Origin of the sequence: Pseudomonas sp. NBRC 111133 (genome assembly GCF_001320605.1) — a bacterium.
GTDB lineage: Bacteria > Pseudomonadota > Gammaproteobacteria > Pseudomonadales > Pseudomonadaceae > Aquipseudomonas > Aquipseudomonas monteilii.
In genome coordinates, this window is the sequence record NZ_BCBJ01000058.1 from 1 (window position 1) to 87468 (window position 87468).

Here is an 87468-nt window from a genome sequence, read left to right on the forward strand (position 1 = left end):
ATGAAGCTTCCATGCTCACCGGTTCCATCGGCATGCTGCCTTCGGCGTCGCTGGATGCCGACAACAAGGGTATGTACGAGCCGTGCCACGGCTCGGCGCCGGACATCGCAGGCCAGGGCATTGCCAACCCGCTGGCGACCATTCTGTCGGTGTCGATGATGCTGCGTTACAGCTTCAATCAGTCGGCTGCCGCCGAAGCGATCGAGAAGGCCGTGAGCCTGGTGCTGGACCAGGGCCTGCGCACCGGCGACATCTATTCGCAAGGTTGCCGCAAAGTTGGTACGCAGGAAATGGGCGACGCAGTAGTCGCAGCGCTGCGGAATCTGTAATCTCTCTGGCCCGCCACCCCAAATTTCCGGTGGCGGCCCACTTTTAGCAAAGGTGTAGTTGCGATGAAACGTGTAGGTCTGATCGGTTGGCGCGGTATGGTCGGTTCCGTGCTCATGCAGCGGATGCTGGAGGAGCAGGACTTCGACCTTATCGAGCCGGTGTTCTTCACTACCTCCAATGTTGGCGGCCAGGGCCCGAACGTGGGCAAGGATACAGCGCCGCTCAAGGACGCTTATTCGATTGAAGAACTCAAGACCCTCGACGTGATCCTGACCTGCCAGGGCGGCGACTACACCAACGAGGTCTTCCCCAAGCTGCGTGAAGCCGGCTGGCAGGGTTACTGGATCGACGCCGCATCGTCCCTGCGCATGCAGGATGACGCGGTCATCATCCTCGACCCGGTCAACCGCAAGGTCATTGACCAGCAGCTGGACGCGGGCACCAAGAACTACATCGGCGGCAACTGCACCGTCAGTCTGATGCTGATGGGCCTGGGCGGCCTGTTCGAAGCCGGCCTGGTGGAATGGATGAGCGCCATGACCTACCAGGCAGCCTCGGGTGCCGGCGCGCAGAACATGCGCGAGCTGATCAAGCAGATGGGTGCCACCCACGCCGCCGTGGCCGATGACCTGGCCAACCCGGCCAGCGCCATCCTCGATATCGACCGCAAGGTTGCCGAGACCATGCGCGGTGATGCATTCCCGACCGAGAACTTCGGTGTGCCACTGGCGGGCAGCCTGATCCCGTGGATCGACAAGGAACTGCCGAACGGCCAGAGCCGCGAAGAGTGGAAGGCCCAGGCCGAAACCAACAAGATCCTCGGTCGCTTCAAGAGCCCGATCCCGGTCGACGGCATCTGCGTGCGCATCGGCGCCATGCGCTGCCACAGCCAGGCGCTGACCATCAAGCTGAACAAAGACGTACCGATCGCCGACATCGAAGGCATGATCAGCCAGCACAACCCTTGGGTGAAGCTGGTGCCGAACCAGCGTGAAATCAGCATGCAGGAACTGACCCCGACCAAGGTCACCGGCACTTTGAACATCCCGGTTGGCCGCCTGCGCAAGCTGAACATGGGTTCGCAGTACCTGGGCGCGTTCACCGTGGGTGACCAGCTGCTGTGGGGTGCGGCAGAACCGCTGCGCCGCATGCTGCGGATCCTGCTGGAGCGTTGATCGTTCTGGTTTGAGCAGAAAACCGCGCTCGCAACAGCGCGGTTTTTTTTGCCTGAAGGTTTTGTGCTTTTGCCATTGGCCGTTCGCCGTCAAGCCGGCCCCTCAGGTACTGTGCAGGGATGCAGGCGATATTGGCCTCGCCCGGGCAATGCGAGTAAAGTGCCGCTCCCGTTTCGCCAGAGGCAGCCTGCAACAATGAACCCTACATTCGATATCGCCGTCGTCGGCGCCACCGGCAGCGTCGGTGAAACCCTGGTACAGGTGCTCGAAGAACTGGCGTTCCCGGTCGGCACCTTGCACCTGCTGGCCAGCATGGAGTCGGCGGGCAGCAGCGTGATGTTCGCCGGCAAGAAGCTCAAGGTGCGCGAGGTGGACAGCTTCGACTTCGCCCAGGTCAAGCTGGCCTTCTTCGCCACAGGTGCCGCAGTCAGCCGCAGCTTTGCCGGCAAGGCACTGCAAGCAGGTTGCACCGTCATTGACCTGTCCGGCGGCCTGGACGACGCCCTGGCCCTGGTACCCGAAGCCAACGCCGAACGGCTGGCTGGCCTGGCGCTGCCGGCACGCATTGTCAGTCCGTGCTCGGCCGCCGTTGCCGTGGCTGTCGCGCTGGCACCGCTCAAGGGCCTGCTGGACATAGACCGGGTGCAGGTAATGGCATCGCTGGCGGTGTCTGCACAAGGCCGTGAGGCGGTCAGCGAGCTGGCCCGTCAAACGGCAGAGCTGCTCAATGCCCGGCCGCTGGAGCCGCGCTTCTTCGACCGCCAGGTGGCTTTCAACCTGCTGGCCCAGGTTGGCGCGGCCGACGAACAAGGCCACACGGCGCTGGAACGCCGGCTGGTCAACGAGTTGCGCGTGCTGCTTGGCATGCCTGAGCTGAAGATTTCCGTGAGCTGCGTTCAAGTCCCGGTGTTTTTCGGCGATAGCTTCAGTGTGGCCGTGCAGAGCCGTCGCCCGGTCGACCTTGAAGCGGTCAACCAGGCCCTGGACGCAGCCGACAGCGTAGAGCGGGTGGAACGTGATGATTATCCGACCCCGGTTGGTGACGCAGTAGGCCAAGACGTGGTCTATGTTGGTCGTGTACGTCACGGTGTTGATGAAGACCAGCAGCTCAATCTCTGGCTGACCACCGACAACGTGCGCAAAGGCGCCGCGCTCAATGCCGTGCAAGTGGCGCAATTGTTGATTAAACACATGCCGTAAAAGATACTGGCGAGCACTTTTGTCCTGCTCCGCATGCAGGTTTCGGGACGATTCATACAAGGGAAGAGGTCATGCTTCGAATTCGCAAACTGGTTCTGGCCATGGCTGCAGCATCGGCGCTGTCGTCTGGCATGGCGAATGCGCTGGGCCTGGGGGAGCTGACCCTGAAGTCGGCACAGAATCAGCCGCTGGACGCCGAGATCGAATTGCTCGATGTGCGCGACCTCAAAGCCGCCGAAGTGGCGCCTAGCCTGGCGCCACCGGAAGAGTTCAGCAAGGCCGGGGTGGCGTTTCCGACCTACCTCGAAGACCTGACCTTCACACCGGTGATCAACCCCAACGGTAAAAGTGTGCTGCGGGTTACCTCCAGCCAGCCGCTGCCGGGGCCGGTGGTCAAGTTCCTGGTTCAGGTGATGTGGCCGCAAGGCCGCCTGCTGCGCGACTACAGCGTGCTGCTTGACCAGGCCAAGGCCCAGGGCGACAAGCCGGCTGCAGGCAATGTGACACCGGCCACAACCGGTGCCAGCAGCTACACCACCCAGCGCCGCGACACCTTGTGGCAGATTGCCGCGCGCAACACGCAAGGTGGCTCGATCCAGCAGACCATGATCGCAATCCAGGCGCTGAACCCGGATGCCTTCATCGGCAACAACATCAACCAGCTGAAGGTGGGCCAGGTACTGCGCCTGCCCGACCAGCAGCAGATCCAGAACATTCCGAAGGGCGAGGCCAACAGCGAAGTGGCCGAGCAGTATGCCGCCTGGCGTGAAGGCCGGCGCCTGGGGCCGCGTGCCCGCCAGCTCGACGCTACCCGCCGTGGTGCCGCCGAGGCTGCGCCGGCGCGCATCGCCCAGGGCGACAACTTGCGCCTGGTCAGCCCGGGCAACCAGGCCGGTCAGACCAAGGCGTTGAATGACAAGCTGGCGGTGGCCCAGGAAAGCCTGGATACCAGCCGGCGCGACAACGAAGAACTGAAAAGCCGCATGTCCGACCTGCAGAGCCAGCTGGACAAGCTGCAGCGTCTGATCGACCTGAAGAATGACCAGTTGGCCCGCCTTCAGGCCCAGGGTGTGGCAGCGCCGGCTACGGCTGCCGCTGCCGCCAAGCCGGCTCAGCCGGCGGCAACTGCCCAGCCGGCGGCTAAGCCCGCACCGGCTGCCGTCGATACCGCGCCCAAGCCGGTGCCGGCAGCCAAGCCTGCGCCTGTCGGGCAGCCGAATGGCGCGCTCGACCAGATCCTGGGCAACCCATGGCTGATCGGGATAATTGCCGGTTCCAGCCTGCTGGTGCTGGCACTGCTGCTGTGGCTGCTGGCGCGCAAGCGTAAAGCCCAGCAAGAAGCTGAAAAGCACCTGCGTATGGCACGGGCGCTGGAGGAAGAGCAGGGCACAGGCTTCGACACCGATACCGAGAGCCTCGATGGTGTCGAAGTTTCGGAGCCGAGCGTTATCCTGTCGCCAGCCGTGGTCGCCGCTTCAGCCGCCGCTGCCGTTGCTGCGGAAAAAGTGGCTGAGCCTTCTGCCGAGTCGGCGCCGGAAGCTGAGCCGCAAGCCGACCCGCATGCCGCGCTGTTGGCGGAGGTTGACCAATGCCTGGCCGAAGGCCGCCTGAACCGCGCTACTGACCTGCTTGAGCCCGCCGTGGCTGGTGCGCCGGAACGTGACGACCTGCGCCTGAAGCTGATGGACGTGTACGCCCGCCAGGGTGACCAGAGCGCGTTCGCCGAGCAGGAGCGCAAGCTGCCGGCCAGCGAGCAGAACATTGCCGAAGTCGCCGGGTTGAAAGAACGTTACCCCGCCATGCTTGGCCTGGCCGCTGCCGGGCTGGGCGCGGCGGCACTGGCTGCCGAGATGGATGAGCAGTACGTGCAGGAGTTGCTGCACGATGAGGCCGAGGCACCAGTGGTTGCCGACGTGGTGCCTGAAGAGGTGCCTGAATTCGAGCCGCAAGTGGAGGCTGAGCCAGAGGTCGTCGCGCAAGCGGAGCCTGAAGCCGTGTTCGAGCCAGAAACCGAGCTGGATGCCTTCGATGATGTGCCGACCCTTGATGTGTCGGGCCTGGAAGCGCATGGCCTCGATGAGCAGGATCTGGACAGTGCCTTCGACTTGAGCCTGGGTGAAGACCTGCCCGAAGAAGACCCGCTGGCCGCGCCGCTGCTGGACGAGTCCGTGCAGCAGGAGCCAGTACCTGACGAGTTGGTCATTGCCGAGCCTGTGCTGGATGAGCCTGCGTTTGAAGAGGCTCAGCCAGAAGAACCGCCGTTTGCCGTAGATGCCGAACTGCAAGCCGACGCTGACGCCGATTTCGAGGCCATGCTGGACCAGGCCGAGCCGCAGCCAGCCGTGGACCTGTCTGACTTCGACCTTGATGTCAGTGAGCCGGTTGCCCCGGCCGCGCCAGATGCCGTTGAAGCGGCCCCGGTGGATGTTGCCGCCGAACTGGCTGCCTTCGACAGTGAGCCGGCATTCGAACCAGTCTCCGATTTCGACCTACCGTCGGACTTTGACCTGTCGTTGTCGCTGGAAGATGATTCGCCGGCGGCCAAGCGCTTTGCCTCGGAGCTCGACGACGTCAACGCCGAGTTGGACAAGCTGTCGCAGAGCCTGGAATCGCCCTCTCTGGAGCCGCATTTCACTGCAGAAGACGCGGTTGCGCAGCCGGATCCCGAGCCGCCACTGGACGACCTGGACTTCGACTTCTTCTCCGGCAGTGACGAAGTGGCCACCAAGCTCGACCTGGCCCGCGCCTATATCGACATGGGCGACAGCCAGGGTGCGCGCGACATCCTTGATGAAGTGGTCAAGGACGGCGACGACGGTCAGCGCCAGGAAGCCGAGGACATGCTCTCTCGCCTGGTTTGATATCGTCCTCAAATGAAGTGCACATCAACGGCAGCCCTACACGGCTGCCGTTGTCGTTATACTCCCCGCCATTCCGTACACCCCACAGGTTTCAAACGCTTGGACATTATCGACACCGCCACCACCGAATCCGCGGCCGAAGGCTACTCCCGCATCGCCCTGGGCGTCGAATACAAAGGCGCGCGCTACCGCGGCTGGCAGCGCCAGGCCAGCGGCGTGCCAAGTGTCCAGCAGGCCCTGGAGCAAGCATTGTCCAAAGTCGCGAACGAGCCGATTTCGGTGATCTGCGCCGGGCGTACCGACGCCGGTGTCCACGGCTGCGGGCAGATCGTGCACTTCGACACCCGCGCTGTGCGCGACGAGCGCGCCTGGACCATGGGCACCAACTTCAACTTGCCGCACGACATCAGTGTGGTCTGGTCGCGGCCGATGCCGGCCGATTTCCATGCACGCTTCAAGGCTTGTGCCCGGCGTTATCGCTACGTCATCTACAACGACCCGATCCGCCCGGCGCACCTGGCCGAGGAAGTCACCTGGAACCACCGCCCGCTGGATGTCGAGCGCATGGCCGAGGCTGCGCAGTTCCTGCTCGGCACTCACGACTTCAGTGCCTTCCGCGCCAGCCAGTGCCAGGCCAAGTCGCCGGTCAAGCACATCTACCACCTGCGCGTTACCCGCCATGGCCAGATGATTGTGCTGGACGTGCGCGCCACCGCGTTCCTGCACCACATGGTGCGCAACATTGCCGGTGTGTTGATGGCCATCGGTGCCGGCGAGCGCCCCGTTACCTGGGCGCGTGAAGTGCTGGAAGGGCGCGACCGCCGTGAAGCCGGGGTCACGGCCCATCCATACGGGCTGTACCTGGTGCAGGTCGAGTACCCCGAGGAATATGCACTGCCCCAGCGTTACATCGGTCCACACTTTTTGACCGGCTATGAGGCGTTGGCAGACTGACGGGCGAAAAGTCATTTGCTAACATCCGGCCTTTCACCGGAATAACCAGGGTTCGCTGTCCATGAGCAATGTTCGCAGCAAGATCTGTGGGATCACCCGTATCGAAGACGCACTGGCCGCTGCCGAAGCGGGGGCCGATGCCATCGGTTTCGTCTTCTATGCCAAGAGCCCTCGCGCCGTGGACGTGCGCCAGGCGCGTGCGATCATTGCAGAACTGCCACCGTTCGTGACCACGGTCGGGTTGTTCGTCAACGCCTCGCGTTGCGAGCTGAACGAGATCCTCGAAGTGGTTCCGCTGGACCTGCTACAGTTCCACGGCGACGAAACGCCACAGGACTGCGAAGGCTACCACCGCCCCTGGATCAAGGCCCTGCGTGTTCGTCCGGGGGACGACCTGGAGGCGGCCTGCCAGCAGTACGCGGGCGCGCGCGGCATTTTGCTGGATACCTACGTGGCGGGAGTGCCGGGGGGAACCGGAGAGGCGTTCGACTGGTCTCTGGTGCCGGAGCGCCTGAGCAAACCGATCATCCTGGCGGGCGGGCTGTCGGCCGATAACGTCGGCCAGGCCATTGCCCAGGTGCGGCCTTACGCGGTGGATGTCAGCGGTGGCGTCGAGCAGGCCAAGGGCATCAAGGATGCCGCGAAGATCGAGGCGTTCATGCGGGCCGTTAAACAGGCGTGATGGCAGATGTGACGGCTGGCTGCGCGCCATCGTCCATAACTTTCGCAGCCCTGCTGGGCAGCTGCCTGCACAGGTGGCAGAACAACACATTAGCGGTGGAGCGGTGCGCTGGAAGCCCCGGCGGTCGGTCCATCATCGTTTGATAAAAGATTTTGAGCTCAAGGGCAGGGCAGGGCCGGCGACACCGGCCCCCGCCTGCCAATACTGGAGAAAGAAAGCATGAGCAACTGGTTAGTCGACAAACTGATCCCTTCGATCATGCGTTCCGAGGTGAAGAAGAGCTCGGTGCCTGAAGGCCTGTGGCACAAGTGCCCGGCTTGCGAGGCCGTGCTGTATCGTCCGGAGCTGGAAAAGACCCTGGATGTCTGCCCCAAGTGCAACCACCACATGCGCATCGGCGCACGTGCGCGCATCGACATCTTCCTCGACGCCGAAGGCCGTGCCGAGCTGGGTGCCGACCTGGAGCCGGTCGACCGCCTGAAGTTCCGTGACGGCAAGAAGTACAAGGACCGCCTGGCCGGCGCCCAGAAGCAAACCGGCGAAAAAGACGCCCTGATCTCCATGAGCGGCACCCTGATGGGTATGCCGATCGTGGTCAGCGCCTTCGAGTTCTCGTTCATGGGCGGCTCCATGGGTGCCATCGTCGGCGAACGCTTCGTGCGTGCGGCCAACTACGCCCTGGAGCACCGCTGCCCGATGGTCTGCTTCTCCGCTTCGGGCGGTGCACGTATGCAGGAAGCGCTGATCTCGCTGATGCAGATGGCCAAGACCTCGGCCGTGCTGGCGCGCCTGCGCGAAGAAGGCATCCCGTTCATCTCGGTACTGACCGACCCGGTGTACGGCGGCGTTTCCGCCAGCCTGGCGATGCTCGGCGACGTCATTGTCGGTGAGCCAAAAGCCCTGATCGGCTTCGCCGGCCCACGCGTGATCGAGCAGACCGTACGCGAGAAGCTGCCAGAAGGCTTCCAGCGCAGCGAGTTCCTGCTGGAACACGGTGCCATCGACCTGATCATCTCCCGTGGCGAACTGCGCCCGCGTCTGGCCCGCCTGCTGGCGCAGATGACCGGCCAGGACACCCCGGAGCAAGCGCGTGAGGCGGCAGCCGTCGCGTGATGAAACAGCGATCCCTGGGCGAGTGGCTCGCCTACCTCGAGCAGTTGCACCCCTCGGCCATCGACATGGGCCTGGAGCGGTCGCAGAAGGTGCTTGCCCGGCTGGCGCTGGGCAAGCTGGCGCCACGCGTGGTGACGGTAACCGGCACCAACGGCAAGGGTTCCACCTGCGCCTTCGTGGCCTCGCTGCTGCGCGCCCAGGGGCTCAAGGTCGGCGTGTACAGCTCGCCGCACCTGTTGCGTTACAACGAGCGGGTGCTGATCGACGGCCAAGAGGCCAGCGATGAGCGCCTGTGCGACGCCTTCGCCTCCGTCGAGGCGGCGCGGGGCGACATTTCCCTGACCTACTTCGAGATGGGCACGCTGGCTGCGTTCTGGTTGTTCTACCAGTCGCAACTGGATGCCGTGGTGCTGGAAGTGGGCCTTGGTGGCCGCCTGGACACCGTGAACGTGGTAGATGCCGACCTGGCCCTGGTGACCAGCATCGGTGTCGACCATGTCGACTACCTGGGTGATACCCGTGAGTTGGTGGCTTTCGAAAAGGCCGGCATCTTCCGCCCGGGCAAGCCGGCTCTGTGCGGCGACGTGGATCCGCCACAGCCATTGCTGGACAAGGCCGCCGAATTGGCTGCGCCTCTGTTCCTGCGCGGTCGTGATTTCGACCTGACCACTACCGATAGCGCGTGGAACTGGCGGGGTACCGCAGCAGATGGCGCGCAGGTAGAGTTGCGTGACTTGCCATTGCTCGACCTGCCCATGGAGAACGCCACGCTGGCCCTGCAGGCCTACCTGCTGATGGGCCTGCCCTGGGATGCAGGGCAGGTGCGCCAGGCGTTGCTGGCGACCCGCATCACTGGCCGTCTCGACCGCCGTGTGCTGCAGTGGCAGGGTAAGTCGGTAGAACTGCTGCTGGATGTCGGTCATAACCCCCATGCAGCAGAGTATCTGGCCCGTCGGCTGGCGGCTCGCCCGCTCAAGGGGCGCCGTCTGGCAGTGTTCGGCCTGCTCGCCGACAAGGACCTAGACGGCGTTGTCGCGCCGCTGAAGGGCTTGGTCGATGACTGGGCCGTGGCGCCGTTGGATACGCCACGTAGCCGCCCGGCTGCAGAACTGGCCACGGCCTTGACGAACCTCGGCGCTGCGGTGAAGTCTTATGCCAGCGTCGACGCGGCCCTTGAGGGGCAATGCGCGCAGGCGACGGCGGATGACCAGATCCTGCTGTTCGGTTCGTTTTTCTGTGTCGCCCAGGCGCTGGAATGGCTGCAGCGGCACACCCAGGAGGGTGAAGTAGATGGCAGTGCTGGATAAAGGGATTAAACAGCGCATGGTGGGTGCGCTGGTGCTGGTGGCGTTGGCGGTGATTTTCCTGCCGATGCTGTTCACCCGCGAGGACGAGATGCGCCAGGTGCATGTAGAAGCCCCGCAGGCACCGGTCATGCCAAGCCTGCCGGAAGTGAAAGTGGAGCCTGTCGCCGTGCCGGAGCCGCAGGCCATCCCGGAAGACCCGCAGCAACCACCGGTGGTGGTTGACGAGTCCACGGCGCCAGCCAGCACGCCAAGCCAGCCGATCACGCCATCGCCGCAGACCCAGGCGCAGGTTCAGCCTGTCAAGCCACAGGCGCCCAAGGTCGAACCGAAGCCTGCCGCTACCCCTGAGCCGGCCGCACCGGTGGCCAAGCCTGCTGCGCCATCGAAAATCGACGTCAATGGCCTGCCAGTTAGCTGGTCGATCCAGTTGGCCAGCCTGTCCAACCGCGCGGGTGCCGAGAAGTTGCAGCAAACCCTGCGTAGCCAGGGCTATAACGCCTATATCCGTTCGGCGGGTGGGATGAACCGGGTGTACGTGGGGCCGCTGATCGAGCGGGCCGAAGCCGAGCGCACGCGTGATGCTATCAATCGTCAGAACAGCCTCAAGGGCTTTGTGGTGCGTTTCCAGCCAGAACGCAGCTGAACAAGCCATTCGCGGGCAAGCCCGCTCCCACAGTGAAGCGTGACCCATGCCGTGGCGCAGTCCCTGTGGGAGCGGGCTTGCCCGCGAATGGCTTAACGCTAATCCACCTGACATTCCGCTTACTCCCAGCCCGCCGCTCTGGTAAAATGCGCCGCCTCAAACGTCTGCAGGCAGCACCGTGGCATTTACCTTGGTTGATTGGGCGATCATCGCGATCATCGCCGTCTCCACTCTGATCAGTCTCAAGCGCGGCTTCGTCAAGGAAGCCTTGTCCTTGCTCATCTGGATCATTGCCGGTGCGGTTGCCTGGATGTTCGGCGGTTCGCTCTCGGTGTATCTTGAAAGCTATATCCAGACGCCATCGATGCGCGTCATTGCGGGCTGCGCCATTCTTTTCGTCGCCACCTTGCTGGTGGGGGCCATGGTCAACTTCCTGGTCGGCGAGCTGATCCGTGTCACCGGGCTGTCCGGCACCGATCGTTTCCTGGGCATGGCCTTCGGGGCCGCGCGCGGGGCCTTGCTGGTAGTGGTGGCCATAGGCCTGATCAGCCTGGGGCCGGTTCAACAAGACACCTGGTGGCAGGAATCACGCCTGATACCACAATTTCTCTTGGTCGCCGACTGGTCGAAAAACCTGATTCTGGGTTTCACCGGCCAGTGGACGCCCAGTGGGCTGATCAGCGCTCCGGCTGATCTTCCGTTCAAGGAACAGTTGCTCAGGCCGTCCAAGCCCTGAGCGCTATTCACTCAAGTTTCGTCAAAGTAGGGGTTGCGTCGCATGTGTGGCATCGTCGGTATCGTCGGTAAGTCGAACGTCAATCAGGCGCTGTATGACGCGCTTACGGTCCTCCAGCACCGCGGCCAGGACGCTGCCGGTATCGTGACCAGCCATGACGGCCGGTTGTTCCTGCGCAAGGATAATGGCCTGGTGCGCGATGTGTTCCAGCAGCGCCACATGCAGCGCCTGGTGGGCAGCATCGGCATTGGCCACGTGCGTTACCCGACAGCGGGCAGCTCGACCTCGGCCGAGGCCCAGCCGTTCTACGTCAACTCGCCGTATGGCATCACCCTGGCACACAACGGCAACCTGACCAACGTCGAGCAGCTGGCCAAGGAGATCTACGAGTCTGACCTGCGCCACGTCAACACCAACTCCGACTCGGAAGTGCTGCTGAACGTCTTCGCCCATGAGCTGGCGGTACGCGGCAAGCTGCAACCGACCGAAGAAGACGTGTTCGCTGCGGTTTCCCACGTGCACAGTCGCTGTGTCGGCGGTTATGCCGTGGTGGCGATGATCACCGGCTACGGTATCGTCGGCTTCCGCGACCCCCATGGCATCCGCCCGGTGGTATTCGGCCAGCGTCACACCGACGAAGGCGTGGAATACATGATCGCCTCGGAAAGCGTGGCCCTGGACGTGCTAGGCTTTACCCTGATCCGCGACCTGGCGCCGGGTGAAGCGGTATACATCACCGAAGAAGGCCAGCTGTACACAAAGCAGTGCGCCGAAGCACCGAAGTTGCAACCGTGCATCTTCGAGCATGTCTACCTGGCCCGCCCGGACTCGATCATGGATGGCGTGTCGGTGTACAAGGCCCGTCTGCGCATGGGTGAAAAACTGGCCGACAAGATCATGCGCGAGCGCCCCGAGCACGACATCGACGTGGTCATCCCGATCCCGGACACCAGCCGCACCGCGGCCCTGGAACTGGCCAACCGCCTGGGCGTCAAGTTCCGCGAAGGTTTCGTCAAGAACCGCTACATCGGCCGTACCTTCATCATGCCCGGCCAGGCCGCGCGCAAGAAATCGGTACGCCAAAAGCTCAATGCCATCGAGCTGGAGTTCCGCGGCAAGAACGTGATGCTGGTGGACGACTCGATCGTGCGCGGCACCACCTGCAAGCAGATCATCCAGATGGCCCGCGAAGCCGGCGCCAAGAACGTCTACTTCTGCTCCGCAGCCCCTGCGGTGCGCTACCCCAACGTCTACGGCATCGACATGCCGAGTGTTCACGAACTGATCGCCCACAACCGTACCACCGAACAAGTGGCCGAGTTGATTGGCGCCGACTGGCTGGTCTACCAGGACCTGCCGGACCTGATCGACTCGGTCGGTGGCGGCAAGATCAAGATCGACCACTTCGATTGCGCGGTATTCAACGGTGAGTACGTCACCGGGGATATCGACGAAGCCTACCTCGACCGCATCGAGCAGGCCCGTAACGACCTGGCCAAGGTCAAGAACCAGGCCGTCAGCGCGATCATCGACCTCTACAACAACTGATTTCGGGAGCGACGGCATGACGGATCAATGGGATGCCGGACGACTGGACAGTGACCTCGAGGGTGTCGGTTTCGACACCCTGGCGGTGCGCGCCGGTCAACACCGTACACCCGAGGGCGAGCACAGCGAAGCGCTGTTCCTGACCTCCAGCTACGTGTTCCGCACGGCGGCCGATGCTGCTGCGCGCTTTGCCGGTGAAACGCCGGGTAACGTTTACTCGCGCTACACCAACCCGTCGGTACGTGCCTTCGAGGAGCGCCTGGCGGCGATGGAAGGTGCCGAGCAGGCCGTGGGCACGTCCACCGGCATGGCGGCGATCCTGGCCGTGGTGATGTCGCTGTGCAGCGCCGGTGACCATGTGCTGGTGTCGCAGAGCGTATTCGGCTCGACCATCAGCTTGTTCGAGAAGTACTTCAAACGCTTTGGCGTGCAGGTGGACTACGTGCCACTGGTCGACCTTGCTGGCTGGGAAAAGGCCATCAAGGCCAACACCAAGCTGCTGATCGTCGAGTCGCCGTCCAACCCGCTGGCCGAGCTGGTCGACATCACTGCGCTCAGTGAAATCGCCCATGCCCACGGTGCCATGCTGGTGGTGGACAACTGCTTCAGCACACCCGCGCTGCAGCAGCCGCTGAAGCTGGGTGCCGACATCGTGTTCCACTCGGCCACCAAGTTCATCGACGGCCAGGGCCGCTGCATGGGCGGCGTGGTTGCCGGCCGTGCCGAGCAGATGAAGGAAGTGGTGGGCTTCCTGCGGACCGCAGGCCCGACCCTCAGCCCGTTCAACGCCTGGATCTTCACCAAGGGCCTGGAAACGCTGCGCCTGCGTATGCGTGCGCACTGTGAAAGCGCCCAGGCCCTGGCCGAGTGGCTGGAGCAGCAGGATGGCGTGGAGAAGGTGCATTACGCCGGTCTGCCTAGCCACCCGCAGCACGCACTGGCCAAGCGTCAGATGAGCGGCTTTGGTGCGGTGGTCAGCTTCGAGGTCAAGGGCGGCAAAGAGGGCGCTTGGCGCTTCATCGATGCGACCCGGGTGATTTCCATCACCACCAACCTGGGGGACAGCAAGACCACCATCGCCCATCCGGCCACCACCTCCCACGGCCGCCTGTCGCCGCAGGAGCGTGAAGCTGCAGGCATCCGCGACAGCCTGATCCGCGTTGCCGTGGGCCTGGAAGACGTGGCCGACCTGCAGGCAGACCTGGCACGCGGGCTGGCGGCACTGTGATCGAAATCGGCGGCAGTGTGCCAGGCCACAACGGCCGGGTAGCCCTGGTAACCGGTGCCGCGCGCGGCATCGGCCTGGGCATTGCCGCCTGGCTGATCTGCGAAGGTTGGCAGGTGGTACTCAGCGACCTTGACCGCCAGCGCGGTGCAAAGGTGGCCAAGGCCCTGGGTGACAACGCCTGGTTCATCACCATGGACGTTGCCGACGAGGCTCAGGTCAGTGCCGGGGTGTCCGAGGTGTTGGGGCAGTTTGGTCGGCTGGACGCGTTGGTGTGCAATGCGGCGATTGCCAATCCGCACAACCAGACGCTGGAAAGCCTGAGCCTGGCGCAGTGGAATCGGGTACTGGCGGTCAACCTCAACGGGCCGATGCTGCTGGCCAAGCATTGCGCGCCGTACTTGCGTGCGCACAATGGGGCGATCGTCAACCTCACCTCTACCCGGGCGCGGCAGTCCGAGCCCGATACCGAGGCCTACGCCGCGAGCAAGGGTGGCCTGGTGGCCTTGACCCATGCCCTGGCGATGAGCCTGGGCCCGGAGATTCGCGTCAATGCGGTGAGCCCGGGCTGGATCGATGCCCGTGACCCGTCGCAGCGCCGTGCCGAACCGCTGACCGAAGCCGACCATACCCAGCACCCGACGGGCAGGGTAGGGACGGTGGAGGATGTGGCGGCGATGGTGGCTTGGCTGCTGTCGCGTCAGGCTGCCTTCGTCACCGGCCAGGAGTTTGTGGTCGATGGCGGCATGACTCGCAAGATGATCTACACCTGAGCGGCAAGCTTCTAGCTGCAAGCTGCAAGAAGGGACCGCGAGGCCCCTTTGTCATTTTGAAGGTTCCAAAATCGAACAGACCACAGCTGACTTTTTCTTGCGGCTTGAAGCTTGAGGCTTGCAGCTGCTTTGAAAAAAAATTCAATGGGGCTATTGACTTAGCTTCGCCATCTGCGTAAATTTCGCGGCCTCAGCGAAGCAAACGCAACAAGCAACATCGCGAGGGTGATTAGCTCAGCCGGGAGAGCATCTGCCTTACAAGCAGAGGGTCGGCGGTTCGATCCCGTCATCACCCACCACTTCCTGAGATGTTCCTGACGCTTCAGGTTTCGCAAGAAGCCGAAAGCCAGAGAGGAGCGCACTGCGCAGCGGTAGTTCAGTCGGTTAGAATACCGGCCTGTCACGCCGGGGGTCGCGGGTTCGAGTCCCGTCCGCTGCGCCATTTTTCAGTAACAGATGGGTGCCTGGCACCGGTCTGAAGCCACAAGGTAAAAACCTTTGGCTGATCCCAGTTTCAATCGGGCGCAAGCCTGAACGATACGCAGCGGTAGTTCAGTCGGTTAGAATACCGGCCTGTCACGCCGGGGGTCGCGGGTTCGAGTCCCGTCCGCTGCGCCATCTTCGCTTCAAGGTCCCTAGAACACCTTGCAGCAACACAAGAGAAGCGATCATGTTATCGCTTTTTTTGTGCCTGCCCTGAGGCCAATGCGCCGGAAGGGTAGACCCAGGTTTCAATCGGGCGCAAGCCTGAACGATACGCAGCGGTAGTTCAGTCGGTTAGAATACCGGCCTGTCACGCCGGGGGTCGCGGGTTCGAGTCCCGTCCGCTGCGCCATCTTCGCCTCAAGGCCCCTTGAACGCCTTGAAGCACAAAAAAGCGACCTTTGGGTCGCTTTTTTCGTTTCTACGGGCAAGCATTCCCGGCCTTTACTCACATTTACACCAACCTGACAGGTTCTTCACCGACCAGTGGTTCCTGTGCCTGCCTGCTGTGTTGCACAATAGGCACCTTCTCGACATACCCGGAATTCGCAATGACCAGATCTTCCGTCTTTGGTGCGCTCGGGCTGGCCCTGGTGCTGGCGGGCGTGACCGGTTGTTCCTCGAAAAAGGCCGCCATCTACGAGCACGAGAACTTCGACGACTCGGGTACCTTCTCGCGCAGCTTCCCTGTAAGCGATGCCGGCTCTTGCGAGGCCGCGCGGCGTGCCTTGCTCAGCCAGGGGTATATCATCACCAGCAGTGGCGCCAACCAGGTGGTGGGCAACAAAAGCTTCCAGCAGAACAGCGAGAACCACCTGCAAATCAGCTTCAACGTTACCTGTGCACCGGATGTGAGCGACGAGCAGCGCTCGACCATGTTCGCCAACGCGCTGCAGGACCGTTATGCGCTGAAAAAATCCAACACCTCTGCCAGCCTGGGGGTGGGCGTGCTGGGTTCGGTGTCGATGCCGATTGGCTCGAGTGACGATTCAATGGTCAAAGTGGCCAGCGAGACGGTAACGGCCGCGCAGTTCTATGACCGCTACTTCGCCCTGGTGGAGAGTTACCTGCCCAAGCCGAAGAAGGTGAGCAAGGCCAAGGCCGAAGCGCCCAAGGTTGAAAAGCCGGCGGTTGACCTGGGGTTGCCAGAGCAGGCAGCGGCTAACCCTGTTGCCCCGACACCCGTACCGGCGGCTGAGGCTGTGCCCACGCCTGCGGCCGTTGCCCCGGCCAGTGAAGCGGTGGCAGCGCCAGCGGTGAATGACAGCCAGGGCTCGCAGCCGGTGGCACCGCCGGTAGAGGCTGCGCCGATTCAGGTGCAGCAGGATGCGCAGCCTGCCGAAGCGGCGTCACCCTCTCTTTAATGGGCACTTGTACCGGCGATAGGCCCGGTACAGGTTAGACACATCCCCTGTTACAGAAGCGCTGCGATAACTTCCTGAACACCTGCTACGTTTACCACTCATACGCTTGTCATCATTCCTTCATCCCACCTGCTTAGGTTGAAGGTGACAACGACGAAGACAAATGAGTGAAGAGGACGCAGGGCTATGGATGAATACCAGGAAGAACTACTCGAAACCCAGGCTTACGAACTGGACACCCCGGAACCGGCTGACGACGCCACCGAGCTTTAGCTCACCCGCCGCTGGCTGCGGCGGAACTCTCCCGGTGTAAGGCCCGTCCAGCGCTTGAACGCGCGCTGGAAGGCCTCGGCCGATGCAAACCCCAACAGATAGGCAATCTCGCCAAAGGCCAGCGCTGTATCGCGGATATAGGTCTCGGCCAGGTCGCGCCGTGTTTCATTGAGCAAGTCGCGAAAGCGTGTGCCTTCCTCGGCCAGCTTGCGGCGCAGTGTCCAGGTTGGCAACTGCAGGTGCAGCGCCACTTCTTCCAGGTCGGGCTCTCGGCCGCCATTGAGCAGTGGGCCCAGCAGGTGGGTGATGCGCTCACCCAGGCTGCGCACCCGCGTGCGCTGCAGCATTTCGGCCTCACACAGCTGCAACAGGTGCTGCCAAGTGCTCGGGCAATGCCTGGGGTTGGCCAGTTGCAGTGTGGCGCGGCTCAGGCGCAGGCGGTTGCCGTCGGCGGCGAACTGCACGGGTGTGCTGCAAAGCGGTTGGTAGCGCGCGGCATACGCGGGTGCGGCAAATTCGATGTCCAGGCGTTCGGCCTGCACCGGAGTGCCTGCAAGGTCGGCTAGCTGGGCTAGCCAACCCGCGAGCAGCGAGTCGACCACGAAGCGGTTGTAGGCGTTATAGGGGCTGATGGAGTAGAAGCGCAGCCAGGCGCCCTGGGCGTCTTCGTGAAAGCTGGAGTGGCCACGGTAGTTGGCCGCGTACAGCGGTTCGAAGTGCAGCAGGGTGCGCGCCGCCTCGCCAAGGGTAGGGGCCTGGGCGGCGGTGACCCCGGCCAGGCCGGCATGAGCCAGGCGGCTCAGGCGCCCCATGTGCAGGCCCAGGGCGGGCTCGCCGCACAGTTCGATGGCGGCGTGGCCAAGGTGCATGTAGCGGGGGATCGACAAGCGCGCGCCGGCTTCAGCCAGGCGCGGCCCATCCAGGCCATAGCGCAGCAGCAGCGGTTCGGGGGCGTGGCCAAGTTCGCGCAGGGCCTCGCTCAGCGGTTGAACAAAGCCAACCGACAGGTCGCCCAGGCGCACGCGGGGGCGGGCCATGGTGTTACAGCCACAGGTTCAGCAGGCGGGCACCCGGGCTTGGGGTGCCCACCAGCAACGCACCCGCCTGGTGGGCGAAGCCTTGGCCATCACTGCCTTGCTCCCAGAACTGCCCACGCATGAACACGCTCATGCTGCTGACACTGGCCCCGGCCGCCTCGGTCAGGCGTTGCCAGGCGGTCTGTTCGCTAACTTCGCCGCGCTGCAGGGGCAGTCCGGCGGTGGCGTGCTGGTGGCGGTTGCCACGCCATGGCGCTTCCCAGCTGCTCTTGCCGCTGAGAAACACCGGGTTGGCGACCAGTTGTACCGCTTGTTGTGCCAGTTGCCGATGGTTTTCCGGGTACCAGCTGTCACTGCCTATCAGGACACCCAGTCGCCCGGCAGGCGTTTGCACGACCTGCAACGGGTGCTTGCGCCCATTGTGGACGTAGCGGCGCATTTCGCTGTCAGGGAACTGCTGGTGTTGTGGCTCGCCCAGTAGCGAGCCATCGCCAGCAAACACCATGCTGCTATTGAACAGCGGGCCACTACCGGCGTGCAGCACGCCCTGTTTCACGTAAGGCGCAGGCAGCACGATGGAGCCGGCCACCAGGGTAACGCCGAATTCCTTGGCCAGGCCGCCGAACAACTGCTGATAGTCTGCGGCCATTTGCTCGGCCTTCATGCGCAGGTGCGCATCGGCGCGCCGGTCATCGCCGTCGGCGCCGAGCATGGCCAGGCCGTAGCGCAGCGGGTTGCTCAGCTCCAGCCATTGCAGGGCCTCGCGGCTCTGGGTCACCTGATACAGTTCGTTTTTCTCACCGCGCGCCCATAGCCAGGTGCCGATGTGCTCTGGCAGCACCACCACCGTGCGCGGGCTTATCAGTCCTTGTGCGCGAGCCTGCTCAAGGTAAGCCGCGAGCTTGCGGTGCAGGCGCTGCAGGTTCTGGTAGTCACCCGGGTACAGCAGCGGCTCGACGCCCAGCAGGTTGCCGTGTTCGCCTGGCACGCCGTGGTTCAGTGCCAGCTCGATGCGCAGGTCGGACAGGTAGTGGCCTTCCGGACGCTGTTGGGTCCAGAAGCCATAACCAAAGAGGGCGGCGATCATCACCAGCGCCAAGGCGCTTGCCAGGAGTTTTCGCATGAAGCAGGGCTGCGCCTTGGTTGCGAGGGTTCTCTAGGGTAGTCCCGCTGTATGCCAGGATCAATAACTTGTCAGTTTCGATCATTGAGCCAATTCAAACGGCTGTTTAATGTCGCTGACAGACAAACGACAGGCCCCGCTGACCGGTGAGGTGCCTGCATACCGTGATCACGCCACCAGGGGACCTTTTCATGGCCGCCGACCGCTACCCGCACCTGCTTGCCCCGCTGGACCTGGGCTTCACCACCTTGCGCAACCGCACCCTGATGGGCTCGATGCACACCGGCCTCGAAGAGCGCCCCGGCGGTTTCGAGCGAATGGCGGCGTACTTTGCTGAGCGCGCCCGTGGTGGCGTTGGCCTGATGGTAACGGGCGGCATCGCGCCCAACGATGAAGGCGGGGTGTATTCCGGTGCGGCCAAGCTCAGCACCGAGGAGGAGGCCGACAAGCACCGTATCGTCACCGAAGCCGTACATGCCGCGGGTGGCAAGATCTGCCTGCAGATCCTGCATGCCGGGCGCTATGCCTACAGCCCACGGCAAGTGGCACCCAGTGCGATCCAGGCGCCGATCAACCCGTTCAAGCCCAAAGCGCTGGATGAGGCGGGCATCGAGAAGCAGATCGCTGACTTCGTCAACTGCGCGGTGCTGGCCCAGCGTGCCGGTTACGACGGCGTCGAGATCATGGGCTCGGAAGGCTACTTCATCAACCAGTTCCTTGCTGCCCATACCAACCACCGTACCGACCGTTGGGGCGGTAGTTATGAAAACCGTATGCGCCTGGCGGTGGACATCGTCAGCCGGGTGCGTGGCGCGGTAGGGCCAAACTTCATCATCATCTTCCGCCTGTCGATGCTCGACCTGGTGGAAGGTGGCAGCACCTGGGACGAGATCGAGCTATTGGCCAAGGCCATCGAGCAGGCTGGCGCGACCTTGATCAACACCGGCATCGGCTGGCACGAAGCGCGTATCCCGACCATCGCCACCAAAGTGCCGCGTGCAGCCTTCAGCAAGGTCACCGCCAAGCTGCGTGGCGCGGTGAGCATTCCGCTGATCACCACCAACCGTATCAATACCCCGGAGGTGGCCGAGGCCGTATTGGCCGAGGGCGATGCCGACATGGTCTCGATGGCCCGGCCATTCCTGGCCGACCCGGATTTCGTCAACAAGGCGGCAGCCGGGCGTGCCGACGAGATCAACACCTGCATCGGCTGCAACCAGGCCTGCCTGGACCACACCTTCGGTGGCAAGCTGACCAGTTGCCTGGTCAACCCCCGTGCTTGCCACGAAACCGAGCTCAATTACCTGCCTGTACGGGACGTGAAGCGCATTGCCGTGGTGGGGGCTGGCCCGGCGGGCCTGGCAGCGGCCACCGTGGCGGCTGAGCGTGGCCATTCGGTCACCCTGTTCGACGCTGCCAGCGAGATTGGCGGGCAGTTCAACGTCGCCAAGCGGGTGCCGGGCAAGGAGGAGTTCTTTGAAACCCTGCGCTACTTCCGCAACAAGGTGAAAACCACGGGCGTGGACTTGCGCCTGAATACCCGTGTCGATGTGCAGGCATTGGTGGACGGTGGCTACGATGACATCATCCTGGCCACCGGTATTGCCCCACGCACGCCCGCCATTCCTGGGGTAGAGCATGCCAAGGTGCTCAGTTACCTGGACGTACTGCTTGATCGCAAGCCTGTGGGCAAGGCGGTGGCGGTGATTGGCGCGGGTGGTATCGGGTTCGACGTTTCCGAGTATCTGGTGCATCAGGGCGTGGCCACCAGCCAGGACCGTGAGGCGTTCTGGAAAGAATGGGGCATCGATACCCACCTGGAAGCACGCGGTGGCGTGGCGGGAGTCAAGGCCGAGCCGCATGCCCCGGCGCGGCAGGTGTACCTGTTGCAGCGCAAGAAGTCCAAGGTGGGTGATGGCCTGGGCAAGACCACCGGCTGGATTCACCGCACCGGGCTGAAGAACAAGCAGGTGCAGATGCTGAACAGTGTCGAGTACCTGGGTATCGACGATGCCGGCCTGCACATTCGTGTGGCGGATGGCGAGCCGCAGGTGTTGCCGGTGGACAACGTGGTGATCTGTGCCGGGCAGGATCCGCTTCGCGAGTTGCAGGACGGGCTGGTGGCGGCGGGGCAGTCGGTGCACCTGATTGGTGGTGCGGATGTAGCGGCTGAGTTGGATGCCAAGCGGGCAATCAACCAGGGGTCGAGATTAGCGGCTGAACTCTGAAATTGCCGGGGCCGCACAGCGGCCCCAGGATTTCACTGATAAACTCGCACGATGCTTTTAGACCTCCCCCAAGCCCCCCTACATCCTCTGAGCCTGCCTTGGCTGCAACAAGCGAATGTCGAAGCCGCCATCCTGCGCCTGGACCTGATCGACCCACTGATCAGCGGCAACAAGTGGTTCAAGCTGCGCCATCACCTGCAGCAAGCGCGAACCAGCAAAGCCCCGGGTCTTATCAGCCTGGGTGGCAACCATTCCAATCACCTGCACGCCCTGGCCGCCGCCGGCAAGCGCTTCGGCTTCGCCACCGCCGGCCTGCTACGGGGGCACGCCCAGGACACACCCACTGTGCGTGACCTTCAGGCATTGGGCATGGAACTGCACTGGCTGGGCTATGGTGGCTACCGCGCGCGCAACGAACCAGACTTCTGGACCCCGTGGCAGGCCCGCTATCCCGGCTGGCACTGCATCTCGGAAGGCGGCGGCGGGCTGGCCGGCGCACAAGGATGTGCCCTGATCATGGAGCAGGCGCGCTCACAAATCGCGCTACTTGGCTGGTCGGATTACGACGCCTGGTGGCTGGCCGCTGGCACCGGTACCACGTTGGCCGGCCTGGTACTGGCCGAGGCGGGCGCACATGCCGTACATGGCGCATTGGCCGTACCCCGGGACCACGGTGTACCCGAGACGATGGCAGCCTTGGCCGGCGGCCACGGCTACCAGCTTCACGACGCCTGCCGTGGCGGCTTCGGCACGTTCGACGATGACCTGCTGGCCTTTATCGCCGAGTGCGAGCAATGCAGCGGCGTACCGTTCGAAGCCCTGTACACCGGCAAGGCCCTGCTGGCCTTGCGTGAGCAGGTCGGGGCCGGGCTGTTCGCGCCCGGCACCCGCCTGATCGTCGTGCACACCGGTGGCCTGCAGGGCCGGCGCGGTTACTTGTAAGGCAGCATGCGCAGCAGTGTGTTGTCCCGCTGCACATAGTGGTGGTACAGCCCGGCCAGCGCGTGCAGGCCGATCAGCCAGTAACCCCAGCTGCCAACCCGTTCATGCCAGCCCTTGATGAACTTGGCCTGGTCCGGGTCCGGGCCGATCAGGTGTGGCAGTTCCAGGCCGAAGAACGGTACCGGTTTGTCGGCGGCGCTCAGGATCAGCCAGCCGGCCAGCGGCAGGCCGATCATCAGCAAGTACAGCGCCAGGTGCATCAGGTGCGCAAGCCCGGTTTGCCAGGCCGGCGGCTTGGGTACGATCGGCGGGGTCGGGCGGCTCAGGCGCACGGCCAGGCGCAGCCAGACCAGCACGAACACGCTGAGCCCGAGCATGAAGTGCAGGTCTTTCATCAGGTTGCGTTCAACGCTGTCTTTAGGGAACAGGCCGCGCAGTTCGATAAGGGCGTAGACAGCGGCCAGCAGCACCAGCATCAGCCAATGCAGGGCGATGGACAGGCGAGCGTAGTGGGTCGCGGGGGTGGATGAAACCATGATCGGTCCTCGTCATCAGGTCGGAATGGCGCTCTTGCTGGCGCTCAGGTATCACTTTAATGGCTACCGGGAACAAATCTTTGCGCTAGGTCTGTGAAAATTGTGTTGCCTGTGCCGGCCCTTCACAGGTACTGCGCAGATTTCAAAGGCTGTGCAGTACCTGTGGGCGCGGGCTTGCCCGCGAAGAGGCCGGAACAGGCGACTTTAATCTTCGGGTGAAAATGGCCAACTTTCAGCCACCAGAAACACCCGCTCCATTTCCTGCCAGGCGCCATCTGCATCAGGCTCCAACCTCACCAGCAACTGCGCCGGAGCCTGGCGCTCCAGCACATGCAACCACGCGGCAAACTGCTCCACCGCCCAGCACTCACCTACCTCGACCCGCGCCGGTGCCAACCAGGCATGCCGCTGCAATGGTTGCCAATGCTCACCCTCAGCCATGACCCAGTCCCGCCTCCGTACCCAGCGCCCACGCAAGTGTTGCGGGTTGGCGCCCGTCGGTGGCTCGGCATGCCCCGGCCATGGGTAGAACAGATAGCCTCCCAGCCAAATATGGGCCTGCACCTGGCCAACCCCCAACCCGGTCAACAGCTCGCGGCTGTGCGCTCCGTTCGACATGGGCAGCTGATGCCCCGCCAGGTGCGCAAGCTTGCTCCCCAGCCGGTCATGGCACCCAGGCCCCAGCCAGGCATGCGGGTCGTGCCCGGCGCCTTCCGGCCCCAGGTACAGCTTGATCGCCAGTTCCAGGTGGTGCACGCCGTCACGGTCGCGCAACACCATATCCAGTTCACCCAGCGTGCGCCCGGCATCTCGGACCGCCAGGTTGGCTGCCAGCAGCTCGATGCCCGGCGCCTGGGCCAGGGCGAATTGCCACAGGCGTTCGTAGTAATGCCCCAGCCGCCGGCTGCTCAGCTTCGCCAGCCAGTCTTGCAATGGCCGGTCATCTTCATCCAGCGCGCGCAACCACTGTTCAAGGTGCTGCGGCTGCTGCGCCCACAGGCTGCCCGCCAGCGGGTGGCGCTGGGGGCAGGGCGGGGCGCTGAGCAGGGGCGGCGACAGCATGGCCCAGGCCAGGTCGCGCACGGCAGGGCGGCGCAATTGCCGGGGCAGGTCGTGGAGCAGGGCGAATGGCATCATCCAGCGAGCATAGCCGGTTTGCCGCTACCCGGTGGTTTCGCCCATAATCGGCCCATCGTCACCCGCCGCAGAGCCTCGCAGGAGCCCCATGGAGCAATTTCGCAATATCGGTATCATCGGTCGCCTTGGCAGCTCGCAGGTGCTCGACACCATTCGCCGACTGAAAAAATTCCTCCTCGAGCGCCACCTGCACGTGATCCTCGAGGACACCATCGCCGAAGTGCTGCCCGGCCATGGCCTGCAAACCTCCACCCGCAAGCTGCTGGGCGAAGTCTGCGATCTGGTCATCGTGGTCGGCGGCGACGGCAGCCTGCTGGGCGCTGCCCGCGCCCTGGCCCGTCACAACATTCCGGTGCTGGGCATCAACCGTGGCAACCTGGGCTTTCTCACCGACATCCGCCCCGACGAACTGGAAGACAAAGTCGCCGAGGTGCTCGACGGCCACTACCTGGTGGAAAACCGCTTCCTGCTGCAGGCCGAAGTGCGCCGCCACCACGAAGCCATTGGCCAGGGCGATGCGCTGAACGACGTGGTGCTGCACCCGGGCAAGTCCACGCGCATGATCGAGTTCGAGATCTACATCGACGGTCAGTTCGTCTGCAGCCAGAAGGCCGACGGCCTGATCGTCGCCACCCCCACCGGCTCCACCGCCTATGCGCTGTCGGCCGGCGGCCCGATTATGCACCCCAAGCTCGATGCCATCGTCATCGTGCCGATGTACCCGCACACCCTATCGGGCCGGCCGATCGTGGTCGATGGCAACAGCGAGCTGAAGATCGTGGTGTCGAAGGACCTGCAGATCTACCCACAAGTGTCCTGTGACGGCCAGAACCACTTCACCTGCGCCCCCGGCGACACCATCACGGTCAGCAAGAAGCCGCAGAAGCTGCGCCTGATCCACCCGCTGGACCACAACTACTACGAGGTCTGCCGCACCAAGCTCGGTTGGGGCAGCCGCCTGGGGAGCAGGGACGACTGATGTTCGATCCGGCGCGAAGTTTCGACATCATCGGTGACGTGCACGGTTGTGCGCTGACCCTTGAACGCCTGCTCGACGCCCTCGGTTACAAGCGCGTGGCCGGCGTGTGGCGCCACCCGCGGCGCATGGCGCTGTTCCTGGGCGATATCGTCGACCGTGGGCCACGCATCCGCGAGGCGCTGCATATCGTCCACGACATGGTCGAGGCCGGCCAGGCGTTGTGCATCATGGGCAACCACGAGTACAACGCCCTGGGCTGGGTGACCCCGGCGCTGCCCGGCAGCGGCAAGGCTTATGTACGCGAGCACACGCCACGCCACGCACGGCTGATCGACGAAACCCTCACCCAGTTCGCCCACCACCCCGGCGACTGGCACGACTTCGTCAACTGGTTCTACGCGCTTCCACTGTTCGTCGATGCCGGGCGCTTCCGCCTGGTGCATGCCTGCTGGGACCCGCGACTGATCGAGCCGTTGCACCAGCAGTACCCCGACGGGCGCATCGATGAACACTTCATCCAGGCCTCGGCGGTGAGCAACAGCTTTGCCGCTACCGTGTGCAACCGCCTGCTGCGCGGCACCGACATGCGCCTGCCGGACGGCCTGACCCTGACGGGCGGCGATGGCCTGACCCGCGCCTTCTTCCGCACCAAGTTCTGGGAGGAAGACCCGCAAACCTACGGTGACATCGTGTTCCAGCCCGATGCCCTGCCCGAAGAGGTGGCCAGCACCCCGCTCAGCCACAGTCAGAAGAACGCCTTGTTGCGCTACGACGAAGACGAGCCCCTGCTGTTCGTCGGCCACTACTGGCGCAGCGGCCGCCCGGCGCCAATCCGCGCCAACCTGGCCTGCCTGGACTACAGCGCTGTGCTCTACGGCAAGCTGGTCGCCTACCGGCTGGATGATGAAACCCGCATCGACCCGCACAAGTTCGTCTGGGTCGACGTCGACCGCCCACAGGCCAACCAATGAACATTATCGAAGTGATGCGCCTGCCGCTGTCGGTCGACCTCAGCGGCTTCGTCCACCTGTTGCAGCGCCTGCAGGTGCCGCATCGGGTGAGCGAGGAGGGTGATGCCCAGGTGCTCTGGGCCCCCGACACCCTCGCCGAAGACGTGCTGCAACTCTACCAGCGCTACCCGGATGGCAACGCCGACATCCAGGCAGCAGAGGAACCTGTGGGAGCGGGCTTGTCGGGGCGCCGAACCGCCGCGAATGCCCCACCACAGCCCTCCCTGACGGAACAGGCCAAAGCTTGCAAAGTCACGACGATCACCTTGCTGCTGTGCTTCATCGTCGCCGGCCTGACCAGCCTGGGCGACAACTTCACGACCATCAGCTGGTTCACCTTCCTCGACTTCCGCGTCCAGGGCGATTACCTGTACTTCAGCCCGCTGGCGCAAACCCTGGACGCAGGCCAGTGGTGGCGCCTGGTCTCGCCCATGCTGCTGCACTTCGGCGTGCTGCACCTGGCCATGAACAGCCTGTGGTACTGGGAGCTGGGCAAACGCATCGAATTGCGCCAGGGCCCGTGGATGTTGCTGGGCCTGACCCTGCTGTTCAGCCTGGTGTCCAACCTGGCCCAGCACTACACCAGCGGGCCGAGCCTGTTCGGCGGCCTGTCCGGCGTGCTGTATGGCCTGCTCGGGCATGTGTGGCTGTTCCAGTGGCTGGCGCCCAACCGTTACTTCAACCTGCCCAAGGGCGTGCTGGTGATGATGCTGATCTGGCTGGTGGTATGCCTTACCGGCGTGGTCGGCACCCTTGGCCTTGGCCAGATCGCCAACGCCGCCCACGTGGGCGGGCTGCTCATCGGATGCCTGACCGGGCTCTTGGGTGGGGCGCTGGCCCGGCGTAAACTGTCGGCTTGAATCAGGAGACACTATGTCCACTTTCGCGCAAATGATCGAAAACATTACCCCGGAAATCTACGAAAGCCTGAAACTGGCCGTGGAAATCGGCAAATGGTCGGATGGCCGCAAGCTCACTGCCGAGCAGAAAGAGCTGTCGCTGCAGGCCGTTATCGCCTGGGAGATCAAGAACCTGCCTGAAGACCAGCGCACCGGCTACATGGGCCCGCAGGAGTGTGCGTCCAAGTCCGCGCCGATCCCCAACATTCTGTTCAAGTCGGACTCGGTACATTGATCGAACTCGCTCGTGGCTCGTTGAGCAAAATGGCGGTAAGCCTGCAGGCACCGGTGGTGCAATACAGCTTCCGCCTGGATGACACGCAGGTGGCGGTCAACCCGTTGATCGGCCAGCGCCTGCGCCTGGAATACCTCGGCACCATTCATTGCAGCCATTGCGGCAAGCGCACCAAGACCAGCTTCAGCCAGGGTTACTGCTACCCGTGCATGACCAAGCTGGCCCAGTGTGACGTGTGCATCATGGCCCCGGAAAAATGCCACTACGACGCCGGCACCTGCCGCGAACCGTCCTGGGGCGAACAGTTCTGCATGACCGACCACGTGGTCTACCTGGCCAACTCGTCGGGGATCAAGGTCGGCATCACCCGTGCCACCCAGTTGCCCACCCGCTGGCTCGACCAGGGTGCCAGCCAGGCCCTGCCGATCATGCGCGTGGCCACCCGCCAGCAATCCGGCCTGGTCGAAGACGTGCTGCGCAGCCAGGTGCCGGACCGCACCAACTGGCGTGCGCTGCTCAAGGGCGATGCCGAAGTGCTCGACCTGCCGGCCATTCGGGACCAGATTTTCGATGCCTGTGCCGACGGTTTGAGTGAGCTGCAAGCGCGTTTCGGCTTGCAGGCGATTCAGTCGCTACCCGACGCCGAAGTGGTGCAGATGAACTACCCGGTCGAGGCCTACCCGAAAAAGATCGTCAGCTTCAACCTCGACAAAGACCCGGTGGCCGAAGGCACGCTGCTGGGCATCAAGGGCCAGTACCTGATCTTCGATACCGGTGTGATCAATATTCGCAAGTACACGGCCTACCAGCTGGCCGTGCTCCAGTAAAAGGACCTCTACATGCGTACCGAACAACCGCAAGTGATCTACCTGAAGGATTACCAGGCGCCCGAGTACCTGATCGACGAGACGCACCTGACCTTCGAGCTGTTCGAGGACCACACCCTGGTTCACGCGCAACTGGTGATGCGCCGCAACCCGGCGCGTGGTGCCGGGCTGCCGCCACTGGTGCTTGATGGCCAGCAACTGGAGTTGCTGCGCGCTTCGCTGGATGACCAGGAACTGCACGCGGCTGACTATCAGCTGGACGTCGACAGCCTGACCGTGCACCCCAAGGCCGAGCGCTTCACCCTCGACACCACGGTGAAGATCCACCCCGAAAGCAACACCGCGCTGGAAGGCCTGTACAAGTCGGGCAAGATGTTCTGCACCCAGTGCGAGGCCGAGGGCTTCCGCAAGATCACCTACTACCTCGACCGCCCGGACGTCATGAGCACCTTCACCACCACGGTGATCGCCGAGCAGCATCGTTACCCGGTGCTGTTGTCCAACGGTAACCCGATCGGCAGCGGGCCGGCAGAAGATGGCCGCCACTGGGCGACCTGGGAAGACCCGTTCATGAAGCCTGCCTACCTGTTCGCGCTGGTAGCCGGTGACCTGTGGTGCGTCGAGGACACCTTCACCCGCCAGTCTGGCCGGGACGTGACCCTGCGCATCTACGTCGAGCCCGAGAACATCGACAAGTGCGACCACGCCATGGTCAGCCTGAAAAAGTCCATGCGCTGGGACGAAGAAGTCTATGGCCGCGAGTACGACCTGGACATCTTCATGATTGTTGCGGTCAACGACTTCAACATGGGCGCCATGGAAAACAAGGGCCTGAACATCTTCAACTCCAGCTGTGTGCTGGCCCGTGCCGAAACCGCCACCGATGCCGCGCACCAGCGCGTCGAAGGCGTGGTCGCCCACGAGTACTTCCACAACTGGTCGGGCAACCGCGTCACCTGCCGTGACTGGTTCCAGCTGTCGCTCAAAGAAGGCTTCACGGTGTTCCGCGATGCCGAGTTCAGTGCCGACATGAACTCGCGCACGGTCAAGCGTATCGAAGACGTCGCCTACCTGCGTACCCACCAGTTCGCCGAAGACGCCGGTCCCATGGCCCACCCGGTGCGCCCGGACAGCTTCATCGAAATCTCCAACTTCTACACCCTGACCGTGTACGAGAAGGGCGCCGAAGTCGTGCGCATGGTCCGCACCCTGCTGGGCGCCGAAGGTTTCCGCAAGGGCAGCGACCTGTACTTCGAACGCCATGATGGCCAGGCGGTGACCACCGACGACTTCATCAAGGCCATGGAAGACGCCAATGGTGTCGACTTCACCCAGTTCAAGCGTTGGTACAGCCAGGCCGGCACTCCTCGCCTGGAGGTCAGTGAAGCCTATGACGCTGCTGCGCAGACCTACAGCCTGACCTTCCGCCAGAGCTGCCCGCAAACCCCGGACAAGGCCGAAAAACTGCCGTTCGTGATCCCGGTGGAGCTGGGCCTGTTGGACGCCGAAGGCAATGACCTGCCGCTGCGCCTTGTCGGTGAAGCGGCTGCTGGCGGTACCAGCCGTGTGCTGTCGGTGATCGAGGCCGAGCAAACCTTCACCTTCCAGGGCATTCCGGCCAAGCCGCTGCCCTCGCTCCTGCGTGGCTTCAGCGCCCCGGTGAAGCTGAGCTTCCCGTATGACCGCGACCAGCTGATGTTCCTGATGCAGCACGACAGCGACGGCTTCAACCGCTGGGAGGCGGGCCAGCAGCTGTCGGTGCAGGTGCTGCAAGAGCTGATTGGCCAGCACCAGCGTGGTGAAGCGCTCAAGCTCGACCAGCGACTGATCACCGCCCTGGGCACCGTGTTGGGCAACGAAGCGCTGGACCCGGCCATGGTGGCCGAAATGCTTTCGCTGCCGGGTGAGGCGTACCTTACCGAGATCAGCCAGGTCGCCGACGTGGACGCCATCCACGCTGCCCGCGAGTTCGCCCGCCAGCAGATCGCCGATCAGCTGTTCGACGCCCTGTGGGCGCGTTACCAGGCCAACCGTGAAGTATCGCGCAGCACCGCTTACGTGGCCTCTGCCGAACACTTTGCACGCCGCAGCCTGCAGAACATCGCCCTGTCGTACCTGATGCAGAGTGGCAAGCCGCAAGTGCTGGAAGCGACCCTGGAGCAGTTCGACCAGTGCGACAACATGACCGAGCGCCTGACGGCGTTGGCGGTGCTGGTCAACTCACCGTTCGAGGCCGAACGCGCCAAGGCGCTGGACACCTTCGCCGAGCACTTCAAGGACAACCCGCTGGTCATGGACCAGTGGTTCAGCGTGCAGGCGGCCAGCGCGCTGCCGGGCGGGCTGGCGCGGGTCAAGGCGCTGATGCAGCACCCGGCGTTCACCCTGAAGAACCCAAATAAGGTCCGTGCGCTGGTGGGTGCCTTTGCCGGGCAGAACCTGGTCAACTTCCATGCGGCGGATGGCTCGGGGTATCGCTTCCTGGCGGACCTGGTGATCGAGCTGAATGCACTGAACCCGCAGATTGCTTCGCGGCAACTGGCACCGCTGACCCGCTGGCGCAAGTATGACGCTGCGCGTCAGGCCCTGATGAAGGGCGAGCTAGAGCGGATTCTGGCTTCCGGTGAGCTGTCCAGTGATGTGTATGAAGTGGTGAGCAAGAGCCTGGCGTAAGCCTGGTTGATCCTGGGGCCGCACAGCGGCCCCAGCTGTTCAAAGCCGACAACAAAACATAACACCCCGCCCGTTGTAATCCCGCAAACATCCCCGCTACGATCCCCTCAAGCTATTGCAGGCCTCTAGATCAGGCTTTTCGCAGTGCCTGCAGTGCATTGACCCACCAAGAAGAACACAACAGGGGGCAGTCATGAGGGAACAGCTACAGGCGCCAGCCAGGCGCGGTGCCTGGCCATGGGCAGCCAGCGCAGTGCTGGCACTGGCATTGGGGGTGTGGGCCGACAGCGTCCAGGCCGCCGCCGCCGACGAATACTCCACCGAATCTGCCAAGGCTAGCCAAAGCCTGTTGATCGGCGCCACCCATGCCGGCAAACGCCTGGTGGTGGTGGGCGATCGGGGTCACATCCTGTTCTCCGACGACCAGGGCAGCACCTGGACCCAGGCCCGCGTGCCCACCCGGCAACTGCTCACCGCCGTGTTCTTCCTCGACGACAAACGCGGCTGGGCCGTCGGCCACGATTCGCAAATCCTCGCCAGCAGCGACGGCGGGGCCACCTGGAACAAGCAGTTTGAAGACCTCGCCCGCGAAGCGCCCTTGCTCGATATCGCTTTCCTCGACGCCCGGCACGGCTTTGCCGTGGGGGCCTACGGCGCCTTGCTGGAAACCACCGACGGCGGACAGCACTGGCAGGACGTGGCCGAGCGCCTGGACAACCCCGACCAGCTTCACCTGAACGGCATTACCCGAGTGCGTGATGCCGGCCTGTTCATCGTGGGCGAGCAGGGCGGCATGTTCCGCTCCGCTGACTACGGCCAGACCTGGGCCAAGGTCGAAGGCCCGTACGAGGGCTCGCTGTTCGGCGTGATTGGCACCGCCCAGCCGCACACCCTGCTGGCCTACGGCCTGCGCGGCAACCTGTTCCGTTCCACCGATTTTGGTGACAGCTGGCAGCCGATCGAACTCAAGGCCGCGCGCGGCAACCTCGAATTCGGCCTGGCAAGCGCTACGCTTCTCGATGATGGCACCTTGGTGCTGGTCGGCAACGGCGGCAGCGTGCTGCGCAGCACCGATGGCGGCCAGACCTTCAGCGTGTACAACCGTGCCGACCGTATCGCCCTGGCCGGCGTCAGCGGCCTGGCCAACGGTGGCCTGCTGCTGGTAGGGCAGGGCGGTGTACACCTGGCGGATGCCCAAGGGGCCGAGGGGGCAAGCCGATGACCAGCAGGGAGAGCATTACCATGCACCCGCACCACCAGGACAAGGCCACGCTGCTTGAACGCTTGATCTTCAACCACCGCCCCGTGGTCATCGCCCTGTGCGTACTGGTGAGCATTTTCCTGTTCTGGCAGGCCACGCAGATTCGCCCCTCCACCAGCTTCGAGAAGATGATCCCGCTGCAGCACCCGTTCATCGAGCAGATGATGGAGCACCGCAACGACCTGGCCAACCTCGGCAACACCGTGCGCATCTCGGTCGAGGCAGTGAACGGCGACATCTTCGACAAGGACTACATGGAGACCCTGCGCCAGGTCCATGACGAGGTGTTCTACATCCCGGGTGTTGACCGTGCCGGGCTCAAATCGCTGTGGAGCCCCAGCGTGCGCTGGAGCGAGGTTACCGAAGAGGGCTTTTCCGGTGGCGAGGTGATCCCCAACACCTACAACGGTTCGCAGGACAGCCTCGACACCCTGCGCGACAACGTGCTCAAGTCCGGCCAGGTGGGGCGGCTGGTGGGCAACAACTTCAAGTCCAGCATCGTCGACGTGCCACTGCTGGAGAGCTACCCCGACCCGCAAGACCCGGGCAAGCAGGTGAAGCTGGACTACCAGCAGTTCTCGCACCTGCTGGAAGAAAAGATCCGTGACAAGTTCCAGGCCCAGAACCCCAACGTGAAGGTGCACATCGTCGGCTTCGCCAAGAAAGTTGGCGACCTGATCGACGGCCTGGTGATGGTGGCAATGTTCTTCGGCGTTGCTCTGGCGATCACTTGGGTACTGTTGTACTGGTTCACCTGGTGCATCCGCAGCACCATCGCCGTGCTCATCACCACCCTGGTGGCAGTGGTGTGGCAGCTGGGGCTGATGCATGCGGTGGGCTTTGGCCTGGACCCGTACTCGATGCTGGTGCCGTTCCTGATTTTCGCCATCGGCATTTCCCACGGGGTGCAGAAGATCAATGGCATTGCCTTGCAGTCGAGCGACGCGGATAACGCCCTCACGGCGGCGCGTCGCACCTTCCGCCAGCTGTTCCTGCCGGGGATGATCGCCATCCTCGCCGACGCCGTAGGCTTCATCACCCTGCTGATCATCGACATTGGCGTGATCCGCGAGCTGGCCATCGGCGCCTCCATCGGCGTGGCGGTGATCGTGTTCACCAACCTGATCCTGCTGCCGGTGGCCATTTCCTACGTTGGCATCAGCAAGAAGGCCATCGAACGCAGCAAGAAGGACGCCACCCGCGAACACCCGTTCTGGCGTCTGCTGTCGAACTTTGCCAGTGCCAAGGTGGCGCCGGTGTCGGTGGTGCTGGCGCTGGTCGCCTTCGCCGGTGGCCTGTGGTACAGCCAGAACCTGAAAATCGGTGACCTCGACCAGGGCGCGCCAGAGCTTCGCCCCGATTCGCGCTACAACCAGGACAACAGCTTCATCATCAGCAACTATTCCACCAGCTCCGACGTGCTGGTGATCATGGTCAAGACCCCGCCGGAGCAGTGCTCGATCCACTCGACCATGGCACCGATCGACGAGCTGATGTGGACCATGCAGAACACCCCGGGCGTGCAGTCGGCGATTTCCCTGGTGACCGTGTCCAAGCAGGTGATCAAGGGCATGAACGAGGGCAGCCTGAAATGGGAGACCCTGTCGCGCAACCCGGACATCCTCAACAACTCCATTGCCCGTGCCGATGGCCTGTACAACGGCGACTGCTCGCTGGCGCCGGTGCTGGTGTTCCTCAACGACCACAAGGCCGAGACCCTGGAGCGGGTCACTGCCGTAGCAAAGGCGTTTGCCGACAGCCACAACAAGGAAGGCCTTCAGTTCCTGCTGGCGGCGGGTAACGCCGGGATTGAAGCGGCGACCAACGAAGTGATAAAGTCGGCCGAGCTGACCATCCTGATCCTGGTTTACATCTGTGTGGCGGTGATGTGCCTGATCACCTTCCGCTCGTTTGCCGCCACCCTGTGCATTGTGTTGCCCTTGGTGTTGACCTCGGTGCTGGGCAACGCGCTGATGGCCTACATGGGCATCGGGGTGAAAGTGGCGACCCTGCCGGTGGTGGCGCTGGGTGTGGGTATTGGCGTGGACTACGGCATCTACATCTACAGCCGCCTGGAAAGCTTCCTGCGTGCCGGGCTGCCGTTGCAGGAGGCCTATTACCAGACCCTGCGTTCGACCGGTAAAGCCGTGTTGTTCACCGGCTTGTGCCTGGCCATTGGCGTGTGCACCTGGATCTTCTCGGCGATCAAGTTCCAGGCGGACATGGGGCTGATGCTGACCTTCATGTTGCTGTGGAACATGTTTGGCGCGTTGTGGCTGCTGCCGGCGCTGGCGCGGTTCCTGATCAAACCGGAGAAAATGGTGGGCAAGGAGGGTGGCTCGATTTTCGCCCATTGATTGAACGGGGCCGCTTTGCGGCCCATCGCAGGCAAGCCAGCTCCCACAGGGACTGCACAGGCCTTGAGGTCGATGCGATCCCTGTGGGAGCTGGCTTGCCTGCTATGGGCTGCAAAGCAGCCCCGGGGTTATAATGGCGCCACATCTCTCACAGGTACCCCCATGTCCCCCCTCGCCACCGCCCTGCAAACCTGCGACATGCTCCTGATCGATGGCCTGCACGCCTTCGACTTCACCGCCGACGAATCCGGCCTCACCGTCGAATGCATGGACGGCCGTCAGCTGCGCCGCTGGTCCTTCACTCCCGAGCAAGTCGCCGCCGCCATCGCGACGGGTGATGAATGGCAACTCAACGATGCCGATGGCGAGCATCGGCTAGTCTGTATGAGTGCCTTTCGTGCCCCGGACGACGACCAAGATGAACCGGATCTGGACGAGCCTGCTGACCGCTAGCCTGATGAGCCTGACTATTCACGCCCACGCCGCTACCTTGCTGGTGGGCAGTTACACCGATGGCGCCAGCCAGGGTATCTACCGCTACCAGTTCGACGACAAGCGCGGCCACATCGACCCCACGCCGCAGCAGGTGGTGAAAAGCGTCAGCCCCTCATGGCTGGTGCTGTCCGCCGATCAGCGCCTGCTGTTCGCGGTCAATGAAACCCCGGGTGGCCACGCTAGCAGTTTCACTGTCAGTGCCAAGGGCGAGATCAAACCGCTCAATCAGGTGGCCAGCAAAGGCGACGAGCCGACGCACGCCAGTATCAGCCGTGACCAGCGTTTCCTGTTTGTGGCCAACTATGCGGTCAACCCCGACCCGGGTGGCAGCCTGGTGGTAATCTCGGTGGCCAAGGACGGTAAGCTCAAGCAGGTTGTGCAGCAACTACGGCACAAGCCAAGTGGCGTCAACCCCGAACGCCAGGTAGGGGCCCATGTGCATTCGCTGGTGTTGTCGCCCAACGGCCAGCATCTGTATGCCAGCGACCTGGGCGCAGACAAGGTGTTCATCTACCGCTACGACGGTGCCAGCCCGGACCAGCCGTTGAGCCCAGCCATTCCGGCCTCGGTAGACCTGCCACCCGGCAGCGGGCCACGCCACCTGCTGTTCGACGCCAAGGGCCGGCATGTCTACCTGACGCTGGAAATGAGCGGTGAAGTGGTGATGTTCGACGTCAAGGACGATGCCCTACTCGAACGCCAGCGCCTGCCGCTGACCGAACAGCAAGAAGCTGCGGCCAAGGCGGCGGGCGGCCTGCACCTTTCGGCGGACGGTCGTTTCCTGTACGTCAGCAACCGCGGCACCGCCAACGAGATCGTGGTGTTCAGCGTAGGCAAGCAGGACGGTCAGCTGACCTTCCTGCAACGTCGTTCTGTGGAAGGCGATCACCCCAGGGAATTTGCCCTCGCTCCGAGTGACAACTTCCTGCTGGTGGCCAACCAGAAGAGCAACCAGATCGTGGTGATACGTCGCGATCCGCGCAGTGGCAAGCTGCTGGAGACGGTGCAGACGTTGAAACAGGATGCCCCATCGGACCTCAAGTTCATCGAGTGATATCGATCGGCGTGATAATCGATACTGCCGCAATGAATTTTTGCGTTCGGCCTCGGCGGCGTAAGTTTGACCCAAGGCCCAAACGGGCCACCGTCAAACCACCGCCGTCGAGGTCAGCCCAGATGAACTTCAATCTCTTCCCGGTCATTGCCGCATCCGCCATTTCCGCTTCGGTCGTACTGCCGGCCCATGCCCATGCCGACAGCAGCGGCAAGGCTGCTGTCACTCACAGCTACACCGAGCAGTACCTGCGCCAGAGCGCGAACTTCCATGCGGCCCTCAGCAGCAAGCAGCATCACTGATTCGGCCTATGTGAGGTCTCTGTGGGAGCGGGCTTGCCCGTGAATACCGGCAAAGCCGGTGCCATCCACCGCGGTGCCTGCTTCGCGGGCAAGCCCGCTCCCACAGCAACCCCATTTTCAGCCGATTGGTTGTTCAGCGAACCATGATTGCCTTGAACAACTCCGAAGCCAGCCACCCCTCCAGCCAGCTCCGCACCCGCGGATAAGCCGCCTCGGCGAACCACTGCGGTTCGACCCCGGCAAACTGGCGCATCAGGGGCAGCAACGCGGCATCGGCAAGGCTCGGGTGATCAGCCAACAGGTAAGGCCGGCGTTCAAGCAAGCCTTCAAGCTCCGCCAGCCAGGCTTCGGCCTGCTGACGGTAATGCTCGCGGGAATGCTCCGGGTAACGTTCGGCATACTTGTACAGGTTTACCTGCGCCTTGAACGTGCTGTCGTTCCGCGCAATCAGCCCGTCAGCCACCTGCGCCGCCGCAGGGGCTGCCTGCAAGCGCCAGTCCTGCGGGTCGTTTTGTGCCAGCGCCCAGCGCATGATGTCCAGGCTCTCTTCGAGCACCCCGGCACCGGTATCCAGCACCGGCACCGTGCCCTTGGGCGACAAGGCCAGCAGCTCTGCCGGCTTGTTCTTCATCGCCACCTCGCAGATTTCTAACTCGCAGCCGGCATAGCGCAGGGCCAGGCGCGCACGCATGGCCCAAGGGCAGCGGCGGAACGAGTAGAGGATCACCCGCACACCTCCACGTCACTCAGGCCATTGCCCTGGCGACGCACCTGGATCTGTACCGGAATGCGCTCGTGCATTTCCTGCACATGGGAGATCACTGCCACCTTGCGGCCTTGGGCCTGCAGGCCGTCGAGCGCGTCCATCGCCAGTTGCAGCGACTCGGGGTCCAGGCTGCCGAAGCCTTCGTCGATGAACAGCGATTCGATGCGCAGGGTACTGGAGGCCATCGATGCCAGGCCCAAGGCCAGGGCCAGCGACACCAGGAAGGTTTCCCCGCCCGACAGCGAGTGTACCGAGCGCAGCTCATCGCCCATCTCGGTGTCCAGCACCAGCAGGCCGAGGGCGCTGCCGCCACGCTTGAGGCGGTAACGGCGGGCTAGCTGACGCAGCTGGGCGTTGGCGTGGTGCAGCAGCAAGTCGAGGTTGTAGCCTTGGGCAATCTTGCGGAACACATCGCCCGAGGCCGAACCGATCAACGCGTTCAGGCGAGCCCAGCGTTGCCACTGCTGATGAGCCTGTTCGATTTCGGCCGCCAGTGCCTGATGGGCCTGCTGGCGACGCTGGTCGTCGGCCTGCTGGGCGCGCAGTTCGGCGCACTGCTGTTCGTGGTTGGCCAGGCGTTCGCGCAGCGCGGTCAGGGCTTGCTCCAGAGCTTCGGCCGAAGTGTCCACGGTCATGTGCGCGGCGTGCTGTTGCAGGCGTTGCGCACGTTCCTGCAGCAGTACGCGGCCTTGTTCGATGGCCTTTTCCGCGCCTTGCAGGCGTTGGCGCAATTCATGGACGTGCGTGTCATCCATGGCCAGCAGGCGATCCAGCCCGTCGTCATCCAGCTCCGGGTGCTCGCTGCGCCACTGGCTGATCTGGCCCTGCAACTGCTGGCACTCGGTGTCCAGTGCCTGTTGCTGCTGGATGTTGGCTTTGAGTTCGCTGGCCAGCTGCACGCCCTGGGTGCGCAACGCTTGCAGGCGTTGGGCGGTGTCGGCGTCGAGGGCGCGGGCCTGTTCCAGCGTGGTGTCCATGTGCTGCTGCCAGGCTTCGGCACTGGTGTGTTCGCCAAGCAGTTCGCCGAGGCAGGCCTGGGCCTGCTGGCGTTGCTCGTCGAGGGCGGTCAGTGTCTGCAGCAACTGCTGCTGGCCTTGTATACGTGCCTGTTGCTGGTCGCGCAGCTTGTCCAGTTGGGCCTGACGGGCTTGCTGTTCCTCCAGTTCGTCCTTGCGTTGCTCCAGTTGTTGCAGGCGCTGGGCGATCTTTTGGTCCAGGGCAAGGAAGGCATTGGCCGGGTCGTCGCTCAAGGCCTTGACGGCTTCTTCGGGCAATACGCCGGCCAGGTCGTCGAGGCCTTGCTGCAGTTGCTGCTCGTCGTTGGCCAGAGCCTGGTGCTGTTGCTCCAGGTGGCGCTGGGCCTGCTGTTGCGCTTCGTGGGCGGCCTGCAGTTGCTGATTGAGGCGGGCTGCCTCTTTTTGCAGGGCGAGCAGGGCGCTCTGACGCTTCTCGTCCTGGCCGATTTCTTCGTCCAGGCGTCGCAACTGGCTGTCGAGCCAGGTGCTGCGGGCCTTGTCGTCCTGCGGGGCGAGAGCAGGCCACAGGCTATGTGCCTGCACCTCGGCTACTTGAGTCTGCAGTTGCTCGCCCAGTTGCAGTTGTTGCTGCTGATAGTCTTTGAGCTGGGCGTTGACCACACCCAACTGGGTGCGCAGCTCCACCAGTTTGCTGTTGAGGGTTTCCACCTGCTTCTGCGCGGCGCCCACCTCGGCCTGGTCGTGACGTCCCAGGCTTTGCAGCAGTGCTTCGGGTTGATGGAACGGGTGCTCGGCGCTGCCGCATACCGGGCAGGGTTCGCCATCGCGCAACTGGCCACGCAGTTCTTCAACGCTGGTATTGCGCGCCAGACGCTGGCGCTCCAGCAGCTGACGGGTAAGGTCAAGTGCCTGTCCGGCGGCTTCCAGCTCGGCCTTGGCGGCGGTGCCCTCGGTAATCAGCTGCTGGCGCTGCTGCATGGCTTGCTGTTGCCGCTCGCGCACGGCGTCCAGGTGCTGGCGCAGCTCCATTTCGCGGCCATGCAGGCGCGACAGCTGTTCAACGGCGCGATGCTGCTTGCGGTTGTCCTGCAGCATGCCGCCCAGCAGGTCGATCTGTTCCGCCAGGGCGTGCGGTTCGGCCTTGGCTTCGCGGAACAGCAGGTCGTAGGTGTCGCGTTCGGCCTGCAAGTGCGCATTGGCCTGGCTGGCCAAAGCTTGCAGGCCAGGCAGTTCCTCACGGCCCTTGGCCAGACGGCCGCCGATCAGCATCACCTGCTTCAGTTGCGGCAGGTAGGCATGCCAGGCATCGGCCAGGCCCGCCAGGTGCTGGCTGTCGGCGAGCGCGGTGTCGATCTGGGCCAGTTGCTGCACGCTGCGTTGCTGGTTGTGCTCCAGCTGCTGTAACTGTTGCTGGCCGTCGGCAACGTGCTGTGCGGCCTGTTCGCTGCTGCTGCGCTGCGCGGCCAGTTCCTGGTCCAGGCGGGCCAGGTTGTCCTGGGCGGCAAAGGCCTGGCGCAGGCGCGGGGCGTTTTCACCGTGCCGGGCCTGGTTGTCGGCCAGCGCTTGGCGGGCATTGTCCAGTGCCTGTTCAAGTTCACGGGTACGCCGTAGCAACTCAGTTTGTTGCTGTTGCTGTTCAGCGATCGTCGCTGCGACTGGCGCCAGTTGAGCGGTCAGCGTTTGCTGGCGATGGAACTGGTGACGCTGCGGCGCCAAACGCTCCAGGCGAACGAGGTCCAGGCGAGGTTCGGCCAGTTGCTGCCAGTCCTGCTCGGCGGCCTGCAGCGCGGTGCCGGCTTCGGTGTACTGGGCCTGCAGTTGGCGTTGTTCATTCAACCAGTTGCGCTGCTGCTCCAGCTGACGCTCGTCGGCCTGGTCGGCCTTGAACTGCTGCTGCGCTTGCACCAGGCGCTGGTCTAGCTCGGCGCGGGCTTCAGCGGCCATTGGCAGCAGGTGGCTGGCACGGTCCTTCAGGGCGTTGTGGGCTTCACCGGCTTCACGGGCCTTGCTGAAGGCGCGTTGGCCCAAGCGGGTGTAGATGGCGGTGTTGGTGAGCTTTTCCAGCAGTTCGCTGCGCTCTTTGTCGTCAGCCTTGAGGAAGGCCCCGAACTCGCTCTGGGCCAGCATCACGGCGCGGGTGAACTGCTCGAAGTTCAGTCCGAGGCGGGCTTCGATGAGTTGCTTGTACTCGTTCTTGGCGCTAGCCAGCACTTGCTCGCTGTCCAGGTCATAGAAACTCTGACGGCTCAGCTGAAGTTTGCCGTTGGCTTTGTCGCGGGCGCGGTTGGCTTCCCAGCGGGCGCGGTAGCGGCGGCCATCGATGCCGACGAAATCAACTTCGGCAAAGCCGCTGCCGGTGCCGCGGCGCAGCAGGTTGCGTGGGTCGGACGTGGGTATTTCGCCCTCGGCGTCCGGCACCTTGGCCTCGCGGCCGATGTCATTGAGCCGGGGCACGGTGCCGAACAGCGCCAGGCACAGGGCGTCGAGTAGGGTGCTTTTGCCGGCCCCGGTCGGCCCGGTGATGGCGAACAGGCCGGCACTGGCCAAGGGTTCTGCGGTGAAATCGATGTCTATCGGGCCGGCCAGCGATGCCAGGTTTTTCAGGCGGATGGCGAGAATCTTCATGGCTGCTCTTCTTCCTGCTGCACGTCCTGCAACAGCAGGGCAAAGTCGGCCAGGGCCTGTTCGTCGGCGGGGTTGCCGTAGGCCTGTTCCCAGGCGCGGCTGAACAGGTCTTGCGGGGTCATCTGGGCCAGTTCGACAAAGGCCAGGTCATCGTCTTCGGCGTGGGTACGGCCGGCGTATTCGGCGCTGATGCGGATCAGTCGCACGGCTTTGCCTTCCAGGGCGGTTTCGATCTGCTGGCGCAGGTCGGGTTGCGGCTCGTCCAGTATCACCCGCACTTCTAGCCAGGGCTGGCGGTTGGGGTCTTCGAGCAGGTCGACTACCGGCAGGTCAGCCAGTTGCTGCAGCAGTTCGCCCAACGGTGCCGGGCCAACCCGTTGCAGGGCCACGGCGCGCGGTACCGGGCGCGGCTCGACGCTGACCAGGCCGCTGCCGTCCAGCTCCACTTCCAGCACCTGGTGCGGGTAGTTGATTTCGGCAAACGACAGCGGGATCGGCGAGCCGCTGTAGCGGATACGTTCTTCGCGGTTGACCTTCTGCGGCTTGTGCAGGTGGCCCAGGGCAACGTAGCTGATGGCCTTGTCGAACAGCTTGGCCGGCAGCGCCTCGGCGTTGCCGATGATCAGGCTGCGCTCGGAGTCCTCCGACACCGCCCCACCGGCCATGTGCGCATGGCTGATGGCTATCAGCGCCTGGTCTTTCTTGCGTTTTTTTTGCGCGGCGGCGATCAGTTGCTGGTGTACCTGAGTAATGCCTTGCAGGTAGTCGTCACCCAGGTGCGGGCCAGTCACTTCGGCCGGGCGCAGGAAGGGCAGGGCCAGGCACCAGGCCGCGACCTTGCCACGGCCATTGGTCAGCGGAATCAACAGGCGCTCGGCATCCAGCTGGCCTTCGTCCAGCCAATGCACACGGCCCAGCGCATGGGTACGCAGGCGGCGCATCAAGGCGGCGGGCAACTCGATGCGCGAGCCCGAGTCGTGGTTGCCGGCGATCATCACGATATCCAGCTTGGGCTGCTGTTCGTGGGCTCGGACGATGAAGTCGTAGAGGCGTTCCTGGGCTTTGACCGGCGGGTTGACCGTGTCGAAGATATCGCCCGCGATCAGCAGCGCATCCGGCTGGCGCAGGCGCAGCTGGCCGAGCAACCAGTCGAGGAAGCAGGCGTGTTCGAAGTCGCGTTCCTGGCCGTGCAGGCTTTGGCCCAGGTGCCAGTCGGAGGTATGAAACAGACGCATGGATGACCTGTGGGTGTCGAGTCGGGCAAGCGGGGAAAGGGCGGTATGGTAACCCAAGCGTGGGGCTGCTGCGCAGCCCATCGCTGGCAAGCCAGCTCGCACATGCATCGCGCTTGGCTGGCATTTTTGTCAGTTGCGTTGCAGTTGCTTGTGGCTGAAAAATTGTGTTTGAGGAACCTGCAACTGGCTCACCTACCTGAAGCGAGGCGATGATTTTGGTACAGGTCTATATGGCATACGGATATTCCGAACGGTCATCGAGAAGGACAGTGCTTGGTTTCAATGGCGAGCGGCTTGCCGTTGAGTTGGCGAGTTATCTGCTGGGCAATGGGTATCGTGCGTTCAGCCCTGTGCTCATGCGCTTTCTGTCACCGGACAACTTCAGCCCGTTTGGAGAGGGTGGGAGTAATAGCTATGTGTACTGTCTGAATGATCCTGTTAATCAGCGCGACCCTGATGGACATGCAGGGGAGGCATTCATACGAAACGCCCCTACACGGATTGCATTTAGAAAACCATCAAAAAATCCGCCTTCCCCACAGAGGCTCATGAAACAGTACAACAAGCTGGGTAACCAAATAGTCGCAAACACGATTGCCAACAATAGCGGGGCTAACCAGACGCTGCACCAGCAGCAATTAGCCATAGCTAGATCCTTGGCAAGCTCTGCATTTCAGCACCTACCTAAAAGACAAAAGATAGCGTTGGGAAATCTGCGTGTACCTGAGACGCCAATGATCGATGCACTCCAGAATCCTGCTGATCCCTTCCCGCCAATGTTGCAATCTGTTGATAACGTTGATGGAGTACGGAATCCGGCCCCGCCTGTTCAAACGACTGCACGACTGAGAGGTGCTGGAGACGTTGTTCAAGATAGGCGCGCATTTGTAGGCGCGGGTTTACCTGCGAAGAGGCCGGCTCAGGTCGCCAATTACTTGGGATAAAGCGGCGGCAGCCCGCCATTCTCCCCGGCCGGCAGCAACACCTGCTCAGCCGGCGGAATGGTACCAATCGCCCGCCACAATTCCTCACCCTGCCAATACTGGCCACTCTCGCTGTACAGCGCCCCGTTCAACCCATCCAGCGCATTCGACAATGGCACGAACCGCGCCGCCATCTCGGCCAGGGTTTCCGGCTGTTGCCGGGCCCAGGCGTCCAGCGCCTGGCGGGTGGCCTGAGGGTCGTTGGCCTGGCAGGCGCGCTTGAGGTCGTCCAGCAGGGTGCGTGGGCTTGGCCCGTTCTGCGCGGCGCGCAGCACCGCCGGTTGTGAGCGGGCGCGCCACCACAGGGCGAAGCCCAGCACGGTGGTGAGGGCGAACACCAAGGTGGCCAGCTGCCAGGGCCACAGCAGGGTACTGGCGCTGCTGTTGTCACCTACCGGGGTGTCGGCGCTCAATGCCGGGTTGTCCTGCACGTTCAGGGTGCGCGCTGGCAGGCTGGTGTGCTCCAGGTGGTCTTCGCGGGTGTTCCACCAGGCCACTTCCAGCGCCGGCAGGGCCAGCGTGCCGGCGTGGGTGGGCACCAAGGCTTCGCGCTCTTCGCGGTTGGCGGTCATGCCACGGTCGCTGATTTCGTTGCGTAGCAGTGGCTGGTCGGGGTAGCGGCGCAAACCGGTGATTTCGGTGGCCGGCAGTGGCGGCAGCTGGGTGCTGGACAAACCTTCGGCACGCAGGGTGATGTTGCGGGTCAGCGAGTCGCCAATCTGCACTTGCTGGTTGCCGGGGTCGGGGTTCCAGTGTTCCTCCAGCGTCAGGCTGCGCGCCGGCAACCAAGGTACGCCTGCGGGCCATGTGGCCGGAATGGGGCGCACGGTCAGGCGCAGCGGCAGTGAACTCACCTGCACCTGGTGGCCGGCGCGGGCCGTGGCATTGGCCTGCGCGTTTTCGTCGCTGCTGGCGGCGGCTGTGGCGGTGAAGGTCAACGGCGGGATGTCGAGGGTGCCGCTTTGCTGGGCATACACGGCATAGCGGGTTTCGATCACGCCGTGGCGTACGCCGTTGATTTCCTTTTCATAGGTGCGCGATTCGCCCAGCGGCTCGACCTTGGCGTTATCCAGTTGCAACGGGCTCAGGCTGCTGTCGTCGTACAGCGCTACCGAGTGGTAGATGCGCAGGGTCAGCATGGCCTGGGCCTGGACGTAGACGTCGGTACTGTCGAGGGTTGCCTCGATGAATACCTGAGAGGCGCTGTCTGGCCGGCTGGCATCGGCCTGCAGCACTTGCAGCTCGATGGCCTGGCTGTGCGACTGGCCCAGTTGCAGCTCAGGAATGCGCAGGCTGCCGCTGCGCCGCGGCAGCAGGGTAATTATCCAGCGGGTGCTGGCGCGGGTTTCGCCATCGAGGGTGTGCAGGCTGTTCAGCTGGCGCGTGCCGCGTACCTCGAAGTCACCTTCCAGGGCGCGCAGGTCGGGCTTGCCGAACTGGGTCACGTCCTGGCTTTCCAGGGTCAGTTCCAGGCTTTCGCCAGCTTCCAGGCGGGTACGGTCTACGCTGGCTTGCAGCAGCGGTTCAGCCTGGGCCAGCACGGCCCACAGCAGGGTGAGAAGCAAGACGCCGAAGCGACTCATCGTGGGGTTTCCTGATGCAATTGCTGTTCATACCAGAATTTGCGCCGCAGCAGCTCCGCCGGGTTGTCGGGGATCTCCCGCAGCCATTGTTCCAGGGCCTGGCGTTGTTCGGCATCGAGATTGGTCGATACCGGGCGCTGCGGCGGCTGGATCACGCTGTCATCGGCGCCCGCCTGGTTACCGGGCGCTGCCTGGCTGTTGTTGCTGTCTTCGCCGGGTTGTTCGGCGCTGGCTTGTTCGTCGTTGCCGGGTGTGCCCTGGGTGGGGCTGCTGGCCGAGCTACTGTTGCCCTCGGTTTCGCTGCCGGGTGTGCCTTGGGCGTCGCTGCTGGCTGGCTGTTCTTCGGCCTTGGCCTCGCGCTGTTGCAACAGTTGCTGCACCAGCGCCTGGTTGTCCAGCGCCGCTTGCAGGTCGGGTTGGCGCTCCAGGGCTTGCTCGTAGGCGTCCAGGGCGGCCTCCAGTTCGCCGCTGCGGGCCAGGGCATTGCCTCGATTGTAGTGGGCAGCTGCCGTGTCGCCATGGGAAAACGCTTCGGCGGCACCGGCATAGTCGCCGGCCTGGTACAGGGCCATGCCGCGCCACTGCGGGTTTTGGAAGTGACGTGCGGCGCTGGCCGGGCGGTTCTGTTCCAGCAGGCGCTGGCCTTGCTGGTCGGGACGCAGCCACAGGTCGTTGAACTCGAAGGCCTGGCTGGGCTGTGGCAGGGCCAGCAGCAGCGGCAGGCAGAACAGCCAGCCCCGCCGGCCTGCGCAGGCAGCCAGCAGCAACAGCGGGATCAGCAGCCAGTAACCCTGGTCAGCCCAACTGTCCAGTTGCAGGGTCTGGCCGTCATTGCGCGCAGTGCGCGGGTTATCGAACAAGCCCAGGCCGCGCAGGTCCAGGTCGTCGACGCGGGCATGCCGGTAGCGCCCCCCGGTGCCGCTGATAAAGCCCTTGAGGCCGGCACTGTCCAGGCGCGGCAGCAGGATGCCGCCTTGCTCATCCTTGAGGTATTCGCCATTGGCCTGGCGCACCGGGGCGCCTTCGCGGCTGCCGATGCCCAGCATCAACAGGCTGGGGCCCTGGCGGCCGAGGGCCTGGCTGATGCCTTGGCGCTCCGGGGCACTGAGCGACGAGCCGATCAGCAGCAAACGGCCTTGGCCCAGGCCGCTCTGGGCCAGTAGCGCCAGGCCTTTTTGCACGGCCAGGTCGGCGCGTTGGCCAGCTTGCGGCATGATCGACGGGTCGATGGCCTCCAGCAGGTTGCGGGTGGTGGCCAGGTCATCGGACAGCGGCACCAGTGTGTGTGCGGAACCGGCATACACCACCAGCGCGGTCTGGCTGTCGCGGCGGTGTTCAAGCAGGTCGAGTATTTTGCGCCGGGCCTGCTCCAGGCGGTTGGGCGGGCTGTCCTCAGCCAGCATTTGCGGGGTAAGTTCCAGCAGGATCACCAGTGGGTCTGCCGGGCGTTGGCGGTTTTCTTCCACGCGCTGCCAGCTGGGCCCGAGCAGGGCCAGGATCACCAGTGCCCACGCCAGCCCCAGCGCCACCCATGGCAGTTTGCTGGTGCTACCGTTGCCGCCGCCCAGCAATACGCCATGGAATGCTGGCGGCAGAATCATCTGCCAGCGCCCGGCGCGCTTACGCCGGTGCCACAGCTTGAACAGCAGCCAGCCGAGCAGGGGCAAGGCCAGCAGCCAGAGTGGGCGCAGCCATTGGGGCCACAGTTCGATCATCGCCGCCTCCTCAGGCGCAAGCGCTTCAGGCGTTGGCGCCATTCCGGGTGCGGCTGCAGGAAGCGCGGTTTGCGCAGCAGGCGTTGCAGCAGGTTGTCGGGCCATTGCACGGCCACCACCAGCAGCACGCTGAGCAACAGCGCCAGGGCCAATGGCCAGGCGTACAGCGCCTGGGCCGTACGTGCCTGGGTGGGTTGCTGGGCGACCGGTTCCAACTGGTCGAGTGTGTCGCCGATGGCGTCCAGTTCGGCGCCGTCGTGGGCACGGAAATAGGCACCGTGGCTGATGTCGGCGATTTCCTTGAGCGAGGCTTCGTCCAGGTCCAGGCTTGGGTTGAGGCCGAGCAGGCCGGGGGTGCCACTGGCTTCGGGGTTGGCACCGATGCCGATGGTATAGATGCGCACGCCTTCCTGGGCTGCCAGGCGGGCGGCGGTCAGCGGGTGGATTTGCCCGCCGTTGTTGGCACCGTCCGTAATCAGTACCAGCACCCGGCTTTGTGCCGGCCGCTGGCGCAGGCGTTTGACCGCAAGGCCGATGGCGTCGCCGATGGCGGTGTTTTTACCGGCGATGCCGATTTGTGCTTCGTCGAGGAAGGTGCGCACGGTGCGCCGGTCGAAGGTGAGCGGCGCCTGCAGGTAGGCCTGGCTGCCGAACAGGATCAGGCCCACGCGGTCACCTTCGCGGTCCTGCAGAAAGTCGCCCATCAGCGCCTTGACCAGGTCGAGGCGGCTGATGTCTTCGTTCTTCCACTGCATGTCGGGGAAGTCCATCGACCCGGACACGTCCACCGCCACCAGCAGGTCGCGGCCGCTGGCGGCCACCGGCACCGGATCGCCCAGCCACTGCGGGCGGGCAGCCGCGCACAGCAGCAACAGCCAGATGACCACGAACGGTGCCTGCTGGCGCCAGGTTGGCAGGTTGAGCCGTGCGCGGCGCCCGGCCAGGCCTTCCAGTTCGTTGAGGAAGCCCACCTTGAGCACCGGCTCGCCGCTGTCGGCTGCAGGCAGCAGCAGGCGTGCCAGCCATGGCAGCGGTAGCAGCGCGAAGACCCACGGCCAGGCCAGTTCAAACATGCTTGCGGATCCAGGTTTCCACGGCCTGGCTGAGCCCGGCGATGGCTTTGTCGTCGAGCTTGCACTCGGGTTTGTAGGCGCCTTCGACCAGCACCATCCAGCGGGTCAGGCCGGCGGCCGGGCAGCGGTTGTCGAGAAACGCCAGCCATTGGCGGCCATTGAGGGTGTGGCTGTTGGCACCGGGATAGTGGTTGCGGCACAGGCGCTTGAGCAGGGCGTTGATCTGTTGCAGCCAGGCGCCGGCCGGTGCGCCATCGTAGGGGCGTGGCAGGAGGGCCAGTTCGGCCAGGGCGGCCACGCGCACCGGGTCGAGCGGTTGCTCGGCACGCACGATGCGGCGTTTGCCCGGGCGCCAGCGGCGCAGCCGCCACAGGCCCCAGCCCAGTAGCGGCAGTAGGGCCAGCAACAGCCACCAGCCCGGTGCCGGTGGCCATAAACCGATAGGTGCCGGGTCGATCAGTGGGTGCAACTGGTCGAGAGGGTTCATGACGCGCTCCGTGGCCGCTGAGCGTTCAGGTACTCGCGCAGTTGCTCGATCATTTCGCTTTGCGTGCTCAGTGGCATCAGGACCACACGCAGCTTCTGCGCCATCAGCTCCCAGCGCTCGATGCGTGCTTCGGCCTGCTGGCGGTAGGCCTGGCGGAGGTTGGCGTCGAGGGTGTCGAGCTCCAGCTGGGCGCTACGCTGGGCGAAGCGCAGCAGGCCGGCGGCCGGCAGGGCATGGTCGAGTGGATCGGACACCGGTAGCAACAGCAGGTCGCAATGGCGCGAGAGCATGGCCAGGTGCTGCTCCACCTGGGCGCTAAGCGAGCGTTCATCGCAAATCACGATGGCCAGGCTGCCGGGGCGCAGCACTTCGCGGGCGCGGCGCAGGGCCAGGCCGAGGCTGTCGGCCCCGGGCGTGGCTTCGGTGTGCAGTGCCTGGTTGACCTTGGCCAGGCGGTTGAGCAGTTGCAGCAGGCTTTGCTTGCTGCGCCGAGGTTTGATTTCGTGGTGTTCGTTGTCGCCGAACACCAACCCGCCGATGCGGTCGTTGTGGCCGAGCGCGGCCCAACCGAACAGGGCAGCGGCCTGTGCCGCCAATACCGACTTGAACATCAGCCCCGAGCCGAAAAACAGCCGCTGGCTTTGCTCGACGAGGATGAAGATCGGCCGCTCGCGCTCTTCGTGGAACAGCTTGGTGTGCGGCTCCTGGGTGCGCGCGGTCACCCGCCAGTCGATGTTGCGCACATCGTCGCCGGCCTGGTACACGCGCACCTGGTCGAAGTCCACCCCGCGCCCGCGCAGCTTGGAATGGTGCAGGCCCACCAGCGGGCTGCGCTGGCCGGGCTTGGAAAACAGCTGGATTTCGCGCACGCGGTGACGCATGTCGATCAGCTCGGCAAGGCCGATGCGGATGCCGGGCTCGGCCAGCTGCGCGGTGGGCATGGGCTCAGGCAACGGCGACGACGTCGAGGATGCGCTGGACCACGCGGTCCTGGTCGATCCCTGCCGCCTCGGCCTCGAACGAAAGGATGATGCGGTGGCGCAGCACGTCGAACAGCACCGCCTGGATGTCTTCAGGGCTGACAAAGTCGCGCCCGGCCAGCCAGGCATGGGCACGCGCGCAGCGGTCCAGCGAGATGGAACCGCGCGGGCTGGCGCCGTAGGCGATCCAGTCGGCCAGCTCGGCGTCGAACTTGGCCGGGGTGCGGGTGGCCATGACCAGCTGCACCAGGTATTCCTCCACCGCGTCGGCCATGTACAGGCCGAGGATTTCCTTGCGCGCGGCGAAGATGGCCTGCTGGCTGACCCGGCGCTCGGGCTTGGTCTCGCCGCCCAGGGCTTCGCCACGGGCTTGCGCCAGGATGCGCCGCTCCACCGCAGCGTCGGGGAAGCCGATTTTTACATGCATCAGAAATCGGTCGAGCTGGGCTTCGGGCAGCGGGTAGGTGCCTTCCTGCTCGATGGGGTTCTGCGTGGCCATGACCAGGAACAGCGGCGACAGGTCGTAGGTGCTGCGGCCCACGCTGACCTGGCGCTCGGCCATGGCTTCGAGCAGTGCCGATTGCACCTTGGCCGGGGCGCGGTTGATTTCGTCGGCCAGTACCAGGTTATGGAAGATCGGCCCCTGCTGGAACACGAAGCTGCCGGTTTCCGGGCGATAGATTTCGGTGCCGGTGATGTCGGCAGGGAGCAGGTCGGGGGTGAACTGGATGCGATGGAACTGCGCTTCGATGCCTTCGGCGAGTTCTTTGATGGCCTTGGTCTTGGCCAGGCCCGGTGCGCCTTCCACCAGCATGTGGCCGTCGGCCAGCAGCACGATCAACAGCCGCTCGACCAGTTTTTCCTGGCCTAGGATCTGGGAAGAAAGAAAGGTGCGCAGCGCGATCAGCGCTTCACGGTGTTCCATCGGCGACGGTTCCTGGTGTGGGGCCTGAGGCGGCTGACGGTAGCGGCCCTGGCAAGGGCTGATACTTTAATCTATCCGGGGGGGCGGCGACCAATGGCGGCGGGTAAATTTATCGTTACGGGGGCTCGCCGGTACAGAAATGTCCCAGGTAGGGCTGGCCATTGTCTGATGGTCGGTGAAGGCGTGCTGGCGCCTGCTTGTGCTTTTCAGGCAAGCAGAAGGCACGATGATGAAAATGAGCAGCGGCAGCACGCCAATCCCCAAACCCGCCACCCTGCGTTTTGGCGTGTTTTTCGATGGGACCGGTAACAATCGGCACAATGCCATGGCCGTGGATGAACCGCGCGGCAGCTATGGCAATGCCCTGAGCAATGTGGCCCTGTTGCATGCCCTGTATCCGGCGGGTGAGGCTGATGCCGATGGCACCCGGGTGTTTCTGAAACGCTACGTGGAAGGCGTGGGTACCCTGGCAGGTGAGGCGGACCATGCCTATGCCGCGGCCACCGGTCGTGGGCGCACGGGTGTTGAGGCGAGGGTCGCCGAGACTTTGCAGGGGATGGCCGAACAACTGCGTGGCTGGTGCCGGGCGCATCCGCAGGCAGCCGTGACGCGGGTCGAGTTCGACCTGTTCGGTTTCAGCCGCGGGGCGGCGGCGGCACGGCATCTGGCCAATCTGCTACAGGATGGCGCGGGTGGGTTGTTGCCGATAGCGTGCGACACGTCCATCAACTTTATCGGCCTGTTCGACACCGTGGCAGCGATCATTGCGCCGTTGCAGGGCGATTTCGACCCTGCCGATAGCCGCCAGGGCGGCCTGCGCCTGGGCCTTGGGGCAGGCATTGCCCGGCAGGTGGTGCAGCTGGTGGCGGGGGATGAGCAGCGGCATAACTTTCCGCTGGTGGGCAGTGGTCACGACATTGTGTTGCCGGGGGTGCATTCGAATATCGGGGGCGGTTATCCGGAAACCATGCTGGAGCAGGTGCTGCTGTGCAAGCCGCAGTCCCAGCGTGTACCGGTGGGCATGCGTGCCGAGCAAAGCCGTGTGTATGCCACGGTAAGCGCCTTGTTGGCGTCGGCGTATGCCGACAGGCGCGAGCCCAGGCCGCAGGTTGTGAGCTGGGAGGCGCCCCTTGCCGGCGGCCGGCCAAATGAGGCGCAAAAGCAGGTGTATGCGGCGTTGTACCGTGAACGGGAAGTGGCGGGGCAGTTGTCCCGGGTGTACTTGAGCGTGATGCGAGCGCTGGCGGTGCGGGCTGGCGTGCCATTTGCGCCGTTGGGCGAGCAGCCTGAGCACAGGTTGCCGGAGGATTTGCTGGAGATCAGCCGCAAGTTGCATGCGTTTGCCTTGGGAGAAACGGACCAGCCGGGGTTGAGCGAGGCTGAACAGCGGCTGCTGTGCGAGAAGTACGTGCATGCCTCGGCGAACTGGAATGCGCTGAAGGGCTTGCGCAACAGCGTGCTGGATGTGTTGTTCGTCAATCGGCCGGGCGCAGGCGGGCGCGTGGTATATGCCAACCCGGCATCCTGAACGACCCAAATGACAGGCCAAGGCCGCACCTACACGGCGCGCGCCAGTCGTTCTGCGTTGCGGGCCCTGGCCAGGTACGCCTCTTGCGCCAGGGTCAGCAGCACCGTCAGCAACATGAACACGACCGATGCAATGAAAATCCCGTTTGGCAGGCGCTGGTCGAGCATCCAGCCGAACGCCACCGGCCCGATGGCGCCACCAATGTTGAACCCGGTCGACACCAGCCCGAACGTTTTGCCCTCGGCGCCTTTCGGTGCAGCCGCTTTGACCAGCATGTCCCGCGATGGGGCGATGATCCCGGTCAGCAAGCCGATGGCACCCAGCACTATCACCAGCGCCCAGCCGTGCAGCAGCCCCAGGGCCACCAGCGCGGTCAACGCGGCCGCTGCCGCGAAAGCCAGTGCCGCCACCAGGCCATGGCGCCGGGTACGGTCGGCCAAGGCACCACCGCACAGCACGCCCGCTGCGCTGCACAGCAGGAAGGCGGTGAGCGCGGTGTTGGCCCAGGCCAGGGTCAGGCCTTGGCCTTGTACGAGTGCGGCGACGGAAAACTTTTCAATGGCGCTGGTGCTCAGGTTGAGCAGGATGAACAACACCGTCAGCACGCCGATCATGGGTGTGAACAAACGCACGCGGCCTGTTGCTGCGACCGGGCCAGCGCCTGTTTGCTTGCCTGGCCCTGCGACCCGGTACACGCCGCTGCCTGGTATCGAGATCAGCAGCAATGCCGCTACTCCGAATACGGCGCCTGCGGTCAGGGCCGCCCGCGTGCCGAACACAGCGGCGATACCGAGGAATACGGCCGGCGTGACCGCCGAGCCAAGAAATCCGGCAAAGGTATGAATCGAGAACGACCGCCCCAGGCGTGCGGGCTCGATGCCGTTGGCCAGCAGTGCGTAGTCGGCCGGGTGGTACACACCATTGGCCAGGCCAGCCATGGCCATCGCCACCAGCAATACCGCATACCCCGGGCTGGCCGCCAGCAGCAGGAAACTGAGGCTGCCCAGCAACAGCCCGGCCTTGAGCACGTTACGCGCCCCATAGTGGTCGACAGCGTAACCCAGCGGGGCCTGCACCAGGGCGGAGACGATGTTGAATACTGCCAAGGCCACCCCGAGCTCGACGAAGCCCACCCCCAGCAGGCCGGGAAGCACGGGCAATAACGCCGGGATCAGCATGATGTGTACATGGCTGACGAAGTGCACGGCAGCCACTTGGGTAAGCAACTTGGGGCCAGCTTGGGGCATGTCGATACCTGTTGTACGGCGTGCGCCGCTGGCGCACGGCAAGGTGAAAGGAAGCCCGCTCAGCGGGAGTTGCCGCTGAAAGCGGGGAGGCGGCCGTTCAGCGCGGCATGGGCCAGCAGACCAATGACCAGGCCCCAGAAGGCCCCGCCAATGCCGAACAGGCTGATGTTGGCGGCTGCCGCCAGAAAGGTGATCAGTGCCGCCTCGCGGGCGCGGGCATCGGCCATTGCGCTGGCCAGGCTGGCACCGATGGTGCCCAGTAAGGCGAGGCCGGCCAGGGTGGTGATGAACGTGCCCGGGAGGGCCATGAACACACTTGCCAGGGTGACCCCGAACACCCCCACGAGGATGTAGCAGACGCCGGCGGCGATCCCTGCCACCCAGCGTTTGCCTGGGTCTTCATGGGCTTCCTTGCCGGTGCAGATGGCTGCGGTGATGGCGGCGATGTTGAAGGCATGCGAACCGAACGGCGCCAGCAGCAATGACCCCAGGCCCGTGACCGCGACGATCGGGTTGGCGCTGGTCGTGAAGCCATCGTTGCGCAGTACCAGCATGCCGGGCATGTACTGGCCGGTGAGGGTGATCAGGAACAATGGCAGGGCCACGCTGAGGGCAGCGTTGAGGGAGAAGGTGGGCGCGGTGAATACCGGAGAGGCGAACTCCAGCTTGAGTGTGGTCAGGCCCACTTGCCCTTGCAGCAATAAGTAGCCGAGGCCCAGTAGCAGAATGCCGACCACGGCGTAGCGGGCGGTAAAACGCTTGAATGCCACATAGGCCGCAATCAGCAGCCCGGCCAGGGCCGGGTCCACCGACAGGCTGGCAAAGGCACCGATACCGAACTGCAACAGGATGCCGGCCAGAAGCCCGGCTGCAATACCGCCAGGGACGACCCGCACCAGGCGCTCGAAGCACCCGGTAATCCCCAGCACCACGAAGCCGGCGGCCGACAGCAGGTAGGCACCGATGGCTTCACTGTAGGGCACATTGGCCAGGGCGGTGACCAGGAACGCAGCGGCTGGCGTGGACCAGGCCGTGATCACCGGCGCGCGGCTGTACCAGGACAGCGCAACGCCGCTGAGGCCGACGCCGATCGACACGGCCCATACCCACGAAGACGTCAGCTCGGGGCTCAGCCCGGCAACCTTGGCCGCCTGGAACACCAGGATGAAGGTGCCACCGTAGTTGACGATGACCGAAACGATCCCTGCCACAACGGGGTGAAGGATGTCTGCCAGCCGAAAAGGGGTTGAAGAGCTTTCTACAGGCGCGTCCATGGTTGCCTCTGGTAAAGATCAGGTAGAGCAGCGCAAGGCTGCTTCTATAGAAATGCGCTGCCCGCCAGCGAAAGGCTGACGGGCAGGTTTCAGGGTCAGCTGGCCAACGCTACCAGCAGGTTTTTCAGGTAAGCGTTGCCTTGCGCATCCAGCGGCTGCAGGGGCAGGCGCGGGGCGCCGACATCCTGGCCGAGCAGTTTCAAACCGGCCTTGATGGTGGTGGGCAGGCCTCGGCGGGTGATGTACTCCAGCAGCTCATACTGGCGGTAGAACAGCGTGCGGGCTTCGGCCAGCTGGCCTTGCTGCACGGCGTCCCACAGCGCCAGGTTCAGTGCCGGGATCAGGTTGGGGGCGGCGGTGCACCAGCCGGTGGCGCCGGCCACCAGGGCTTCCAGGGTCAGCGGGTTGCAACCGTTATAGAACGCCACTTGGCCTTCGGTAGCGGTGAACAGGCGGTGCATGCGCTGAATGTCACCGGTGCTTTCCTTGACCATGGTCACATTGGGCACCTCGTCGAGTATGCGCAGGATCAGCTCCACCGACAGGTCGGTGCCACTGGTGCCCGGGTTGTTGTACAGCATGATCGGGATGTCGATGGCGGCGCCGACCGCCTTGTAGTGGGCGACCACTTCGGCTTCGGTGAGCTTCCAGTACGAGATGGGCAGCACCATCACTGCCGTGGCGCCGCAGGCCTGTGCCAGGCGCGCACGCTGCACGGTGCGGGCAGTGGTCAGGTCAGAGACGCTGACCACGCTGGGCACACGCCCGGCGATGCGTGCCTGGCTGAAGCGCACCACGGTTTCCCATTCGCTGTCGGACAGGTAGGCCCCTTCGCCGGTGCTGCCCAGCGGTGCGATGGCGTGCACGCCGCCTGCAATCAGGCTGTCGATGGATGTGCCCAAGGCCTCCAGATCGAGCGAGCCGTCTGCCGTGAAGGGAGTGATGGTGTAGCCGATAACGCCGCGAATTACAGGTGTAGACATGACCAGGCACCTTTGCCGTTGTTGAGGAAAGCGTACAGCTTCGATCAGCCCAGGCAGTCGCCATGGGCACGCAAGGCACGGCGCGCGTAGTAGCTGAACGCGGCGCCATGACGTTTGGGGGTGGAGATCCAGTCGTGGGCCTCTTTGCCCAGTGCTTCTGGGATGGGGCGTATGTCACCGGCGCCCATGGCCAGCAGTTGCATCTTTGCCGCGCGTTCGAACAGCAGGGCGAGCACGCAGGCTTCTTCAATCGAGCCACCGGCAATCAGCAGGCCGTGGTGGGAAAGCAGGATGGCGCGTTTGTCGCCAATCGCCTTCGCGATGATTTCGCCTTCTTCGTTGCCTACTGGCACGCCGGGCCACTCCTTGAGGAAGGCACAGTCGTCGAACAGTGGGCACAGGTCCATGTGCGAGATGGCCAGCGGCACTTCCAGCATTGACAGCGCGGCGCTGTGCAGCGGGTGGGTGTGGATGATGCAGTTGACGTCGGGGCGGGCGCGGTACAGCCAGCTGTGGAAGCGGTTGGCCGGGTTAGCCATGCCGCGGCCTTGCAGCACGGTGAGGTCCTCGTCCACCACCAGCAGGTTGGAGGCGGCGATTTCGTCGAAGCCCAGGCCCAGTTGTTGGGTGTAGTAGGTGCCGGGCTCCTGCGCGCGGGCGGTGATCTGCCCGGCCAGGCCTGAGTCGTGGCCGCCGTCGAAGAGGATGCGGCAGGTGAGGGCGAGCTTTTGCCGGGCGGTGTAGGTGTTGTCGGCCAGCGCGGTCAGCATTTGTTGCTGGGCGAGTTTGACCAACTGGTCCTTGGGAACCTGCATGGTGGTCGTCATGGGCGGTACCTGCATGGGAAAGGGCAATGGGTTGCTGATGGACAGGTGACTGTCATCAGGACACAGTGCGATCTTAATGACACAAAGTGTCATATGCAAGCGATGTGTCATCGCTTTTCGGAAAAACAAGCATGCGCGAAAACCTGCTGCGTGGTGACGTTCGGGTTGGTGCTCGGGGCGTGGGGCAAAATGCGGATGGTGAAGGCGCCAGTCGAGGGTTTACAGGCGGGACAGGTTTCGGTTTGACGACAAGGCCGTTCAGAAGGGTGAAGACCCGCAATTGCGGGTCTTATCACTCAATTTTCTAATGCCTTACCATCGCAAAAGCAATCAATAGCCAGGCCGAGCCAATGATGATGAGCCAACTCGAAGAAACCAGCTTGAGCTTTAACTTTGACGGAAAATTCTTAAGCTCATCAGGGCTCACCAGACCTATTCTTGAGTGAAGCCGAGGAAAAGTGAGTAGGCCGCAGGCAGCACAAGTCAGCATCCATCGTGCCCGGTAGGTAGTAGTCCCCAGCAATCGCTTCATTTGCTCTAAATAGGCATTGCTTCGTATGGAGCTGTTGATAACGTCAAATTCACGAGACCAAGCCACAAAACCACTAATTACAAGGCCGGCTGAACTTAAGGCAAATGGCGCAATTAGAAAAATCAATTGAATTTTCAGTGGCCAGGTATTTATATCAATCAGCGATAGACTCATAGATCTTTTCTCCCACCATTTCCCCCACAGCCTCGCCAGCCACGCTTCCCGCCAGAGAGCCCGTTCCAACAACGGCAATACCACATATTGGTGCTCCAATTCCTGCGGTTCCAATAGCGAAAACACCGCAAATTGAAGTGGCTGCTAATCCTGTGATAAAGCCACCCGCAGCCCCACCAACAACACCGCCACTGAAACTTCCAGCTTCCTTGAGGCGCACAACCTTACAAGCTTCGGTTTCTCCTGCTTGACATGCCTCCTTTACTTTCTAATAGGAAGAAGTACCGCCGAGCCCAATCGCAACATGCCCGCCATGTTTAAGATACCTGCCGAGCTTCGCCACCTTATCCAGATGCGTTGCATACCCCGGAATCTGCCCCGGCCCACCCGCTTTCGACCAATGATGCACCAGGCTCTTGGTCGAAATATTCAAGCTCTTCCTCAAGCGCTCATAATTTCCAAGGTTCAGTTGCTTGTTCAAAAATGCTGTTTTCAGCTGTCCATCCAGTTGCTGCAGAAGGCGCCGCCGTTCGGCGAAGAAGCCTGGGCTGTTCAGGTGGCCGTGGCGCATGAACTCCCGCTGGTGCAGTTGCTCGATACTCGTCAATGTATGACTGACCTGTTTCAAGCCTTGGTCCAGCATGTCCTTGCCCACGCCCATGGACAGGCTGGCGTTGCTGAGCAAACCTGCGATTTCGGCCTGGTGCTCCATCATGAAATCCGCTTCGGCGTAGTCGAGCACTGCCAGCGCACGCCGCGCATGCTGCGCTGCGGCCATCAGTTCTCCCTCTTCGCGTGTGCAGGCGTCACCGTTGTCAGGATCACCGATGACGAAAATTTCCCCTGCTTTGAACCCTTGTTCAAACGTTGGATTGAGCCGCTGCAATCGGGAAATCGGTAACGTGGCATCATGCTCGGCCAAGTGCAGCAGCACCTCGGGGAACGACATGCGCCGGGGAACCACATAGAAGCCAGGCTCCAGCGTACCGGGCAGTGCACCTATTACAGGCTGGGAGAAACGCTCCGGGTAGACCGCGTTTGACGGCTCGGCAAAGTGAGCATTGGCAAGCCCTGCTACGGGTTGCATGGGTGGCGGTGCTTGATACAGCGGTGCGACCACCCGATTGCTGCCCGGCGAACAGCCACAGACAACCAGCGCACCATCCATGGCCACGCGCTGTCCATCGGAAATGAAGTGGTCCACACCTTCGGCGACCATTCCCACCTGCACACAAAGAGGGCATGGCGTGGTCTGGTCGCCTTCACGGAGCACCATTCGGCCCTCGTCGAGATAGCCGGCCCCCGTCGCGATACAGATAGCTCCCGTGGTGGTCACAGCGCCATCTACCGCCTGGCCTTTTCCCTCTAGACTGACGCGCATCCTCAAGCTCCCTGTGGGTGGATAGGGTTAGAAACCTAACACCCACGGGGCGGCCTCAAGCGCTTGTCACAGAGAATCAGAAGCGTCCTACAAGTCATCCGAATTTGCTCCATCTGAGCCGCCCTTGCGTGCGCCACGCTTGAGGCAAGGCGATGAAACCTCGTAGTAACCCTGGGCCTGATTGAGGAGCAGGGCGAAGGGCCTGTTGATCGACCGTTTCCGCCGCAGGAAGCTTGAGGCCGCCTACTTGCACGCGCTGGCACAACTGCCCGAAGCCGAAGCCCCCTCTGCCGCACGCCAGCTGATGCTGTTGCAGGCGCTGATGCAGCTTGATGCCTTGAGTGCATGGCCGAGGCCATTCGCGACTCTTACCTGATTACCCTCGGAACAGGGGATAGACCGCTGTTCTTGCGTCTATGGTTCATGCGCCTATGCAAAGGACGCCCGGTCGGTTTGCCACAGCCCTTTGCGGGTACTGCCGGAAAGCCTCTGAAATGGCGCTGATCAGCTGTGCATCCGTGATCGGGTCCAGCCCTGGAAAGCGCTTGCCATTACCGTCAACCCCGAGGGTAAGCACGGCCTCGACACTGGCGTCGTTTTCACGATAGGCCTGCCTGATGGCCTGGGCCTCCAGCGCTTTGTCATCTGCGCAGCGCAGGGCATGGTGAATGGCCAGTGCCGCGCCAAACACCAGGGCCGGGGTTTCAATACCATGCTTGTGGGCCAGCTCGATGCTGCTGAAAATGCGTTCGTTGCGCTGAAGCTTGCGCAACGGGTCGCGCCCCACCCGGGCACAAGGGTCTTTGAACGAGGTTTTGCAGCGTTCCAGGAAGGTCTCGGCAAAACGGCTGACCACTTCCGCCATCTGTGGGTATTCCGCCACCAGTGCGGGGCCGACTTCCTGGCGAATCAGGCGCTCGGCCAGTTCGCTCACCTGTGCATCGCCCATACCTTGGCCTACCGAGTCATGGCCCAGCAGGCTGGCGTACCAGGCAACGATGGCATGCGGGCCATTCCACAAGCGGTTCTTGATGACCTGGATCTGGGTGATGTCAGGCACCGTTTTTACCTGGCGCAGGCGTTCGAGCAGGTCGCTGCCGTGCTCTACATACAGCGGCATGTCGGGTTCGCTGTTGAACAGGATCAGGTGCAACTGGCTCATCGCACTGCTGGGCTGGGCAAAGGGCCTGAAGCGCCCGATCAGCCGTTCGTATTCAGGCACTGGCGTCGATGCCTTTGTGGCGACTGCCGGCTCGTCTTCCAGGCTGTTCTGGAACATCTGCGACTTGATGCGCAGTTGCCGTACCAGTGCGTCGTTGCTGAGCTTGGAGACGATGCGGCTGACCACCGTTTCGGCGAAGTGGGTCTTTTCCAGCACTTGCTCGCCGATTGCTGGCGGGCACAGCAATGCCAGCTCCGCTTGCACATGGCGGCGCACAAACGCAGCGCCGCCCACCTTGTTCAGCACGATCAGCAACGTCAGCTCACGGCCACGGCGTTCGAAGCGCTTCAACAGGCCTTTGGCAATCACCTGCGCCTGGTTGCGGATGGCCTGCTCGGGCAGGCTGAGGCCGATAATTTCGGCAGCGGTGTACATCTGGATCAGTGCATCATCATCGTCCATGTCGATCATGCGCACATTGTCGATGGTCTGGTCGAACGAAGTGGCCCCGTAGCGCACGCTGTAACGGCCGAAGGCATTGACGCTTTCACGCAACATGCGCGAGCGGGTCGCGGCAATGATCTCACAAGGCCGGGTGTAGCCATCCCAATGGGAAAAGACCTGCGTCAGGTAGCCACCCCCGATGGCGCCGAAACCATGGATGCCCACGCGGAACTGGTTCATGGAGGCCGGAAAGTTTTCGTACAGTTCGGGCATGCCCAGGTCGGGAACGCACTCGCTCAAATCGGCCAGGAACTCGGTCATGCTGCGGTAGGCCTTGAGCGCGCCTGCCTTGATCTCGGGGGCCGGCGGCTTGATGTCTTCGATAAGAATCGCCTGCCCTTGAGCGCGCATTGCCGAGCGCATGCCGTTCTCTGAGTCCTCGACCATGAAGCATTGGTCCGGCTCGCAATTGAGCGCGCGGGCGGCTTTCAGGAAAATCTCGGGGTGGGGTTTACCCTGGCTGACTTCATCGCCGCAGACGGTGATATCGAAATACTTCAGCACGTTGGCGTTGATCAGGTATTCCTCGGCGATGGCACGGCGGCTGGACGTGGCTACCGCCATGGTCAGGCCCGACTTGCGCAGGCGCTCTAGCACTTCCAGCAGACCGGCCTTGATCGGTACGCCGTGATTGCGCACGTACTCCAGCTCAAGTTCATCCGCGCGTTTGCGGATTTCGGCGTACGGGAAGTCTTCACCGTTGTGCGCCTTGGCGAGGGCTTCGGCTTTTTTCGCGCTCAGGCCCAGCGAGCCGATCAGTGTGTGTTCGCCCAGTGCCTTGCCGAAGATTTCCAGCGAGGCTTGCTTGAGCGTTCTGAAACGCAAGCGCTCGGTGTCGAAGAGGGTGCCATCCATGTCGAAGATGGCGCTGTGAATTTGTTTGCCTTGAAATAAAAGCATTGCGTGTTGCCCCTGTAAGTGCGTCAGACATCCCGCCTGTAGCAAGCGAGAACGGCGTTGTGCGCTGCAGCGTTGGCAGTCAGGTCGGGGGCAGGCGTTTGGCAGGTGCACGCTCGGGCGTGACACAGAGGTAAGGCGGTGCAGAGCGGGGCGTGCAGAGCAGTGTTGCGAGTTTGGAGGCGAGGCGGATGACGCGTTTGCCTGTGAGGTCACGCCCACTGGCTGCAGTGCGGTTTGCAGGCAGTGGGCGCAAGTAGCGATGGATACGTGTGGTTCCTGGCATAAGGTGTTTTGCTTCCTTTGTCGTTGCGGGTGATCCTTTTTCAGCCTTGCACGTATGCGCGCCGCCATGCAAGGCTTGGGCTTCCGTTACCAGGTGAACCGCAATGACCCAAGCTACCGATCAGGCCTTTTACGACCGCGCCGATGCGCACATCGACCTGGCCAACCAGCAGATCGAAAAATTCGAAGACCTGGGCAAGGTCAGCGCCTCGCTCACCTTCGGCGCAACCCGTTTCAGCGCCTGGATGAGTGCCCGCAGCTTCAAGAGCGGCGCGGAGCTGGCGGCCGCCCGGGAAGAGATTCTGAAGTACTTCTGCGAACAGTACCGGATGATGCTCGAAGACAACCTGGATGAGCATATCGAGCACTTTGATCGTTTTGTGCTGGGCAAGGCCGACTGACACGGGGGCGGCTAGCGGGCCTTCTTTTCGAGAATCCGCGCCCCGCTACCCTCCTTGCTCAGCACATCCTCGGGGTTACGCAGCGGGCAGTCTTCCAGCGACAGGCAACCGCAACCAATGCAGTTGTCCAGGCTGTCGCGCAGCGCCTCCAGCGTGCGGATGCGGGCGTTCAGGTCTTCGCGCCAGGCCGTGGACATCTCGCCCCATTGCGCTGCCGTGAGCTTGCTGTTGGGCGCATAACGGCTGAACGCCTGCTTGATTTCCTCCAGCGGAATACCGGTGCGCTGCGCCACCTTGATGATCGCCAGCGTACGCAGCACCAGCGCGGGAAAGCGGCGCTGGTTGCCGGCGGTGCGGACACTGGCGATCAGCCCCTTGGACTCGTAGAAGTGCAGCGCAGAGACTGCCACGCCGCTGCGTTTGGCCACTTCGCCTACCGTGAGCATCCGCGTGTTGTCCACTGCCATACCTGTTGACCTCAAGTTAAGTTGAGCTCTTATAGTCCTGCCCGATCTTCCCCGCAACCGCTTTCCTGATTGATCGGAGCACTGCATGAACAAAAGGACGTTACTGGCCTGTGCCGGCGCTGTGGCAGGTGTGCTGGCGGGCGCCTATGCGCTGGTGGGCAACAGCTCGACGCAGCCCGCTGCCGCCGCATGGCCGGCAACCAAGGTGGCGCTGGCCACGGCCGAGCAGGTGCAGGTGGCGCGGCAGAACTTTGCCTCGGGGGAGCTGGAGGCGGTCAACCAGGTGCAGGTGGCGGCCGAGGTGGCGGGGCGCATTACCGGTATCGCGTTCGAGTCGGGGCAGACCGTCACGGCCGGGCAGGTGCTGGTGCAGCTCAATGACGCCCCGGAGCAGGCACAGCGCGTGCAGTTGCGGGCCAAACTGCGCAACGCCGAAGTGGTGTTGCAGCGCAGCCGCAAACTGCTGGCAATGCATGCCGTTTCGCAGGAGCTGTTCGATAACGCCGCCACTGCCGTGGATGTGGCCAGCGGCGAGTTGCAGCACGTCGAGGCGTTGATCGCGCAGAAGGCAATCCGTGCGCCGTTCGCCGGCAAGCTGGGTATTCGCCGGGTGCATCAGGGCCAATACCTGGGCGCTGGCGAGACCATCGTCAGCCTGGCAGATACCCGCCTGTTGCACGTCAACTTTTCACTGGGCGAGCAGGCCGCGCCCGAGGTGCAGGTGGGGCAGGTGCTGGCACTGGGTGTGGATGCCGTGCGCGGCCAAGGCTTTCAGGCCCAGGTAGTGGCGGTCGACCCGGTTGTCAGCAAGGCGCGCCTGGTGCAGGTGCAGGCCGCCTTGGCGAACCCGGACGGGCAGTTGCAACCGGGCATGTACGCCAGCGTGCGCCTGGACGCGGCGCAGCCATCGACCGTGCTGGCCGTGCCGGAAACCGCAATTACCTACACCGCCTATGGGCAGACGGTGTTCGTCGCCACCCGGGACGCGGAACACGGCACCCGTGTGAAACGGGTGCAGGTCACCACCGGTGAGCGCTGGCAGGGGCGGGTGGAGGTGACCTCTGGTCTTGCGCCGGGTGATCAGGTGGTGGTCTCTGGCCAGCTGAAACTGAACGATGGCATGTCTGTCGAGCCGGTGGCCCAGGACAGCCTGCAGGCCAGCCAGGGAGGGCGGCAATCGTGAAGTTCACTGACGTCTTCGTGCGCCGCCCGGTGCTGGCGCTGGTGGTCAGCAGCCTGATCATCCTGCTGGGGCTGTTTGCCATGGGCAAACTGCCGATCCGCCAGTACCCGTTGCTGGAAAGCTCGACCATCACCATCAGCACCGAGTACCCCGGGGCCTCTGCCGAGCTGATGCAAGGCTTCGTGACCCAACCGATTACCCAGGCGGTGTCATCGGTGGAGGGCATCGACTACCTGTCCTCGTCCTCGCAGCAGGGACGCAGCCTGATTACCCTGCGCATGGTGCTGAACCGCGACTCGACCCAGGCACTGGCCGAGACCATGGCCAAGGTCAACCAGGTGCGCTATCGCCTGCCGGAAAAAGCCTACGACCCGGTGGTGGAGCTGTCGGCAGGTGACTCCACTGCCGTCGCCTACGTAGGCTTTGCCAGCGATACCTTGTCGATACCCGAGCTGAGCGATTACCTGTCGCGGGTGGTGGAACCGCAGTTCTCCGGCATCGACGGCGTGGCGAAGGTGCAGTCGTTCGGCGGGCAGCGCCTGGCGATGCGCCTGTGGCTGGACAGCGAGCGCATGGCCGGGCGCGGGGTGACGGCAGCCGATGTGGCGCAGGCAGTGCGTGCCAACAACTACCAGGCAACGCCCGGCCAGGTGCGCGGCCAGTACGTGCTGGCCGACATCCAGGTGGACACCGACCTCACCCGGGTCGAGGACTTTCGCGAGCTGATCATCCGTAACGCGGGCACCGAACTGGTACGCCTGCGCGATGTCGGCACCGTCGAGCTGAGTGCGGCGGCCACCCAGACCAGTGCCACCATGGATGGCAAACCGGCCGTGCACCTGGGCTTGTTCCCCACGCCAACCGGCAACCCGCTGGTGATTGTCGAGGGCATTCGCCAGCTGCTGCCGCAGATTCAGCAGACCCTGCCACCGGGTGTGCATGTGGCGTTGGCCTACGAGACCGCACGCTTCATCGACGCCTCCATCCACGAGGTGCTGCGCACCCTGGTAGAAGCGATGCTGATCGTGGTGCTGGTGATCTGGCTGTGCCTGGGTTCGCTGCGCAGTGTGTTGATTGCGGTGGTGGCCATCCCGTTGTCGATGCTCGGCGCTGCGGGCCTGATGCTGCTGTTCGGCTTCAGCCTCAACCTGCTGACCTTGCTGGCGATGGTATTGGCCATCGGCCTGGTGGTGGATGATGCCATCGTGGTGGTGGAGAACGTGCACCGCCATATCGAGGAGGGCAAGTCGCCGGTTGCTGCGGCATTGGCCGGGGCACGGGAAATTGCCGGGCCGGTGATTGCCATGACCCTCACACTGGCGGCGGTTTATGCACCCATCGGGCTGATGGGCGGGCTGACCGGCACGCTGTTCCGCGAGTTCGCCCTGACCCTGGCGGGGGCGGTGATCGTGTCTGGCGTGGTGGCGCTTACCTTGTCGCCGGTGATGAGCTCGCTGCTGCTGCAACCCGGTCAGCAGCACGGCGCAATGGCCAACCTGGCGGACCGGTTGTTCGGGGCGCTGACCGGGGCTTACGGGCGGGTGCTGGCTTACACCCTGTCTCATCGCTGGATCAGTGGCGGCGTGGCACTGCTGGTGTGCCTGAACCTGCCCTGGCTGTACCTGCTGCCACAGCGCGAACTGGCACCCCCCGAGGACCAGGCGGCGGTGCTTACGGCCATCAAGTCGCCGCAGCATGCCAGCCTGGAGTATGCGGAACGCTTTGCGCTGAAGCTCGACCAGGTGATGAAGTCTATTGCCGAAACCACCGACACCTGGATCATCAACGGCACCGACGGCCCGGCCGCCAGTTTCGGCGGCATCAACCTCAGTGCCTGGCAGGCTCGCGAGCGCTCTGCTGGACAGGTGCAGGCGCAGCTTCAACAGGCAGTTGCGGACATCGAAGGCAGCAGCATTTTCGCCTTCCAGGTGGCCTCGCTACCGGGCTCCAGCGGAGGCTTGCCGGTGCAGATGGTGCTGCGCAGTGCCCATGACTACCCCGAGCTCTATCAGACCATGGAAGCCCTCAAGCAGCGTGCCCGCGACAGTGGTTTGTTCGCCGTGGTGGACAGTGACCTGGACTACAACAACCCGGTGGTGAAGGTGCGCATCGACCGGGCCAAGGCAGCCAGCCTGGGCATCAGCATGCAGGCCATCGGCGAGTCGCTGGGTGTGCTGGTGGGCGAGCAGTACCTCAATCGCTTCGCCCTGTTCGGGCGCTCCTACGACGTGATTCCGCAGAGCATTCAGGACCAGCGCCTGACGCCTGCGGCGCTCAACCGCCAGTATGTGCGCGCCGAGGACAACAGCCTGGTGCCGCTGGCCACGGTGGTGCACCTGAATATCGAGGTTGCGCCTAATCGCCTGCTGCAATTCGATCAGCAGAATGCCAGCACCTTGCAGGCGATACCGGCGCCGGGTGTGTCGATGGGCAATGCCGTGGCATTGCTTGAGCAACTGGCCAGTGAGTTGCCGCCTGGCTTCAGCCACGACTGGCAATCGGAATCACGTCAGTACGTGCAGGAGGGCTTTGCCCTGATGTGGGCGTTTCTTGCCGCGTTGGTGGTGATCTATCTGGTGCTGGCGGCGCAGTACGAAAGCCTGGTGGATCCGCTGATCATCCTGGTGACCGTGCCGCTGTCGATCTGCGGTGCACTGCTGCCGCTGGCGCTGGGCTGGGCCACGTTGAACATCTACACGCAGATCGGACTGGTGACGTTGATTGGCCTCATCAGCAAGCACGGCATCCTGATGGTGGAGTTCGCCAACGAGATCCAGGTGCGCGACAACCTTGATCGTGCGGCGGCTATCGTCCGTGCTGCGCAGATACGTTTGCGGCCTGTGCTGATGACCACGGCGGCGATGACATTTGGCGTGCTGCCGCTGCTGTTCGCCAGTGGTGCCGGGGCCAACAGCCGCTTCGGGCTGGGGGTGGTGATTGTGTGCGGGATGCTGGTGGGCACCTTGTTCACGTTGTTCGTGCTGCCGACGGTGTATGGGTGGCTGGCGCGGGATCATCGGGTGGTGTCGGTGCGCAGCAAGCAATTGATCGAGGCCGAACAGCAATTGCGGCCGCTCTAGGAGCGGCCTTGCGTGCCTGAGATCAGACAGGCGAGCGATCCCGGCGCATCTGGGTGACCAGTGTAAAGCGGTCATCCGGATGCACCGTCTCGGAAACCGCCATCAAATCGCCGTTTTCCTCGCGGTAATGGCGAATGATCTTCAACCCCGGTGAACCCGCCTCGGCCTTCAGCGCGCGGGCCATTTCCGCTGTCAGCAACACCGCCCGCACTTGCTGGTCGACCACCGCGATCGCCCGGCCATAGTGCTGTTCGATCAACCCGGCAATCAGCTGGTCGGGGTGTTCGCGGGCCAGTTCGATGACCTCGGCATAGTCGCGCTGCGCATACACGTCGGTCCAGCAAAGGGGCGCCGCATTGTGCAGGCGGTCGACGCGGATACTGGACACGCAGAAGTAGTGCTCACCCGGTACCAGCCCCAGCCGCGCCGCTTCGCTCAAATCGGCAACGAAGTGCCGCACGTCCTGAATTTCCCGCTGCTGGGTTTCGGCCAGGTGCGCAAGGTCGGCCACGCTGGCCAGCGATTGCGAGTAGCCACCGCGCGGGCTGCTGGCCTCCACCCGGGTACCCACGCGCTTGCGCCGCGACACCAGCCCCTGGTTGAGCAACTGGTTGATGGCCGCGCGCACCGTGTGCCGGCTCACATCGTAAAGGTCGCACAGCTCGAACTCGGTCGGCAGCAGGCTGCCCACCGGGTAACGGCCGCTGGCGATGCCTTCCATCAAGTCCTTTGCCACGGTGGTGTAGCGCGTCGGGTTCATACGGTTGGTCTGTCGGGCACAGTGTGTGGAGGCACAGTGTACCAGCCCCCTCACGCGGCCCGCTGGGCGCGCAGCAGCAACGCCGCCACCGCACAGCCCAGCAATGCCAGGCACGCAAGGTAGAACGCATCGCTGTAGGCCATCAGGTACGCCTCTCGCCGAACAGTGGCTGCCAACCCTTCCAGCACCTGCTGCTGGTGCGGTAGCCAGCTTTGCACTGTCTGGTTGACACGCTCCTGCACCGCGGGCTCGAACACCGTCACCTGTTCGTGAATTCGCTCACTGTGAAAGCGCTCCCGGGTCGCCACCAGTTGCGTCAACCCGGCCGTGCCAATGGCGCCCCCCAGGTTGCGCAGCATGGAGAACACCGCCGAGGCCGAGCCGGCCTCGCGCTTGTCCAGCCCGGCCACCGCCAGCACCGACAACGCCACCATGATGAACGGCTGGCCAATGCCTCGCACCACCGTGGACGGGATGATCACGTTGTCGGCACTGTCGGCGCTCAGGCTCGCCCCCAGCCAGCAACCCAGCGCCATGATCAGAAAGCCACTGGCGACCATGAACTTGGCGCTGGTCCAGCCCATCAGGCGTGGCATCAACGGTGCCAGCAGCAGCTGCACCACACCATAGGCAATCAGCGCCACGCCTACGTCGTGCGCACTGAAACCTTGCAACTGCGACAGGTAGTTGGGCACCAGGAATACCAGGCCGAATGTGGCGGCGCCAAAGATGAACATCGCCACGCTGGCGACACCGAAGTTGTAACGGCCAAGCAGCCGCAGGTTGATGAACGTACGCTGGCCGAACAGTTGGGTCACCACGAACACCACCAGTGCGATACCGGCGAGCACGCTCATGCCGACAATGAATGGCGAGCCAAACCAGTCCAGCCGGCCGCCTTCTTCCAGCACGATCTGCAGGCCGCCCAGGCCGACCACCATGGCCGCGATACCCAGCCAGTCACCCTTGCGCAACAGTTCGAGCCTCATCGGCTTGGCCTCGATCGACCAGGCGATGGCGCACAGCAGCGCAATGCCGGGGAACAGTTGCAGGTAAAAGATCCAGCGCCATGAATACGCATCGGTCAGCCAGCCACCAATCGACGGCCCGGCCGCTTGCGCCACGCTGTTGGCCAGGCTGAACAGCGCCATGCCCATGGCCATCTTGCTGGCCGGCAGTTCGGTGATGATCAACTGGAACGACAGCGGGATCAGCACCGCCCCCGCAGCGCCCTGGATAACCCGAATGGCAATCATCGCCTCCAGATTGGGTGCCCATGAGCAGGCCACCGATGCCAGCAGGAAAACGAACGACCCCGTCCACATGACCCGCCGCAGCGAGAACACCTCCACCAGCCAGGCGGTCAGCGGAATCATCACGATTTCCGCCACCAGGTAGGCGGTGGAAATCCACGAGCCTTCCTCGAAGCTGGCGCCCAGCGAGCCGCGGATTTCCGGCAGGGCAGCGCTGGTGACGTGCACGTTCATGCCGGCCATGAAGCAGCCGAACAGGCCACCCAGCACTGCCACCCAGGCACGCAGCGAGACCGGTTGTTCAGTGCGCATCGATAACCTCTGCGGGGCGGGTGTCGACGGTGGTGACCACCGACATGCCGGGCAGCACTTGTGGGCCATCCAGCGGTTTGTCGAGCAGGATGCGCACCGGGAAGCGCTGGACGATCTTGGTGAAGTTGCCGGTGGCATTGTCGGACGGCAGGAGGGCGAAGACATTGCCGGAGGCTGGCGAGAAACTGGCCACATGACCGTGCAGTGGCTGGCTGGCGAAGGTGTCTACGCGTATTTCTACCGGTTGCCCGGCGCGCATGTGGGCCAGTTGGGTTTCCTTGTAGTTGGCCACCACATAGGCCTGCTGCAGGGGCACCACGGCCAGCAGTGGCTGGCCCGGCACCACATACTGGCCGGCGCGCACGCGGCGCTGGCCAACCACACCGTCGATGGGCGCGCGGAGCATGGTGTCCTGCTCATCCTGTTCGGCCAGTCGCTGGCGGGCCAGCGCGTGGGCCAGCGCTGCTTCTTTCTGTTTCAACGTGGCGTCGGCCTGGGCGGATCGTGCCTTGGCCATGGCCAACTGCGCGCGCTGTTCGCGCAATGCGGCCTGCGCGCCCTGCAGTGCGGCCTGGGCCTGCGAGGCAGCGGCACTGGCGCTTTCCAGGCGCTGTACCGTTGCGGCATCGTCACGCACCAGGCCACGGTAGCGTTGCATGTCCAGCTCGCTGCGCCGATGTTCGGCTGCAGCGCCCTGCACGGCGGCTTCTGCCTGCAGGATGGCTTGCTGCTGTTGGTTGATGCGCTCGGCCGCCACCTGCTGGCTGGCCTGGGTGGCGGTCAGCGCCGCCTGGGCTTCGGCCACGCCGGCCTGGGCCTGGTCGAGGCGGGCCTGATAGTCGCGGGCTTGCAGGCGTACCAGTACATCGCCGGCTTTTACCGGTTGGTCGTCATCGACCTCTACCTTGGCCACGTAGCCGGCCACACGAGGGCTCATGGCCACCCAGTCGGCACGGATGTAGGCGTCGTCGGTGGTTTCCAGGTAGCGGCCGGTGGTGAGCCAGTAGCTGGTGAAGGCCAACAGGGCGATGGCTGCCAGGCTGCCACCTGCGATGTATGCCAGACGGCGAGATACGGCCATGCCCTTCTGCTCAACGGCGGTTGACGCGGTTTGTTCTACAGCAGCATTCATGATCTCTATCCATTCTTGATGTTTGGAACTACCACCGCCCGCCCAAAGCGCGAAACAGGTTGACCTGTGCTTGTGCCAGGCGCCCTTGGGCCTGGACATGGCTACCCCGCAAGCGGATCAGTTCACGCTCACTGTCGAGCAACGCCAACCCGTCCACGGTGCCGGCCCGGTAGTTGCTTTGGGCCAGGGCAAAGCCGCGCTGGCTGTGCGCCAGGGCCGCGTCCAGTGCCTGCAACCGCTGTCGCTCGCCGTCGTAACGAGCCAGCGTCTGGCGCACGTCTTTCAGTGCCCGCAACGCCACACCTTGGTAATGGGCCACCTGCGCTTGCTGCAATGCTTCGGCTTTGCCGACCCGAGCGCGGTTGGCTTTGACGTTGGGGAACTCCCAGCGGATCAGCGGGCCGATGCCGAACATCACCGCACGGCTGTCGCCCAGGTTGGCAAGGTGGTGGTCCGAGGACGTCAGCGATGCGCCGAAGCTGACCTTCGGGTACAGGTCGGCCCGGACGATTTCGGTCTCGAGCGTGGCAGCTTGCAGTTCCCGTTCGGCCTGGCGTACATCCGGGCGGCGTGCGAGTAACTGCCAGCCGTCGCCAACCGGCAAGGGCGCCGACAGCGAAGGGATGGACGTGCAGGTGCTGGCCTCGGCCAAAGAGGCCTGGCCGCTGAGCATGCCCAGCTCGTACAGCGCCATCTGCCGTCGGGCCTCCAGCATCGGCAACCGCGCCCGCACCTGTTCACGCAGGCCCAGCAGGCGTTCGCTGTCCAGGGCCGTGGCAACGCCGGCCTGGTGCTGGCGCTCGCTGAGGTGCACGCTGTGGTCGAGGGTTTGCAGCGACTGGCGGGCTTCGTCCAGGCGAGCCGTGTAGATGCACTGGTCGATATAGGCCCGGCTGGTCTGGGCCACCACCTGCAGGCGCACCAGGTCCAGCGCGGCCTGGGTGGCTTCAGCCTGCACCTGTGCACGCGCAATGGCGGCGCGTACCTGGCCCCAGACATCCACCTGGTACGCCAACTCGATGCCCGGGTTGAATTGCCATTGTGATGGCGCGTGGCTGTCAGTCGCTTCGGCCAGGGTCTGGTCATCGGCGCTCTTGCCGTACGTCGCGGCAAGGCCCACGGAGGTGGACGGCCAGCGCCTGGCATCGAATTCCCCTATGCCCGCCAGCATGGCCTGCACATTCGCTTCGGCCTGCTTCAGGTCCTGATTGTGCGCCAGGGCTTGCTGCACCCAGTGGTTGAGCTGTGGGTCCCGGAACAGTGCCCACCAGCGCTCCGGCAGAGGTTGCTTGCGGGTGCCAGCCGGCAGGCTGGCCAGCGGGTCCGCTTGCAGTGCGGTGGGTGGCTCGGCCGGTGTGGGGTGCCGGGCGCAAGCCGCCAGCACGCTCAGCATGCCGATGGCGGCGCCAAGCCGGGCAGGAAAAGGGAATGATTGCAGTAGAGGCATCACACACGTCGCTTCAGGGGTGGTGATGCGAGGTTAACGATGGCGAGCCAGGCCTCGCTGCCGCAAGCAGGACAACCCTGCGCGTAAGTGGGACAACCTGTCAGTCAGTACCCGCGCGCGCAGCCGTTCTGCCAGTCGCTGGGGGCGTAGCCGAGGATGCGCTTGAACATGGCGGCAAAGGCGCTGGCGCTCTGGTAGCCATGTTCCAGTGCCACATTCAGGATGGGCTGGCCGTTGGCCAGGCACTGCTGGCTGAGCATCACCCGGGCCCGGGCGCGCCATTCGCCATACGACATGCCCACCTCGCGCTGGAACAGCCGCGCCACGCTGCGGGCACTCATGTTCAGCTGTGCGCCGCATTGTTCCAGGGTCAGGTCCTGAGCCGGGTCCTGCAAGAAGCGCTCGCACCAGGCACGCAAACGCGCCTGGTGCGGCAGTGGCACAAAGGCATCGATGCGCCTGGCAGTGGCCAACTCACACTGAATCAACGCCCGCACGTGTTCGCCGTCTCGCAGGTCGAGCAGGCGCGCTGCAGCCAGGATCAGCTCGTGCAGCAGGCCGGACACAACGATCACCTGGCAATGCGCGACGCGTGCCTCAAGCAACAAGGTGCGCATGCTGACCGCGCCCTCCATGCGAATGGCATGGCTGACACCGGCGGGCATCCATAACGCGTGCCCGCCGGGGATCACCCAACTACCGCCCTCGCTGCTGACCCGCATCACACCGCTGGCGGCGTAGATCAGCTGGTCTTCGGCGTGGCAGTGGCTGGCGACTTCATCGCCGTGCCGGTAATCCATTCCCAGTGCTTGCATGTGGGCATCCTCGATAGTGGATCCGAGTATACGGTGGTTGAGCGATGCTCGATTGCTAAGGGTTGCCGCACATTGGAATTAGATTGTTCTTATGTTGCTATTTTTGCGTTAAATAAGACATAAAATTGCTGAAGCGTAGGGAAATGCGAGTTTTCGTATCAGCGAGTCCGACGTATGTGATGCGGCGGCATCGCGCACGCGCCGCCGAATACTTCACAGCGTTGGCCAGGGCATTGATGAACGAAATAGAACTGACCCGCTAAACGGCTTCTCTCATGGCCGCAACCTTGCCGGGGCCGCATGGCGGCCCTTTTGCGACACAAGGGGCCGCCCCTTGCAATGTATGCCTCTCAATCACTCCCTAGGGGCAAGCTCATATGCAGCAAGGGAAATGGCCAGCCCTCGCCATCCAGCGGCGAACGGCATGTCTGGATGAAACCGTAATGCCGGTAGAAGCCCACAGCCTGCGGGTTTTGCTCGTTGACGTCGACACTCATTGAATGGCGCGATTGGCGGCCGAAGTCCAGCAGCGCGCGGCCAATGCCTTGCCCATGAAGGTCGGGGTCGACGAACAGCATTTCCACATGCTGCTCGTTGAAGCCGATGAAGCCCAGCGGCTGGTCATCCGTGTCGACTGCTACCCACAGCTCGACGGCCGGGAAGTAGATATCGCGCAGCTGTGGCAGCAACGCGTCGATGTCGGCGGGTTGCAGAAAACGGTGTGTAGCGCGCACGGCGCGCAGCCAGATGTCGAGCAGCTGCGGGTAGTCGGCAGCATTTCCTTGGCGAATGATCATGAGGTCATCCTGAGTGGATTGATGGCGTGTGGGCGCGCCGGTGATTGGCGGCCATGCAAGGGTCGGCATCATGAATGACCGCTTCGCGAATCAACGCCTGGGCGGTGCACGGCAGGGGAGGCCGGAAGGGAAGTGAGGAGGGTACCCGGATTGGGTTGTCTGAGCCAGCACCGGGGATACAAGTCTGCACCTTTGACTCGGTCAGGATTACTGTCAATGCTGCAATTGACCCGCAAAACAAGCATGGCCCCGGGAGCGCCAATGAACCGAAACGAACTGCGCAAAGCCGATATCAACCTGATGGTGGTGTTCGAAGCCCTGATGCAAGAGCGCAACCTCACCCGTGCGGCAGAAAAACTGTTCATCGCCCAACCCACGGTCAGCGCCGCGCTGGCCAGGTTGCGGGCGATGTTCAACGACCCGTTGCTGCTCCGTGTGGGCAACCGCATGGAACCGTCGGCCAGGGCCGAAGAGGTGATCAAGTACCTCACCCCGGCGCTGGATGCGATGTCCATCGCCCTCAGTCTGTCCCATGACTTCGACCCGGCAACCAGCAACATGACGTTCCGCATCGGTTTGTCCGATGACGTGGAGTCGGGCTTGCTGCCGCCACTGCTGCGGGCCCTGCGGGTGGAGGCGCCGAACGTGGTGGTGGTTGTGCAGCATGTGGATTACTGGCGCATACCGGATTTGCTGGCAGCAGGCGATGTGACGGTTGGCATCAGCCAGACCAGAGGGCTGCCAGCCAACGCCAAGCGCAAGGTGCTGCGCACCCTGCAGGGCAGGGTAGTGCGGGCCGACAAGTCAGCCCCCAGCCATGCCAAGCCACGCGTGCGGGTTGGCCTGGAACAGGTGGCATATGCTCGGTAACCTGCGCCTCGACCGGGAAACCGAACGTGGTGAAGCGAAAGCGTGCGCCGTTGCTCAGGTACGGGCCGGAGCCATCATGAAAACGGATGTCCGCTGCATTGCGGTAGTACGTTGGCAACGCCCGCGTGTCATCCAGTTGTTGCCAGACGGCTTCGGCAGTGAGGCCGGCGATGATGATTTTGTTCGAGGCAAAGTTCTCGGTGGTGCCGGGCACGATGAGCAGTACGTCTGCGCCATGCGCGTTGGGCGCCCAGCCACCGGGTACCTGGACCTCGACACCTTCTGTACGCTGGCGCACGCAATCGTCTCGCTGGGCAGCGGTGCCTTTCACGGTGTCAGCGATGAAGCGCTGGCGCGTAACGGCAGGGCGCGGCGGGTATGCCTGTCGGTGCCGAGCTTTCTGATGCTGCTGGAGGTGTTGCGCAGCAGTTCAGTGGGTGCGCAAGTTGCTTTCGAGCGTTTCGCACAAGTGAGCCAAGGCTCGCTGAAAGACCGGGTGGCAATCTTTGTAAGGCAGTTCGTCGAGGTGTGCATGTACAACCGCGCCGGTTGCAGCTGCGCTTCCATCACCTGCTGCGTGCGCGCCATGAGAATGCCCAGCTCGGCTTGGGCCTCTACGGGCAGGGCGGCCAGTGAGTTGAACGGCGCCCGTGCGCTGAGTATCAGGTAGCCGGGCAGTGCGCTGTTCATGCGGTGGTTCAGCACCCAGTGCACGGTTTCGTGGATGATGAAGCGGGAGGGGATGTCCAACTTCGCCTGCATTTCACGCCTTTCTGAAAATGCGGTGATGTTGATTTTGGCTGGTGTTTCACCGCCCTGCGGTCGGGCCGCAGAGCGGCCCGACCGCACGTTGTGAAGTACTTCAGAACGCCCCTTGCAAGGTCACCATGAAGTTGCGCGGTTCGCCATAGAAGTTGCCCCAGGCCGGCGCACCGATGGTGGCGTAGTACTTCTTGTCGAACAGGTTGTTGCCGTTGAGCGCAACAGTCCAGTTCGGGTCGACGCGGTACTGCACGCGGCCGTTCCACACGGTGTAGCCGGCCTGCTCGACACGGGTAGTGCCTGTAGTGCGGAAGTTTTCGCTCTGGCTGTTCAGGCCGGCGCCGACGGTGAAACGCTCCAGTGCACCGCCCAGTTGGTAGTCACCCCACACCTTGAGCATGTGCCGCGGGATGAAGCTGGAGGTGAAGGTCAGCTCGGTCGGGTCGGTGTCTTCGATGGTATTCAGGTACTTGGTCTGGGTGTAGGTGTAGCCCGCCAGCAATTGCAAGCGCTCGAGTGGCGAGCCGCTGATCTCTGCTTCGAAACCCTGGGCACGCACCTTTCCGCTGTCGGTGTAGCAGTAGCCGTCGCCTGAAGGGCAGGCTTCGTTGTAGTCGCTTTCTGCGCGGTGCTTCTCGACAGTGCGGAACAGGTTGAACGAGGTGTTCAGCGCGCCATTGAGCAGCTCGCCTTTGATGCCAACCTCGTAGTTGGCACCGGTCTTGGGCTGAAGCGACTGCCGCTCGGCATTCACCTTGTCGCTTTGCGGCTGGAAGATGTCGGCGTAGCTGGCGTAGGCGGTCCACTGGTCGTTCAGGTCATACAGCACGGCGGCGAACGGCGTGACCTGGCCGTTTTCCTGGCTGCGATTGTTTACCCAGTACTCATAGCGCTGGGTGTAAGCATCGCTCTTGTTGCGGTACCAGCTGACGCGGGTGCCCAGTACCAGGGTCAGTGGTTCTGCCAGCTTCAGGCGCAGGTTGGCGTAGGTGCCATATTGGGTCGTGGTGGAGTCGGTGGGAATGCTACCGCCTCGCAGGGGGAGGACCAGATAGTCGTCCTTGGACGGGTGCGGGAAGTCCGCCGACGGGGCGAACGGGTTCTGGCTACCGCTCAACCCCATCAGCGCGAAGTAGTCATGGGTTTTCTGCCGGCTGGCGTTGGCACCGATGATCAGCTCGTGCTGCAGGCCGAAGGCTTCGAACTTGCCATCGACGTAGCTATCGAAGCCATAGTCGTCCTGGTCGTAGTCGAAACGGCCGGCATAGCGGCCGATGCTGGCGCTGGTGGCGCCGACCGGTACCGAACCTTCGGAATAGCCGTATTCGATGTTCTGGTTGTTGTGGGTGTAGACCGAGGCGAAGTTCAGCGTCCAGTCATCGTTGAAACGGTGCTTGAGGTCGGCAAAGCCGGTAATGCGCTGGCTTTGCAGGTCGTTCCAGCTAGCGCCCAGGCAGGTGGAGCGAGACAGCTTCAGGTCGCTGCCATCGGCATAGCGTGGCAGGCCGTGGTAGCACGGGGTGGCATCCACATCCTCGTAGGCCAGGCCGAAGCCCAGGGTAGTGTCGGGGCTGACATCCCAGTCGATGGCGCCGTACAGAATCTGGTCCTGGCGCTTGGCAATGTCATAGAAGTACTGACGGTCCTGCAGCGCTGCCACGGCCCGACCACGCACCGTGCCGGACTCGTTGAGCGGGCCGCCCACATCCACCTGGCCGCGGTAGTTGTCCCAGCTGCCGGCAGACAGGGTGACGGTGGTGGCGGCCTTTTCCTGGCCACGCTTGCGCACGAAGTTGACGCCGCCGGCGGAGGAGCCGGAGCCCTTCATCATGCCGGCTGCGCCCTTCAGGATTTCGACACGGTCGTAGAACGCCATGTCGCTGGAAAAGCTGTTGGCCTGCACGTAGTTGCCACCCACGTCCAGCGGCACGCCGTCGTACTGGTACTGGCCGTCCAGGTTGAAACCGCGGGAGTAGAAATATTTGCCGCCCATGGGCGAGTCGTACACGGTGATGCCCGGGGTCTTGTCCAGCACCTGTTCCAGCGTGTTGAGGTTCTGGTCGTCGAGCATCTTGCGGGTCATCACGGTGACCGACTGCGGGGTTTCCTTCAGCGTGTGCACGCCCTTGCCGATGGTCACGGCGCGGGCGGTGTAAGACTCAGTGCCTTCGCTGGTCGCATCCAGCCGGTTGGCATCGATGTTCAGTGGCCCCAGTTCCATCACCGAACCGTTGTCTGAAGGCACCAGCACATAGCCGCCATTACCCTGGCGTTGTGCCTGCAAGCCACTGTTGTTCAGCAGCCGCACCAGCGCTTCCTCGATGCTGTAGCTGCCTTCCAGGCCTGCGCTGTTCAGGTTGCGCGTTTGTTCGGTGTCGAACGAAATGGTGACGCCCGCCTGCACGCCAAACTGGGTGATGGCGTTGCCCAGAGGGCCTGCGGCAACATGGTAGGCGGTCTGACTCTGGGCCATTGCCTGGGCAGGCATCAGCAGCAGGCCTGGCGCGCTGGCCAGGGACATGCCGAACAGCACCAGGCGCACGGCCTGGCTCAGCGTGGTAGGGGTGGGGTGCAGGTGAGGCATTGGGTGATCCTTCCGTGTCATGGCAGAAAGTCGCTGTCGTCGCGGCTTTTGTCAGGGACGGACGAGAATAAAAATCAGCAAGATTTGAGCGAAAGTTTTTTCACCAGCCGTTCAGGCAGGCTCCACATTCACCCAGTAGCGGCTGAGGTAGCGCACCCTTACAGGCAGGGTTTTCGGCAGGTTGGCCAGCGCAATATCGGTATTGTCGACACGGAATGCGCCGGAAATGCTCATGGCCCGGATTGATGAGGCGCAGCGCAGCACGCCCGGCCGATAGCGGCCCAGCTCTTCGATGAAGTCGCCCAGGCGCCAGTCGTTCACGCTCAGCATGCCCTGTAGCCAGGCCGTGGAGTCGGCGGGCAGGGCATGGGCAAGGGTGAAGTCTTGCTGGTCAAAGCACGTTTGCTGCCCGGCCTGCACGTGCAGCACCCGGTCAGGATGGCGCTGCGGGCGTACATCGACGCTGGCCTGCAACACGCCCACGCGTGTCTGCTGTGCCAGTTTGCGAACGCTGAACTCGGTACTGCGGGCCAGCACGCTGCCGTCGTCGGTGTGCACGATGAACGGGCGCTGCTGAATGTCGCTGGCCGGGCGCACGAGGATCTCCCCCTGGTACAGCTGGATTGCCCGCACTTTCCTGTCAAAGCGCACATCCAGCGCGGTACCCACGTTCAGTTCCAGCTGCGAGCCATCCGCCAGCTCTACAGCGCGCCGCTCGCCGGTACCGGTACGTTGTTGCGCCATCAAGGCGCGATAGGGCACCTGCTCTGTTGCCAGCCAGCCACCGCCGCCCATGGCCAGCAGCAGGCTCAGCACTTTCAGCACATCGCGCCGCTGCGTCTGCGCCGCGCCCAGGCTGGACAGCGCCGCGTGTGGCGGCACCGTGGCCCATTGTTGCTGAAGTTTTTCAACGCGCGCCCAGGCAGCGGCATGCTGAGGGCTGGCCTTTAGCCACTGGCGCCAGGCGTGGGTGCGGGCTTCATTGCTGTCGCCATCGTTGAGCTGCACGTACCAGGTGGCAGCGGCTTCCAGGGTTTTGACGTCCATGCCGTTCAGCCTTCGACTGCCAGCAGGCAGCGGGTCATGGCCTTGATCAGGTGATTCTTCACCGTGGTGACCGACACACCAAAGCGCTCGGCCGCAGCCCCATAGGTCAGGCCTTCCAGTTGCACGGCGAGAAAGATGGCACGGGTCTTGGGGCCGAGTTCGTCGAGCAGGCTGTCCACGGCCATCAGCATTTCGATGATCGACAGGCGAACCTCTGGTGATACCTCCACCGGCTCCGGTCGCAGGGCCAGGGCTTGCAGGTAGGCTTTTTCGATAGCGCGGCGGCGCACTTTGTCGATCAGGAGGGAGCGGGCGATGGCGCTGAGGTAGCTGCGCGGTTCGCGAATGGGGAGCTGGCTGCGGGCCGTCATCACCCGCAGGAACGTATCGTGCGCCAGGTCGGAGGCATCGGCTGCGTTTCCCAGGCGGGCGCGCAGCCAGCCTTTCAGCCAGCTGTTGTTTTCGCTGTAGAGCTGGTGGAGGGCCTGGTGATCGAGCGTCGACATGGCGTCAAATTCGCAATATGAATAGGAATTGATCGCATTGTCGCGATGAGCCAAGGTGATTGCAAGGAGGTTTGTCCATTGGGGCTGCGATGCAGCCCCAAGCACTGAGATTAGAACCCCGCCTCCAGGCCCAGCAGGTCCTGCACGGTCTGCCGCCGGCGAATCATGCGCAGCGCCCCTTCCTCGATCAGGAACTCCGGCAGCAGCGGCCGGCTGTTGTAGTTCGACGACATCGACGCCCCATAGGCCCCGGCATCGTGAATCACCAGCAAATCGCCCACCTGCGCCTGGGGCAGGTCCTGTGGGGTCAGCTCCTGGTCGTCCTGGGTGAACACATCCCCCGACTCGCACAGCGGCCCGGCCACCACGGTCGGCTGGCGTGGTCGGTCCACTGGCTGGCCGTTGGCATCGAGCAGGGTCATGCCGTGGTATGCACCGTACATCGCCGGGCGCATCAGGTCGTTGAAGCCGGCGTCGATCATCACGAAGGTATTGCGCCCCACCTGCTTCACGGCGCGCACTTCGGCCACCAGATAGCCGGATTCCGCCACCAGGAAGCGCCCAGGCTCGATCTCCATGCGCACCGGGTGGCCGAGCATCGCTTCGATTTCCTTGCGCGCCACCGCCCAGGTCTGGGCGTAGCGCTGCAGGTCGACCGGTTTGTCAGTGCTGCGGTACGGGGTGGAGAGCCCGCCGCCGATGGAAAACGCCTCGATGTCCACGCCCAGGCGGCCAATCAGCTCGATCATCGAGCGAGCCACCTGCTCCAGGTGCTGGTAGTCCACACCGGAACCAATGTGCATGTGCACGCCCACCAGGTGCAAGCCATGGGCCTTGATGCAGGCCAGTGCCTCCTCCAGCTCTTCGTGCCAGATACCGTGCTTGCTGTTCTCGCCGCCGGTGTTGGTCTTGCGGCTGTGGCCATGGCCAAAGCCCGGGTTGATGCGGATCCACACGCGGTGGCCGGGCGAGCGTTCACCCAGTTGGCGCAGCATGTCGATGGAACCCGCGTTCACTTCGATCTTCGAGGCCACCACGCGCTCCAGGGTCGGCCGGTCCAGCGCGTCGCAGGTCAGCACCACGCCGGCAGGGTCGCCGTCCACGCGGGCACCCGCTGCGAAGGCCCGCTCCATCTCACCCAGCGATACGGCGTCCAGCACCAGACCATGGGCGCGCATCAGGCGCAGCACGTGAAGGTTAGGGTTGGCTTTCTGGGCGAAGCGTACGGTGTCGAACACCTTCAACTGCTCGACACGTTCGGCGATGGTGCTGGCGTCGTACGCCCACAGCGGCGAGCCGTGCTGGCGGACAGCTTCGGCCAGGAGGGAGAAAGGTGCGGTCATGGTGGCGCTACTCATAGAAGGATGACCGCGAGGATGAGCCAAACAAGGAATTCAGAAAAATAGCTATTTTTCTGCCAGTCATTCATATCTGATATACCCATTGCTGACTTTGCCGGGTACTGCTGTGAAACTCTCCGTCCGCCATATCGAAGTGTTCCGTGCCATCATGGCCGCTGGCAGTGTGACCGGTGCTGCGCGCCTGCTGTTTACCTCGCAGCCCACTGTCAGCCGCGAGCTGGCGCGGCTGGAGCAGGTGACCGGGCTGAGCCTGTTCGAGCGCGAGGGTGGGCGCCTGGTGGCGACTGCCCAGGCGTTGCTGTTGATCGAAGAGGTCGAGCGCGCCTACGTCGGGCTGGAGCGGATCGACCGTTTTGCCCAGGCCATTCGCAATTTCGAGCAGGGGAGGCTGGCCATCACGTGCCTGCCGCTGTTCTCCCAGACGTTGCTGCCCAAGGCTTGCCAGCGCTTCCACCAGCAGCATCGGGGCGTGAGCGTGAGTATCCTGGCGCAGGAATCGCCATTGCTGGAAGAGTCTCTGATCGCCCAACAGCATGACCTTGGCCTGACCGAGGTCGAGCAGATACCGCGCGGTGCCTATGGCGAGCTGCTGTTCAGCGCCAACATGGTGTGCGTGCTGCCCGCGCATCACCCGCTACAGGCAAAAGCCGAGCTGGAACTTGCCGACTTTCATGAGGTGGACTTCATCAACCTGGCCAGACTGGACACTTACCGGCAGCGCCTGGACCAGTACTTTCGCGCGGCGGGGGTAAACCGCCGCACGGTGATCGAGACCACCAGTGCCGCCTCGGTGTGTGCCATGGTCAGGCAAGGGTTGGGGGTGGCGATCATCAACCCGTTGAGCGGGCTGGAGGCGGCGCAGGGCGGGTTGCCGATCCGCAGGTTGCGGGTGTCGGTGCCGTACCAGGTGATGCTGATACGGCCAGACCACAGGCCGGCTTCGGCGGCGGTGGAGCCGTTTTGCGAGGCGCTGCGGGTGCAGGCCAAAGAGATGCAGCAAGCGTTGGCGTGATCCTTGTGGGAGCGGGCATGCCCGCGAAGCAGGCGACGCGATGGATGGCACCGGCTGTGCCGGTGTTCGCGGGCACGCCCGCTCCCACAGAGACCGCGCTGGTGTTCAGTTAATCACAGCTCGCAGACGAAGGTCCCGGTCCCGGCCAGGATGTTCTCCAGGGTTTCTTTCACTTCATCCAGGTCGCTCAGGTCGCTGGTCAGGTTGATTTCCAGCACCTCATCCCCCTTCAGCGCATCGCGGTCGCCGGCGGCCACTTCAATCAGCAGGCGCTTGGCGCTGAGGGTCACTTTCAGCCCGTCCAGCGTCGATGGTTCGTCATCCAGGGTCAGGTCGACGGTGTCTTCGTCCGGGTAGCGGGTAAGCAGAAACATCTGGCCCTTGTCGCTGTGGCAGCACAGGGTCGCCATGTTGTCTTCCTCGTCATCGCAAGGGGTGGCGAAGAGCAGGGCGGTGTTGATTTGCATGAGCGGGCTCGGATCAAAGTGAATGGAAGGGAATTCTGACAGTCTTGCGTACAGGCATAAACGTAAAGTTACCGCCCCTTGACCGAAATTGTCGCAGCGCTGCAAGCCTTGATGACCGATCAGTCGTTAAGCTTCGGCGAGCCCTGGGCGTGCCCGCGCACGTTCAACGCCTGGTTTTACCGTCCGCCTTGCCACGGGTTGGCTATCGTTGATCCGTACACGGCGCACGCAGCGACGCTTCAACTATTACAAAGCCCAAGCGGAGTACCACAGATGGCGTTCTTCACCGCAGCCAGTAAAGCCGACTTCCAGCATCAACTGCAAGCGGCCCTGGCGCAGCACATCAGCGAACAGTCCCTGCCACAAGTGGCGCTGTTCGCCGAGCAGTTCTTCGGCATCATCTCTCTGGACGAACTCACCCAACGCAGGCTTTCCGACCTGGCCGGCTGCACCCTGTCAGCCTGGCGCATCATCGAACGTTTCGACCCCGAATACCCGCAAGTGCGGGTATACAACCCTGATTACGAGCGCAACGGCTGGCAATCGACCCACACCGTGGTCGAGGTGCTGCACCACGACCTGCCGTTTTTGGTCGACTCGGTGCGCACCGAGCTCAACCGTCGTGGCTACAGCATCCACACCCTGCAAACCACCGTGCTCAGCGTGCGCCGTGGCGCCAAGGGCGAGCTGCTGGAACTGCTGCCCAAGGGTACCCAGGGCGAGGGCGTGCGCCACGAGTCGCTGATGTACCTGGAGATCGACCGCTGCGCCAATGCCGCAGAGCTGACCGTGCTGGCCCGCGAGATCGAGCAGGTGCTGGCCGAGGTGCGGGTGGCAGTCGCCGATTTCGAGCCGATGAAGGCCAAGCTGCGTGACGTGGTGGCCGAGGTGGAACAGACCGCCTTCGGCCCGGCGCAACACGAAAAGGGCGAGGTCAAGGCCTTCCTCGAGTGGCTGCTGGACAACCACTTCACCTTCCTGGGCTATGAAGAGTTCACCGTCAAGGGCGATGCCGATGGCGGCCAGATGGTTTACGACGAGCAGTCGTTCCTCGGCCTGCCGCGCCGCCTGCGCGTGGGCCTGACGGCCGAAGAGCTGCGCATCGAAGACTACGCCGTGGCCTACCTCAACGAACCGCTGCTGCTGTCGTTCGCCAAGGCCGCGCTGCCTAGCCGCGTGCACCGCCCGGCCTACCCGGACTACGTGTCGATCCGCCAGCTGGACGCCGACGGCAAGGTCATCAAGGAACACCGCTTCATGGGCCTGTACACCTCGTCGGTGTATGGCGAAAGCGTGCATGCCATTCCTTACATCCGCGTCAAGGTAGCCGAAGTCGAGCGCCGCTCGGGCTTCGACCCCAAGGCACACCTGGGCAAGGAACTGGCCCAGGTGCTGGAGGTGCTGCCGCGCGACGACCTGTTCCAGACGCCGATCGACGAGCTGTTCACCACCGTCATGGCGATCGTGCAGATCCAGGAGCGCAACAAGATCCGCGTGTTCCTGCGCAAGGACCCGTACGGCCGCTTCTGCTACTGCCTGGCGTACGTGCCGCGGGAGATCTACTCCACCGAAGTGCGACAGAAAATCCAGCAAGTACTGATGGAGCGCCTGAAGGCCAGCGACTGCGAGTTCTGGACCTTCTTCTCCGAATCAGTGCTGGCCCGTGTGCAACTGATTCTGCGGGTAGACCCAAAAAACCGCATCGACATCGACCCGCAGCAGCTGGAACGCGAAGTGATCCAGGCCTGCCGCTCGTGGCATGACGATTATTCGACGCTGGTCGTGGAGAACTTCGGCGAAGCCCAAGGCACCAACATCCTCGCTGATTTCCCCAAGGGCTTCCCGGCCGGCTACCGTGAACGCTTTGCCGCGCACTCGGCCGTTGTCGACCTGCAGCATGTGCTGAGCCTGTCGGAAAGCAAGCCGCTGGCCATGAGTTTCTACCAGCCGCTGACCCAGGTGGGTGAGCGCATCCTGCACTGCAAGCTGTACCACGCCGACACCCCGTTGGCGCTGTCCGACGTGTTGCCGATCCTGGAAAACCTTGGCCTGCGTGTGCTGGGCGAGTTCCCGTACCGCCTGCGTCACGCCAATGGCCGCGAGTACTGGATTCACGACTTCGCCTTCACCTACAGCGAAGGCCTGAGCTTGGATATCCAGCAGCTCAACGACACCTTGCAGGACGCCTTCATCCACATCGTGGGCGGTGATGCCGAGAACGATGCCTTCAACCGTCTGGTACTCACCGCTGGCCTGCCTTGGCGTGACGTGGCGCTGCTGCGCGCTTACGCCCGTTACCTGAAGCAGATCCGCCTGGGCTTCGACTTGGGTTACATCGCCAGCACCCTGAACAACCACACCGACATCGCCCGCGAGCTGACCCGGTTGTTCAAGACCCGTTTCTACCTGGCGCGCAAGCTCACCCAGGATGACCTCGACGACAAGCAGCAGCGCCTGGAGCAGGCCATCCTGACCGCGCTCGACGACGTGCAGGTACTCAACGAAGACCGCATCCTGCGGCGCTACCTGGACCTGATCAAGGCCACCCTGCGCACCAACTTCTATCAGCCGGATGCCAACGGCCAGAACAAGTCGTACTTTAGCTTCAAGTTCAACCCCAAGCTGATCCCCGAGCTGCCCAAGCCGGTGCCCAAGTTTGAAATCTTCGTTTATTCGCCTCGGGTCGAGGGCGTGCACCTGCGCTTTGGTAACGTCGCCCGTGGCGGCCTGCGCTGGTCTGACCGTGAAGAAGACTTCCGCACCGAAGTGCTGGGCCTGGTCAAGGCCCAGCAGGTGAAGAACTCGGTCATCGTGCCGGTCGGCGCCAAGGGCGGTTTCCTGCCGCGCCGCCTGCCACTGGGCGGTAGCCGGGACGAGATTGCCGCCGAAGGCGTGGCGTGCTACCGCATCTTCATTTCCGGCCTGCTCGACATCACCGACAACCTCAAGGACGGTGGCGTGGTGCCGCCGGCCAACGTGGTGCGTCACGACGATGATGACCCGTACCTGGTGGTGGCGGCCGACAAAGGCACCGCCACCTTCTCCGACATCGCCAACGGCATTGCCATCGACTACGGCTTCTGGCTGGGCGATGCCTTTGCCTCGGGCGGTTCGGCCGGTTACGACCACAAGAAGATGGGCATTACCGCGCGTGGAGCCTGGGTGGGCGTGCAGCGCCACTTCCGCGAGCGCGGCATCAACGTGCAGGAAGACCCGATCACCGTCATCGGCGTGGGCGACATGGCCGGCGACGTGTTCGGCAACGGCCTGCTGATGTCCGACAAGCTGCAACTGGTGGCGGCGTTCAACCACCTGCACATCTTCATCGACCCCAACCCCGAGCCTGCGTCCAGCTTTGCCGAGCGCAAGCGCCTGTTCGACCTGCCGCGTTCGGCCTGGAGCGATTACGACACCAGCATCATGTCTGAAGGCGGCGGTATCTTCCCGCGCAGTGCCAAAAGCATCGCCATCAGCCCGCAGATGAAAGAGCGCTTTGCCATCGAGGCCGACCGCCTGACCCCGACCGAGCTGCTGAACGCGTTGCTCAAGGCACCGGTCGACCTGCTGTGGAACGGCGGTATCGGCACCTACGTAAAGGCCAGCAGCGAAAGCCACGCCGATGTCGGCGACAAGGCCAACGACGCGCTGCGGGTAAACGGCAACGAACTGCGCTGCAAGGTGGTGGGCGAGGGCGGCAACCTGGGCATGACCCAGCTCGGCCGAGTGGAGTTCGGCCTGAACGGCGGCGCCACCAACACCGACTTCATCGACAACGCCGGCGGCGTGGACTGCTCCGACCACGAGGTCAACATCAAGATCCTGCTCAACGAAGTGGTGCAGGGTGGCGACATGACCGAGAAGCAGCGTAACCAGCTGCTGGGCAGCATGACCGACGAAGTCGGCAACCTGGTGCTGGGCAACAACTACAAGCAGACCCAGGCGCTGTCGCTGGCCGCCCGCCGCGCCCGCGAGCGGATTGCCGAGTACAAGCGCCTGATGGCCGACCTGGAAGGTCGTGGCAAGCTGGACCGCGCCATCGAGTTCCTGCCGTCCGAAGAGCAGTTGGCTGAACGCCTGGCTGCCGGCCAGGGCCTGACCCGCGCCGAGCTGTCGGTGCTGATCTCGTACAGCAAGATCGACCTCAAGGAGCAACTGCTCAAGTCGCTGGTGCCGGACGACGACTACCTGACCCGCGACATGGAAACCGCCTTCCCGCCGTCGCTGGTCAGCAAGTTCGCCGAGGCCATGCGCCGCCACCGCCTGAAGCGCGAAATCGTCAGCACCCAGATCGCCAACGACCTGGTCAACAACATGGGCATCACCTTCGTCCAGCGCCTGAAGGAGTCGACCGGCATGAGCCCGGCCAACGTGGCCGGGGCCTATGTGATCGTGCGCGACATCTTCCACCTGCCGCACTGGTTCCGCCAGATCGAGGCTCTGGACTACCAGGTGCCGGCGGAAATCCAGCTCACCCTGATGGACGAGCTGATGCGCCTGGGCCGCCGTGCCACCCGCTGGTTCCTGCGTAGCCGCCGTAACGAGCAGGACGCCGGGCGCGACACCGCGCACTTCGGGCCGAAGATTGCGCAGTTGGGGCTCAAGCTGGACGAGCTGCTGGAAGGCCCGACCCGCGAACGCTGGATGGTGCGTTACCAGGGCTTTGTCGACGCCGGTGTCCCGGAGTTGCTGGCGCGCATGGTGGCCGGTACCAGCCACTTGTACACCCTGTTGCCGATCATCGAAGCCGCCGACGTTACCGGCCATGAACCGGCGCAGGTGGCCAAGGCGTTCTTCGCCGTGGGCAGCGCGCTGGACCTGACCTGGTACCTGCAGGAAATCAGCAACCTGCCGGTGGAAAACAACTGGCAGGCCTTGGCCCGCGAAGCGTTCCGCGATGACATTGACCTGCAGCAACGGGCAATCACCATCTCGGTATTGCAGATGGCCGATGCACCGGAAGACATGGACGCCCGCGTGGCGCTGTGGGCCGAGCAGCACCGGGTGATGGTGGAGCGCTGGCGCGCCATGCTGGACGACCTGCGCAATGCCACGGGCACCGACTATGCGATGTACGCGGTGGCCAACCGCGAGCTGGTCGACCTGGCCATGAGCGGGCAGGCGGCGGTGGTGCCGTCCTGATCATCAGGCTGAAATGAAAAAGCCCCGGCAGTGATGCCGGGGCTTTTTTGTATTACCTGTTCTGGCTTACTTGAACCTGCGCTCCACGCCTTTCTCCACCAGAATCTTCGCCGAAATCTCTTCCACCGAAAAATGCGTGGAATTGATGTTGGGAATGTTCTCCCTGCGGAACAGGCTCTCCACCTCACGCACTTCGAACTCGCACTGGGCAAAGCTGGAATAGCGGCTGTTGGGCTTGCGCTCGTGGCGGATGGCGGTGAGGCGATCGGGGTCGATGGTCAGGCCGAACAGCTTGTTGTGGTGCTTTTTCAGCACTGCCGGCAGCTGCAGGCGCTCCATGTCGTCCTCGGTCAGCGGGTAGTTGGCGGCGCGGATGCCGAACTGCATGGCCATGTACAGGCAGGTCGGGGTCTTGCCGCAACGCGACACGCCAACCAGAATCAGGTCGGCCTTGTCGTAGTAGTGGGTACGCGCGCCGTCGTCGTTGTCCAGGGCGAAGTTCACAGCCTCGATGCGTTCCATGTAGTTGGAATTACCGCCAATCGAGTGCGATTTACCCACGGAATACGACGAATGGGCGGTCAATTCCTGCTCGAGCGGGGATAAAAAAGAGGAAAAGATGTCGATCATGAAGCCATTCGACGTCGCCAGGATCTCACGGATGTCCTGATTGACGATGGTGTCGAAGATGATCGGGCGCACCCCGTCACGCTCGGCGGCAGCGTTGATTTGCTGGACCATGGTCCGCGCTTTGTCCGGCGAATCGATGTACGGGCGGGTAAATTTGTTGAACGGAATGCTCTCGAATTGCGCGAGCAAACTCTGGCCCAGGGTTTCGGCAGTGATACCGGTGCCGTCGGAGATGAAGAACGCGGTTCGTTTCATTTGCGATCTGGGCCTTAAGCTGATGACGTTTCTTGGATATGATAAGTTCGGTTTGCCGAATGCGGCTGTCGGCATTCTCACTTATTTTCCAGGTACAGGCCACAAACGCCCGGCCAAGTCACAGAAGACAGGCGGGCGCCTTTTTGAGCTTTTCCAACACAGTTAGTGGAGAGATCACCTTGGTAGAGTACGTAGTTTCCCTCGATAAGCTCGGCGTCCATGATGTGGAGCATGTGGGGGGCAAGAACGCATCCCTGGGCGAGATGATCAGCAACCTTGCCGGTGCTGGTGTATCGGTGCCGGGCGGCTTTGCCACTACGGCGCAGGCGTACCGCGATTTTCTCGAACAGAGTGGTCTCAACGACCGGATCCATGCCGCGCTCGACGCGCTGGACGTGGATGACATCAATGCCCTGACCAAGACCGGCGCGCAGATTCGCCAGTGGGTCATGGAAGCCGAGTTCCCGCCGCGTCTGGATTCGGAAATCCGAACCGCATTCGCCGCGATGGCTGCCGGCAACGACAACATGGCGGTTGCCGTGCGCTCCTCAGCCACTGCCGAAGACCTGCCAGACGCCTCGTTCGCAGGCCAGCAGGAAACCTTCCTCAACATCCGCGGCGTTGACAACGTGATCCGCGCGGCCAAGGAAGTGTTCGCCTCGCTGTTCAACGACCGCGCCATCGCCTACCGCGTGCACCAGGGCTTCGACCACAAGCTGGTGGCCCTGTCGGCTGGCGTGCAGCGCATGGTCCGCTCCGAAACCGGCACCGCCGGCGTCATGTTCACCCTCGACACCGAGTCGGGCTTCCGCGACGTGGTGTTCATCACGGGCGCCTACGGCCTGGGCGAAACCGTGGTGCAGGGTGCGGTCAACCCTGACGAATTCTACGTGCACAAGAACACCCTGCAGGCCGGCCGCCCGGCCATCCTGCGCCGCAACCTGGGCAGCAAGGCCATCAAGATGGTCTACGGCGAAGAAGCCAAGGCTGGCCGTTCGGTCAAGACCGTGGAAGTGGACCGCGCCGAGCGCGCACGCTTCTGCCTGAGTGATGCCGAGGTCAGCGAGCTGGCCAAACAGGCCATGATCATCGAGCAGCACTACCAGCGCCCGATGGACATCGAGTGGGCCAAGGACGGTGACGACGGCAAGCTGTACATTGTCCAGGCCCGCCCTGAGACCGTGAAAAGCCGTTCCAGCGCCAACGTCATGGAACGCTACCTGCTGAAAGAAAAAGGCACCGTACTGGTCGAAGGCCGTGCCATCGGCCAGCGCATCGGCGCCGGC

Annotated in this window: 69 protein-coding genes, 4 tRNA genes and 2 pseudogenes; 42 read left to right on the top strand and 33 right to left on the bottom strand. The window is 63.6% G+C overall.

Translation table 11 applies throughout. The features are described 5' to 3' along the window. The 18 genes from APH36_RS11925 to APH36_RS12010 all read left to right on the top strand — a co-directional run. On the top strand, positions 1-329 hold a 329-nt coding region (locus tag APH36_RS11925; protein ID WP_256219178.1), incomplete at its 5' end, for an isocitrate/isopropylmalate family dehydrogenase. Between the two features lie 63 nt (positions 330-392). After that, complete coding sequence (asd, locus tag APH36_RS11930) at positions 393-1505, top strand: aspartate-semialdehyde dehydrogenase (RefSeq protein ID WP_060498778.1); 1113 nt, start codon at positions 393-395, stop codon at positions 1503-1505. A gap of 195 nt (positions 1506-1700) precedes the next feature. Beyond that, the gene (locus APH36_RS11935; RefSeq protein ID WP_060498779.1) at positions 1701-2705 is read left to right on the top strand and encodes an aspartate-semialdehyde dehydrogenase; all 1005 of its coding nucleotides are present in this window, start codon (positions 1701-1703) and stop codon (positions 2703-2705) included. Positions 2706-2776: 71 nt separating this feature from the next. Continuing rightward, a complete protein-coding gene (locus APH36_RS11940; protein ID WP_060498780.1) occupies positions 2777-5566 on the top strand; it encodes a FimV/HubP family polar landmark protein in 2790 nt (929 codons plus the stop codon). 99 nt (positions 5567-5665) lie between these two features. Further along, the gene (truA, locus tag APH36_RS11945; RefSeq protein WP_060498781.1) at positions 5666-6520 is read left to right on the top strand and encodes a tRNA pseudouridine(38-40) synthase TruA; all 855 of its coding nucleotides are present in this window, start codon (positions 5666-5668) and stop codon (positions 6518-6520) included. 61 nt (positions 6521-6581) lie between these two features. Further along, on the top strand, positions 6582-7202 hold the full coding sequence (locus APH36_RS11950; RefSeq protein WP_060498782.1) for a phosphoribosylanthranilate isomerase: 621 nt from the start codon (positions 6582-6584) through the stop codon (positions 7200-7202). Between the two features lie 219 nt (positions 7203-7421). After that, positions 7422-8315: an acetyl-CoA carboxylase, carboxyltransferase subunit beta gene (accD, locus tag APH36_RS11955; RefSeq protein ID WP_060498783.1), complete on the top strand. Its 894-nt coding sequence runs from the start codon at positions 7422-7424 to the stop codon at positions 8313-8315. Beyond that, the gene (folC, locus tag APH36_RS11960; protein WP_060498784.1) at positions 8315-9622 is read left to right on the top strand and encodes a bifunctional tetrahydrofolate synthase/dihydrofolate synthase; all 1308 of its coding nucleotides are present in this window, start codon (positions 8315-8317) and stop codon (positions 9620-9622) included. The genes accD and folC overlap by 1 nt, the downstream gene beginning before the upstream one ends. Then, complete coding sequence (locus APH36_RS11965; protein WP_060498785.1) at positions 9606-10265, top strand: SPOR domain-containing protein; 660 nt, start codon at positions 9606-9608, stop codon at positions 10263-10265. Before folC ends, APH36_RS11965 begins: the two co-directional genes overlap by 17 nt. 178 nt (positions 10266-10443) lie before the next feature. Next, entirely contained in the window at positions 10444-11001 is a 558-nt protein-coding gene (locus APH36_RS11970; protein WP_060498786.1) for a CvpA family protein, read from the top strand. A gap of 42 nt (positions 11002-11043) precedes the next feature. Then, a complete protein-coding gene (gene purF, locus APH36_RS11975) occupies positions 11044-12549 on the top strand; it encodes an amidophosphoribosyltransferase (RefSeq protein ID WP_060498787.1) in 1506 nt (501 codons plus the stop codon). 16 nt (positions 12550-12565) lie between these two features. After that, a complete protein-coding gene (locus APH36_RS11980; RefSeq protein WP_060498788.1) occupies positions 12566-13777 on the top strand; it encodes an O-succinylhomoserine sulfhydrylase in 1212 nt (403 codons plus the stop codon). Then, on the top strand, positions 13774-14547 hold the full coding sequence (locus APH36_RS11985; protein WP_060498789.1) for an SDR family oxidoreductase: 774 nt from the start codon (positions 13774-13776) through the stop codon (positions 14545-14547). The genes APH36_RS11980 and APH36_RS11985 overlap by 4 nt, the downstream gene beginning before the upstream one ends. Positions 14548-14770: 223 nt before the next feature. Beyond that, positions 14771-14846: transfer RNA gene (locus APH36_RS11990), tRNA-Val, on the top strand. A gap of 66 nt (positions 14847-14912) precedes the next feature. Further along, positions 14913-14989, top strand: a tRNA-Asp gene (locus APH36_RS11995). A 99-nt stretch (positions 14990-15088) separates the two neighbouring features. Next, positions 15089-15165 (top strand) — tRNA-Asp (locus APH36_RS12000). Between the two features lie 140 nt (positions 15166-15305). Next, positions 15306-15382: transfer RNA gene (locus APH36_RS12005), tRNA-Asp, on the top strand. A 199-nt stretch (positions 15383-15581) separates the two neighbouring features. Beyond that, positions 15582-16394, top strand: coding sequence for a DUF2242 domain-containing protein (locus APH36_RS12010; protein ID WP_060498790.1), 813 nt, complete (start codon positions 15582-15584; stop codon positions 16392-16394). A gap of 269 nt (positions 16395-16663) precedes the next feature. On the opposite strand, the gene APH36_RS12015 is transcribed toward APH36_RS12010, so the two are convergent. Together APH36_RS12015 and APH36_RS12020 are read right to left on the bottom strand one after the other, a co-directional pair. Then, positions 16664-17704: an AraC family transcriptional regulator gene (locus tag APH36_RS12015; RefSeq protein WP_060498791.1), complete on the bottom strand. Its 1041-nt coding sequence runs from the start codon at positions 17702-17704 to the stop codon at positions 16664-16666. Positions 17705-17708: 4 nt separating this feature from the next. After that, positions 17709-18827 (bottom strand): carbon-nitrogen hydrolase family protein, encoded by a 1119-nt coding sequence (locus APH36_RS12020; protein WP_060498792.1) that lies wholly within the window; start codon positions 18825-18827, stop codon positions 17709-17711. A gap of 191 nt (positions 18828-19018) precedes the next feature. Here APH36_RS12020 and APH36_RS12025 point away from each other — a divergent pair, with 191 nt between their 5' ends. Both APH36_RS12025 and APH36_RS12030 read left to right on the top strand, forming a co-directional pair. Beyond that, positions 19019-21055 carry an NADPH-dependent 2,4-dienoyl-CoA reductase gene (locus APH36_RS12025; RefSeq protein WP_060498793.1) on the top strand — a complete coding sequence of 679 codons (2037 nt, stop codon included), beginning with the start codon at positions 19019-19021 and terminating at the stop codon, positions 21053-21055. A 51-nt stretch (positions 21056-21106) separates the two neighbouring features. Continuing rightward, positions 21107-21997, top strand: coding sequence for a 1-aminocyclopropane-1-carboxylate deaminase/D-cysteine desulfhydrase (locus APH36_RS12030; RefSeq protein WP_060498794.1), 891 nt, complete (start codon positions 21107-21109; stop codon positions 21995-21997). Here APH36_RS12030 and APH36_RS12035 read toward each other — a convergent pair. Then, positions 21988-22533: a cytochrome b gene (locus APH36_RS12035; protein ID WP_060498795.1), complete on the bottom strand. Its 546-nt coding sequence runs from the start codon at positions 22531-22533 to the stop codon at positions 21988-21990. The two genes, APH36_RS12030 and APH36_RS12035, sit on opposite strands and share 10 nt — an antisense overlap. Positions 22534-22737: 204 nt before the next feature. Continuing rightward, the gene (locus APH36_RS12040; protein ID WP_060498796.1) at positions 22738-23670 is read right to left on the bottom strand and encodes a DUF1853 family protein; all 933 of its coding nucleotides are present in this window, start codon (positions 23668-23670) and stop codon (positions 22738-22740) included. A gap of 88 nt (positions 23671-23758) precedes the next feature. Here APH36_RS12040 and APH36_RS12045 point away from each other — a divergent pair, with 88 nt between their 5' ends. The 11 genes from APH36_RS12045 (at position 23759) to APH36_RS12095 (ending at position 35759) form a co-directional block, all read left to right on the top strand. Further along, positions 23759-24649, top strand: a complete 891-nt coding sequence (locus tag APH36_RS12045; RefSeq protein ID WP_060498797.1) for an NAD(+) kinase — start codon at positions 23759-23761, stop codon at positions 24647-24649. Further along, positions 24649-25620 carry a metallophosphoesterase gene (locus APH36_RS12050; RefSeq protein ID WP_060498798.1) on the top strand — a complete coding sequence of 324 codons (972 nt, stop codon included), beginning with the start codon at positions 24649-24651 and terminating at the stop codon, positions 25618-25620. The genes APH36_RS12045 and APH36_RS12050 overlap by 1 nt, the downstream gene beginning before the upstream one ends. Further along, positions 25617-26519 carry a rhomboid family intramembrane serine protease gene (locus APH36_RS12055; protein ID WP_060498799.1) on the top strand — a complete coding sequence of 301 codons (903 nt, stop codon included), beginning with the start codon at positions 25617-25619 and terminating at the stop codon, positions 26517-26519. Before APH36_RS12050 ends, APH36_RS12055 begins: the two co-directional genes overlap by 4 nt. Before the next feature lie 13 nt (positions 26520-26532). Further along, positions 26533-26793, top strand: a complete 261-nt coding sequence (locus APH36_RS12060; RefSeq protein WP_016714809.1) for a YeaC family protein — start codon at positions 26533-26535, stop codon at positions 26791-26793. Next, positions 26790-27620 carry a DUF2797 domain-containing protein gene (locus tag APH36_RS12065; RefSeq protein WP_060498800.1) on the top strand — a complete coding sequence of 277 codons (831 nt, stop codon included), beginning with the start codon at positions 26790-26792 and terminating at the stop codon, positions 27618-27620. Before APH36_RS12060 ends, APH36_RS12065 begins: the two co-directional genes overlap by 4 nt. A gap of 12 nt (positions 27621-27632) precedes the next feature. Beyond that, positions 27633-30290: an aminopeptidase N gene (gene pepN / locus APH36_RS12070; RefSeq protein WP_060498801.1), complete on the top strand. Its 2658-nt coding sequence runs from the start codon at positions 27633-27635 to the stop codon at positions 30288-30290. 193 nt (positions 30291-30483) lie between these two features. Continuing rightward, positions 30484-31512, top strand: a complete 1029-nt coding sequence (locus APH36_RS12075; protein WP_060498802.1) for a YCF48-related protein — start codon at positions 30484-30486, stop codon at positions 31510-31512. Between the two features lie 20 nt (positions 31513-31532). Beyond that, complete coding sequence (locus APH36_RS12080) at positions 31533-33908, top strand: RND family transporter (protein WP_060498803.1); 2376 nt, start codon at positions 31533-31535, stop codon at positions 33906-33908. A 162-nt stretch (positions 33909-34070) separates the two neighbouring features. Then, on the top strand, positions 34071-34361 hold the full coding sequence (locus APH36_RS12085; RefSeq protein WP_016714876.1) for a DUF5629 family protein: 291 nt from the start codon (positions 34071-34073) through the stop codon (positions 34359-34361). Further along, positions 34327-35457, top strand: a complete 1131-nt coding sequence (locus tag APH36_RS12090) for a lactonase family protein (RefSeq protein WP_060498804.1) — start codon at positions 34327-34329, stop codon at positions 35455-35457. The genes APH36_RS12085 and APH36_RS12090 overlap by 35 nt, the downstream gene beginning before the upstream one ends. A 122-nt stretch (positions 35458-35579) precedes the next feature. After that, positions 35580-35759, top strand: coding sequence for a hypothetical protein (locus APH36_RS12095; protein ID WP_060498805.1), 180 nt, complete (start codon positions 35580-35582; stop codon positions 35757-35759). A 133-nt stretch (positions 35760-35892) separates the two neighbouring features. Here APH36_RS12095 and APH36_RS12100 read toward each other — a convergent pair whose 3' ends face one another. Genes APH36_RS12100 through APH36_RS12110 form a run of 3 tightly spaced genes read right to left on the bottom strand, consistent with a single transcriptional unit; the run spans position 35893 to position 41362 of the window. Next, the gene (locus tag APH36_RS12100; RefSeq protein ID WP_060498806.1) at positions 35893-36486 is read right to left on the bottom strand and encodes a glutathione S-transferase; all 594 of its coding nucleotides are present in this window, start codon (positions 36484-36486) and stop codon (positions 35893-35895) included. After that, positions 36483-40127 carry an AAA family ATPase gene (locus APH36_RS12105; RefSeq protein WP_060498807.1) on the bottom strand — a complete coding sequence of 1215 codons (3645 nt, stop codon included), beginning with the start codon at positions 40125-40127 and terminating at the stop codon, positions 36483-36485. The genes APH36_RS12100 and APH36_RS12105 overlap by 4 nt, the downstream gene beginning before the upstream one ends. Continuing rightward, entirely contained in the window at positions 40124-41362 is a 1239-nt protein-coding gene (locus tag APH36_RS12110) for an exonuclease SbcCD subunit D C-terminal domain-containing protein (RefSeq protein ID WP_060498808.1), read from the bottom strand. Before APH36_RS12110 ends, APH36_RS12105 begins: the two co-directional genes overlap by 4 nt. A gap of 209 nt (positions 41363-41571) precedes the next feature. Here APH36_RS12110 and APH36_RS33150 point away from each other — a divergent pair, with 209 nt between their 5' ends. Further along, on the top strand, positions 41572-42306 hold the full coding sequence (locus APH36_RS33150) for an RHS repeat-associated core domain-containing protein (protein ID WP_082426378.1): 735 nt from the start codon (positions 41572-41574) through the stop codon (positions 42304-42306). Here APH36_RS33150 and APH36_RS12115 read toward each other — a convergent pair. The 6 genes from APH36_RS12115 to APH36_RS12140 are packed head-to-tail and all read right to left on the bottom strand — an operon-like array spanning position 42294 to position 49108. After that, on the bottom strand, positions 42294-43928 hold the full coding sequence (locus tag APH36_RS12115; protein WP_060498809.1) for a BatD family protein: 1635 nt from the start codon (positions 43926-43928) through the stop codon (positions 42294-42296). The genes APH36_RS33150 and APH36_RS12115 overlap by 13 nt on opposite strands. Further along, positions 43925-45643, bottom strand: coding sequence for a tetratricopeptide repeat protein (locus APH36_RS12120; RefSeq protein ID WP_060498810.1), 1719 nt, complete (start codon positions 45641-45643; stop codon positions 43925-43927). Before APH36_RS12120 ends, APH36_RS12115 begins: the two co-directional genes overlap by 4 nt. Further along, entirely contained in the window at positions 45640-46716 is a 1077-nt protein-coding gene (locus APH36_RS12125) for a VWA domain-containing protein (RefSeq protein WP_060498811.1), read from the bottom strand. The genes APH36_RS12120 and APH36_RS12125 overlap by 4 nt, the downstream gene beginning before the upstream one ends. After that, a complete protein-coding gene (locus APH36_RS12130) occupies positions 46709-47203 on the bottom strand; it encodes a DUF4381 domain-containing protein (protein ID WP_016714822.1) in 495 nt (164 codons plus the stop codon). Before APH36_RS12130 ends, APH36_RS12125 begins: the two co-directional genes overlap by 8 nt. After that, positions 47200-48144, bottom strand: coding sequence for a DUF58 domain-containing protein (locus tag APH36_RS12135; RefSeq protein WP_016714823.1), 945 nt, complete (start codon positions 48142-48144; stop codon positions 47200-47202). Before APH36_RS12135 ends, APH36_RS12130 begins: the two co-directional genes overlap by 4 nt. Positions 48145-48148: 4 nt before the next feature. Further along, positions 48149-49108: a MoxR family ATPase gene (locus APH36_RS12140; protein WP_016714824.1), complete on the bottom strand. Its 960-nt coding sequence runs from the start codon at positions 49106-49108 to the stop codon at positions 48149-48151. A 226-nt stretch (positions 49109-49334) separates the two neighbouring features. Here APH36_RS12140 and APH36_RS12145 point away from each other — a divergent pair, with 226 nt between their 5' ends. Continuing rightward, on the top strand, positions 49335-50636 hold the full coding sequence (locus APH36_RS12145; RefSeq protein ID WP_060498812.1) for a DUF2235 domain-containing protein: 1302 nt from the start codon (positions 49335-49337) through the stop codon (positions 50634-50636). 29 nt (positions 50637-50665) lie between these two features. Here the strand turns inward: APH36_RS12145 and APH36_RS12150 are convergent, their stop codons facing one another. From APH36_RS12150 to APH36_RS12170, 6 genes and pseudogenes are all read right to left on the bottom strand, one after another. Continuing rightward, positions 50666-51883, bottom strand: a complete 1218-nt coding sequence (locus APH36_RS12150; protein ID WP_060498813.1) for an MFS transporter — start codon at positions 51881-51883, stop codon at positions 50666-50668. Between the two features lie 59 nt (positions 51884-51942). After that, positions 51943-53157, bottom strand: a complete 1215-nt coding sequence (locus APH36_RS12155) for a benzoate/H(+) symporter BenE family transporter (protein WP_060498814.1) — start codon at positions 53155-53157, stop codon at positions 51943-51945. A 95-nt stretch (positions 53158-53252) separates the two neighbouring features. Further along, positions 53253-54140 (bottom strand): dihydrodipicolinate synthase family protein, encoded by an 888-nt coding sequence (locus APH36_RS12160; RefSeq protein ID WP_060498815.1) that lies wholly within the window; start codon positions 54138-54140, stop codon positions 53253-53255. 44 nt (positions 54141-54184) lie between these two features. After that, entirely contained in the window at positions 54185-54967 is a 783-nt protein-coding gene (locus tag APH36_RS12165; protein ID WP_060498816.1) for an aldolase, read from the bottom strand. A gap of 304 nt (positions 54968-55271) precedes the next feature. Beyond that, positions 55272-55673, bottom strand: coding sequence for a hypothetical protein (locus APH36_RS31630; RefSeq protein WP_125474443.1), 402 nt, complete (start codon positions 55671-55673; stop codon positions 55272-55274). Continuing rightward, a pseudogene (locus APH36_RS12170) lies at positions 55654-57054 on the bottom strand (PAAR domain-containing protein). Before APH36_RS12170 ends, APH36_RS31630 begins: the two are co-directional and overlap by 20 nt. A gap of 205 nt (positions 57055-57259) precedes the next feature. Between APH36_RS12170 and APH36_RS31635 the strand changes: the two are divergent. Then, positions 57260-57430: a hypothetical protein gene (locus APH36_RS31635; protein WP_156342128.1), complete on the top strand. Its 171-nt coding sequence runs from the start codon at positions 57260-57262 to the stop codon at positions 57428-57430. Between the two features lie 45 nt (positions 57431-57475). Here APH36_RS31635 and mtlD read toward each other — a convergent pair whose 3' ends face one another. Beyond that, complete coding sequence (mtlD, locus tag APH36_RS12175) at positions 57476-59620, bottom strand: bifunctional mannitol-1-phosphate dehydrogenase/phosphatase (protein WP_060498817.1); 2145 nt, start codon at positions 59618-59620, stop codon at positions 57476-57478. Between the two features lie 386 nt (positions 59621-60006). On the opposite strand from mtlD, the gene APH36_RS12180 reads away from it, so the two are divergent. Continuing rightward, on the top strand, positions 60007-60303 hold the full coding sequence (locus APH36_RS12180; protein WP_060498818.1) for a DUF3144 domain-containing protein: 297 nt from the start codon (positions 60007-60009) through the stop codon (positions 60301-60303). A gap of 11 nt (positions 60304-60314) precedes the next feature. Here APH36_RS12180 and soxR read toward each other — a convergent pair whose 3' ends face one another. Further along, positions 60315-60770: a redox-sensitive transcriptional activator SoxR gene (gene soxR, locus APH36_RS12185; protein ID WP_060498819.1), complete on the bottom strand. Its 456-nt coding sequence runs from the start codon at positions 60768-60770 to the stop codon at positions 60315-60317. Between the two features lie 85 nt (positions 60771-60855). On the opposite strand from soxR, the gene APH36_RS12190 reads away from it, so the two are divergent. Then, positions 60856-61953, top strand: coding sequence for an efflux RND transporter periplasmic adaptor subunit (locus tag APH36_RS12190; RefSeq protein WP_060498820.1), 1098 nt, complete (start codon positions 60856-60858; stop codon positions 61951-61953). Next, positions 61950-65033 (top strand): MexW/MexI family multidrug efflux RND transporter permease subunit, encoded by a 3084-nt coding sequence (locus APH36_RS12195; RefSeq protein WP_060498821.1) that lies wholly within the window; start codon positions 61950-61952, stop codon positions 65031-65033. Before APH36_RS12190 ends, APH36_RS12195 begins: the two co-directional genes overlap by 4 nt. A gap of 22 nt (positions 65034-65055) precedes the next feature. Here APH36_RS12195 and APH36_RS12200 read toward each other — a convergent pair whose 3' ends face one another. The 6 genes from APH36_RS12200 to APH36_RS12225 form a co-directional block, all read right to left on the bottom strand. Continuing rightward, positions 65056-65793 (bottom strand): GntR family transcriptional regulator, encoded by a 738-nt coding sequence (locus APH36_RS12200; RefSeq protein ID WP_060498822.1) that lies wholly within the window; start codon positions 65791-65793, stop codon positions 65056-65058. A 50-nt stretch (positions 65794-65843) separates the two neighbouring features. After that, positions 65844-67358, bottom strand: coding sequence for a DHA2 family efflux MFS transporter permease subunit (locus APH36_RS12205; protein WP_060498823.1), 1515 nt, complete (start codon positions 67356-67358; stop codon positions 65844-65846). Further along, entirely contained in the window at positions 67348-68490 is a 1143-nt protein-coding gene (locus APH36_RS12210; RefSeq protein ID WP_060498824.1) for an HlyD family secretion protein, read from the bottom strand. The genes APH36_RS12205 and APH36_RS12210 overlap by 11 nt, the downstream gene beginning before the upstream one ends. Positions 68491-68518: 28 nt before the next feature. Further along, complete coding sequence (locus APH36_RS12215; RefSeq protein ID WP_082426379.1) at positions 68519-69937, bottom strand: efflux transporter outer membrane subunit; 1419 nt, start codon at positions 69935-69937, stop codon at positions 68519-68521. A gap of 104 nt (positions 69938-70041) precedes the next feature. Next, positions 70042-70752 carry a helix-turn-helix transcriptional regulator gene (locus APH36_RS12220; RefSeq protein ID WP_060498825.1) on the bottom strand — a complete coding sequence of 237 codons (711 nt, stop codon included), beginning with the start codon at positions 70750-70752 and terminating at the stop codon, positions 70042-70044. A 350-nt stretch (positions 70753-71102) separates the two neighbouring features. Further along, positions 71103-71549, bottom strand: a complete 447-nt coding sequence (locus APH36_RS12225; protein WP_060498826.1) for an acetyltransferase — start codon at positions 71547-71549, stop codon at positions 71103-71105. 261 nt (positions 71550-71810) lie between these two features. Between APH36_RS12225 and APH36_RS12230 the strand changes: the two are divergent. After that, positions 71811-72356 (top strand): annotated as a pseudogene (locus tag APH36_RS12230) (LysR family transcriptional regulator); the annotation flags it as partial. Between the two features lie 139 nt (positions 72357-72495). Further along, the gene (locus tag APH36_RS33155) at positions 72496-73089 is read left to right on the top strand and encodes a hypothetical protein (protein WP_156342130.1); all 594 of its coding nucleotides are present in this window, start codon (positions 72496-72498) and stop codon (positions 73087-73089) included. Positions 73090-73281: 192 nt separating this feature from the next. Here the strand turns inward: APH36_RS33155 and APH36_RS12240 are convergent, their stop codons facing one another. From APH36_RS12240 to lysA, 4 genes are all read right to left on the bottom strand, one after another. Further along, positions 73282-75765, bottom strand: a complete 2484-nt coding sequence (locus tag APH36_RS12240) for a TonB-dependent receptor (RefSeq protein WP_060498828.1) — start codon at positions 75763-75765, stop codon at positions 73282-73284. A gap of 111 nt (positions 75766-75876) precedes the next feature. Next, positions 75877-76812: a FecR domain-containing protein gene (locus APH36_RS12245; protein WP_060498829.1), complete on the bottom strand. Its 936-nt coding sequence runs from the start codon at positions 76810-76812 to the stop codon at positions 75877-75879. Positions 76813-76817: 5 nt separating this feature from the next. Then, entirely contained in the window at positions 76818-77318 is a 501-nt protein-coding gene (locus APH36_RS12250) for a sigma-70 family RNA polymerase sigma factor (protein WP_060498830.1), read from the bottom strand. A gap of 110 nt (positions 77319-77428) precedes the next feature. Beyond that, positions 77429-78661, bottom strand: coding sequence for a diaminopimelate decarboxylase (lysA, locus tag APH36_RS12255; RefSeq protein ID WP_060498831.1), 1233 nt, complete (start codon positions 78659-78661; stop codon positions 77429-77431). Positions 78662-78785: 124 nt separating this feature from the next. Between lysA and APH36_RS12260 the strand changes: the two genes are divergently transcribed. Next, on the top strand, positions 78786-79691 hold the full coding sequence (locus tag APH36_RS12260) for a LysR family transcriptional regulator (RefSeq protein WP_060498834.1): 906 nt from the start codon (positions 78786-78788) through the stop codon (positions 79689-79691). Between the two features lie 113 nt (positions 79692-79804). On the opposite strand, the gene APH36_RS12265 is transcribed toward APH36_RS12260, so the two are convergent. Beyond that, entirely contained in the window at positions 79805-80158 is a 354-nt protein-coding gene (locus APH36_RS12265) for a hypothetical protein (RefSeq protein WP_009684028.1), read from the bottom strand. A gap of 273 nt (positions 80159-80431) precedes the next feature. Between APH36_RS12265 and APH36_RS12270 the strand changes: the two genes are divergently transcribed. After that, positions 80432-85297 (top strand): NAD-glutamate dehydrogenase, encoded by a 4866-nt coding sequence (locus tag APH36_RS12270; RefSeq protein ID WP_060498832.1) that lies wholly within the window; start codon positions 80432-80434, stop codon positions 85295-85297. 66 nt (positions 85298-85363) lie between these two features. Here the strand turns inward: APH36_RS12270 and APH36_RS12275 are convergent, their stop codons facing one another. Then, a complete protein-coding gene (locus APH36_RS12275; RefSeq protein ID WP_012271263.1) occupies positions 85364-86182 on the bottom strand; it encodes a pyruvate, water dikinase regulatory protein in 819 nt (272 codons plus the stop codon). 179 nt (positions 86183-86361) lie between these two features. Here APH36_RS12275 and APH36_RS12280 point away from each other — a divergent pair. Next, positions 86362-87468: PEP/pyruvate-binding domain-containing protein (locus tag APH36_RS12280; RefSeq protein WP_305729023.1), on the top strand; the 1107-nt coding region annotated here is incomplete at its 3' end.

Excerpts from the sequence above, each read along its gene's own strand:
- asd (WP_060498778.1), top strand. The coding sequence starts at position 393 with ATGAAACGTGTAGGTCTGATCGGTTGGCGCGGTATGGTCGGTTCCGTG.
- APH36_RS11935 (WP_060498779.1), top strand. The coding sequence starts at position 1,701 with ATGAACCCTACATTCGATATCGCCGTCGTCGGCGCCACCGGCAGCGTC.
- APH36_RS11940 (WP_060498780.1), top strand. The coding sequence starts at position 2,777 with ATGCTTCGAATTCGCAAACTGGTTCTGGCCATGGCTGCAGCATCGGCG.
- APH36_RS11950 (WP_060498782.1), top strand. The coding sequence starts at position 6,582 with ATGAGCAATGTTCGCAGCAAGATCTGTGGGATCACCCGTATCGAAGAC.
- accD (WP_060498783.1), top strand. The coding sequence starts at position 7,422 with ATGAGCAACTGGTTAGTCGACAAACTGATCCCTTCGATCATGCGTTCC.
- folC (WP_060498784.1), top strand. The coding sequence starts at position 8,315 with ATGAAACAGCGATCCCTGGGCGAGTGGCTCGCCTACCTCGAGCAGTTG.
- APH36_RS11965 (WP_060498785.1), top strand. The coding sequence starts at position 9,606 with ATGGCAGTGCTGGATAAAGGGATTAAACAGCGCATGGTGGGTGCGCTG.
- purF (WP_060498787.1), top strand. The coding sequence starts at position 11,044 with ATGTGTGGCATCGTCGGTATCGTCGGTAAGTCGAACGTCAATCAGGCG.
- APH36_RS11980 (WP_060498788.1), top strand. The coding sequence starts at position 12,566 with ATGACGGATCAATGGGATGCCGGACGACTGGACAGTGACCTCGAGGGT.
- APH36_RS12010 (WP_060498790.1), top strand. The coding sequence starts at position 15,582 with ATGACCAGATCTTCCGTCTTTGGTGCGCTCGGGCTGGCCCTGGTGCTG.
- APH36_RS12015 (WP_060498791.1), bottom strand. The coding sequence starts at position 17,704 with ATGGCCCGCCCCCGCGTGCGCCTGGGCGACCTGTCGGTTGGCTTTGTT.
- APH36_RS12020 (WP_060498792.1), bottom strand. The coding sequence starts at position 18,827 with ATGCGAAAACTCCTGGCAAGCGCCTTGGCGCTGGTGATGATCGCCGCC.
- APH36_RS12025 (WP_060498793.1), top strand. The coding sequence starts at position 19,019 with ATGGCCGCCGACCGCTACCCGCACCTGCTTGCCCCGCTGGACCTGGGC.
- APH36_RS12030 (WP_060498794.1), top strand. The coding sequence starts at position 21,107 with ATGCTTTTAGACCTCCCCCAAGCCCCCCTACATCCTCTGAGCCTGCCT.
- APH36_RS12035 (WP_060498795.1), bottom strand. The coding sequence starts at position 22,533 with ATGGTTTCATCCACCCCCGCGACCCACTACGCTCGCCTGTCCATCGCC.
- APH36_RS12040 (WP_060498796.1), bottom strand. The coding sequence starts at position 23,670 with ATGATGCCATTCGCCCTGCTCCACGACCTGCCCCGGCAATTGCGCCGC.
- APH36_RS12045 (WP_060498797.1), top strand. The coding sequence starts at position 23,759 with ATGGAGCAATTTCGCAATATCGGTATCATCGGTCGCCTTGGCAGCTCG.
- APH36_RS12050 (WP_060498798.1), top strand. The coding sequence starts at position 24,649 with ATGTTCGATCCGGCGCGAAGTTTCGACATCATCGGTGACGTGCACGGT.
- APH36_RS12055 (WP_060498799.1), top strand. The coding sequence starts at position 25,617 with ATGAACATTATCGAAGTGATGCGCCTGCCGCTGTCGGTCGACCTCAGC.
- APH36_RS12060 (WP_016714809.1), top strand. The coding sequence starts at position 26,533 with ATGTCCACTTTCGCGCAAATGATCGAAAACATTACCCCGGAAATCTAC.
- pepN (WP_060498801.1), top strand. The coding sequence starts at position 27,633 with ATGCGTACCGAACAACCGCAAGTGATCTACCTGAAGGATTACCAGGCG.
- APH36_RS12075 (WP_060498802.1), top strand. The coding sequence starts at position 30,484 with ATGAGGGAACAGCTACAGGCGCCAGCCAGGCGCGGTGCCTGGCCATGG.
- APH36_RS12080 (WP_060498803.1), top strand. The coding sequence starts at position 31,533 with ATGCACCCGCACCACCAGGACAAGGCCACGCTGCTTGAACGCTTGATC.
- APH36_RS12085 (WP_016714876.1), top strand. The coding sequence starts at position 34,071 with ATGTCCCCCCTCGCCACCGCCCTGCAAACCTGCGACATGCTCCTGATC.
- APH36_RS12090 (WP_060498804.1), top strand. The coding sequence starts at position 34,327 with ATGAACCGGATCTGGACGAGCCTGCTGACCGCTAGCCTGATGAGCCTG.
- APH36_RS12095 (WP_060498805.1), top strand. The coding sequence starts at position 35,580 with ATGAACTTCAATCTCTTCCCGGTCATTGCCGCATCCGCCATTTCCGCT.
- APH36_RS12105 (WP_060498807.1), bottom strand. The coding sequence starts at position 40,127 with ATGAAGATTCTCGCCATCCGCCTGAAAAACCTGGCATCGCTGGCCGGC.
- APH36_RS12110 (WP_060498808.1), bottom strand. The coding sequence starts at position 41,362 with ATGCGTCTGTTTCATACCTCCGACTGGCACCTGGGCCAAAGCCTGCAC.
- APH36_RS33150 (WP_082426378.1), top strand. The coding sequence starts at position 41,572 with ATGATTTTGGTACAGGTCTATATGGCATACGGATATTCCGAACGGTCA.
- APH36_RS12115 (WP_060498809.1), bottom strand. The coding sequence starts at position 43,928 with ATGAGTCGCTTCGGCGTCTTGCTTCTCACCCTGCTGTGGGCCGTGCTG.
- APH36_RS12120 (WP_060498810.1), bottom strand. The coding sequence starts at position 45,643 with ATGATCGAACTGTGGCCCCAATGGCTGCGCCCACTCTGGCTGCTGGCC.
- APH36_RS12125 (WP_060498811.1), bottom strand. The coding sequence starts at position 46,716 with ATGTTTGAACTGGCCTGGCCGTGGGTCTTCGCGCTGCTACCGCTGCCA.
- APH36_RS12130 (WP_016714822.1), bottom strand. The coding sequence starts at position 47,203 with ATGAACCCTCTCGACCAGTTGCACCCACTGATCGACCCGGCACCTATC.
- APH36_RS12135 (WP_016714823.1), bottom strand. The coding sequence starts at position 48,144 with ATGCCCACCGCGCAGCTGGCCGAGCCCGGCATCCGCATCGGCCTTGCC.
- APH36_RS12140 (WP_016714824.1), bottom strand. The coding sequence starts at position 49,108 with ATGGAACACCGTGAAGCGCTGATCGCGCTGCGCACCTTTCTTTCTTCC.
- APH36_RS12145 (WP_060498812.1), top strand. The coding sequence starts at position 49,335 with ATGATGAAAATGAGCAGCGGCAGCACGCCAATCCCCAAACCCGCCACC.
- APH36_RS12150 (WP_060498813.1), bottom strand. The coding sequence starts at position 51,883 with ATGCCCCAAGCTGGCCCCAAGTTGCTTACCCAAGTGGCTGCCGTGCAC.
- APH36_RS12155 (WP_060498814.1), bottom strand. The coding sequence starts at position 53,157 with ATGGACGCGCCTGTAGAAAGCTCTTCAACCCCTTTTCGGCTGGCAGAC.
- APH36_RS12160 (WP_060498815.1), bottom strand. The coding sequence starts at position 54,140 with ATGTCTACACCTGTAATTCGCGGCGTTATCGGCTACACCATCACTCCC.
- APH36_RS12165 (WP_060498816.1), bottom strand. The coding sequence starts at position 54,967 with ATGACGACCACCATGCAGGTTCCCAAGGACCAGTTGGTCAAACTCGCC.
- APH36_RS31630 (WP_125474443.1), bottom strand. The coding sequence starts at position 55,673 with ATGAGTCTATCGCTGATTGATATAAATACCTGGCCACTGAAAATTCAA.
- mtlD (WP_060498817.1), bottom strand. The coding sequence starts at position 59,620 with ATGCTTTTATTTCAAGGCAAACAAATTCACAGCGCCATCTTCGACATG.
- APH36_RS12180 (WP_060498818.1), top strand. The coding sequence starts at position 60,007 with ATGACCCAAGCTACCGATCAGGCCTTTTACGACCGCGCCGATGCGCAC.
- soxR (WP_060498819.1), bottom strand. The coding sequence starts at position 60,770 with ATGGCAGTGGACAACACGCGGATGCTCACGGTAGGCGAAGTGGCCAAA.
- APH36_RS12190 (WP_060498820.1), top strand. The coding sequence starts at position 60,856 with ATGAACAAAAGGACGTTACTGGCCTGTGCCGGCGCTGTGGCAGGTGTG.
- APH36_RS12200 (WP_060498822.1), bottom strand. The coding sequence starts at position 65,793 with ATGAACCCGACGCGCTACACCACCGTGGCAAAGGACTTGATGGAAGGC.
- APH36_RS12205 (WP_060498823.1), bottom strand. The coding sequence starts at position 67,358 with ATGCGCACTGAACAACCGGTCTCGCTGCGTGCCTGGGTGGCAGTGCTG.
- APH36_RS12210 (WP_060498824.1), bottom strand. The coding sequence starts at position 68,490 with ATGAATGCTGCTGTAGAACAAACCGCGTCAACCGCCGTTGAGCAGAAG.
- APH36_RS12215 (WP_082426379.1), bottom strand. The coding sequence starts at position 69,937 with ATGCCTCTACTGCAATCATTCCCTTTTCCTGCCCGGCTTGGCGCCGCC.
- APH36_RS12220 (WP_060498825.1), bottom strand. The coding sequence starts at position 70,752 with ATGCAAGCACTGGGAATGGATTACCGGCACGGCGATGAAGTCGCCAGC.
- APH36_RS12225 (WP_060498826.1), bottom strand. The coding sequence starts at position 71,549 with ATGATCATTCGCCAAGGAAATGCTGCCGACTACCCGCAGCTGCTCGAC.
- APH36_RS33155 (WP_156342130.1), top strand. The coding sequence starts at position 72,496 with ATGAAAACGGATGTCCGCTGCATTGCGGTAGTACGTTGGCAACGCCCG.
- APH36_RS12240 (WP_060498828.1), bottom strand. The coding sequence starts at position 75,765 with ATGCCTCACCTGCACCCCACCCCTACCACGCTGAGCCAGGCCGTGCGC.
- APH36_RS12245 (WP_060498829.1), bottom strand. The coding sequence starts at position 76,812 with ATGGACGTCAAAACCCTGGAAGCCGCTGCCACCTGGTACGTGCAGCTC.
- APH36_RS12250 (WP_060498830.1), bottom strand. The coding sequence starts at position 77,318 with ATGTCGACGCTCGATCACCAGGCCCTCCACCAGCTCTACAGCGAAAAC.
- lysA (WP_060498831.1), bottom strand. The coding sequence starts at position 78,661 with ATGACCGCACCTTTCTCCCTCCTGGCCGAAGCTGTCCGCCAGCACGGC.
- APH36_RS12265 (WP_009684028.1), bottom strand. The coding sequence starts at position 80,158 with ATGCAAATCAACACCGCCCTGCTCTTCGCCACCCCTTGCGATGACGAG.
- APH36_RS12270 (WP_060498832.1), top strand. The coding sequence starts at position 80,432 with ATGGCGTTCTTCACCGCAGCCAGTAAAGCCGACTTCCAGCATCAACTG.
- APH36_RS12275 (WP_012271263.1), bottom strand. The coding sequence starts at position 86,182 with ATGAAACGAACCGCGTTCTTCATCTCCGACGGCACCGGTATCACTGCC.